The 83,445-nt window shown below is 56.2% G+C and carries 66 protein-coding genes, 2 tRNA genes and 1 other RNA gene; 38 read left to right on the top strand and 31 right to left on the bottom strand.

Annotation, left to right across the window (positions count from 1 at the left end; all coding sequences use genetic code 11):
• Positions 1-134: 134 nt before the first annotated feature.
• Positions 135-752: a DUF308 domain-containing protein gene (locus tag QZ292_RS00345; protein ID WP_294596170.1), complete on the top strand. Its 618-nt coding sequence runs from the start codon at positions 135-137 to the stop codon at positions 750-752.
• Between the two features lie 76 nt (positions 753-828).
• Here QZ292_RS00345 and QZ292_RS00340 read toward each other — a convergent pair whose 3' ends face one another.
• Complete coding sequence (locus QZ292_RS00340) at positions 829-2,592, bottom strand: glycoside hydrolase domain-containing protein (protein ID WP_294596168.1); 1,764 nt, start codon at positions 2,590-2,592, stop codon at positions 829-831.
• A gap of 217 nt (positions 2,593-2,809) precedes the next feature.
• On the opposite strand from QZ292_RS00340, the gene QZ292_RS00335 reads away from it, so the two are divergent.
• Together QZ292_RS00335 and QZ292_RS00330 are read left to right on the top strand one after the other, a co-directional pair.
• Positions 2,810-5,260, top strand: a complete 2,451-nt coding sequence (locus tag QZ292_RS00335; RefSeq protein WP_294596165.1) for a PQQ-binding-like beta-propeller repeat protein — start codon at positions 2,810-2,812, stop codon at positions 5,258-5,260.
• 34 nt (positions 5,261-5,294) lie between these two features.
• A complete protein-coding gene (locus QZ292_RS00330; protein WP_294596183.1) occupies positions 5,295-6,824 on the top strand; it encodes a sulfatase in 1,530 nt (509 codons plus the stop codon).
• A 78-nt stretch (positions 6,825-6,902) separates the two neighbouring features.
• On the opposite strand, the gene QZ292_RS00325 is transcribed toward QZ292_RS00330, so the two are convergent.
• The 6 genes from QZ292_RS00325 to QZ292_RS00300 are packed head-to-tail and all read right to left on the bottom strand — an operon-like array spanning position 6,903 to position 12,269.
• Positions 6,903-7,388 carry a GNAT family N-acetyltransferase gene (locus tag QZ292_RS00325; protein WP_294596160.1) on the bottom strand — a complete coding sequence of 162 codons (486 nt, stop codon included), beginning with the start codon at positions 7,386-7,388 and terminating at the stop codon, positions 6,903-6,905.
• Positions 7,389-7,411: 23 nt separating this feature from the next.
• Positions 7,412-7,999: a cupin domain-containing protein gene (locus tag QZ292_RS00320; protein ID WP_294596158.1), complete on the bottom strand. Its 588-nt coding sequence runs from the start codon at positions 7,997-7,999 to the stop codon at positions 7,412-7,414.
• 12 nt (positions 8,000-8,011) lie between these two features.
• Positions 8,012-8,833 (bottom strand): glycosyltransferase family 2 protein, encoded by an 822-nt coding sequence (locus QZ292_RS00315; protein ID WP_294596155.1) that lies wholly within the window; start codon positions 8,831-8,833, stop codon positions 8,012-8,014.
• A gap of 10 nt (positions 8,834-8,843) precedes the next feature.
• Complete coding sequence (locus QZ292_RS00310; protein ID WP_294596152.1) at positions 8,844-9,665, bottom strand: glycosyltransferase family 2 protein; 822 nt, start codon at positions 9,663-9,665, stop codon at positions 8,844-8,846.
• A gap of 1 nt (position 9,666) precedes the next feature.
• Complete coding sequence (locus tag QZ292_RS00305) at positions 9,667-10,569, bottom strand: glycosyltransferase family 2 protein (protein WP_294596149.1); 903 nt, start codon at positions 10,567-10,569, stop codon at positions 9,667-9,669.
• 5 nt (positions 10,570-10,574) lie between these two features.
• The gene (locus QZ292_RS00300; protein WP_294596146.1) at positions 10,575-12,269 is read right to left on the bottom strand and encodes a C69 family dipeptidase; all 1,695 of its coding nucleotides are present in this window, start codon (positions 12,267-12,269) and stop codon (positions 10,575-10,577) included.
• A gap of 74 nt (positions 12,270-12,343) precedes the next feature.
• Here QZ292_RS00300 and QZ292_RS00295 point away from each other — a divergent pair, with 74 nt between their 5' ends.
• The 4 genes from QZ292_RS00295 (at position 12,344) to QZ292_RS00280 (ending at position 17,025) form a co-directional block, all read left to right on the top strand.
• On the top strand, positions 12,344-13,003 hold the full coding sequence (locus QZ292_RS00295) for a YggS family pyridoxal phosphate-dependent enzyme (protein ID WP_294596143.1): 660 nt from the start codon (positions 12,344-12,346) through the stop codon (positions 13,001-13,003).
• Positions 13,004-13,027: 24 nt separating this feature from the next.
• A complete protein-coding gene (locus QZ292_RS00290) occupies positions 13,028-14,005 on the top strand; it encodes a dihydroorotate dehydrogenase-like protein (protein ID WP_294596140.1) in 978 nt (325 codons plus the stop codon).
• Positions 14,006-14,140: 135 nt separating this feature from the next.
• Positions 14,141-15,979 (top strand): 2-oxoacid:acceptor oxidoreductase subunit alpha, encoded by a 1,839-nt coding sequence (locus tag QZ292_RS00285; protein WP_294596137.1) that lies wholly within the window; start codon positions 14,141-14,143, stop codon positions 15,977-15,979.
• A 26-nt stretch (positions 15,980-16,005) separates the two neighbouring features.
• The gene (locus tag QZ292_RS00280) at positions 16,006-17,025 is read left to right on the top strand and encodes a 2-oxoacid:ferredoxin oxidoreductase subunit beta (protein WP_294596134.1); all 1,020 of its coding nucleotides are present in this window, start codon (positions 16,006-16,008) and stop codon (positions 17,023-17,025) included.
• 80 nt (positions 17,026-17,105) lie between these two features.
• Here the strand turns inward: QZ292_RS00280 and yidC are convergent, their stop codons facing one another.
• From yidC to QZ292_RS00245, 7 genes are all read right to left on the bottom strand, one after another.
• Positions 17,106-19,013 carry a membrane protein insertase YidC gene (yidC, locus tag QZ292_RS00275; RefSeq protein ID WP_294596131.1) on the bottom strand — a complete coding sequence of 636 codons (1,908 nt, stop codon included), beginning with the start codon at positions 19,011-19,013 and terminating at the stop codon, positions 17,106-17,108.
• 10 nt (positions 19,014-19,023) lie between these two features.
• Complete coding sequence (locus QZ292_RS00270) at positions 19,024-20,649, bottom strand: CTP synthase (RefSeq protein WP_294596128.1); 1,626 nt, start codon at positions 20,647-20,649, stop codon at positions 19,024-19,026.
• Positions 20,650-20,663: 14 nt separating this feature from the next.
• A complete protein-coding gene (locus QZ292_RS00265) occupies positions 20,664-22,646 on the bottom strand; it encodes a DUF349 domain-containing protein (protein ID WP_294596125.1) in 1,983 nt (660 codons plus the stop codon).
• Between the two features lie 110 nt (positions 22,647-22,756).
• Entirely contained in the window at positions 22,757-25,645 is a 2,889-nt protein-coding gene (gene uvrA / locus QZ292_RS00260; protein WP_294596122.1) for an excinuclease ABC subunit UvrA, read from the bottom strand.
• Entirely contained in the window at positions 25,635-26,576 is a 942-nt protein-coding gene (locus tag QZ292_RS00255) for a lytic transglycosylase domain-containing protein (protein WP_294596119.1), read from the bottom strand. Before QZ292_RS00255 ends, uvrA begins: the two co-directional genes overlap by 11 nt.
• Before the next feature lie 10 nt (positions 26,577-26,586).
• Positions 26,587-27,366 (bottom strand): sulfite exporter TauE/SafE family protein, encoded by a 780-nt coding sequence (locus QZ292_RS00250; protein WP_294596116.1) that lies wholly within the window; start codon positions 27,364-27,366, stop codon positions 26,587-26,589.
• 3 nt (positions 27,367-27,369) lie between these two features.
• Positions 27,370-28,176 (bottom strand): amidohydrolase, encoded by an 807-nt coding sequence (locus QZ292_RS00245; protein ID WP_294596113.1) that lies wholly within the window; start codon positions 28,174-28,176, stop codon positions 27,370-27,372.
• A gap of 143 nt (positions 28,177-28,319) precedes the next feature.
• Between QZ292_RS00245 and QZ292_RS00240 the strand changes: the two genes are divergently transcribed.
• From QZ292_RS00240 to QZ292_RS00210, 7 genes are all read left to right on the top strand, one after another.
• On the top strand, positions 28,320-29,162 hold the full coding sequence (locus tag QZ292_RS00240; protein WP_294596108.1) for a S1-like domain-containing RNA-binding protein: 843 nt from the start codon (positions 28,320-28,322) through the stop codon (positions 29,160-29,162).
• Positions 29,163-29,262: 100 nt separating this feature from the next.
• Positions 29,263-30,528, top strand: coding sequence for an adenylosuccinate synthase (locus QZ292_RS00235; protein WP_294596106.1), 1,266 nt, complete (start codon positions 29,263-29,265; stop codon positions 30,526-30,528).
• A 94-nt stretch (positions 30,529-30,622) separates the two neighbouring features.
• On the top strand, positions 30,623-31,348 hold the full coding sequence (gene dapB / locus QZ292_RS00230; RefSeq protein ID WP_294596103.1) for a 4-hydroxy-tetrahydrodipicolinate reductase: 726 nt from the start codon (positions 30,623-30,625) through the stop codon (positions 31,346-31,348).
• 15 nt (positions 31,349-31,363) lie between these two features.
• On the top strand, positions 31,364-32,773 hold the full coding sequence (lepB, locus tag QZ292_RS00225; protein WP_294596100.1) for a signal peptidase I: 1,410 nt from the start codon (positions 31,364-31,366) through the stop codon (positions 32,771-32,773).
• Positions 32,774-32,830: 57 nt separating this feature from the next.
• Positions 32,831-33,715, top strand: coding sequence for an electron transfer flavoprotein subunit beta/FixA family protein (locus tag QZ292_RS00220; protein ID WP_294596097.1), 885 nt, complete (start codon positions 32,831-32,833; stop codon positions 33,713-33,715).
• A gap of 38 nt (positions 33,716-33,753) precedes the next feature.
• On the top strand, positions 33,754-34,773 hold the full coding sequence (locus tag QZ292_RS00215) for an electron transfer flavoprotein subunit alpha/FixB family protein (RefSeq protein WP_294596094.1): 1,020 nt from the start codon (positions 33,754-33,756) through the stop codon (positions 34,771-34,773).
• 22 nt (positions 34,774-34,795) lie between these two features.
• Positions 34,796-36,550, top strand: a complete 1,755-nt coding sequence (locus QZ292_RS00210; protein WP_294596090.1) for an acyl-CoA dehydrogenase family protein — start codon at positions 34,796-34,798, stop codon at positions 36,548-36,550.
• Positions 36,551-36,897: 347 nt separating this feature from the next.
• On the opposite strand, the gene QZ292_RS00205 is transcribed toward QZ292_RS00210, so the two are convergent.
• The 5 genes from QZ292_RS00205 to QZ292_RS00185 all read right to left on the bottom strand — a co-directional run bounded on the left by QZ292_RS00205 (position 36,898) and on the right by QZ292_RS00185 (position 42,367).
• A complete protein-coding gene (locus QZ292_RS00205; protein WP_294596086.1) occupies positions 36,898-37,491 on the bottom strand; it encodes a peroxiredoxin in 594 nt (197 codons plus the stop codon).
• Between the two features lie 70 nt (positions 37,492-37,561).
• Positions 37,562-39,436 carry a hypothetical protein gene (locus tag QZ292_RS00200; protein WP_294596083.1) on the bottom strand — a complete coding sequence of 625 codons (1,875 nt, stop codon included), beginning with the start codon at positions 39,434-39,436 and terminating at the stop codon, positions 37,562-37,564.
• Positions 39,429-40,133: a hypothetical protein gene (locus QZ292_RS00195; RefSeq protein WP_294596080.1), complete on the bottom strand. Its 705-nt coding sequence runs from the start codon at positions 40,131-40,133 to the stop codon at positions 39,429-39,431. Before QZ292_RS00195 ends, QZ292_RS00200 begins: the two co-directional genes overlap by 8 nt.
• Positions 40,134-40,165: 32 nt before the next feature.
• Positions 40,166-40,942 (bottom strand): 3-deoxy-8-phosphooctulonate synthase, encoded by a 777-nt coding sequence (gene kdsA, locus QZ292_RS00190; protein ID WP_294596179.1) that lies wholly within the window; start codon positions 40,940-40,942, stop codon positions 40,166-40,168.
• 147 nt (positions 40,943-41,089) lie between these two features.
• Positions 41,090-42,367 carry a replication-associated recombination protein A gene (locus tag QZ292_RS00185; RefSeq protein WP_294596175.1) on the bottom strand — a complete coding sequence of 426 codons (1,278 nt, stop codon included), beginning with the start codon at positions 42,365-42,367 and terminating at the stop codon, positions 41,090-41,092.
• A gap of 66 nt (positions 42,368-42,433) precedes the next feature.
• Here QZ292_RS00185 and QZ292_RS00180 point away from each other — a divergent pair, with 66 nt between their 5' ends.
• From QZ292_RS00180 to QZ292_RS00140, 9 genes are all read left to right on the top strand, one after another.
• Positions 42,434-42,916, top strand: a complete 483-nt coding sequence (locus QZ292_RS00180; RefSeq protein WP_294596076.1) for a metallophosphoesterase family protein — start codon at positions 42,434-42,436, stop codon at positions 42,914-42,916.
• Positions 42,917-43,014: 98 nt separating this feature from the next.
• Entirely contained in the window at positions 43,015-45,735 is a 2,721-nt protein-coding gene (locus QZ292_RS00175) for an N-acetylmuramoyl-L-alanine amidase (protein ID WP_294596073.1), read from the top strand.
• Positions 45,732-46,112 (top strand): VOC family protein, encoded by a 381-nt coding sequence (locus QZ292_RS00170; RefSeq protein WP_294596070.1) that lies wholly within the window; start codon positions 45,732-45,734, stop codon positions 46,110-46,112. The genes QZ292_RS00175 and QZ292_RS00170 overlap by 4 nt, the downstream gene beginning before the upstream one ends.
• A gap of 53 nt (positions 46,113-46,165) precedes the next feature.
• The gene (locus QZ292_RS00165) at positions 46,166-46,906 is read left to right on the top strand and encodes a hypothetical protein (protein WP_294596067.1); all 741 of its coding nucleotides are present in this window, start codon (positions 46,166-46,168) and stop codon (positions 46,904-46,906) included.
• Between the two features lie 12 nt (positions 46,907-46,918).
• Positions 46,919-48,364 (top strand): potassium transporter TrkG, encoded by a 1,446-nt coding sequence (locus QZ292_RS00160; protein WP_294596063.1) that lies wholly within the window; start codon positions 46,919-46,921, stop codon positions 48,362-48,364.
• Between the two features lie 32 nt (positions 48,365-48,396).
• Positions 48,397-50,019 carry an SPOR domain-containing protein gene (locus QZ292_RS00155; protein WP_294596060.1) on the top strand — a complete coding sequence of 541 codons (1,623 nt, stop codon included), beginning with the start codon at positions 48,397-48,399 and terminating at the stop codon, positions 50,017-50,019.
• Positions 50,016-50,480: an NfeD family protein gene (locus tag QZ292_RS00150; protein WP_294596057.1), complete on the top strand. Its 465-nt coding sequence runs from the start codon at positions 50,016-50,018 to the stop codon at positions 50,478-50,480. Before QZ292_RS00155 ends, QZ292_RS00150 begins: the two co-directional genes overlap by 4 nt.
• Before the next feature lie 37 nt (positions 50,481-50,517).
• Positions 50,518-51,495, top strand: a complete 978-nt coding sequence (floA, locus tag QZ292_RS00145) for a flotillin-like protein FloA (RefSeq protein ID WP_294596054.1) — start codon at positions 50,518-50,520, stop codon at positions 51,493-51,495.
• Between the two features lie 79 nt (positions 51,496-51,574).
• Positions 51,575-51,663 (top strand) — tRNA-Ser (locus QZ292_RS00140).
• 97 nt (positions 51,664-51,760) lie between these two features.
• Here the strand turns inward: QZ292_RS00140 and dnaB are convergent.
• Genes dnaB through QZ292_RS00120 form a run of 4 tightly spaced genes read right to left on the bottom strand, consistent with a single transcriptional unit; the run spans position 51,761 to position 56,932 of the window.
• Positions 51,761-53,368: a replicative DNA helicase gene (dnaB, locus tag QZ292_RS00135; RefSeq protein WP_294596051.1), complete on the bottom strand. Its 1,608-nt coding sequence runs from the start codon at positions 53,366-53,368 to the stop codon at positions 51,761-51,763.
• Positions 53,329-55,113, bottom strand: a complete 1,785-nt coding sequence (locus QZ292_RS00130; protein WP_294596173.1) for a YgiQ family radical SAM protein — start codon at positions 55,111-55,113, stop codon at positions 53,329-53,331. The genes dnaB and QZ292_RS00130 overlap by 40 nt, the downstream gene beginning before the upstream one ends.
• 24 nt (positions 55,114-55,137) lie before the next feature.
• Entirely contained in the window at positions 55,138-55,716 is a 579-nt protein-coding gene (locus QZ292_RS00125) for a type 1 glutamine amidotransferase family protein (RefSeq protein ID WP_294596049.1), read from the bottom strand.
• 13 nt (positions 55,717-55,729) lie between these two features.
• On the bottom strand, positions 55,730-56,932 hold the full coding sequence (locus tag QZ292_RS00120; protein WP_294596046.1) for an S-adenosylmethionine:tRNA ribosyltransferase-isomerase: 1,203 nt from the start codon (positions 56,930-56,932) through the stop codon (positions 55,730-55,732).
• A gap of 38 nt (positions 56,933-56,970) precedes the next feature.
• Between QZ292_RS00120 and QZ292_RS00115 the strand changes: the two genes are divergently transcribed.
• From QZ292_RS00115 to QZ292_RS00105, 3 genes are all read left to right on the top strand, one after another.
• Complete coding sequence (locus QZ292_RS00115; RefSeq protein WP_294596043.1) at positions 56,971-58,170, top strand: DUF2027 domain-containing protein; 1,200 nt, start codon at positions 56,971-56,973, stop codon at positions 58,168-58,170.
• A 339-nt stretch (positions 58,171-58,509) separates the two neighbouring features.
• Positions 58,510-58,919: RNase P RNA component class A (rnpB, locus tag QZ292_RS00110), an RNA gene on the top strand.
• Between the two features lie 284 nt (positions 58,920-59,203).
• Complete coding sequence (locus QZ292_RS00105; protein ID WP_294596041.1) at positions 59,204-60,496, top strand: IPT/TIG domain-containing protein; 1,293 nt, start codon at positions 59,204-59,206, stop codon at positions 60,494-60,496.
• A gap of 89 nt (positions 60,497-60,585) precedes the next feature.
• On the opposite strand, the gene nadB is transcribed toward QZ292_RS00105, so the two are convergent.
• Positions 60,586-62,163 carry an L-aspartate oxidase gene (nadB, locus tag QZ292_RS00100; protein ID WP_294596038.1) on the bottom strand — a complete coding sequence of 526 codons (1,578 nt, stop codon included), beginning with the start codon at positions 62,161-62,163 and terminating at the stop codon, positions 60,586-60,588.
• A 175-nt stretch (positions 62,164-62,338) separates the two neighbouring features.
• On the opposite strand from nadB, the gene QZ292_RS00095 reads away from it, so the two are divergent.
• From QZ292_RS00095 to QZ292_RS00055, 9 genes are all read left to right on the top strand, one after another.
• The gene (locus QZ292_RS00095) at positions 62,339-62,782 is read left to right on the top strand and encodes a SoxR reducing system RseC family protein (RefSeq protein WP_294596034.1); all 444 of its coding nucleotides are present in this window, start codon (positions 62,339-62,341) and stop codon (positions 62,780-62,782) included.
• Between the two features lie 2 nt (positions 62,783-62,784).
• Positions 62,785-63,693, top strand: a complete 909-nt coding sequence (locus tag QZ292_RS00090; RefSeq protein ID WP_294596031.1) for a Fe-S cluster domain-containing protein — start codon at positions 62,785-62,787, stop codon at positions 63,691-63,693.
• Positions 63,686-65,032, top strand: a complete 1,347-nt coding sequence (gene rsxC / locus QZ292_RS00085) for an electron transport complex subunit RsxC (protein WP_294596027.1) — start codon at positions 63,686-63,688, stop codon at positions 65,030-65,032. The genes QZ292_RS00090 and rsxC overlap by 8 nt, the downstream gene beginning before the upstream one ends.
• Before the next feature lie 15 nt (positions 65,033-65,047).
• Entirely contained in the window at positions 65,048-66,031 is a 984-nt protein-coding gene (locus tag QZ292_RS00080) for an RnfABCDGE type electron transport complex subunit D (protein ID WP_294596024.1), read from the top strand.
• A gap of 4 nt (positions 66,032-66,035) precedes the next feature.
• Positions 66,036-66,692, top strand: coding sequence for an RnfABCDGE type electron transport complex subunit G (locus QZ292_RS00075; protein ID WP_294596021.1), 657 nt, complete (start codon positions 66,036-66,038; stop codon positions 66,690-66,692).
• 9 nt (positions 66,693-66,701) lie between these two features.
• Positions 66,702-67,295 carry an electron transport complex subunit E gene (locus tag QZ292_RS00070; protein ID WP_294596016.1) on the top strand — a complete coding sequence of 198 codons (594 nt, stop codon included), beginning with the start codon at positions 66,702-66,704 and terminating at the stop codon, positions 67,293-67,295.
• A gap of 36 nt (positions 67,296-67,331) precedes the next feature.
• Entirely contained in the window at positions 67,332-67,904 is a 573-nt protein-coding gene (rsxA, locus tag QZ292_RS00065; protein ID WP_294596013.1) for an electron transport complex subunit RsxA, read from the top strand.
• A 99-nt stretch (positions 67,905-68,003) separates the two neighbouring features.
• A complete protein-coding gene (locus QZ292_RS00060; RefSeq protein ID WP_294596010.1) occupies positions 68,004-69,242 on the top strand; it encodes a hypothetical protein in 1,239 nt (412 codons plus the stop codon).
• A gap of 99 nt (positions 69,243-69,341) precedes the next feature.
• Positions 69,342-69,824: a DUF456 domain-containing protein gene (locus QZ292_RS00055; RefSeq protein ID WP_294596009.1), complete on the top strand. Its 483-nt coding sequence runs from the start codon at positions 69,342-69,344 to the stop codon at positions 69,822-69,824.
• 178 nt (positions 69,825-70,002) lie between these two features.
• Here QZ292_RS00055 and QZ292_RS00050 read toward each other — a convergent pair whose 3' ends face one another.
• The gene (locus QZ292_RS00050) at positions 70,003-70,647 is read right to left on the bottom strand and encodes an OmpH family outer membrane protein (protein ID WP_294596008.1); all 645 of its coding nucleotides are present in this window, start codon (positions 70,645-70,647) and stop codon (positions 70,003-70,005) included.
• A gap of 127 nt (positions 70,648-70,774) precedes the next feature.
• Between QZ292_RS00050 and ruvA the strand changes: the two genes are divergently transcribed.
• The 3 genes from ruvA (at position 70,775) to QZ292_RS00035 (ending at position 75,671) form a co-directional block, all read left to right on the top strand.
• A complete protein-coding gene (gene ruvA, locus QZ292_RS00045; RefSeq protein ID WP_294596006.1) occupies positions 70,775-71,365 on the top strand; it encodes a Holliday junction branch migration protein RuvA in 591 nt (196 codons plus the stop codon).
• A gap of 574 nt (positions 71,366-71,939) precedes the next feature.
• Positions 71,940-73,307, top strand: coding sequence for an MATE family efflux transporter (locus QZ292_RS00040; protein ID WP_294596005.1), 1,368 nt, complete (start codon positions 71,940-71,942; stop codon positions 73,305-73,307).
• A 111-nt stretch (positions 73,308-73,418) separates the two neighbouring features.
• A complete protein-coding gene (locus tag QZ292_RS00035; RefSeq protein ID WP_294596003.1) occupies positions 73,419-75,671 on the top strand; it encodes an inorganic phosphate transporter in 2,253 nt (750 codons plus the stop codon).
• Positions 75,672-76,147: 476 nt separating this feature from the next.
• Here the strand turns inward: QZ292_RS00035 and QZ292_RS00030 are convergent, their stop codons facing one another.
• From QZ292_RS00030 to QZ292_RS00005, 6 genes are all read right to left on the bottom strand, one after another.
• Positions 76,148-77,059 carry a fimbrillin family protein gene (locus tag QZ292_RS00030; RefSeq protein ID WP_294596002.1) on the bottom strand — a complete coding sequence of 304 codons (912 nt, stop codon included), beginning with the start codon at positions 77,057-77,059 and terminating at the stop codon, positions 76,148-76,150.
• Between the two features lie 71 nt (positions 77,060-77,130).
• The gene (locus tag QZ292_RS00025; protein ID WP_294596000.1) at positions 77,131-78,045 is read right to left on the bottom strand and encodes a fimbrillin family protein; all 915 of its coding nucleotides are present in this window, start codon (positions 78,043-78,045) and stop codon (positions 77,131-77,133) included.
• 62 nt (positions 78,046-78,107) lie between these two features.
• On the bottom strand, positions 78,108-79,082 hold the full coding sequence (locus QZ292_RS00020; protein ID WP_294595998.1) for a DUF5119 domain-containing protein: 975 nt from the start codon (positions 79,080-79,082) through the stop codon (positions 78,108-78,110).
• A 31-nt stretch (positions 79,083-79,113) separates the two neighbouring features.
• Positions 79,114-81,162, bottom strand: a complete 2,049-nt coding sequence (locus tag QZ292_RS00015; protein WP_294595996.1) for a DUF3575 domain-containing protein — start codon at positions 81,160-81,162, stop codon at positions 79,114-79,116.
• Positions 81,163-81,641: 479 nt separating this feature from the next.
• A tRNA-Asp gene (locus tag QZ292_RS00010) sits at positions 81,642-81,715 on the bottom strand.
• Between the two features lie 131 nt (positions 81,716-81,846).
• Positions 81,847-83,259 (bottom strand): DHA2 family efflux MFS transporter permease subunit, encoded by a 1,413-nt coding sequence (locus QZ292_RS00005; RefSeq protein ID WP_294595995.1) that lies wholly within the window; start codon positions 83,257-83,259, stop codon positions 81,847-81,849.
• Between the last annotated feature and the right edge of the window lie 186 nt (positions 83,260-83,445).

Here is an 83,445-nt window from a genome sequence, read left to right as displayed (position 1 = left end):
ACTAAAAGTTTTTGGTGCCGCTTTTTCCAAAAAGCGGCAGTCCTCTGCGGGTAGATACCAACAAACGAGCGATTTAATGCATGCTTGGCGTGATTTTTGTTAAGATTTTGGGATAAAACTTAATTTATATCAGGATGGAAAAGAGTATAAGAACCTATAATGCCTTGTTGTGGGGTATTGTAGCTTTGGTCGTCGGACTCGTGATGATCGTTTGGTCTGTCAGGATTCTGCAATGGGGGGTTAAGTTGATCGGCGTGGTAGCCATTGTAATCGGCGTCGTTCAGTTTATCGGATTTATGGTGCGGACTAAAGGGATGGCGGATCGGTGGAAATACCTGCCGATTGCCGCTCCGATTGCCGTGATCTGGGGAACGCTGTTGCTGCTCAGTCCGGAGTTGTGGACGAATCTCTTTTTGATTCTCTTCGGTGTGTTGTTGATCTTCCTGGGGCTCTACCAACTGGTCTCGATGTACAAAATCAAGAAAAGCGGGGTGAAAGTTCCCGGGTTTTACTTTTTCTTCTCGATTTTGCTGATGGTGGCCGGGATTTTCGCCGCCGCACAGCCGACCTATATGGCATCGTGGTTCATGACCTTTATCGGGGCATGGATTCTGGCCTATGGCGTGATGGAGATTTTCAGCTATTTCACCTTGCGGGCACCGTTGGAAAAACAGGACGCTCCGGTGGCCGACGAACAGAAAAAAGAGGGAGCCGAAGAACAAGCGGAAGAGGTGAAGAAGATCGACGAATAACAGACGGCAGATGTTCAAAAACGAGGCGGCTCTTTCGGGTTTTCCGAAAGAGCCGCCTTTGTTTGCCGCGCGGTTGTTACAGGCTATTCAGCAAGGCATGCAGTTCCGCCACCATCTCCGTAGCCGACCGGCCGCTCGCCGCCAGACCCTCCGGAGTGAATCCGGCCACCATTCTGTTCAACTTGTCGAGTTCCCGAGTCGCTCCCCTCGCTCCCAGCTCCGCCCGCAGCCGGACGATTTTTTCGCAGTCCTGAAGCCCTTCGACCAGCCGTTCGAAACGGATGCTGCTTCGCGGCCCCGGATAGATGCTGTATGTGTCGCCCGCCGCCCAGCTCCGGAAACGCGAGTCGCGCAACGGATCCGCCGTCCAGCTGTTGACCGCCCACCGCAGGTAGCCGTCATATCCGCCGGCCACGGCGTGCAGCACCGTCCACGCCGCTTCGGCCGGTGCCGAGAAAGTGAACGTATTCGGGAAAGCCTCCGTACAACACGTATAAACCGTACTGATCTGCCCCCGTTGTTCCCGCGCCTGTTTGACCTCTTTCGGGAACTGCTGGCCGTACGGAATACTCAGATAATAGAGGTCGGATTCGATTTCCGGATGGTAGTTCCCGGCCAGCGTGATTTTAAAATCGGGATCCGTGTTCCGAATCGCCTTGATCGCTTCGCGCATCGCCTCCATCGGCCGTTCGTCCATCGAAATGGCCGTCTTCTCGAACCACCCCTTTTCGCGCAGGTGGCGGGCAAAATCTTTCAGAAAAGCCCCCCAGTATTCCGTATAAGCCGGATCGCCCGGTTTCGCCTCGATAAACTGCACCCGGTTGGTCGCCTGGTCGTAGTAGTCGAACCGCAAGTCCCACGGAATCATCGTGTAGCAGTTGATCATCTCGTCGATGCCCACCTCGTTCATCATGAACTCGACCCATTTGTCGAAAACCGTATAATCGTAACTCCACGTGCTGTCGATCCGTCTGATGCGGGTAATCATGCTGTCGAAATGATCCTCCGTCTGGCCGTTCCACGGTTTGTACATGATGCTGGTCGTGATGGCCCGCTGACCCGCATCGGCCAGCATCCGCATGATCGGCAGCATGGCATCGAAATGTTCCCGGCTCCAGAGCGGCACCTGATAATAGCGTGCTACGGCGTAAGGATTCTGCCATAAATCCAGGTGGAACGCCCATTTTTTCGGCTCGGGCAGCGTCCGGGCCAATACCTCTACCTCGAAAGGCAGACTCAAGGCCTTGAAATTGGCTCCCGAAACGGTCAGCGTCCCCTTATACCTGCCCGCCCGGACGTCGGCCGGCACCCGTATGCTCAGCCAGACGGGCCGCGTCGTGCAGGCCTCGATGTCGAGCATCGGATTGATGTCGAGCACGTCGGCCACCAGCGACGAGTCCCAGTCCGCCTTGTTCGGCCGGTGACCGCATCCTCCCTTTCCGTCCTTATTGAGTTCGTCGGTCATCACATAACGCACGAAATGGGGCGTCACGTCTGCCGAAGGAATCACCGACGAACCGTTCCGCAATTCGCTCACCGTCACCTTGGCCTCTTTTAAATTCTTGCGTGTCCAAAGCACGGCCTGAGCATTCACCCGCTCGCCTTTCCAGGCTTTCAATTGCAATCGATTCGTTTTTTCCACCGTCGGAACATCCTGTTTCGTGTATCGGATATCGGTGCTCCCCCAGGCGAAGCGGACAGGCTGTGCCATCCGTTCCCACACCTCCCGGCCGTCGTGAGCCCGTGTGTCGGTCAGCTCCTCATAAGCGCCCAAAGGCTGCTGGGCGAGGGCGGTCGTTCCGCACAGGAACAAAAGAGAAAAAATTAGTGTATGTTTCATAAAATGAATGGGTTGGTTTTCCGTTTCGAGTCGGGTTTAAGCACCGGTCGGGAGCAAAGATATCGATAAATCGGGGGTGGAAAAAGGTTCCACATCAAAATCGGTCATCCGGTCTCGAATCATCCTCTCATGACGCTCGAAAGGTTGTAGATTAGGTCGCGAATTAGTAACTTGCGACAATTTTGAAAAAACTTCAAAATTCTGCTAACCCAAAACCATGAAAAAACTTTTTATTGCCGCTTTCCTGTGTGCTCCGTTGTTCGCAGCGGGACAGTTGCGGGGAACAGTCTATCACGATGTCGACGGGAACGGGGTACGCAGCGCCGCTGAACGCGGAGTGGCCGGCGTTTCGGTCAGCGACGGCCGGAACGTCGTGAAGACCGCCGCCGACGGCTCGTTCGAGTTGCCCGCCAATCCCCAGGCACGATTCGTAACTGTTACCACGCCGTCCGGATATGCACCGGCTGAGGCGCACTATATTCCGGTAGCGCAAGACAAGGCAAGTTATGATTTCGGTCTGGTGCGGAACGGCCATACCGGAGCTTTCGAATTCATCCAGATCACCGACACCGAGACTCCGACCCCGAAAGAGTGGATCGAAGATTTGAAAGGTTATGCGGCGGCCAATCCGACCGCTTTTATCATCCACACCGGCGACATATGTTATCAGCCGGGCGAGGACTTTCATGCCGCGAACGTACGGACACGGCATATGGGGGTACCGATGTACTACGCCATCGGGAACCACGACCTGCTGAGCGGGGATTACGGCGAACAGTATTTCGAAAATCTCTTCGGGCCGACGCGGTATTCGTTCGAGGTGGGGAATGTCCATTTTCTTTCTTTACCGATGCTGGGGGGCGACCACGCGCCTTCCTACTCGAAGAAACAGGTGCTGGAGTGGATCAGGAACGACCTGGCGCAGACCGATCCGAAGAAAAAGATCATTATCTTCAACCACGATCTGTGGTTTCAGGGCGACGATGTCGTGATTCGCGCCGAAGGCGACAGCATCGACATGAAAAAACATAACCTTGTGGCATTCGTCTACGGCCACTGGCACAGCCAGTATGCCAAGCGGGTGGACGGCGTGATGACCTACTGTGCGTCGACCCCCGACAAGGGCGGGATCGACCACTCGCCGGCTTGTTTCCGGGTCATCAGCGTGGATGCCGACGGGAATCTCTCGGATAAGACCCGTGCGCGGTATACCAATGTTCCGGGGCTGCTGGCTACGGCTCTGCCCGCGCAGCACGATACGATCGCGGCGGCGGGCGGCGTGATTCCGGTGCGGGTGAATACCTATCGGACGGTTTCGCCGGCGAAGTCGGTACGGGTGGCGCTGGTCGAAAATGGAAAGCGGGGGCGGATGGTGTCATTGGTGCCGCAGACCGACTGGAGCTGGAGCGGTACGCTGGCTGTCGGAAACCGGACGGGCGTGCAGCATCTGGTGGCCGAGGCTACCTTTGCCGACGGGACTCAGCTGGTCGATCACAGCAGTTTCGTGCTGACCGATGAGCCGGCAACGGTGCGTGTGGGGGATGATTGGGGCAATCTGGGCGGCAATGTGGCCCATTCGGGCGTGGCGGCGGCCGGAAAGGCGACCCATGCGCCGCGCTATGTGTGGTCGCAGAATGCCGGCGGGAATATCTATATGGTTTCGCCGGTGGTGGGAGATGGCAAGGTCTTCGTGGCCACGATCGACGACGACAACCTGAAAAAATGTGCCGTCGTGGCTTACGATGCGACGACCGGAAGGGAACTCTGGCGCTTCAAAACCGACAATTCGGTGAAGAATACGATGGTCTACAGCGACGGACTGGTGCTGGCGTGCGATGCGGCGATGCAGGTTTACGCCATCGACGCGGCGACCGGACGTTTGGTGTGGGATAAACAGTTGAATCGGTACGTTCTGCCGGAGAATCTGCACGGGTTGGCAGTGGCCGACGGCGTGGTCTATGCGGGGCAGGGGGGAAACTTCACGGCGCTGCGGGTGAAAGACGGCTCGGTGGTTTGGAAGAACGAGGCGTGGAGCGGCGGCGAAGGGACGCAGTCGACCACTACGGTGGGCGAGGGTGTGGTACTGGCCTCGTCGCACTGGAACGGGCTCTTCGCACACGACCTACAGAACGGACACCTGTTGTGGAAGAAACAGGACTCCAAGATTCGGTTCCGCGACGGATCGGCGACGATCTATGACGGACATATCTACCTGGCGAGTCGCGACGAGTTGTTCCTAATCAATCCGAAGTCGGGCGATATCCTGAAAAGCGCCGAACAGCAGGGGATTACCTTCGAGGGGGCTTGTGCGCCGGTGGTAACCGACCGGATGGTCTATGTCGGAACGGCCGATAAGGGCGTTGTGGCATTCGACCGTCGAACCTTCAAGCCGGTGTGGACGTATACGACTCGACCGGCCATCTTCTACTCGGTGCCTTACTATCAGGACTTCGAGAATTCGGTGGAGACGTCGCCGGTGCTGATCGGCGGGACGCTCGTCTTCGGCGCTTCGGACGGCTGGCTCTACGGGGTGGACGCCGAAAACGGACGTTTCCGGTGGAAACGCAACCTCGGGGCACCGATCTTCTCGTCGCCGGCTGTGAGCGGCGATGCACTTTGTGTGGCCGACTTCTCGGGAAATATCTATTGTCTGAAAATCAATGAATAGCTTCATGGTAAATAAATCGTTGCTTTTGGTCCCGATGAGCCTCTCGGCTCTCGGAGCCTCGGCCAAAAACAAACCGGAGACGGGGTGCGACAAGCCGCTGAACATCATCTACATCATGACCGACGACCACTCGTTCCAAACGATCAGTTGTTACGACGGTCGCTACAACACGACTCCGAACCTCGACCGGCTGGCGCGCGAGGGGGTGCGGTTCGGGAACAGCTTCGTGACCAACTCGATTTCCGGGCCCAGCCGGGCGGTGCTCGTGACGGGAAAACACAGCCACAAAAACGGCTTTCTCAAAAATGAAGGGGGACAGCCGTTCGACGGTTCGCAGCAGACCTTCCCGAAACTGTTGCAACAGAACGGCTATCAGACCGCTCTGATCGGGAAGTGGCACCTTTTCAGCGATCCGACTGGGTTCGACCACTGGGAGATTCTGCCGGGACAGGGTTATTATTACAATCCGGACTTCATCACGCCCGAAGGGACGCACCGCGAGCACGGGTATGTCACGAACCTCATCACGGACAAAGGGATCGACTATCTGGAACACCGCGACCGATCGAAACCGTTCTGCCTGATGCTGCATCACAAGGCGGTGCACCGGATCTGGATGTCCGACACCTGCGACCTGAGGGAGTTCGAAGATCGCACGTTCCCGGTGCCGGAGACTTTCTGGGACGATTATGCCGGACGGCAGGCAGCGCCGCTGCAGAAGATGAGCATCGATAAGGATATGGATCTGACGTACGACCTCAAAATGCTCGACAGCACGATCGTGACCCCGCTCAAGGGGGCTTACCTCTGGGGCGAGCGGGGGAGGATGACGCCGGAGCAACGGGCGCAGTGGGACAGCGTCTACCAGCCTCTGATCGATCGTTTTATGGCCGACAGCCTCTCGGGCAGGGAACTGGTGGAGTGGAAATATCAGCGCTATATGCGGGACTATCTGAAGAGTGTCAAATCGTTGGACGACAATATCGGCCGGCTGATGGAGTACTTGGAAAAAGAGGGACTGCTGGAAAATACGCTGATCGTCTACGCTTCGGATCAGGGGTTCTACATGGGCGAACACGGCTGGTTCGACAAACGGTTCATGTACGAAGAGTCGTTGCGTACCCCGCTGTTGATGCGGCTGCCGGACTGCTGGAAGGGGGTCGAACGCGGACGGGTCGTTCGGGAGATGGTGCAAAATATCGACTATGCGCCGACTTTCCTGACGCTGGCCGGAGCGACGGTGCCGGAAGATATTCAGGGCGTTTCGCTCGAACCGCTGTTGCGTGGCGAACGGCCGAAAGGGTGGCGCGATGCGATCTATTACCACTACTATGAATTCCCGGGCGAACATCACGTGCGGCGGCACTACGGCGTACGGACGGATCGTTATAAGCTGGTCCATTTCTATGGCGACGATATAGACTCGTGGGAGTTGTACGACTTGAAAACCGATCCGACGGAGTTGCATAACCGGTACGACGATCCGAAGTTGGCGAAGGTGCGGGCGCGGATGCACGAACGGTTGGAGCAGCTGCGGGAGCAGTACGACGACCGGACGGAGTAGCCTGCCAGAAACTGGATGTGAATCGGGGCGCGTTTCTTACAAGAAATGCGCCCCGTTCATTATCGGATACAGATAGAGTCAGAAAATCAGTTCCCAGAATCCCACATCGAGCCACTTGGCAAACTTCCATCCCACTTCTGTAAAATGGGCTACTTTACGGAAATCCAGCTTCTCATGCAGTGCGACGCTTGCCGTATTGGGCAGCGTAATACTCGCCACCGCCACATGAAAATTCGCCGCACGCAGCCGTCCGAGCAGTTCGGCGTAAAGCTGGCTGCCGATTCCCTTGCCCAGCCAGTCGCGGTGCAGATAGACGGTCGTCTCCACCGTCCGGTTATATGCCTCGCGTGTGCGCCAGGTATCGGCATAACAATACCCCAAGACTCTTCCTCCCTGCTCGTAGACCAGGTAGGGGAAATGAGCCGATATGGTCTCGATCCGTTTTCGCATCTCCGGGAGAGCGATCGGTTCGTTTTCGAAGGTCACGACCGTATCGGTCACGTAATGGTTGTATATTTCGCAGATGGCCGCCGCATCGTCGGCCGGACGTACCGGGCGTATCATATTTCCAAGTGTCTGACTTTCGTTTAGTATGGTGTGTAGAGCAGAGCCAGCACCCGTGCCGGCACATCGCTCTCATTGGCGAGAGAGTGGGGTACCACGGAGTTGTAATAGATGCTGTCTCCGGCCTCCAACCGATGGGTTTCGGTGCCGTAGTAGAGCGTCACCTTGCCGGCGAGTACATATAGAAACTCTTCGCCGGAGTGTTCCGAACGGAGTTCCGCGGTTGAGCCCGCCTCCGTTTTACCCGGCAAAACATCCACAATCAAAGGCTCCATATGCCGATCGGTTTTCTTCTGCGCCAACGCGTAGAAAGCAAGATGGCCGCTCCGTTCCGCCTCGTTTCCGACAAAAGCGGGCCGACTCTCCACGTCCGCCCGGCGCGACACCACTGCCGTGCGATCCTCTTCTCCCTTCCCGCCCCACAAGGTGCCGAGTTTGGCCCCCAAGGCTCTTGAAATCCGGATCAGCATCCCCAGCGACGGAGTGGCCTGATTGTTCTCGATTTTCGCCAGCTTATCCACATCGATTCCGGCCCGCTCCGAAAGCTCTTCGGGCGTGATGCCGTTCTCTTCGCGCAGCTGGCGGATGATCTGACCGATGATGGCTAACATATACGATGAGTTTTATGCTTCTGACAAATGTTTGTCTATACCGTTTTCACAACGGATCCGACCGGGATCGTTTTTGACCTCCCTCAGAATGGCTTCGTTAATCTGCAGACGCGCGTCCGACGATAACGGATGCCACATGTGATAAACAATGCCGCCCATTTTCAGGATCTTTTTCCGCACTCCGTTGTGCATCATCCGGAAGGCCAATTCGGCATCCTCGGCCCCCCATCCGGTTATATCTTCATTGAAACCATTGACGGCGATCAGATCGGATTTCCAGTAAGCGGTATTGCATCCCCGGATTCCCCGTTCGGCTTTTTTCCCGAATCGTTTGGTCAGGTAATGCCGCAACCAGCCGATCCGCAATCCGTTGAGCCAGAATCCGATTTTCCCGTCTCTCAAACGCGGTAATTCCTGAGTCCCGCTTAAAATTTTTCGGGTAATCTCTTCCGGCAGCAAAATCCGGCTGCCGCATACGAAATATCCCCGTTCCACCATTTCCAGATGGTCGGCGATGAAATGCCGGTCGAGAATAATATCACCGTCGGTCTGGATGATGTACTCTCCTTTAGCCTGCGCCAATGCTTTGTTCAGAATTTCGCATTTCCTGAAACCGTCGTCCGGATGCCAAACGTGTCGGATCGGTATCGAGATACGCTTCTGCATCTCTTCGATCAACTGCCGGGTTTCGTCCGTCGAACCGTCATCGGCAATGACCACCTCATCCGGTAATATCGTCTGCCGTGCCACGCTCTCCAAAGTTCGGCGCAGATATTCCGGTTTATTGTAAGTAGAAATCAACAACGTTGTTGTCAAGTCGCGTCCGAGTTGCATAGAATTGGATCTATTGGCTGTCATTCAGATATTTGTCAATCCCGTTCCCGCATCGTGTGATACCCTCGCTTTTCGTTCGGGCATGAATCCTCCGATTGTCAGCGAGGCGGTCGCGGGAGAGGATCGGATGCCACAGGTGATAAACAATCCCGCCGAATTTGAGCATCTTGTTCTTTACACCGCCGTTTCTCATGCGATGAACGACTTCGCCGTCTTCAGCGCCATAACCCACGATATCTTCGTTATAACCGTTCGCGGCAATCAGATCTCGCCGCCAGAAAGCCATGTTGCATCCTCGTATATGAGCCGCTTCCCGGTCATATCGTTTCGACAGATAACGTCCGAGCCAACCGATGCGGAAACTATTGGCGAAACTGCCACGCTGCGAACCGAATAATCCCCGGTGGCAGGAAAAACCTCTCTTCAATATCCGTTCCGTCGTTTTCGGTCCGAGGTAGACCCGGCTTCCGCACACCAGCCATCCGTGTTCTGCGATAGCCGCATGATCGGCAACGAAATGACGTCCGAGAACGATATCACCGTCGGTTTGTATGATGTAATCCCCTTTTGCCGCAGCAATGGCTTTGTTCCGAATCTCGCTAAGCCGGAATCCGGTGTCCGGATGCCAGACATGCTGAATCGGAACCGGAACCACCGACCGCATCTCATCGATCAGTTGTTTGGTCTCCTCTGTCGAGCCGTCGTCAGCGATCACGATCTCATCCGGCAAGACCGTTTGCCGTGCTACGCTCAGCAAGGTCTGACGCAAATAGTCCGGTTTGTTATAGGTCGAAATCAGCAGGGTAACGGTGAAGTTGCGTTTTGTCTTCATGCTATTCCCCTTTCGGTAATCCATAAGGTGTCCAGATGCTTTTCGCACGTGCCGTCTCTTTCCGAATGGCCCGATTCCGCGCCCATGCCTCCTCGTGGGCATATCCCCGTCCGTGCTCCAGATGCAACAAGACTGCCGAATAACGCACCTGCCGTCCCTTGATTCCCGCATTCATCAGCCGTTCGCCCAGCTCCCGATCCTCACCTCCGTATTCCATTCGTTCGTCATAACCTCCGACACGGAGCAAATCGGATTTCCAGCCCGAAGCATTTCCGCCGTTCCAAGTCGCCCCGGCCGGTGTCACTGCATTCAAAAAGGCTGCCCAGCCGGCCGAAGTCGTCAGTTTGTTGTTCCGGAACGATCGCTTCAGTCCGTGCTCTTTGAGCCATTCCCGGTCGAAACAGCGCCCGGTGAGAATATCCTCTTTGCCGATTAACCGGGAGAGCTCCATCGGCAGCCTCACCGCTCCGCCCGACAGAAAATAGCCGGGCCGGCGGAGACGGAGATGGGTCGCCAGAAAATCGCTCCGCGGAATACAGTCTCCGTCCGTCACCACGATGTATTCACTCCGGGTGGCCAGTATGCCCCGATTGACAATGCGGCACTTCCGAAATCCTGCGTCGGGCTGCCAGACGTAGCGCAGCGGAAAGGTCAGATGAGGCGTGATCCGATCCAGCATCTGTCGCGTCCGTTCGTCCGAGCCGTCGTCGGCAATCACCACTTCGAACCGCCCGCAGCTTTCGCTCTGCACCTCGTAGCCCCACAAAACCTTTTCGAGCCACTCCGGCTGGTTGTAAGTCGAAACGACAACGGAGATTTCAGGCTCCGTGCCTGAAATCTCCGGGATATAGTCGTACACCACGACCGCCTGCGGGTCGGATGTCGTATAGTCGGGTATCGTCATGCTCGCTATTTTTTACCGGTCGCCTCCACGACCTTCAGACGATCGCCTGTCGCCTGTTTGACCATCGCTTTCCACTCCTCGCTGTAGCCCGGGAAGTCCGGCATCGCCGGAATCCCCCGACCCTGTCCGTTGTCGGTAAATACCCCTTCGGCATCCTCCTTTTTGACATTCCCATCGATGTATTTCACCAGCAGGTAACGATCCAGCGCCACCCACGTATCGAACAGCCGCTGAGCCGTATTGACCGAATAATCGGTCAGGAAATCGATCGCCAGTTTCGGATCCTGCTTGTAGAGCATCTCTGCTGCACCGTCCACCGCCGGCTGTTCGGCGAAGCAGCGGTTTTCGAAACGATCCATCGTCCGTTTCACATCCGGATGGATGATATTGTAGCGCTGATAAGCGAAGTTGGTGACCCGGTTCACCACCCAGAACATCGACGTTTCCGAGTAGGTGGTCATATTCCCGTTCCCCACCGCATAGGCGTTCGGAATCCGGTCGATTCCGCAATAGAACGGCGTCAGCGGCGAGCTGTCCGTATCGTCCACCCCGAACCAGAGCACGCCCCCGATTGGGTCGGGCAACCATCCGCGGCATTCGCCCACATACCACCAGCCGGTCTGCTGCGTAGCGATGGCCCGTTCGTTGAAGAACTCTTCGTCCCCCACCTTGAAGGTCATCGGCCGCCAACGGTACGGCAGCTTGAACGGTCCCGCTCCCGGATCGCACGTCATATCCAATTCAGTCCCCTCATAGTGGTTCCGCATGAACTCCGCCACATCCTTGACGGTCAGTTTATGGTTCGGTTTCACCCACAGCGGCAACCGGTTTTTCGGGTTCCGTCCCGTCACGTGGTCGAGGTATTTGTCCATCCCGTCGGTCACCTGCCGGAAGACGCTCCACACGCGTCCCTCGCAACCCCGCATCCCGCTGTAGTCGAACGGGTTGTAGACTGCTGCGAAGTCGAAATCCTTGTCTTTCCCGGTGTACAGCCCCGCTTCGCGTGCAAACGAGATCACGTCCGGCGAGTAGATACAGTTTTCCGGGTCGTTCAACGGAAAGGTAGTGATCCGCGCCTGATTGGCATGCGCCGAGATCATCCCGTCCGGAATCCGCCGGGCCACCCACACAGCCCCCTTATTGGCGTTCTTGCCGTCGACGATCTTCGTCCCCTTCCCGATGATTTCGAGCACCCACACCTCGTTCGGGTCGGCCACCGAAATCGACTCGCCCGATGAGGCATAACCATATTCCGCCACGAGTTTCGTCATGAACTCGATCGCCTCGCGCGCCGTCCGACACCTCTGCAACGCGATATACATCAACGATCCGTAGTCGATCATCCCTGTCGTGTCGACCAGCTGGTGCAGTCCGCCCCAGGTGCTCTCGCCGATCAGCAGCTGGTGTTCGTTCATATTCCCCACCACCGAATAGGTGTGGGGCGCCTGCGGAATCTCGCCCAGCAGTTTGCCGCTGTCCCATTCGTAGACCTTCATCATCGTCCCGGCCGGATAGTCCGCCGCCGGACGGTAGTAGAGTTCGCCGTACAGCGTATGCGAGTCGGCCGAGTAGCTGACCATCGTCGAACCCGTCTTCGAAGCCCCTTTCGTCACCAGAATGTTGGTGCATGCCACCGCGCTTTGTCCGCCGCCCAGAAGGCCTGCGGTCAGCAAAGCCGCGAAAAGTTTTGTTTTCTTCATCCGTATGCAGTAAATTTGTTTGGTTCCGGTTCGCCGAACCGGGAATGACAAATATAAGCATAAAATCGAATCCAATGGGAACGATTGCTGAAAATCTGGTTCGTATCCGGGCGACTTTGCCCGAGACGGTCACCCTGGTGGCCGTCTCCAAGTTCCACCCGGCCGAGGCCCTGAGGGAGGCATACGCCGCCGGGCAGCGCATTTTCGGAGAGAGCCGCCCACAGGAGATGGTGGCCAAATACGAGACACTGCCCCGGGATATCGAGTGGCACATGATCGGCCATTTGCAGACCAATAAAGTCAAGTACATCGTGCCGTTCGTGTCGCTGATCCACTCGGTGGATTCGTGGCGGCTGGCCGAGACGATCGACCGCGAGGCGGCTAAGGCGGGAAGGGTCGTCGACGTGCTGTTGGAGCTGCATATCGCCCGCGAGGAGACGAAATTCGGATGGGATGTGCCCGAATTGGAACATTTTTTGCAGGATGGTTCTCTGACCGGACTCCGGAACATCCGGATCCGGGGGCTGATGGGGATGGCTTCGCTGACGGAGGATGAAGAACAGGTGCGGCGGGAATTTGCGGAACTGCACGCCATTTTCGAGGATTTCCGCCAGAAGTATCTGCCACAGATCGACACCTTGTCGATGGGGATGTCGGGCGACTACCCGATAGCTGTGGAGGAGGGGGCGACGATGGTCCGGGTGGGAAGCCGCATTTTCGGAAACAGACAATAATTTATAGAATAAACAGAACGAACTATGAACCGAATCAAGACGAAATATCTGGGTCTGGAGTTGAACAGCCCGGTGATTCTGAGCAGTTCGGGGCTGACCTCGAACCTCCAGCGGATCAAAGACGCCGAGATGGCCGGAGCGGGAGCCGTCGTGCTCAAATCGATTTTCGAAGAGCAGATCATGAGCGAAGTGGCCCATGTGGACAGCTACAGCGACTATCCGGAGGCGGCGGATTACGTGCGCGCCTATGTGGAGGAAAACCGGCTGGGCCTCTATCTCAAACTGATCGAAGATGCCAAACAACAGTGCGACATTCCGATTATCGCGAGCATCAACTGCCGGCAGGCCGGCGAGTGGGTCGATTATGCCCGGGTGATCGAGGCGGCCGGGGCGGATGCGCTGGAACTCAACATCTTCCTGCTGCCGACGGACAAAGAGACCTCGTCGGACGAGATCGAACGCAGCTACCTGAACATCATTACCCGGGTCAAGGAGGCGATCTCCATCCCGCTGTCGGTCAAGCTGGGTGCCGGATTCACCAATCCGCTGGCGATCGTCCGCGAAATCTATTACCGGAACGTGAAGGGGGTCGTGCTCTTCAACCGGTTTTATCCGACCGATATCGACATCGAAAAGATGGCGGTCACAGCAGGCGATATTTTCAGCCATCCGTCCGAACTGTCGAACGTGTTGCGGTGGACGGCTCTGGTCAACGGTTCGCTGCCGCTGATCGACGTAGCGGTCTCCACCGGAGTGCACTCGGGGGGTGATGCCGTGAAGGCTTTGCTGGCTGGGGCGTCGGCCGTCGAAATCGCCAGCACGGTCTACGAAAACGGACTGGAAGTGATCGGCGAAATAAATGCCTTCGTCTGCGACTGGATGAAACGCCACGAGTTCCAGACCCTGCGCGATGTGATCGGGCGGATGAATGCCAAAAACATTGCCGATCCGATGCTATACGAACGCACGCAATTCATGAAGTACTTCTCCAACCACGATTAAAACCATTCTTAATAGTTAATGTATTCTCGTCTTCGCCTCGACCCGAGAGGCGGAGACGTTTTTTTTGTGACGCAAAAAGGATTGTTTCTCCGAAAAAATGATAATATTTGCTGATGCAAATATGAACCCAAATATATGCAGCAAACAAAAGATGTAGTCATCCGATTCTCAGGCGATTCGGGTGACGGAATGCAGCTGACCGGAACGCTCTTCAGCGACACCTCGGCCCTCGGGGGAAACAGCATCGCTACGTTTCCCGACTATCCGGCCGAAATCCGGGCTCCGCAGGGAACGATGGCCGGAGTCTCCGGCTTTCAGGTACATATAGGAAGCGAGAAAGTATTGACCTCGGGCGACTACTGCGACTTGCTCGTCGCGATGAACGCCGTGGCTTTGCGCGCCAATCGAAAATGGCTGAAGAAAGGCGCCACGGTGATCGTGGATGCCGACAGCCTGACCGAAGCGGCGGTAAAACGGGCCGGCTTCCAGACCCTCGATCCGTTCGAAGAGCTGGGAATTACCGATTACAACATCATCCGTGCGCCGATCTCGTCGATGACCAAAGACGCGCTGGCACAGACCGGACTGGATACCAAGGCGGCGAACAAGTGCAAGAACATGTTTGCTCTGGGTATCTGTTTCTGTCTCTACGACATGCCGCTGGAGCATACGGAGAATTATCTCCGTCGCAAATTCGCGAAAAAACCGGCCGTGGCGGAAGCCAATATTCTCGCCTTGAAAGCGGGGTATAATTATGCCGCCAATACCCACATCTTCACCACGACCTACCAGGTGCCGGCGGCGGAGCTGCCCAAAGGCACCTACCGGACGATCGCCGGGAACCAGGCGGCGGCGTGGGGGCTGATCGCAGCGTCCGAGAAATCGGGGCGGCCTCTGTTCTGCGGCTCCTATCCCATTACGCCGGCGACCGCGATTCTCGAAGAGCTGGCCAAACGGAAAGACCTCGGCGTAAAGACCTTGCAGGTCGAGGACGAAATCGCCGGAATATGCACCGCAATCGGCGCTTCGTTCGCCGGGAATATGGCTGTGACGACCACCTCCGGGCCGGGGCTCTCGCTCAAGAGCGAGGCGCTGGGGCTGGCCGTGATGACCGAACTGCCTTTGGTGGTGATCGACGTACAGCGCGGCGGCCCTTCGACGGGGCTGCCCACCAAGACCGAACAGGCCGACCTGTATCAGGCGCTGTGGGGGCGGAACGGGGAGTGCCCGCTGGTTGTCATGGCGGCTTGTACCCCTTCAGGCTGCTTCGACGCCGCATTCATGGCCGCTAAAATCGCGATGGAACACATGACGCCGGTGGTTTTGCTGTCGGACGGCTATATCGCCAACGGCTCGGAAGCGTGGCGGATTCCGTCGATGAGCGACTATCCGGAGATCAAACCGCCGGTAGTAACGGAACGACCGGAAGGCGGCTTCCTGCCTTATGTCCGCGATCCGGAGCGGCTGGCCCGGAGCTGGGCCTTGCCGGGTTCGCCGGGGTGCGAACATCGGTTGGGAGGTCTGGAAAAACAGGACTGCGTGGGTTCTCTGTCGCACGACCCGCAGAACCACCAGCGGATGGTCGAACTGCGGGCGGAAAAGGTGGCCCGCGTAGCTAATTACATTCCCGAACAGGAAGTCTACGGCGACCGGAAGGGAGGCGATCTGCTGGTCGTTGGCTGGGGCGGCACCTACGGACAGCTCCGGACGGCGGTGGATACGCTGCGGGCCGAGGGCAAAAGTGTCTCGCATTGCCATTTCAGCTACATCAATCCGCTTCCGCGCGGGGTGGAAAAAATATTCTCCAAGTTCAAGAAAATCATCGTCTGCGAATTGAACACGGGGCAGTTCGCCAACTACCTCCGGATGAACTTCCCCCACATCGATTTCCTGCAATACAACAAAGTTCAGGGTCTGCCGTTTACGGTAGTCGAACTGACCGATCACTTCAAGACATTACTCACGCACGCTTAGCGCGCTCGAAACAGTAGTAACACATTATGGTACGATATACCCCACAGGATTTCAAAAGCGACCAGGAGGTCAAATGGTGTCCGGGTTGCGGCAACCACTTTATTTTGAACGCGGTGACCAAAGCGTTGCCCGAGGTGGCTGCAGAGCTTAATTATCAACATCAGCGATTTACGTTCGTCTCGGGGATCGGCTGTTCGTCGCGGTTCCCGTATTACGTGCATACCTACGGATTTCACGGGATTCACGGACGGGCGGCGGCAATTGCCACGGGGGTGAAGGTGGCGAATCCGACTCTGTCGGTCTGGGAGGTGACGGGCGACGGCGATGCCTTGGCGATCGGCGGGAACCACTTTATCCACGCCATCCGCAGGAATATCGACATCAACATCATGCTCTTCAACAACCAGATATACGGGTTGACCAAAGGGCAGTACTCACCGACCTCGCCGCTGGGGAAGGTGACGAAAACTTCGCCGTACGGAACGGTGGAGCACCCGTTCTCGCCGGGCGAGATCGTACTGGGGGCGCGGGGAACGTTCTTCGCACGGACGATCGACGTGGATGTCAACCTGACGAAAGACTGCCTGGTGGCTGCGGCGAAGAACGACGGGGCATCGGTGGTGGAAATCCTGCAAAACTGCGTGATTTTCAACGATAAGGCTTACGACGCTTTCCTCAATAAGGAGGTGCGGGAGGACAGTACGATTGTCCTGAAGCACGGCGAGCCGATGATTTTCGGGAAAAATCGGGATAAGGGTCTGATTCTCGACGGCTTGAAGTTGAAAGTCGTGAAGATCGGCGAGAACGGGATTACCCGGGCGGATATTTTGGTGCATAATGCCCACGAGCCGAATCCGGGGATTCACATGATGCTGGTGAACATGAAGGCACCGGAGATGCCGGTAGCCCTCGGAGTGATTCGGGCGGTGAAAGACCATACGTACGATGACCAGGTGCGGGACCAGCTGATCGAGGTTCGGATGCGGGCCAAGATCTTCAATGTCGACCAGCTGCTGCACAGCGGAGAGACTTGGGAGGTCAAATAAATCATTGGATAATTATCCAGAAAAAAGGGAGGGGACGAAATTGATTTTCGTCCCCTCCCTTTTTGCACGAGATTCTTTGTCTACCGTTTCCCACCCCGCTGTTGCTGCTGTTTGCGCAACGCCTCCTGCTGCCGCTGCATCTCTTCGAGGCGCAGCTGCCACTTCGATTTCTTGACCGGCTTTTTCGCATTCTCCATCATCTGGGCATGCAGTTTCTTCTCGTCCACGATATACCGGAACGCATAGGTCTGGCCGATGGTAATCAGGTTGGCCAGGAAATAGTAGTAGCACAAGCCCGCCGAGTAGTTATTGAACCAGACCAGCAGCAGAATCGGCATCAGGTAGAGCATCATGAACTTCATCCCCGGCATCTGCTGATTGCTCATCCCCGCCGACTGGGCATAGTTGATCTTCGAAGTGATGAAGAGCGAAACGGCCATCAGGAGTGCGAACAGACTCACATGGTCGCCATAGAACGGGATGCTGAAACCGCCCGGGAAATTCCAGATGCTGTCGTAAGACGACAAGTCGTCAGCCCACAGGAACGATTTGTCCCGCAATTCGATCGCCGCCGGAAAGAAGCGGAACATGGCGATCAGGATCGGGAACTGGATCAGCAGCGGCAGGCAGCCGCCCATCGGGTTGACCCCCGCCGAGCGATAGAGCTGCATCATCGCCTGTTGTTTCTTCATCGCATCCTCCTTGCGCGGATACTTCTCGTTCAGTTTGTCGATCTCCGGTTTCAGGAGCCGCATCCGTGCCGTCGAAAGATACGACTTATAGGTGAGCGGGAAAATCAGGAGCTTGATCAACACGGTGAGAATCAGGATGACAATCCCGAAGTTGGCGATATAACTCCCCAGGAAATCGAACACGGGGATGACCACATACCGGTTGATCCACCCGATAATCCACCAGCCCAGCGGAACGAGTTTCTGGAACTCCAGATCCCCGTACCGTTTCAGTACCGAGAATTTGTTCGGCCCGAAATAGAACCGCAGGTCATATCCTTCGGTCGTCGCAGCCGAGTAGGGGAGGGTCATCGCCGCCGAAAAGTCCTTGATATTATCGTCCGTCGGCGGGAAGGTGGCGTACTTCAGATCCGCCGACGCAAAGTTGTCATCCGCGACGATAATGGAAGAGAAGAACTGCTGTTTGAACGCCACCCACTGTACTTTGGTCTTGAGCTCTTCACTCTTCGTTCCGGTCGACATGCCGAGTTCCTCGATAGAGCGTTCGCCCGGGTATTTGTAAGCGATCGTCGTGTAGTTGTTCTCGTTCTGGAACCCTTTTTCCTCCTGTGGCGAGACGATGTTCCAGGCCAGTGTCACGTCCGGCTGGTTCGGCGCAAGTTCTCCTTTGAAGTGCGAAAGGTCGATCTTCATATCCACCAGATAGTCGTCCGGCCGAATCGCATAACGGTATTCCAAATAGGAAGCCTTTGCGCTGTCCGCATAGAGCCGGAAGGCGATTACGGTATCCGAAACCGTTTGCGGCGTAAAATAAAAGTCCGCCGTATTGATCTGCATCGGCGCGAAGAGGTTCAGGTTGAAGCGCGATCCCACTTCGGTAAAGAGCATCAGCGGCTCTCCGTTATATCGCTTGTACTCCTTGAGCCGTGCCGCTGCAATCCTCCCTCCCTTATTCGAGAAGGTCAGTGCGAAAAGATCGTTTTCGAGGGTGTAAAACTCCTCTTTTCCGACCAATTGGGCATTGTATATGCCGCCGCCACCCGGCACGGTTCTCACCGCCGGTGCCTGCGGATTCAAAGCCGCCGTATCCGGCATCAGACTCCCCTGATTGAAACTTTCGTCCGTAGTCAGCCCCTGCTGTACCGCCGGTGCATTGGCCCGCGCAATGGAGTCGTTTATCCGCTGCTGTTCCTGCTGCGCCGCCACCCGCTCGGTGTATTGTTTGTTGTTGTACCAGCTGAATCCGAACAAGAGTACGCCGATAATCAGCAAACCGATCAGTGTGTTTTTACTCATCTATGAAACGCTATTTCTGCTTGTTATCCCGATAATCGATGGCTGCAGCCACAAATCCGACGAAAAGCGGATGGGGGTGGATGACCGTACTTTTATATTCCGGATGGTACTGCACGCCGACGAACCACGGATGTCCTTCGACTTCGACCACTTCGACCAGATTGGTATCCGGATTGATCCCCGTCGCAATCATCCCCGCCGCCGCCAAAGCATCTTTGTACTTGTTGTTGAATTCGTAACGGTGCCTGTGCCGTTCGCTGATTTCGGCCTTGCCGTACGCCGCATAGGCATGCGATCCCTCCTGCAACCGGCACGGATAGGCGCCCAGACGCATCGTTCCGCCCTTTTCCGTAATCCCTTTCTGTTCCTCCATCAGGTCGATGACCGGATCCGGCGTCGCCCCTGTCTCGGTGGAATTGGCCTCCGCCAACCCCAGGACATTCCGGGCATATTCGATCACGCTGCACTGCATCCCGAGACAAATCCCCAGGAACGGAACACCGTTTTCCCGCGCATAACGTACCGCCGTGATCTTCCCTTCCAATCCCCGGTGTCCGAAACCCGGCGCCACGAGAATCCCGCTCATCTCGCCCAACACCTCGGCGACATTCTGTTCGGTCAGCTTTTCCGAGTTCACGTACTGCAGGTTCACCTTGACATGATTGGTCGCCCCGGCATGAATAAAAGCCTCGCAAATCGACTTGTAGGCATCCGGCAGCTCGGTGTATTTCCCGACCAGCGCAATCCGCACCGTCCCGTTGTCCGGATGTTTGACCCGATCGACGAAATCGCGCCACTTTTCGAGGTCGATCGGCCGATCGGTATCCAGTCCCAACTTCCGTAATGCCACGATGTCGAGTTTCTGGTCGAGCATCATCAGCGGCACTTCGTAAATGGTCGGCACGTCGAGCGATGCCACCACCGCATCCGCTTCCACATTGCAGAACAGAGCGACTTTCCGTTTCACCTCTTCGGTCAGCGGCATTTCCGACCGCAACACCAAAATATCCGGCTGCAACCCGTTCTCCTGCAACTGTTTGACCGAGTGCTGGGTCGGCTTGGTCTTCAGCTCGCCGCTGGCCCGCATATACGGAATCAGGGTCAAGTGCACCACCAGAGTGTTCCCGAACCCCAGCTCATACCGGAGCTGCCGCACCGATTCGATGTACGGCAGCGATTCGATATCCCCCACCGTACCGCCAATTTCCGTAATCACCACATCGTACTTATGCTTCGCCCCGAGGTACTGAATGCGCCGCTTGATCTCGTCCGTGATGTGCGGAATCACCTGAACGGTCTTCCCGAGGAACTCTCCCCGGCGCTCCTTGTTGATGACGCTCTGATAAATCCGCCCCGTGGTGACGTTATTGGCCTGCGAAGTCGGCCGCCCGAGGAACCGTTCGTAGTGTCCCAGGTCCAGGTCGGTCTCCGCCCCGTCCTCGGTCACGTAGCATTCGCCGTGTTCATACGGATTGAGCGTCCCCGGATCGACGTTGATATACGGGTCGAGTTTCTGGATCGTCACGGAATATCCTCTGGCCTGCAGCAACTTGGCCAGCGATGCCGCGATAATCCCTTTTCCCAGCGAAGAGGCGACCCCGCCGGTGACAAAAATGTATTTGGTCTGTGATTTCATAGAAATGTCGTCCATTATTCTTCCTGTCCTTTCATATCTGATTCTTCCGCAGCCGGAACCTCAGCGGGTGTCTCTTCGTCCGCCGCCGTTCCGGTCTGTTGCACCGGCCGGTCGATCAGTTTGATTTTTTCCAGCATGGTAGCGATCTGCTCCTTGGCTCGCGCGATCTTCGCCTCGACCTCTTTCATCAGCCCCTCGGCGTTCTTCGACTTGGAGAAGAAACCGATGTTGTTCTCCCACAACTGGATATCGGCTTCGATCTGCCGGATCTTCGCATAAATCCGGTCGCGTTCCTGTCCCAGTTTCCGACTTCCTTCCTCCTGAATCTTAGCTACCTTATCCCGGAAATTACGCAGGTGACGCTCCCGTTCCTCTCCCCTCAGCATGTCGAACAGTCCGTCCACGATCTTCCGATACTCGGCCTGAATCGCCTCTTTCTTCTTGATCGGCACGAACCCGATCTCCGCCCACTTTCGTTGATACTCCTTGATGGTGTCGAACGTCATGTCGGCCTTTTCCTGCAACCGGGCGCGCATCTCCTCCAGCAGAGACTGTTTCCGTGTCAGATTCTCCGCATACTGAGCATCCTGATTCCCGAAATGTTCCGCTTTGCGGGCAAAAAACCGGTCGCTGGCCGCCCGGAACCGTTTCCACACCTGTTCCGAATGTTTCCGCGACGTGGCTCCGATCTCTTTCCACTTCTTTTGCAAAGCAATCAGGGCATCGGTCGTCGCTTTCCAGTCTTCGCTCTCCTGCAACGCCTCGGCCTGAACGCAAAGATCCAACTTCGCCTGCAGGTTGTCCGCGATCTCCGACTTCATCCCCTGATAGAAAGCCCGCTTCGCCTCGAAAAAGCGGTCGCACGCAGCCCGAAAACGTTCGTAAATCTTCGTATTGTCCTTTTTCGGGGCAAATCCGATGGTTTTCCACACTTTCTGAATCTCGATCACCCGTTCCGAAGCGGCATTCCACTCCTTGTGCGACGTAAACACCCCGCCCGCCAGCTCCTCGACCTTCTCGCACAATTCGGTCTTGAGGGCCAGATTCTGTTTCTGTTCCTCCTTGATGCCTTCGAAATAGTCCTGGTGCCGTTTATTGATCTGCCGGCTGGCCTCTTTGAAACGTTCCCACAGCGGCTCCTTAAACTCCGCAGCCACCGGCCCGATCTCGCGCCACTGGTCGTGCAGTTTCTGCAACTTGTGGAACGCTTCGGTCACGCTCGGTTCGAGCATCAGCTTTTCGGCCTCTTCCGCCAGCTCCGTCTTCGCCTCGTAGTTCTTTTTGAGGTCTAAATCACGAAGCTCCTTATTGATTTTGATATAGTTATAGAAATTCTCGACGTGGTGATGATAGGTCTCCCACAGATCCTTGAGTTTCTCCTGCGGCACCAGCCCGGCCTCTTTCCACCGCTGTTGTAGCTCCCGGAAGGCGTTGAAAGTCTGTCCCAGCGTCTCGTTCCCGTTCACCAGCTCCTTGAGCTCTTCGATAATCCGCAACTTCGCCGCATAAGCCCGCTCTTTCTCCTCTTCCGCCCGGTTGACGAAGGCGTCCCGTTTTTCCCGATATCGAACCAGCAACTCTTTGAATTTCGCTTCATTTCCATTTTCTGCCGGCTTAAACGCTTCGGCCTCTCCGCCGTTCGCGATGAAATCGGCCCGCTGAGCCTCGATCGCAGTCCGACCAGCCTTATAAAAGGCAATTTTCACCGCTTCGACATCCCCTCGGAGGTTCTGCACGGGGCGTTCCTCCAGCATCTCTGCCAGCAGGGCGATCAGCTCCTCCTGCGTCTTCCCCGCATAGGGATTCGCCGCAGGCATTTCGTTTTCCGTTTCTGCGGCCCCCTCGTCGGTCGCAGTCGGCGCGGTAGTTTCCTGCGTAGTTTCGACTTCCATCTCCTCATTGGCGATTGTAGCGGCCTCTTGCGAAGTAGGCGTGTCGAATGGCTCGTTCCCGTTTTCGACCGGAACCTGAGCAGAAGATAAACCTTGACTTTCCATGTTTTCAGGTGGATTGGATTGACTATAATCTAAAATGCCCGTTTTTCCGAAGAAGTTTGCTTAAATCAAGCCGCTTCGGAAAAGCGGGCATCCCAAACGCTCCTACAAAATTAGGAAGTTTTTTTGCCATTCTCAAATTTTTTCGCCTTGGGTCGCCGGCTCTTGGCCGCTTTCGGAGCCGCCTTTTCCAGCAGCGGTTTCAGGAACCGGCCCGTATAGCTCCGGTCGCATGCCGCCACTTCGATCGGTGTTCCCTGAGCGATCAACTCGCCCCCGCCTTCGCCCCCCTCGGGCCCGATATCGATCAGGTGGTCGGCCACCTTGATCACATCTAAGTTGTGTTCGATGACGATCACCGTGTTTCCCTTGTCTGCCAGCTTGTTCAGCACGCCCAGCAGCACACGGATATCCTCGAAGTGCAGCCCGGTGGTCGGCTCGTCCAGAATATATAAGGTATTCCCCGTATCCCGCCGCGAGAGCTCCGCCGAAAGCTTGATCCGCTGGCTTTCCCCGCCGCTCAAGGTCGTGCACGGCTGCCCCAGTCTGAGGTACCCCAGCCCCACATCCTGAATCGCCTTGAGCTTCTGATGAATGGTCGGCACATGCTCGAAAAACTCGACCGCCTGGTTGACCGTCATGTTCAGCACCTCGTCGATATTCTTTCCCTTGTACTTCACCTGCAACGTCTCGCGGTTATAGCGATGCCCGTTGCACGCCTTGCAGGTCACATAAACATCCGGCAGAAAGTTCATCTCGATAGTCTGCACCCCCGCGCCTCGACACTCCTCGCACCGTCCCCCCTTGACGTTGAACGAGAACCGCCCCGCCTTATACCCCCTGATCTGCGCATCCGGCGTCGCCTCGAACAGCTTCCGAATATCGCCGAAGACATTGGAGTAGGTGGCCGGATTGCTCCGCGGACTCCGCCCGATCGGCGACTGGTCGACGATCACCAGTTTGTCGATATGCTCCAGCCCTTCGATTTTGTCGTAGGGCAGCGGCTGGTCGAACGACCGGTAGAGTTCCCGCGCAATCGCCGGCCGCAGCGTCTGGTTAATCAAGGTCGACTTTCCGCTGCCGCTCACCCCGGTGACCACGATAAATTTCCCGAGCGGAAAACACACGGTCAGATTCTTCAAATTATTGCCCCGCGCGCCGTGAATCGTCAAAAATTTGCCAGACCCCTCCCGCAAGGTCGTCGGAATCTCGATCGCCCGCCGGCCCGTCAGGTAATCGGTCGTGTAGGTCGGCGTTTTCAATACTTCATCCAGTGTCCCCACGGCGGAAATCTCCCCTCCCTTTCTTCCCGCCGCCGGGCCGACATCCACGATCCAGTCCGCCGACTCGATCATCTCCTGATCATGCTCTACCACGATCACGCTGTTCCCCGCATCGCGCAGCTGCCGCAGCGAGTTGATCAGTTTGATGTTATCCCGCTGGTGCAGCCCGATGCTCGGTTCGTCCAGAATATAGAGCACGTTGACCAGCTTCGAGCCGATCTGCGTCGCCAGCCGGATGCGCTGGCTCTCCCCGCCGCTCAGCGTCCGCGACGAGCGCGACAGCGACAGATACCCCAGTCCCACATCCATCAGGAACCGCAGCCGCTCGCGAATCTCCTTCAGAATATCCCGCGCAATGGCCTGCTGCTTCTTGGTCAACCGGGTTTCGATCCCGTCGAACCATGCAGTGAGTTCCTCGATGCTCATCGCCGAGAGCTCCGCAATGTTCTTTCCGTCGATCCTGAAGTAGAGCGAATCTTCGCGCAAACGACTGCCCCCGCAAACCGAGCACGGCCTCCGTTCCACATACTGCTCCTTCCACTTCGCCCCCCGCTCTCCCTCCTCGGCCTCCGCTTCTAAGTAGGCCATCACCCCGTCCCATGTCGTCATACAACTGTTCCGCGCCCCCGACAAAGCCGTTACCCGCAACGGCGTGGCATCCCCGTAGAGCAAGGCATTCATCGCTTCTTCGTCCAGCTCGTCGAGCGGCGTGTCGAACGTAAAGTCGTACCGCGCCGCCAAGGAGCTCATCTTGTTGAAAATCGAGTTGGCTTTCGGCTTCCCGAGCGGCTGAATCCCCCCCCGGTTAATCGACTTGCTTCCGTCCGGAATAATGCGCGAGATGTCGAACACCGTCTCCTCGCCCAGCCCGTTGCAGTGCGGACAAGCCCCCTGCGGCGAATTGAACGAAAAGGTGTGCGGCGCCGGCTCGTTGTATGAAATCCCCGTCGTCGGACACATCAAATTCCGGCTATAGAATCTGGCCTCGCCCGTCTCGTAGTCGGCTACCATCATCGTCCCTTTCCCCTGCCGCATCGCCTCTTCGAGACTCTTCCTGATCCGCGCCTCGGCTCCCGCTTCCGCCACCATCCGGTCGATCACCAGTTCGATGTGGTGAATCTTGTACCGGTCCAGCTGCATCCCCCCGTGCAATTCGACGATTTCGCCATCCACTCTGGCATACAGGTAACCCTTCTTGATCATCGAAGCGAACAGCTCGCGATAGTGCCCCTTCCGCCCCTTGACCACCGGTGCGAGCAGTGCGATCCGCTTCCCGCCGAACCGCTCGATGATTAGTTCGGTAATCTGCTGGTCGCTGTAGTGCACCATCTCCTCGCCCGTCGCCTTGGAGTAGGCCACCGAAGCCCTGGCGAACAGGAGGCGCATGAAGTCGTTGATCTCGGTCACCGTCCCCACTGTCGACCGCGGATTGCGCCCCGTGGTCTTCTGTTCGATCGCGATCACCGGACTGAGCCCCGTAATCTTATCCACGTCCGGCCGTTCGAGCGTCCCGAAAAACTGCCGCGCATAGGCGCTCAATGTCTCGAGATACCTGCGCTGCCCTTCGGCATAGATGGTGTCGAACGCCAGCGACGACTTCCCCGACCCCGACAGACCGGTAATCACCGTGAACTTGTCGCGCGGAATCACTACGTCCACGTTCTTCAGGTTATGCACCCGCGCCCCTTCGACGATAATCTGATCGTGTTTATTTCCCATGTTCTCTGAACCCTTCCGTCGGAATCATGACCTCGTAGGTCGTTCCCGCCTTGTTGGCATATTCGTAGCTCCGGATCCACGGATTGAGTATCCGCAACACCTTGTAGTTGGTTTCATACTTGGCCGCCACCGCCGACCAGTCGATGTTCTGCCCTCCGACCTTCACCCGCCGGTAGTTCTCGAAGGCCGGCAGATAGTCTTTCCGCCGCAGCTGGAAGCCGTACTTCTGCGGATTCTCGACCACCAGCTTGCAGGAGAGGATCCGGTAGACATACCGCATCGTCTCCTCCGGCAGAAAGAGGTCGTAGTAGGACTTCACCCCCTGGATCGCTATCCGTTTGCTGACCCCCGCCAGCCCGGCATTGTACGAAGCGGCCGCCATCGTCCAGCTCCCGTACCGTTTGTAAGCGTCGCGCAGGTATTTGCACGCCGCTTCGGTCGATTGCTCGACGTGGAACCGCAGATCGACATTGTCGCCCGTCTCGACCCCGTAATCCTTGGCCGCCGACTTCATCAGCTGCCACAGCCCCGAAGCGCCGACCGGCGAGACGGTGTTCGGATCCAGATTGCTCTCCGCCATGCAGAGGTATTTGAAGTCCTCCGGAATGCCGTACTTCTTCATGATCGGCTCGATGACCGGAAAGTAGCGGGTCGTCATCCGCAGCGTGCGGAGCGTCCGCGACTGCATGAACATCGTCACGGTAATCTCCCGCTCCAGCGCCTCGCGCACCTCGGCATATTCGAGCGGAACCCGTTCGCCCGCGAAAGTCAGTCCGCGCGGCAAGTCCGGTACGAATATCGGCGAGGCCTCGCCCGGCACTTCGGACACCGCCGCCGGAGCCGGCCGTCCTCCCTTCCCCTGCTGGGCGCAAGCCGTCGTCACACTGCCTGCCGAAAGAGCGGCGGCAAACAGAATCGCGATTTTTCTCATTCCGATCGATCTACAATATGTTATCCAACGCATTTTTGATACTGATTATTTTAAACAAATCCAATACGGTCAGGACGATGAACACGATCAGCATCCACCGCAAAAACTGTGTGTTGATCCGTGTCGCATAGCGCGAGGCTACATACGCCCCGATCACATTCCCGATCGAGTGCACCAGACCGTACCCGTAAGCGATCTGGCCGTGGTACATGAAGACGGCCAGCGAAAACGGGATATAGAGCATCACGATGAAACTCTTCAGCGCATTGGCCGTGATCACGTCATAGCCCATCCCCATGATGGTCAGCCCGAGAATCACGTAGCCCATCCCGATCTGGAACGCACCGCCGTAGAGGCCCACCAGAAAGAACCACAGGCAGTCCAGCTTCCGCACCTCCCTCGCCGGTTTGCCGTTGCCTTTGAATATCCGGTTCGGACTGAATATCAATAATGTCAGAAGCAGAATAAGGATCGTCGCCAGCAGGATGACGAAGATCGACGGATCGACCGACGCGGCAAACTCGGCTCCCGCCAGCGCCCCCAAAGCGGTCGGAATCCCCAGTTTCAGCCCCACGGAGTAGTCCAACAGGTGCTGTTTCCGGAAATTGACCGCCGCAGCCGAAGCCTGAAACAAGACCGGCAGTCGGTTCGTCCCGTTGGCGATCTCGATCGGAAGCCCCAGCGCCGTGTAGACCGAAATCGACACCGCCGCAGCCGCCCCGGCAAAGGTGTTGACCACGCCGACGAAGATGCCCGAACAGATCAGCAGGATGACAATCGACACACTCATCGGCTACTCCTCGCCCCATGTGAAGTCATCGGCATCCAGGTGGGCCGGGAAACGCTGACGGAACCCCTCCAGCTCATCGAGCGACAAGGTGGCATGGATCATCTCCTCCTGCCCCGGCACCGCCTCGGCCAGCGGCTGCCCCAGAAAGTCGAGCACCACCGAATCGCCCGAATAGCTGTTCCCCGGATCCGTCCCGCACCGGTTGCAGCCCACCACATAGGCCTGATTTTCGATCGCTCGCGCCCGCAGCAGCGTGCTCCACGCATACCGTCTCGCCTCCGGCCAGCTGGCCACATAAAGCAACAGGTCGTAATCCTTTCGATTCCGCGAAAAGACCGGGAAGCGCAAATCGTAACAGATCATCGGACAGATCCGGAACCCTTTGTAATGGACGATCAGCCGCCGCTCGCTCCCCTCGGCGTAATGCTCGTGTTCGCCCCCCATCCGGAACAGGTGCCGCTTGTTGTAGGTCAGCCACACGCCGTCCGGAGCGACGAAAAACAGCCGGTTGAAATAGCCCGTCTCCGCCTCCGTCCGCCGGATGTGGTCGCGAATCGCCACGCTCGTAATAATCGCTTTTCCCGTCCGCATCGCCAGTCCGCGCAAAAACGAGACCACCTCGCCGTCCATCTCCTGAGCGATCCGCTCCGGCTCCATGCTGAACCCCGTGGCGAACATCTCCGGCAGGACGATCAAATCCGCATCGCCCGCCTCCCGGTCGACCCATTCGGTCACCCGCCGGCAATTTTCCGATGGCGCCTCCCACTGGGTATCCATCTGAAAAACAGCTAATTTCAATAATTTATCCATATCTGTATCCCCTGATTCCGCGAATCCTGCAAAGTTACGTTTCCGCCGGCTTTCCTGCAACGAAAGTCGGCGGATAATTCGGCACCCCGGTCGAACTATCGCGGAAAATTCTATCTTTGTAGCCACCAAAAGCGGGAACGAAATTGATACGAGTTGCGAATTACAATCGGCTGACCATTGCGCGCGAGACCGACAACGGGCTTTATCTGACGGACGAAGAGGGACACGAGGTGCTGCTCCCCAAACGGTACATGCCGGAGAGCTATGCCATAGGCGATCCGATGGAGGTCTTCGTTTACACCGATTCGGAAGACCGTCCGGTAGCGACGACCGAACAGCCTAAAATCGTCGAGGGCGGCATTGCGGCCTTGCAGGCCGTGGGATTCAACTACCACGGCACGTTCGTCGACTGGGGCCTGCCCAAAGACCTCTTCGTGCCGAAACGCAACCAGCAGGCGCCGATGATGGTCGGTGAGTGGTATGCCGTGGCGCTCTATGTGGACAACGTGACGGGACGACCGGTGGGGACAACGAAGCTCGGGAAACGGGTCAATAACGACGAGATTACCGTGCGGCCGAAGGAGGAGGTCGACATTCTGATCGCCGTGCGGAAACCGAAAGGATACCGGGTGGTCATCAACGACCGCCACTGGGGGATGCTCTACGACAACCAGATCTTCACCGACGTGAAACTCGGCATGCGGATGAAGGGCTACGTGCGGAAGATCGCGGAAGACCATCGTATCGACATCTCGCTGCAGCAGGAGGGCTTCAACCAGGTCAAGATCGCCGCCGATGCCATCCTGAAAATGCTCGACGAAGCGGACGGGATCCTCTCCGTGGGTGACAAATCCGACCCCGAAGAGGTGCGGCTGACGACCGGAATGAGCAAAAAGATATTCAAACGGGCCGTCGGTTATTTGAAGAGCCACGGCGTGGTCGAGATCGGCGACCGGACGGTCGAGCGAATCGAACGCAAAAAATAATCGACCGCCGACCTGTTCGAAAAAGACGAGGATTTTTGTACTTTTGCAGGTCGGGCTTTTCAGCCGACCCGAATAATTTATCATACGAAAACATCTCTGCATGAAAGTCGATGTAGTTCTCGGCCTGCAATGGGGCGACGAAGGAAAAGGAAAAGTCGTCGATGTACTCACGCCCGATTACGGCGTAATCGCCCGTTTCCAGGGGGGGCCGAATGCCGGACACTCCCTGCATTTCGGCGACAAGGTACACGTATTGCGGTCGATACCGTCCGGCATTTTTCGTGAAAACGCCGTCAATATCATCGGAAACGGCGTGGTGCTCGATCCGGTGACCTTCGCTCAGGAGACGGGCGAACTGGAACAGATGGGGGTGGATGTCAAGGCGAAAATACGGATTGCAAAAAAAGCACACCTCATTTTACCGACTCATCGGATGCTCGACGCCGCCAGCGAAGCGGCGAAGGGAAAGGCCAAGATCGGTTCCACGCTCAAAGGAATCGGGCCGACCTATATGGACAAGACCGGCCGGAACGGGCTGCGGGTGGGGGACATCCTCTCGCCGTCGTTCATGGAGCGGTACGAGCGGCTCAAACAGAAACACATCGCCATGCTCGCACAGTTCGAAGGCTTCACGTACGACATTGCGGAATACGAGGCCCAGTGGTTCGCCGGCATCGAGACCTTGCGGCAGTTCACCATCATCGAGGCGGAACACGAGATGAACCGACTGCTGAGCAACGGACAGGCCGTTTTGGCGGAAGGGGCGCAGGGATCGCTGCTCGATGTCGATTACGGGACTTACCCGTTCGTAACCTCTTCCAATACGGTGTGTGCCGGGGCTTGCATCGGTCTGGGAGTGGCGCCGAATAAAATCGGCGAGGTCTTCGGGATTTTCAAGGCGTATTGCACCAGAGTCGGGAGCGGGCCGTTTCCGACGGAGCTGTTCGACCAGACCGGCAAGGATTTGCAGCAGATCGGGCATGAGTTCGGCGCGGTGACAGGCCGTGAGCGGAGATGCGGATGGCTCGATATGGTAGCCTTGAAGTACAGCGCGATGATCAACGGGGTGACACAGCTCATCATGATGAAATCGGACGTGCTGAACACTTTCCCGACCATTAAGGTGGCAGTGGCGTATGAGATCGGCGGACGGCGGGTGACGGAGTTTCCGTACGAAACCAATGAAGAGATCACACCGATATATAAGGAGTTCGAAGGGTGGAACTGCGACATCAACGGAATTCGTCGCTATGAGGAGTTTCCGCGGCAGTTCAAGGAGTATGTCGAGTTCATCGAACGGGAGACGGGCGTGCCGGTGAAGATTATCTCCGTCGGGCCGGATCGCGACGAGACGATTGTCCGGTGATACATCAGTAACCTCCCCTCATTTCAAACCGAAAAAGCGAAAAACAAAACCTGATTTTGTTTTTCGCTTTTTATGTATTACTTTCAACCCTGATATGAAAATCGCACTGATAGGCTACGGCAAAATGGGGCACGAGATCGAACGGATCCTGCTCTCGCGGGGACACGAAATCCCGCTGATAATCGACATGAACAACACGGATCAGCTCACGGCAGAGCATCTGGCGGCATGCGACGTGGTGATCGAATTCACGACGCCGGGGACGGCATACGGAAATATCATGACCTGCCTTGAGAGCGGGATACCGGTGGTGTGCGGAACCACAGCCTGGCTGGATCGCTTGCCGGAGGTGACCGCGTTGTGCGAACAGAAACAGGGCGCGTTTTTCTACGCCTCGAACTACAGCATCGGCGTCAATCTCTTTTTCGCCATCAACAGGAAGCTGGCCGAGATGATGAACCGTTTTCCGGAGTACGACGTCACTTTGAACGAGGTGCATCATGTGCAGAAAAAAGATGCGCCGAGCGGGACGGCAGTGACTCTGGCCGAGGATATACTGGCCGGAATCGACCGGAAAACCACATGGCACCTGGGAACGACCACTACGCCGGACGAGTTGGAAGTCACGGCACAGCGGCGGGCGATGGTGCCGGGGATTCACACCGTGGTTTGGGAATCGGACGCCGATATCATCACCATCGACCACAATGCCAAGAACCGCAGCGGATTTGCGATGGGAGCGGTTCTGGCGGCAGAGTTTCTGGCCGATAAACGCGGAACGGGACAGGTCTACGGGATGAAAGACCTGCTGGGATTCTAACCGAAACGACACGACATGAAAAAAGCTATCGAAAAGTTGCGGGCCATCTGGGGAAACAAGTGGGTGAAATTTTCGGTCGTCAGCCTGATTTACGTGCTGTGGTTCATGGTCTGGACACGGAACCTGTGGTGGCTGCTCGGTGTGGCGGTCATTTACGACCTCTATATCACCCGGTTTATCGACCGCATTTGGCTCAACCGCTATCGGGCTTACAAAGAGGGACATAAAGGATTCCGGCGCGTGATGGAGTGGGTCGAAGCTTTGCTTTTCGCCGTGATCGTCGTCGTACCATTGAAGACCTATTTCTTCGGGATGTACGTCATTCCGTCGTCGTCGATGGAGCAGACCTTGCTGGTCGGAGACTATATTTTCGTGGACAAGACCTGCTACGGGCCGAAAATGCCCAATACCCCGATCTCGTTTCCGTTCGTGCAGAACACCCTGCCGCTGACAAAGACCACTCCGTCGTATGTCGATTGGATTCAGTGGCCGTACAAGCGTCTGGCAGGACGAGGTGTTGTGAAACGCGACGACGTGGTGGTCTTCAACTTTCCGGAAGGAGATACGGTGGCTTTGGGGACGATTACGATGGAGGACGAGTATGGACGATCGATGGAGAGCGATGTATCGACCACGAGTTATTACGATTTGGTGCGGATGTTGGGGCGCGAACAGGTTTACAACGAGCTGGAGGTACGTTATCGGCCGGTGGACAAGCGGGAGAATTACATCAAGCGGTGTGTGGCATTGGCGGGAGACACGGTGCAGGTGATCGACGGCGACGTCTACATCAACGGCAAGGCGCAGCGGTCGATACCGGGCGTGCAACATCTTTATATGGTGCATGTTACGGCTCCGATCGGGACGAAGATTTTCGAACGGCTCGGAATCGACCGCGAGGAGATCGGCTACCAGGCGGAGGCGGGGAGATATACTTTGCCGCTGACTGCCGAAGGGGTCGAAGTATTGAAAGGTCTGCCGGAAGTGACGGACGTCATCCGTTTCGTCAACCGAATACCGAACGAGGCGATCTTTCCACACGAAACGGATCGATATCCGTGGACGGAAGACTTGTTCGGGCCACTGTGGGTGCCGCAGGCGGGGGTAACGGTTCCGCTGACGATCGATAATCTGCCGCTTTACGAACGGATTATCCGGAACTACGAGGGGAATGAATTGGTGGTCGACGAGGCGGATAGTCTGATTTACATAAACGGCTCTCCAGTAAAAGATTATACCTTTCAGATGGATTATTACTTCATGATGGGCGACAACCGACACAACTCCGCAGACTCACGATTCTGGGGCTTCGTTCCGGCCGACCATGTGGAAGGTAAAGCCTCGTTCGTCTGGCTCTCGATCACGCCCGGAAAGAACATCTTCACCGGGTTGCGTTGGGGCAGGATGTTTAACCGAATTCGATAATATTTCTCCCAAAGCGGAAGTAAAACACGAAATAAACAAATCCAAATCTTTCATTTTATGAATGATACCCTAAAAATAGTCGTACTCGCCAAACAGGTTCCCGACACGCGGAACGTAGGCAAGGATGCCATGAAAGCCGACGGTACGGTGAACCGGGCGGCACTGGCAGCCATCTTCAACCCTGAAGATTTGAACGCATTGGAACTGGCCTTGCGCATCAAGGATCAGCACCCGAAATCGACCGTTACGGTTTTGACCATGGGGCCGTTCCGCGCTGCGGAGGTGATACGGGAGGCCATGTTCCGCGGAGCGGACGGCGGCGTGTTGCTCACCGACCGGAAATTTGCCGGAGCGGATACGTTGGCGACCAGTTACACGCTCTCGTGCGCCATCCGGAAGATGAATCCGGATTTGATCATCGCCGGACGGCAGGCTATCGACGGCGACACGGCGCAGGTGGGACCGCAGGTAGCCGAGAAACTGGGACTGCCGCAGGTGACCTATGCCGAAGCGGTGGACAAAATCGACCTGCAAGCAGGCGAGATCACCATCCGCCGGCGCTTGGAGTGCGGCGTGGAGACCGTGACCATGAAGCTGCCGGGGGTAGTGACCGTCAATGCCAGCGCGCCGGAGTGTCGACCCCGGAACGCCAAGATGGTGATGAAATACAAACATGCCCGGACGGTGAGCGAAGTGCAGGAACAACAGGAAGATTACTACATGGCTTTGCACAAGGAGCGGTGCTATCTCTGCATTCCGGAATGGGGTGCGAATGATGTGAACGCCGAACCGGAATCGCTCGGGCTGAGCGGCTCGCCGACCAAAGTCAAGACGATCGAAAACATTGTCTTCCAGGCCAAAGAGGCGAAACACCTGACCGGAAGCGATACCGATATCGAAGGGTTAATCAAAGAGCTGATCGCTTCGCACACAATCGGTTAATCCAGCTTACCTAAATCAAATCACCAACTGAAATTCTCATGAACAATATATTCGTTTACTGCGAGATTGAAGACGGCAAAGTCGCCGACGTTTCGCTGGAACTCTTGACCAAGGCACGGGCTTTGGCAAAGACATTGGGATGCCGGGTCGAAGCATTGGCCATCGGACACAACCTGACCGGTATTGAAAAACAGCTGGCACAATACGGAGCGGAGATCGTACACGTCGCCGACGGTGCGGAACTGGCACCGTTCCGAACGCTGCCCCATGCGGCGATTATCTGCGGGGTGTTTAAGGAAGAGCAACCTCAGATCGCTTTGTTCGGCGCGACCTGCACGGGACGGGATTTGGCACCGCGCGTATCGTCGGCGCTGCACAGCGGTCTGACGGCAGACTGTACCTCGCTGGAGATCGGCGACCACAGCGAAGCCAGGACGGGAAAAGAATATAAGAACTTGCTTTACCAGATTCGGCCGGCTTTCGGCGGGAACATCATCGCCACGATTATCAACCCGGATCACCGTCCGCAGATGGCGACCGTACGCGAAGGGGTAATGAAAATGGAGCCGGTGGCCGATCCGAAACCGGCGGAAGTCAAGACGATCGACTACAAGAAGTTCCTGAGCGACGGGGATTTCGCAGTCAAGATCATTGCCCGCGAGATGGAAGAGCGGAAGATCGACATCAAGGGTGCTCCGATTATCGTGGCCGGAGGCTACGGGATGGGGTCGAAGGAGGGATTCGATCTGCTGTATCAGCTGGCAGAGGTATTGGGGGCTGAAGTCGGGGCATCGCGCGCTGCGGTGGACGCCGGGTTCACGGAACACGAACGCCAGATCGGGCAGACGGGGGTGACGGTGCGGCCGAAACTCTACATCGCCTGCGGAATTTCGGGCCAGATTCAACACACGGCCGGGATGGACGGCAGTTCAATGGTCATCTCGATCAACACCGATCCGGAGGCGCCGATCAACAAAATCGCCGACTACGCGATTATCGGGGACGTCACTACGGTGATTCCGAAAATGATCAAATACTATAAACAGAACAGCAAGTAATCCTTTTTGACTCATACAGGACATGGCTAACTTTTTCTTAGATAACAAAGACATACAGTTTCATCTGGATCACCCCCTGATGAAAAAGATCGTGGAGCTCAAAGAACAGGGCTTCCGGGATAAAGAGACCTATGATTATGCGCCGGTAGACTTCGAGGACGCGATCGACAGCTATCGGAAAGTGCTGGAAATTGTGGGGGATGTGGCTGCGAACACGATTGCCGTGAATGCCGACTCGGTGGACAAGGAGGGGCCGCGGGTGGAAAACGATCGGGTGATCTATGCGCGCGGGACGCAGGAAAACCACGATATGCTGACCCAGGCGGGAGTTTACGGAATTTCGCTGCCCAGACGGTTCGGGGGACTGAATTTCCCGCTCGTACCGTACGTGATGACCTGCGAGCTGGTGAGCCGGGCCGATGCCGGATTCGGCAATATCTGGGGGTTGCAGGACTGCGCCGAAACCTTGCATGAGTTTGCGAGCGAAGAGATCAACGCGGAATTTTTGCCGCAGATCAACAAGGGGGCGACGGCGGCGATGGACCTCACCGAGCCGGATGCCGGTTCGGATTTGCAAGCCGTGATGCTCAAGGCGACGCCCAATCCGGACAAGCCGGGCGAGTGGCTCTTGAACGGCGTGAAACGTTTCATTACCAATGGTGACGGAGATATCTCGCTGGTGCTGGCGCGGAGCGAAGAGGGGACGACCGATGCACGGGGGTTGTCGCTGTTCGTGTATGACAAGAAGCATATGGCGGTCAAGGTGCGACGGATCGAACACAAGCTGGGGATTATCGGCTCACCGACCTGCGAGCTGGTCTTCACCAATGCGCCGGCCAAGCTGGTGGGGGATCGGAAGATGGGGCTCATCAAATATGTGATGGCCTTGATGAACTCGGCCCGGCTCGGTATCGGGGCTCAGTCGGTGGGGATTATGGAGGCGGCGTACCGCGAGGCATTGAAGTATGCCAACGAGCGGGAACAGTTCGGTAAACCGATTATTCAGTTCCCGGCGGTTTACGAGCTGCTGACCAACATGAAAGCGCGTTTGCAGGCCTCCCGGGCATTGCTGTACGAGACGGCACGGTTCGTAGATGTCTATAAGAACTATTTCCACATCGAAAAAGAACGAAAACTGACGCCGGAGGAACGGACGGAGATGAAGCAATATCAGAAGCTGGCGGATGCTTATACGCCGCTCCTAAAGCTCTTCTCGTCGGAATACAGCAACAGCGTGGCTTACGACGCCTTGCAGATTCACGGCGGTTCGGGATTCATGAAAGACTACGCCATCGAACGGATCTATCGTGACGCCAGGATTACGACGATTTATGAAGGGACATCGCAATTGCAGGTGGTGGCGGCGATTCGTGGGGTGACGACAGGCGTGCTGCTCGCGCAGATGCAAGGGTATGAGGCGATCAAACCGGTGTCGGAACTCGACGGACAATATCGGACGCTGGTGACGATGCGCGAACAGTATGAGGCGGCTGTGAAAGCTGTTCACGAGGCTTCGACGAAAGAGGGGAACGATGCCGATCTGCTCGATTTCCATGCGCGCCGTTTAGTCGAAATGGGAGGCTATATCATTATGGGACACCTCCTGCTGCAACAGGCCAGCCATCCGGAAGTAGGGGAGGGGTATCGCATCTCCGCCATCGCTTTCATTAAGGAGGGACAGGCCAAGTGCAATGCCCATCTGAGCTACATCCGGGAGTTCGAACCGGACAGCCTGGGATATTTCAAAATGGTGTTGGACGAAACGATCGAAGCTTAATTAACCGTACTGTTTTTTGCATGCCCGTTCTTTAGCTACGTGCGGGTACCGTACTTTCTGTGAACAGAAAGTACCAAAGAAACTTTCGAAAGTGCTTCGCACTTTAAAGCCATCCGGGTGACAAGGTCTCATCATCTTGTTCTTCGGGCCAAGAAAAAAGGGCGCGCTAAGGTTTTTGATAGCCTCAAGCGCGCCCTTTTCCGTGGCCCGAAAAATCAAAAGTTCAGATACTGTACCGAAATAGAGTTAGGATGCGCAAGCATCCTCGGAAGTCTTTCTGGTTCTCTTTCTTCAGAAAGAGAACAGTACCATCCAGCACAAAGAATGGTTACAGAAAAACGGTACAGTTACTTAATTCCCTTGTCTCCCTTGTGCCAGTCGATCGGGCACGCCTCGCCGTACTCCTCGAAATGTTGCAGCGCGTCGATCATCCGCAACGTCTCGTCGATGCTCCGGCTCAACGGCAGGTCGTTGACCACCTGATGCCGCACGATTCCGGCCTTGTCGATCAGAAAACTGCCCCGATAGGCCATCGCCGGCCCTTCGAACGACACTTCTCCTTCCGCATTGTAGAGATAATCGCCCGCCAGCACATCGTAAAGCTGCATGATCGTCTTGGCCGAATCGGCCACCAGCGGATACTTCACCCCTTCGATTCCCCCCTGTTTCACCGGAATCGAGAGCCATTTCTGATGGACGAACTGCGAATCGCCCGAACATCCCACCACTGCGACGTTACGTTCGTCGAACTCTGCCATCCGCTCCTGAAAAGCGAGGATCTCGGTGGGACACACCGCCGAGAAGTCCGCCGGGTAAAAAAAGAAGAGGACGTACTTTTTATCCGCGTACGTTTCCAACGAAAAATCCGGAATGATTTCACTTCCGTTGACCACCGCCGTAGCCCGGAATAACGGAGCTTTTCTACCAACTAATACTGACATGATTTCAAGAATTTAAGTATGTAGCCGATAAGAAAGCATATTTCGTGCCACGAATAGCCCCCGCACCGGATCACCGATAAGGAATCACCTGCGGCCGCTCGGGAGCGAAGTCGATCTCCTTGAAGTCCGGCTCGCTGGAGATCGAGAAAGTACGATACCCCACGTCCGGAGGCCTGTTGAAGGCATATCCGAACCGGATCTCCACGTTGTTGAGAATCAGCCGCTCGTTCCGAATCCGCACCCCGGCACCGATCGCCCCCGTAAACCGATTGCGGAACAGGTTGTTGTCGTATCCGAGCCACCCGGCATCGCCGCACAGGAAAAAGGCAAAACGGAAATGGTACAGAAAAAGCGGAGTGAAGACCACCGTCTCGGAACCAAAGATCAAACGGTTGTAGCCGGTCATTCGCCAGTTCGCCCCCAGCCCGCGGATGCCCCGTCCCCAACGGTTTTCATACCGCAGCGCCTCCCGCTCCCCCTCCAGCCGATGAAATCCCATGGTGGCCGACATCGTACCGAACTGACGGATATAACTCGTCCGCACCCGCAACAAAGGGGTGAAATATTTGATATGGCCCGTCACCACCGACTGCTGCAGGCGATAATTCCGCGTAAAATAGGAACCCATCGCCAGACTTGCCTCCAGGTAGCTGTTCCGAATCAGATTTCCCCAATACCCCCGGATACCCCAATAGTCTCTCGCTCCGAGCAACTCCTCCCACTGCCGACCGCCGACCAGCTCGAACCGGAAACCGTAAGGGATGTCCTCCGTCCGTCCGAATCCGTAGATCATATTCCCCTGAAAATAGTTCCGCCGCGAGAAACCGAAACCGAACAACAGCTGCGTGGAGTGGTGATAGTAGGGGTTCAAAGTCTCCGCGACCTCCGGCCGGCTCAAATAGCGCTCCCGATCCAGCGAAGCCGTCACATAGACGTTCGTCCCGTTGCGCCAATCCAGACACCACGACCGTCCTCCCCAACCGCCCAACCGGAACCGGCCGATACGGTACGACGTATCCGCCCGGGTCATCTCTTCGCGCTGGTCGGTCCGATCGGCCGTAAAGCCATAGGCCCATCCCGTAGGGAGAATGAACGGGTGGGTCACGGTGAACCGGGCCACACGATGCTCGGCCCCGCCTCCCAATCCGATGGTCGCATCGGTAAAATGTCCCAACAGGTTCCGGGCGGTGTATTCGGCTCCGAAACCGAAATGGGTCAGACTTTTGTCTCCGATCACCTCCAGCTCCAGCTCGTCACCCGTCCCGAGAAAGTTCCGGTCGAAGACCGAAAGACTCCTCTCCAGACGTCCCCAATCGACATCCACGCCGATCGACCAGTTATCGCGCGCAAAGATGTGTACCGATACCCCTGTCGAGTCGCTCCGGTCAGGCAGGACGACAAAATAGGCGGTCGCCAGGTTGGGTAGGCTACGCAAGAGCTCTTCGTTGATTCCCAGCACATAAGGATTGAGGGTGTCACCGACCTGAAAAAGCAGATTCTGCTGCAACTGCGCAGGATGGGTTTGAATATGGATTTTGTCGATCGTCCGTTGCAGCCAGCTTACCTTTTGTGTCGTATCGCGCGGCGAAAAGACATTGGCCAACGTCCAGTGGATCGCAGTGATCCGTTTGCCGGAGAAGTACTCAAAATAGTTCCGGTTCTGTTTAAAATCGAGCGAAGGAGTCCCCTCGTCGCTGCTGTTCCGGCTCCGGATCAGCGACCGGAACAGAAAGCGCGTGAAGGCGTTCTTGTATTTCCGCAACCGCAAGGTATCATAGAAGGCATCCGACCGGGCGCTCCGTTCCCGATAGTTGATCGGCACGATGGCCGTATCGGCATGCAACTGGGTCGAATAATGCGGCGGGAGCTGTCCGCTGGAGGTGAGAACGGCTACTCCGAAAAGGATGATCGAGAGGAGGAAAACGATATGTCTCCCATTACACATCGTCCGAACGGAACTGATACCCCAGCCGTTTCCCGGTCTGGAGTTTCGAGTTCTCAATTTTGGTATTCATCTGATCCACCGTCACCAGTTTGACCGTATCGTACGGCGGCACAAGGAGGTCGAAGTCCAGCGTATAGGCCATCGTATTTTCGATAATCTCGGTCAAGGCATCCTGAGTAATGGCCCCCTGCCCGAAATTGTCGTGGCGGTAGGTCACCTGTCGTTTCCCCTCGACCATATACTGGAATTCGCGGTTGATAAAGATCCGTGCCACGAGATACCCCTCGTCCGCCGACCGGTTGTACCGGAACGAGTCCGAGAGGAAGTTGTAGATGTTGATCACCCCGCAATAGGAGTTCTGTTTGTCCTGCTTCACATAGGAATTCTGCCAGATGATATTTTCCCGTTCGAACTGGAAGACGTTGGTGTGCATGCTGAAGATCAGGATATCGCCGGCCAGCTGGAGCTGCGCTTCGAATTTCCCCCGGTCGCGGTATTCCAGCTTGACACGCCGATCGGTGACCCCTTCGAGCTGTTCATTGACCTCGACGGCGTATTCCTGTAAAATCTCTTTGAGTTGTCCGAAAACCTGCTGCGTATTGTCAAAAATCCGCTGCAAGAGCACCGATTTGGTTTTCAGCGTCTCCACAATCTGTTCGCGTTTCCCGGCAGCGTTCGCCGTCTTGTTCTCTTCCATACGGTGAATGAAATCCTAATTGAGTGGGACGATTAAAACGAGAGGACGGTCGTTCGCAATGCCACCAGCCGTTCGAGCATTCCCTCCATCCGATCCAAAGCCAGCATATTGGCTCCGTCCGACAAAGCCCGGGCCGGATCGGGATGCGTCTCGACGAACAGGCCGTCCGCCCCCACCGCAATCGCCGCCCGGGCGATGGTCTCGATCATCTCCGGCTGTCCGCCCGTCACTCCGCTGCTCTGATTGGGCTGCTGCAGCGAGTGGGTGATGTCCACCACCACCGGAAATCCCGTCCGCTGCATGATCGGTATCCCCCGATAATCCACGACGAGGTCGTAATATCCGAACGACGTGCCCCGGTCGGTCAGCATCACCTTCTTATTTCCCGTCTCCGTGATCTTCTCGGCCGCGAAAACCATCGATTCAGGGGCCAAAAACTGCCCCTTCTTGATATTGACCCACCGTCCGGTCTCGGCCGCCGCCGTCAGCAGGTCGGTCTGCCGGCACAGAAAGGCCGGAATCTGGAGCACATCGACATATTCGGCCGCCATCGCCGCCTCTTCCGGATTATGGATGTCGGTCACCACCGGCACCCGAAACTCCCGCCGCACCTTGGCCAACAACTCCAACGCCCGAATATCGCCGATTCCGGTAAACGAGTCCGACCGGCTGCGATTGGCTTTCCGATACGACGCCTTGAAGATATACGGAATCCCCAGCCGCGAGGTAATCTCCACCATCCGGCCGGCGATCTCCATCACCACCGCCTCATTCTCCACCACACACGGCCCGCCCATCAGGAAAAACATCCCCCGCTCGGAAGATGCTGTCGTAAACCCCGGAATCTCTACCCGAATATCCGCCTCGTCGGCCTTGTTCCGACAACAATGCATGGTCATAAAAGTCGCTTTTTTCTGTAAATTTAACCGTTTTTCCGCGAAATCCAAGCCCCGCGGCTAATATTTCCCACCCCACAACTCTTCCATACGGGCTTTCAATTTCTCTTCCGCCGGGTTTTCGGCCGGTTCCCAAAACCGCGTCCCCGCAAGCCCCTCCGGCATGAATTCCAGATCCACAAAATGGCCCGGATAATCATGCGCATACTTGTACCCCGTCCCATATCCCGCCTTCTCCATCAGCGGGGTAGGGGCGTTCCGCAAATGCAGCGGCACCGGCCGGTATCCCTCCCGCTCGACCTGCGCCAAAGCCTTGTTGATCGCCACGTAGGCCGAGTTGCTCTTCGGTGAAGTGGCCAGATAGATCGTCGCCTGCGCCAGCGTAATCCTCGCTTCCGGCATCCCGATGTTATGCACCGTGTTGAAACAAGCCTCGGCCAGCAGCAGCGCGTTCGGATTGGCCAGCCCGATATCCTCCGAGGCCAGTATGCACAATCGCCGCGCGATGAACCGCGGCTCCTCGCCTCCCGCCAACATCCGTGCCAAATAGTAGATCGCCGCATTCGGATCGCTCCCCCGCACGCTCTTGATAAAGGCCGAAATCACATCGTAATGCTCCTCGCCCCCCTTGTCATACCGGGCGACGTTCTGCTGCAAAGCCCCACGCACCGTCTCGTCATTGATGACCACAGGCGCGCCCTCTTCCGCCATCCGGCAGAGCATATCGACGATATTCAGCAGCTTCCGCGCATCGCCGCCGCTGAACGCGAGCAACGCCCCCGTCTCCTCGACACGGACATCCGCCTCTTTCAGGCAGATATCCTCCTTAATCACCCGATCAAGTAACGTCAGCAAATCCTCTTCCGCCAGCGGTTTGAGAATATAGACCTGACACCGCGAGAGCAGCGGCCGGATCACCTCGAACGACGGATTCTCGGTCGTCGCCCCGATCAGGGTCACCACCCCCTGTTCGACAGCTCCGAGTAGCGAATCCTGCTGCGCCTTGTTGAACCGATGGATTTCGTCGATAAACAGCACCGGCGGCGCCGAGTCGAAAAATCGGTTCGACTTCGCCTTCTCCAACACCTCGCGCACCTCCTTCACCCCTGCATTGATTGCGCTGAGCGTGAAAAACTTACGCTCCAATGACCGGGCCATAATCTGGGCCAGCGTCGTCTTGCCCACCCCCGGCGGCCCCCACAGAATGAGAGACGAGAGGTTGCGCGACGCCACCAGTTTGCGCAATACCCCCTCCGGCCCGACCAGATGGGCCTGGCCGATATACTGATCCAACGTCGTGGGACGCATCCGCTCCGCTAATGGTATGCTGCTCGTCATGATATACAAAGATACTCCGGTTTCTCAAATTATTATAACTTTGGTGCGCAATAGCGCGATTCCGTCATGATCAAGATAGGACTGATTTCCGACACCCACGGCACATTCGACGACAAAATCCGCCATTTTCTCGATCCGGTGAGCGAGATCTGGCACGCCGGCGACATCGGGTCGCTGGAGCTGGCCGACGAAATCGCCGCCTTTCGCCCTCTGAAAGCGGTCTACGGCAACATCGACGACTACCGCGTACGGACAGTCTATCCGAAATTCCAGCACATCGTGTGCGAAAATCTGAGCATCGTCATGACTCACATCGGCGGCTATCCGGGGCGCTACGAGCCCGAAGCGCGGATGTGGATCGAACAGGTTCACCCCGACCTTTTCATCAGCGGCCATTCGCACATCCTCAAAGTAATGAACGATAAAAAGTATCATCTATTGCATATGAACCCGGGCGCGGCGGGATACGGATACCAGGGGGTACGCACCGCCCTGCGGTTCACGGTCGACGGCGACCGGGTGACCGAGCTGGAGGCCGGGGAGTTCTGACGATGCGACGATTTGTTCTCTTATCGACCGGATTATTATTTCTCTCGATTTCAGCAGTTTATTCCACTTCATCGGAACCGGCGCTTTCAGGGGCTGAATTGAAAATCGAACAGCAGAATATCCTGAAAAAACTCGGGAAACGCCCTGCACTGTTCGATCCGTGGCGAAGCGAATCGATACGGAGCGTCGTATTGGAGCGGGTCAAACTGAGTCCCGATAAAAAGCGGCTGGAGCTCTATTGCAATGTGGGGCTGGCCCAGATCGCCATCCGACAGGAGCTGCTCGAAAAATGGGCCGACGAGGTGCGAAAAACGCTGGGAACGGCATATCAGACGTGCGACGTACGCTTTTTCGCTTACAAAATCCCGGCCGAACGGTTCATTCCCAATGCTTTCCGTCCAAAAGAGGGGCGCGATCCGAAACGCACGAGCACGCCGATCCACATCCGTCCGCTGACCCGCCGTGCCGATCGCTCGGGGTATAGTCTCGGATTGGGCGGACGGCATATCGCCCTGTGGGGAGGCCACGGAAAATATTACGAAGAGGGGGATTCGGCCTGGGTCTGGCAGCGTGCTCCGCTGTTCACCACCATCGAAGACCTCAATACACAGGAGTTCGCCGCACGCTACCTCGCCCCCATGCTGGAGCAGGCCGGGGCGGTCGTCGTCATGGCCCGCGAACGCGACCCGCAACCCGAAGAAATCATCCTCGACAATGACAACCCGGCGCAGGGAGGGCGAGGAATCGACACCGTCGGAAAGTGGGAAAAAACAAATTTCGGGTTTGCCATATCGGACACTTTAGACAATCAGAATCCGTTTCGTCAAGGCACCGTATTAAAGGCCGATATCTCGACCCAGTTCAAGCCTTCATTGACCTATCGCATCACTTTAGATCGACCGGGAAATTACGGCGTCTATGTCAGCTGGAAAGCTTTGCCTACGAACCTGACGAACGCCCGTTACACGGTTTTCCATGCGGGCGGCTGCGCCGCATTCGAAGTTAATCAACGCATCGGCGGGTCGACGTGGATCTGGCTGGGACGGTTCGACCTCGACAGCACCTCGAAAATCGTCCTGAGCGCTCCGGAAAAGGCGACCGCAGGTACGCTGACCGCCGACGCCGTGAAGATCGGCGGCGGCCGGGGCAACATCCGGCGCGGAGAAACGACCAGCGACGTGGCACGCTATGCCGAAGCGGCCCGCTATTGGATGCAATACAGCGGCGTGCCGGACTCGATCTACGCACAGGAGACCTTATCCCCTGAAAATGAAGAGGGAGCACAGCTCGACTACATCGATAACTTCAAGGGGAACGGGGACTGGTGCAACTACATCCGGTACGAGAAAAAAATCCCGCTGGACGCGGCCGTCGGCCTGCATACGGACGCCGGCATCTGCGACTCCATCGTCGGCACCCTCTCCATCCACTATACGGACCGAACGAGAGCCCAATACCGAAACGGGAAGAGCAAACTGGCCGCCCGCGACCTGGCCGACCTGGTGCAGACCCAGATCGTGAACGACCTCCGGGCAGGGCATGAACCGCACTGGACACGGCGTGCGGTCTACGACAAAAGCTACGCCGAAATCTCGCGGCCGGACATGCCGGCTACGCTGATCGAGATGTTCTCGCACCAAAATGCCGCCGATATGGCGCTGGCGATGGATCCGACCTTCCGGTTCGACATGGCGCGGGCGATTTACAAAGGCCTGCTACGTTTTCTGGCCGACCGCTACGGACAGAAATATATCGTACAACCCCTACCGCCATCGTCGGTCTATGCCGAACCGCTCCCCGGAGACTCCGTTCGGATCGGATGGCGGCCGACCGCCGACCCGCTCGAACCGACAGCCGTTCCGAACCGGTATCGCATCTGTCGGCGCAGCGGGACAGACGGGGTATTCGACGAAGGAGTCGAGACACGCTCCACCCGGATAGAGCTGCCGATTCCGCGGGACGGGCGGGTGTACAGCTTCCGGATTACAGCGATCAACGAAGGAGGCGAGAGCTTCCCGAGCGAAATTCTTTCCGTCGGCCTGAGCCCGGCAGAGCAGGGGAGGGCATTGGTGGTGAACGGTTTCACCCGGCTCAGCCCGCCGGCCCTGCGTCACGACAAATCAGGCAAACTATTGGGATTCGACATGGAGGCCGACCCGGGCGTTCCGTACTACAACGACCTGTCGATCATCGGGCCGCAGACCAACTTCGACCCCTTCTCGCCGTTCGAAGACAACCGTCAGCCAGGCTGGGGCGGCTCTTCCGAGACTTGGTTTCCCGGCGGTGCAGGCGGCAACTCGTTCGACTATCCGGCCGTGCACGGCGAGGCGCTGCTGGCGGCCGGCTATTCGTTCGTCAGCTGCTCCCGCGCGGCTTTTTCCCGCCGGACAATCCGCCCGACCGACTACCGGCTCGTCGATCTGATTCTGGGCGCCCAACGAAGCTATCCAAAACGGTGCAAAATTTTTGACCGGCAGTTATACAGCAAGTTACAACAGATAACTAAAGATTCGATTCCACTGTTGATTTCGGGCAGTTACCTCGGCTCCGATCCCGCTGTTTCGGACGAGATGCGGCAAGGCTTGGGATACGTTTTCACCGAGACCGTCCCCAATCCGATACCCAAACGGACGGATCGGTATTTCACCCCCACTTTCGATCGTTTGCAGCCGACGGAGAGCAGCCGGCAGCTGGTTTCGGAAGGGTGGCCGACAGCGGGAGTGCGGAACGGAAAGATCATCCTGCTCGGATTTCCGGCCGAATATCTGGAAAAGAGCACTTTACAAAGTTTATTTCAACACATTTCCACCTTGCCATGAAACTGGGACACGCCGCCTTGTGGTGCGCCGATCTGGAAGCCGTGCGCACCTTTTACGAAACCTATTTCAACGGCCGCAGCGGCCCGAAATATGTCAATCCGACCAAAGGTTTCGAATCCTATTTCATCCGTTTCGAGGGCGATGCGGCCCTCGAAATCATGCGGAGCACGCAGGTCGTCGAACGCGGCGCGACACCTGGCCTCGGCTGGTGCCACATCTCCTTCACCGTCGGCTCCGAAGAGGCGGTACATACCTTAACTGAACATTTAAGAGCAGATGGCTATCGTATTTTGTCCGAGCCCCGTAGAACCGGAGACGGATTTTATGAGAGCTCGGTGGCAGACCCCGAAGGAAATCCGGTCGAAATCTGTGCTTGAACCGAACGAAAAAAAAGCTATTTTTACGGTCGCTTAGCTGAACGATAAAACATATGGGGGTCAAACATAAAATCCGGCTGGGTTTCACGGCCATCGGCATCCTGCTTTTCCTGTCGGGCATCATCTCGTCGCTCGAACTGGTGCGCTTCAACCGCACGACGCACAACCTGCTGGAGCGAAGCCAGAACTGCATCGAACGGTCGAAAGAGATGCTCGATGCCGTACAGGAGCAAAATACGGCACTCCTGCTCCGGATTACCCACAACAACCCGGGCGCCATCTACGACTCGATGCTGGTCAAAAGCGGCCGGGACTTCGAACAGGCTTTGCAGAGCGTGGGAACCGACTTTCGCGACCCGTCGCAATTGGAGGCCATCCGCACGGCGGCACGCTACTACAACAGCATCGTCTCCCAGGCCGACGACACGACCGATATCACCTGGTTTACGGACGTCTACAAGACATCCTACTACAACCTGACCTACGCCATCAAGGAATTCATGGTGCAAATCCAGGAGCGCACCATCGACTATACGGCACAGCTGGAACGCAACGCCTATCGCTCCTCGATGGTCGGGATCATCGCCCTGGGAGGAGGCATTCTGCTGCTGCTGGTCTTCTACTTCATGCTGAACAGCTACTTTCTCGATCCGGTGCTCCGGATCACGCGCGCCTTGAAAGGATACGTCGATTCGCGCCTCCCGTTCGAAGTGAATGTCGCCACACAGGACGAAATCAACACCCTCCGGGAGAACATCGCCGCTCTGGTTTCGGCCCATAAAAAAACGAAATAGAACGGGGAAACGATGAAATTCGGAGTCGTCATACGCTATGTCGGACTGGTGCTGCTGTTCAACGCCGCATTCATGCTGATTTCGGCCCTGATCTCGCTGTTCAACGGCTTCGATACGGGATTCTACCCCTTGTTGGTCAGCTTTCTCATCACCTCGATCATCGGTTCATTCCCCCTGATCTTCGTGCCGAACGACCACAACCTCTCGAACAAAGAGAGCTACGTGATCGTGGCGATGTCCTGGGTGATCTCCTGCCTGTTGGGCATGCTGCCCTACCTGATCTGGGGCGGAGAATTCTCCCTGACCGACGCCTGGTTCGAGAGCACATCGGGATTCACCACCACCGGCGCGACTATTTTGAGCGATATCGAGGCTCTGCCGAAAGGGCTGTTGTTCTGGCGCGCCTCGACCAACTGGGTCGGAGGTGTGGGCGTCGTGCTGTTCGCCCTCGTGATCCTGCCTTCGATGGGGCGAATGAAGATGAGCCTGACGAGTGCCGAAATGTCAATGATGGCCAAAGACAACTTTCGGTACACTACGAAAAAAATCCTGAAAATCATCGTCTTCGTCTACGTCGGCCTGACCCTGTGCGAAACGGTCGCCCTGACGGCGGTCGGTATGGAGCCGTTCGACGCCGTGACCAACTCTTTCTCCACCATCGCCACCGGCGGGTTCTGTATCAGGAACCAGAGCATCATGTACTACGACAGCGTGGTGATCGAGACGATCGTCCTGATTTTCATGCTCGTTGCGGGGATACACATGGGCTTGGTCTACGCCACCATCTGCGGCAAACACAACAACATGTTCCGGTCGGAAGTCACGCGATTTTATATCCTCTCGATCGTTATCTGCACCGCCATCGTGGCAGCCGGGCTGCTGATGAACCACAACTACTCGACCTTCGGCGAAGCGATACGCTACGGAACCTTTCAGGTCGTCTCGCACATCACGACCACCGGATTCGCCTCGACCAACGACGCCTTGTGGCCTCCGCTGGCCATCATCACCATCATCTACTGCATGATCCAGTGCTCGATGGCCGGATCGACCTCCGGGGGGATCAAAGCCGACCGCGTGCTCCTGATTTTCAAAGCGATCCGGGCCCGAATGCTGAAGCTGCAACATCCGAACGCCGTGATCCGCATCAAACAAAACGGCATCACGCAGGACGACGGAACGGTCAATGCCGCCATCCTGCTGGTCGTCATTTACATGCTGAGTGCATTGGGCGGAACCGTGCTGCTCACGGCGATGAACATCGACCTGCTGACCAGCTTCACCGCAGCCATCTCCAGCTTGAGCAACGTCGGGCCCGGATTCGGAAAAATCAGCAACCTGGACAACTTCGGCGCCTTGCCCGCAGCCGCCAAATGGTTGCTGACGGGGTTGATGCTCTTCGGGCGTCTGGAATTTTTCGGATTTCTCCACGTTTTCATGCTCCGCAGTTGGAAATGACCGGAATAATCTCTATTTTGCGTTTGCAACCGATGATAAAAAAGATTTCATACCGTATCGTATGGTTCGGCTGGTGCTGGCTGGCGGGAACGGGAGTCGTGTGCGCACAGGGAGTGCGGATGGCGGGGCTGACCGAAAATGCGGAATATGCCCGGTTGCTCCGGGAACAACAGGCACTGAAAGCGCGCGAAGATTCCACCCGGTCGCTGATCGAACGGAACCGGCAACTGTTCGGAGAGGGAAACGATCGGGAGCGGATCGGAGGGGAGATCGTCCGGCTGGAGGGCGAACTCTTCGACATACGGAGCAGGATCGGAAAAATTACGGCACGAGTGGCGGAGATGGAACAGGCCTATCTGTTTGAACATATGGACGCAGAGGAGGAGGCCTCGCCGGGCGGCGAAGGAGAAGGGGAGAGTGGCGTTGCGGGAGAGCGAACCTTGTTCGACAATCCGTTTTTCGTCGAACATCTGAGCCGGAACGATCGGACTTTGTTCGGATTGAGCCCTCGGATCGAGCCGGAAGTCATGAAAATCAATCGGTTGATCTCCGGGCTGTACGACCAGCTTTCCACCGTAAAACGGCAATACGAAGCGGCGGACGACGAAATCGCCATCGACAGTCTGTGGAGACGCGCCGGAGAGCTCAAGGAGCAGATCGAACAGGTCGATGCCCTGATGGAACGGCTCTGGTTGGTGATTTACGACCGGAAGCGGGACAACTATCCGGTGCTGGTCGATCAGATCGGCACCCTCGACCGGCTGCAGCTCGAACAGCTCGACCGGGAGAGCCGTCAGGTGCGACGTGCCGAGGGGTGGGCGGGCGAACAGCTCGCACCGCTGGTGGCGACCTATCCGCTGCAAAAGCGGCTGATGCTCGATTACGAAATTGCCATGGCAGAGGCCTTGGGACTGGCTGCGGCGCAGGATTCATTAGTGACGGAACGGGGGAAATACTCGGCCGAGAAGCTGGCCGAAGAGATGACCTATCGGGACATCCGGTTCGAACCGCGGAGTCTGGTTATCTATGCACCGGTCGTGAAAACGGATAATCCGGCGGAACGGAACTACACGACCGTGGAGGACATTCCGGCGCTCCATGTGCCGAAGTCAGGAGTTTATTACACGGTACAACTGGCCAGTTACACGACACAGCCGAAAACTATCGATGTGTTCAAAGGCATGACGCCGATTATGTCGCAAAAGACGGCGAACGGGCAGTGGCGTTATCTGGCAGGCGGTTTCGACACCTATGCGGCGGCAAGCGCAGCAGCGGCACAATTAGTGCGGGGGGGATTCCGGGCCACTGTCGTGGCTTATGCCGACGGGAAGATCACGACGGCCGTGAAAGCAAAGGCACTCGAAGCGACTAATAAGACAGATGCTGCGCGCGAGGGGGGGTCGGGATCGACAGGCTCTGCCGTGCAGCAAAAAGGGGGATTCAACGTGCAAATCATTCCGGCGGAACAGAGACTTTCGACCGCCATTCGCGAGATTGTCAAGGCCAGGGCGGCCGGAGCGACCATCGTGCGGAATACGGCGGGGAATGAAGTGGTGTACTCCATCGGCGCCTTCGCCACCCGGAAAGAGGCGGAGGCACTGATCGGCGCGCTGGGCGATCAACCGAATATCCAAATGAAAATCGTGGCATTATGATACTCTGGATTACACTGCTGATCCTGCTCGGCCTGCTGCTTTTCATCGCCGAACTGGTTCTCCTGCCGGGCATCACCTTGGCAGCCGTGGGGGCATTCATTTGCCTGGTGGCGGCAGCGACATGGGCGTTCGTAGGAGGAGGATTGGTGACCGGATTCATTGTTCTCGGAATCATTCTCTTCTGTTTGAGCATTCTGACCTTGCTGTTTTTGCGGCCGAAGACATGGAACCGGGTCGCTTTGAAAACCAATATCGACTCGCAGGTGCAGCCGGTGGAGATCGAAAAACAGGTGGAAGTGGGTGTACAGGGCTACACCTTGACCCGGCTGGCCCCGATGGGGAAAGTGCAGATCGGCGACACGATCTTCGAAGCGAAATCGTTGGACAGCTACATCGATCCGCGGCGCGAAGTGGTCGTGATCGGATACGACAACGCCAACATCATCGTCCGGCCGCTCTGACCGAACCGGGCACAGACCGAAATACATTTACAAACATATGGAAATCTCGACAACCGCCATCATCATCGCCGCAGTGGCCATTATTCTGCTGTGGCTGATTCTCTACTTCATTCCCGTCGGCCTTTGGTTCTCCGCCCTGGTTTCCGGCGTACGGATCAGCCTGTTGCAGCTGGTTCTGATGCGTTGGCGCAAAGTGCCGCCGGCTACGATCGTATCGGCTATGATCGAAGGAACGAAAGCCGGACTGCACCTCAATCCGAACGAACTGGAGGCGCATTATCTGGCGGGCGGACATGTCGCCAATGTCGTCCATGCACTGGTCTCGGCACAAAAAGCCAATATCACGCTCGATTTCAAGATGGCCACGGCTATCGACCTGGCAGGACGGGACGTGTTCGAAGCGGTGCAGATGTCTGTCAACCCGAAAGTTATCAATACTCCACCGGTGACAGCGGTGGCCAAGGACGGGATTCAGCTGATCGCCAAGGCGCGGGTGACCGTGCGGGCCAATATCAAACAGCTGGTCGGCGGGGCCGGCGAAGAGACCGTGCTGGCAAGGGTGGGCGAGGGGATCGTCTCGTCGATCGGGTCGTCCGACTCGCATAAGAGCGTGATGGAGAATCCGGACTTCATTTCCCGGGTCGTATTGGAAAAAGGACTCGATGCGGGAACCGCTTTTGAAATCCTCTCCATCGACATCGCCGACATCGACGTGGGACGCAACATAGGCGCCGTCCTTCAGATGGATCAGGCCAATGCGGACAAAAACATCGCACAGGCTCGGGCGGAAGAGAAACGGGCCATGGCGGTGGCGCTGGAGCAGGAGATGAAAGCGAAGGCACAGGAGGCCCGTGCTAAGGTAATCGAAGCGGAGGCCGGCATTCCGATGGCGATCGCCGAAGCTTTCCGGAGCGGGAATCTGGGTATTATGGACTACTATAAGATCCGTAATATTCAGGCAGATACCTCGATGCGCGAAAGCATCGGCAAACCGGGCGACGTGAGCAAACACTAATATTTAGCACAGAACCTCGATTTTGATTTGGAAATAAGGAGCGAAAGTTCTACATTTGTACCGCTTTCAGCACCTTTCGGGAGAGATGGGTGAGTGGCTGAAACCAGCAGTTTGCTAAACTGCCGTACGGAGTAATCTGTACCGGGGGTTCGAATCCCCCTCTCTCCGCAGAATCCTATATTGCAGGGAACAAAAAAAGTCTGGTAAGACCGAAGTCTTACCAGACTTTTTTTGTGTTAAATCGCTGGAAAGTTTCCTGCTTTCATCAGAATGGCGGTTCGCTGTCGAATCCTCCGCCGGCCGAAGCGAACGGATCGATCGGCCCCGAACCCCCGGCAGGCCCTTCCAAGGTCGCCACACGTCCGCCCGCATCGAAATCGGAGTCGAAACCGCTCGACGCAATCGTGCTGTATCCGTCCAACCCTCCGCCCGCGATGCCTCCAAAACCCGTATCGTCCCAATCCACGAACTTCGCCTGCTCCTTCCGAAAACGCAGTTTGATCGTATCCACCGCCCCGTTCCGGTGCTTGGCCACGATAATTTCCGCCAACCCCTGAGTAGGCTGTCCGTCCTCGTCCATCGTCATCCCGTAATACTCCGGCCGGTGGATAAACGCCACGATATCGGCATCCTGTTCGATCGCCCCCGACTCGCGCAAGTCCGAAAGCTGAGGACGCTTCGTCCCGCCCCGCGCCTCGACGTTACGGCTCAGCTGCGACAACGCCAGAATCGGCACGTCCAACTCCTTGGCAATCGCCTTGAGCGTCCGCGAAATCGTCGCCACCTCCTGCTCCCGGTTCCCCCGGTTATCCGTCGTCCCGACCGTCATCAGCTGCAGGTAGTCGATAATCACCAGCTCGATGTTATGCTGCGCCTTGAGCCGCCGCACCTTCGAACGGAACTCGTAAATCGAAAGAGCAGGGGTGTCGTCGATAAACATCTGCGCCGCCGCCAACGGTTTGATCGACGTTTCGAGATGCTTCCACTCGTCCGGCGAGAGGCGGCCGTTCTTGATATTCTCCGACGTGAGCCCCGACTCGCCGATAATCAGACGCGTCATCAACTGTACCGAGCTCATTTCCAGCGAAAAGACCGCCACCGCCTTCTGGTAATCCACCGAAATGTTGCGCGCCATCGTCAGCACGAAAGCCGTCTTCCCCATCGCCGGCCGCGCCGCGATAATCACCAAGTCCGACGGCTGCCACCCCAGCGTCAAACGGTCCAAATCGGTGAATCCGCTCGGAATCCCGCTCAGGCCGTCCGGCTTCTGGGCCGCCTCCTCAATCTTCTGAATCGCCTTGCTCACAATATCGCGCGCACTCTGCACGTCGCGCCGGATATTCCCCTCCGCAATCACGAAAATAGCCTGCTCCGCCTGATTGATCAACTCCTCGACGTCGATCGAGTCGTCGAACGACTGTTTCTGAATCTCCGTGGAAGCCGAAATCAGCTGCCGCTGGACATACTTCTGCGCCACGATCTTGGCGTGAAACTCCAGGTGCGCCGCCGACCCGACCTTCTGGGTCAGCTCCGCCAGATAGGCCGGCCCGCCCACCATCGCCAGCTGCCCCTTTTTCTGAAGCTGCTGCCCGACAGTGTAGAGGTCGATCGGCTCGATCCGCGCCGAGAGGTCGAGAATCGCCTGATAGATAATCTGATGCGCCTCGCGATAGAACGACTCGGGCACCAGTATCTCCTGAATCCCGAGAATCGCATGCTTTTCGAGCATCAACGCCCCGAGCACCGCCTCCTCCAGCTCCACCGCCTGCGGAGGCGTCACCCCCATCTGCTGGCTCACCGCCGTGATCGACTCCGTCGCCCGGCGCCGGTTTGCTATTTTTTTGGCTTCCGGATCTTGTTTGTATTCTGCCATGGTCTTTCGTTTCGTTTCTTAACGCCCCCTTCGTGCCGAACCGCCGCCGGCCGTTTGTACCAGAAAAAATGGGCCTTCTGCCGCTCCTTCTCCTCCCGCGTGCGGGCCACGTAGAGTCGTTCTCCCGTATACGGATTCATCCCCGTGTAGAACATCACCGAGCTCAAGGTCATCGGCGTCGGCGTCAGATCCTGCACCTGTTCCAACCGGAAGTTCAGCCGTTTAGTAATCTCCGCCAGCTCCCGCATATCGTCCTCCGTACACCCCGGATGGCTCGAAATGAAGTAAGGTATCAACTGGTACGGCAGCCCCTCGCGTTCGCAAATCCCGCGGAACCGTTCGTTCAGCTGCTCGAAAAGCGCGAACGACGGTTTGCGCATCAACCCCAACACTTTGTCCGACGTGTGCTCCGGCGCCACCTTCAATCGCCCGCTCGTGTGGTACTTCACCACCTCGTCCAGGTACGGCGACCCGTCGAACAGGTCGTACCGAATCCCACTCCCGATATAGGCGTGCTTCACCCCTTTTATATTGCGAATCTTCCGGTAGAGCTCCAACAACGGCCGGTAGTCGTTATCCAAGTTCGGACAGACTTTCGGAAAGATGCACGAGGGCCTCGTACACCGCCCGCACAACTCCCGGTTCCGTCCCCCCATCCGGTACATATTGGCCGACGGACCGCCGATATCGGAAAGATTTCCCCGAAAATCGGCCATCTGCGTAATGCGTTCCACCTCGCGCAGAATCGATCCCTCGCTCCGCGACGAGATGAATTTTCCCTGATGCGCCGATATGGTACAAAAGCTACACCCCCCGAAACACCCCCGATGCAGATTGACCGAGTGTTTGATCATCTCATACGCAGCAATCGCCCCCTTCCCCTGATATCGCGGGTGGGGCAGCCGCGTGTATGGCAGGTCGAAACTGTGATCCATCTCGGCTTCCGTCAGATAAGGATAAGGCGGGTTGACCACCACATACCGGTCACCGACCCGTTCCGCCAAAACAGATGCCTCGACCCGATTGGACTCCGTCTCGATCCGGACGAAATTCTCGCCGAACTTCTCCGGCGACTCTACACACGCTTCATACGAATGCAGCAGGAACGCCCCCTCCGGAGCCCGATCCGAGAGATAAGCCACCTGCGGTAACCGCACCAACCGTTTGAGGTTGAATCCATTGTGCAACCGCCGGGCCACCTCGACCATCACCCGGTCGCCCATGCCGTAGGTCAGCAAATCCGCCCCGCTCTCGACGAGGAAAGACGGCCGCAAGCGATCCTCCCAATAGTCGTAATGGGTCAGCCGCCTGAGCGACGCCTCGATTCCCCCGATCACCACCGGCACATCAGGATAGAGCTGCTTAAGAATCCGCGTATAAACGAGGGTAGGGTAGTCCGGCCGTTGTCCGGCCCGTCCGCCAGGCGTGTAAGCGTCGTCCGACCGCCTGCGCCGCGTGGCCGTGTAGTGGTTCACCATCGAGTCCATCGCCCCGGCCGTCACGCCGAAAAACAGACGCGGTTTTCCCAGCTTCCGGAAATCCCGCAGGTCGTCGCGCCAGTTCGGCTGCGGCACAATCGCCACCCGATAGCCCTCGGCCTCCAGCAGTCGCCCGATCACCGCCGCCCCGAACGCCGGATGGTCGACATACGCATCCCCGGTGAAAAGAATGACATCCAATTCTTCCCACCCGCGCGCAGCCACCTCCTTGGCCGAAGTCGGCAGAAATTCGTTCGGTGAAACCATCATCGATCTGTATGCAACCACCGGTCAGGCGGTATAGAGCCCGTTTTTCTGGAAAGCGTAATCGGACTCGATCCGCTCCGGTGCATTGGCCTCCAGCAATAGCAGCAACTCACGAGAAAACTCCAGATATCCCGTCCCGTTCGCCGTTACCATACCCCCGTCGGCCACCGCCTGCCGTTCCACATAACCCATCTCGTTGGTGTACCGCTCGCCGCCCCACAGCTTCAACTGTTCCAGCGTATTGCCCGTATGCCGCACGTCATTCAGAAAGCCGTGCGCCGCCAGAAACGAAGCCCCATTGCAAATCCCCGCCACCACTTTGCCCCGTTCCCGCGCACTCTGCACCAACTCCACAACCCCCTTTGCCTCCTCCGACTGCCATCCGGTTCCGCCGATCAGCACCAGCGCGGCGTACTCCTCCGGCACGGTTTGAAAATCATAATCCGGCAAAGTCCGGAAACCGCCGATCGAGACCACCACCTCCCGCGTCGGCCCCACCACGCGCGGCACATACCGTCCTCCCGTCCGCAACCCGGCGGCCAGAAACGCGCTCTCCCAGTCGGCGTATTCATTCAACAAAACTAATAAGACTTCCTGTTCCATGTCTTCGATCTTCTTATTTTTCCGGCAACAGCAGCGACGAGTCCCCGTAACTCAGAAAACGGAACCCGTGCTCCAATGCGTATGCATAGATCTCGCGCCATCGCTCTCCGACCAAAGCCGAAATCAGGAGCAGCAGCGTACTCTGCGGCTGGTGGAAGTTGGTGATCAGCCCCCGCACCGTCCGCCACCGGTAGCCCGGCACGATCATAATCTCCGTCGCACCATGCAAATGCGTCAAACCCCGTTTCCGCATCCACCCGGCCAATGCCGCCAAAGGTGCAGAAGCATTCGCCAAGGTAGCCCCATTCTCGTAAGCCTCCCACTGGCCGACCACCCGTTCCGGTTCCGCATCCCCCCGAAGCAACACCCGCTCACCCAGCACCGCCAGCGACTCCAGCGTCCGCACCGACGTCGTCCCCACCGCCACGATCCCCGCCGTTTTTATCGCTTCGGCCAGCCGTTCGAGCGTCGCCAAATCGACCTGAAACACCTCGGTGTGCATATGATGCTCCCGGGCATCCGCCGCCTTGACCGGCAGAAAAGTCCCCGCACCGACATGCAGAGTCACCCGCTCCGTCCGAAATCCCCGCTCCGGCAGCGACGCGATGATCTCCGGCGTGAAGTGCAGCCCGGCGGTCGGCGCCGCCACCGACCCCTCCCACCGCGAATAGACCGTCTGGTAGCGCACCGTGTCGATCTCCTCGCTCTCGCGGCACAGGTAGGGCGGTATCGGTGTCCGCCCCAGCAGCTCCAGCAGCTCGCCGAACGTATGTTCCGATGTCCACGAAAACCGCACCGCTCCCCCCCCATCCGGCATGCGTTCCGCCGATAACATCCCCCCGTCGTATTCGATCGCCAAAGGCCCCTCTTTCCATTTTTTGGAGTTTCCCACGATACAATGCCACACACAAGCCCCCCGCACCGCAAATGCCCGTTCGTAATCCGCCGGCTCGGCCGGTTCGAGACAGAAGACCTCGATCCGAGCCCCCGTCACCTTGTGGAACAACAGCCGCGCCCGAATCACCCGCGTATCGTTGAACACGACCGTCACGCCGTCCGGCAGAAAATCGGCGACACGACGAAAAACACTCTCACCGATCGTCCCTCCGCGGTAGAGCAGGAGTTTGGAATCGGCCCGATCCGCCAGCGGAAAGCGGGCGATCCGCTCGTCCGACAGCGGATAGTCGAATTCCGAAATCGCTATTGCCTTCTCCATCAAAAACCGTTAATTTTGCACAAATTTAGCGATAAACTATGATTAAAGCAGGCAGTCGGGTAAAATTCGTATCGGATACGGGCGTCGGCATCGTGCGCTCGATCCAGGGGAACATGGCTTATGTCGAAGTGGAAGAGGGATTCGAAATTCCGGCCTTGATCAGCGATATCGTGGAGGTGGAGATCGAAGCCGAAAATGCGGCGATTGTCAAGATCGGCCCCTCCGATCCGAAACCCGCCGCTTCCCGTCAGACCGCCACGAGCGACGGTTCTCAGAAAAAACAGCGGGCGACGGTGCGGGGACTCAACAATTACGGACGGGTTTCACTGGCGGACGATTACGAAGACGACGAACCGATCGACCTCTCGAAACTCCGCCGCACTTCGGCCCAGACGGCCGAAGTGCGGGTAGACCGGACTCCGGCAGCACCGGAAAAGGCACCGTGGGAGGTGACGGATTATCTTGTGAAGCTGCTCTTCGTTCCGGCGGCCGATACGGACAAACCGGCCGAAACAGCAGATCTGGAGGCGTGGCTGGTGAACGACAGCAGCTACACGCTCTTCTACAACATCGCGAGGCGGGAACAGCGGGGCAATTTCGTGCGGACAATCGACAGCGGAACACTGGCGGCGGACTCCAAACAGAAAATCAAACTCTACCGGCGGGCAGAGCTGGCGGAGATTTCCACCCTGCATATCAGCCTGCTGCCCTACAAACCGACGGCGTTCGTACCGCGGGCGGTGGAGGCGTTCGACCTGGAACTCCACCCGCTGAAATTCGTACGGGCAGCCTCTTTCGTAGAAAACGACTATTTCGAAACTCCGGCCTTGGAATTCACCCTGGCTTCGTCGGACGAAACGACGGACGGCGCATCGCCGGTCATTCCGTCGAAAGCTCCGCAAAAAGAGTCCAAACCGAAAGCCGCCCCTGTCCCTCACAAGGCCTCTTCGAAAGAGGAGGAGGTGGTGGATTTGCACGCCGAGGAGATTCTCGACTCGACGGAAGGGATGGCATCGGGCGAGATACTCAAGGCACAGCTGGCACGTTTTACGGTGGCCCTCGACGGCGCTGTCCGGGCCGGCAGACAGAAACGAATCGTCTTCATCCACGGGGTGGGGAAGGGGAAGCTGCGGTATGAGATCGAAAAGGAGCTCAAACGCGGCTACCCGAAATTGCGGTATCAGGACGCCTCGTTTGCGGAGTACGGCTATGGGGCGATTATGGTTTTCCTGAAATAAATTGTACTACATTTATATTCCAATCATTGCGCCGGACGGAACCATACCTTTCTTGAAAGAAAGGTACCCAAAGAACTTTTAGTTAGCTACGCTATACCTCAGGCTCCGCAGTCTTCATTCTCTGCGATTGCTTTTGGGTCGGGGCAACGGCGCGCTTAATGAGAGCTAAACCCTATGCGCGCCGTTGCTCCCGGCCCAAAGAAGAGTCCGAGAGCTGGGCCGCCGGCAGCTTTAGGATGCGCAAGCATCCTCTAAAGTTTCTTTGGTTCTTTCTGTTCACAGAAAGAACAGTACCCTCCTGGGGTAAAGACCGGACATTAAATTAGTACAAATCATATAAAGCAAGGGGACTCTGCCGCTGCTGCCGACGCTTTCGAGTGAATCGGCAGGGGAGGAAAGTCCGGGCAACAGAGGGCACCGCACTGGTGAAACTGCCAGACGGGCGCGAGCTCGTGCAATTCGTAACAGAAAACAACCGCCTCGACCGGTCAAACGGCCGGGGTAAGGGTGAAAAGGCGGGGTAAGAGCCCACCGGTGCCGGCGGCGACGCCGGTAGCCGTACGAACTGCGGGTTGCAAGACCATGTACACCGATGTCGAGACGCATCTTCCGGGGTGTGTTTCCGAAGGACGGCCCGTCCGAGTCGGGGGGTAGGTTGCTGACGATCCGGCGGGCGACCGCCGGGCTGGATAAATGGCAGAGGCCGTGGCGACACGGTACAGAACCCGGCTTACACCCCTTGCTTTTTTATTTTTTACTACCTTTGTGACAAACAAACGATAATTCTGCCGATGAGATAAACCCCTCCTTAGGACATACATAAAAGCGTTAGCTTTACTTCTTGTTTTCCAAAATCGCCAATTTTGAAACACACCCAAAAAGTAAAGCGGTAACGCTCACGTGGCGACACGTGGGCTTTACTTATTTGGGTGTAAGGTGTTTGGCGATACCTGGAAAACAAATAAGATACAAGGCCCACGCTTTTTGTTTGTATACGTTTCCTTTTTACTCACCAAAAACAAACAAAAAAGCCATGAGAAAAATTCTCGTACTGTTGAGTCTCGGCCTTGTCGCCCTGACCGGATGTAAGAAAGATTCTTCGTCGTTGGAAGAATCTTTGATTGCGAACCTTGTCATGCCGGAGGGGCCGTTCGCGCCGGGCGCATCGGTAACTATCCAAGGGTCGGGCTTCACCTCTGCGGACGAAATCTGGTTCCGCGCTCAGACCAAAGCCGACGGCGACATTCAAGCCACGGTAACCCATCAGGCCGCCAACGAATTGACCTTCACCGTGCCACAGGTTCCGGCAGGCGAACATGCCGTAGTGTTGAAGCGCGGCACGCAGGAGATGCCGCTCGGCAAGCTCACCGTTTCCGAAGCAGCCACCAAGCTCTACGGCTTCGGTGGGACTAACGACAGCGGCTCCTACATTCTTTGGGAGGTCGACAAAGCCACAGGCGAACTGAACGAAATCGTAAAATTGCCGGATGCAGACAACGAAATTTGGGATTCTCCGGTCGTAAATCCGGCAGATAGGAACATCTATATCTGCAAATGGACCGAACTGGGAGATTACATGGAAAATACCATGCAACTCGACCTCTATCGTATCAACCCGACCACCAAAACGCTGGAACTCGTCGGGGAACTTCGTGATGCAAAAGAGCAAGAAAAAGAGTATTTCAGTTACTCTTTATACGTGATCGAGAACAAGCTGCACGCCATGATCGAAAAATACAGCAACGATGAAGACAACGAAGAGTCATTCTACTCGTTGGTTTCGATCGACACGGAAACGGCAGAACAAACCTTGGTGGCCGACTTCGGATCGCTGAACGAAGCATTGAGCCTGCCCGCCTCTACATCGGTATCCATAGAAATCGGAACGGATGAGGAGGTCGGTTTGTGTTACGATCCGGCTTCAAAAAGCTCGATGTGGATTACCAATTTGGTTAAACTGGATATTGCTAATCAAAAGATCATCGCCGGAGAAAGGTTCAATGAGTATGTGAATTTATTCTCAAAAGATGGACAGGTCTGTGGGGCGTTTTATAACGAAACGACAAACAGCGTAAATTTCCGGCCGATCGACACCGAGAAACTGACCGTTGGAAACTCGCTCGGAAACATCACTCTCCCGGCGGCCGACGATTTTGATGACTTCTGGTGTTATGACGCTTCCACCGGAAAAGCATTCGGGCAGTTCTGGAAAGATTCCGGTACTGAAAATGAACATTTCGTTTTCGGTGCCTTTGACTTCAACGCTCGGCAATGCATCGAGATCAAAGAATACGCACCGGGAATCTGGTTCGACCTCTTCCAGTAGCCGCACGCGGCATTTACTCTAAAAAACAGCGGGTCGTCTTTTCCGAGATAGGGAAAAGACGACCCGCCCTTTTTGGATAAAGGCCTCGCTCAGAACCGCGACAGCATCGGGTAGTCCAGCGAGAAGTGCAACCCCACGCTCTCCTTGAGCTGCTGCGCCTGCTTGATAATCAAATACCCGACGGCAATCATATTCCGCAACTCGCACAGGTTTTTCGACAGCGTCGACCGCCGATACAAGTGCTCCGTCTCCTCGTAAATGATCTGCAAACGGTGCATCGCCCGCTCCAGCCGAATATTCGACCGCACGATCCCCACGTAATTCGACATGATCTGTTGCACCTCCTTGAGGCTCTGCGTAATGAGTACCATCTCCTCCGGATGCGACGTCCCTTTGTAGTCCCAGTCCGGCAACCCCTCCTGCAACGTCAAGCCGCCGATCACCGACAGCGAATGCCGCGCCGCCTGTTCCGCATAAACCACCGCCTCGATCAACGAATTGGAAGCCAGCCGATTGGCTCCGTGCAACCCCGTCGAAGCTGTTTCCCCGATCGCATAGAGCCGTTTAATGGAAGTCTCGCCGTTCATATCCACCTTCACCCCTCCGCAACAATAGTGCGCCGCCGGTACCACCGGAATGAAATCCCGCGTAATGTCGATCCCGATCGACAGACACTTCTTATTGATATTCGGGAAGTGGTCTCGGGTAAGTTCCGGATCCTTGTGCGTCACATCGAGGTAGACGAAATCCTCGCCCCGGGTCTTCAGTTCGTGGTCGATGCTCCGCGCCACCACATCCCGCGGCGCCAGCGAACCCATCTCGTGATACTTCTGCATGAACTCCTCGCCGTCCTGCGTCCGCAGAATCGCCCCGAAGCCGCGGATCGCCTCCGAAATCAGGAACGACGGCCGCTCGCCCGGATTGTACAACGAAGTAGGGTGGAACTGGATGAACTCCATGTTCTCGATAATCCCCTTGGCCCGGTGCACCAGCGCGATGCCGTCGCCCGTCGCCCCCGCCGGATTGGTCGTCGTGTGGTAGACGTTCCCCGTCCCGCCCGTCGCCAGCACCGTCACCCGCGCCCGCACCGTAAAGACCTCCTTGGTGTCCAGCTCCAGGACATACGCGCCGTAGCACTCCGTTCCCGGAATCGACCGCTTCACCAGCTTGCCCAAATGGTGCTGGGTCAGCAGATCGACGGCAAAATGCCGCTCCAGAATCTCGATATTCGGATGCTCCCGCACCCGATCCACCAGCCGGTTTTCGATTTCGGCCCCCGTATAGTCCTTGTGATGCAGAATCCGGTGTTGTCGATGCCCCCCCTCGCGCGCCAGCTCGTACCGTTTCGGATCGTCCGCCCTACGGTCGAAGTCCACCCCCCAGTCGATCAACTGTTCGATCTGCCGCGGCGCATTCCGCACCACCAACTCCACCACCTCCCGGTTATTTTTGTACGAACCGCAGACCATCGTGTCTTCGATGTGCTGTTCGAAATCGTCCGGCGCATAGGTCACGCTGGCAATCCCTCCCTGTGCATGATACGTATTGGTATCGTCCAGCCGGCTTTTGGTCACGAGCAGCACCCGTCCGTGATCGGCCACCTTCAGCGCATAGCTCAGCCCGGCCACACCGGAACCGATCACCAAAAAATCGCACTCTCTGTTCATACTATATATAAAGGTAAGTTTTTCGATTTAGGAACGGGTAAAGTTACGCATTATCGGCGGAAATATCTGCCTATATTTGCATCGTCTTTTCCTAAGAATTTTCATCGGGCATAACGAATTTTAATTCCCGATTCCCCGAAAAACTTATTAATTTTGTGACTGCAATTCGACCGTCATGAATCGAAACCGGGAACCCATCCGCCAAAGCGCCACTGTCATTCGCGTCGATCAGACGGGGATCGAGGTCGAAGTGTGCCGGCCCGAAGCATGTGCGGCATGCAGGGCCCGGAACGTATGCAGCGAGTTGGGAGTTTCGGAGGAGGGAGGACGGCGGATGACCCTCGTGAACGACGGACAGGGATATGCGGTCGGAGAACAGGTAACCTTGGTGATGCGCCGGGCAGCGGGATTCAAAGCCGTCATAATCGCCTACTTCATACCGGTCTGTCTGATCGTGGCCGCGCTGCTGATTTTCCAGCAGACGGGCGTGCGAGAGACGGTGGCAGGAGTGGTTACGCTGGGCATTGTCGGAATTTATTACCTGGTTGTCAGACTCTTTCGGCAGAAGCTGAGGGGAGAGATGACCATTCAAATCGAAAAGAAATCGAACGATAATTAGACATGGATGGAACGTTGATTTACACCTGGACCGTCGTGATACTGGTGGTTCTGGGGCTGGTAGCGGCCGTGGTGCTCTACTTCGTGGCGCAGAAATTCAAAGTGTACGAAGACCCGCGGATCGACCAGGTCGAAGCGATGCTGCCGGGTGCCAATTGCGGCGGATGCGGATTTCCCGGTTGCCGCGGGATGGCCGAAGCGCTGGTCAAAAACGACGACATTTCGTCGCTCTACTGTCCGGTGGGCGGGGCGGCAACGATGAAAACCGTCGCCGAATTTCTCGGCAAAGCGGTAGCGGAAAAGGAACCGATGGTGGCTGTCGTGCGGTGCGGAGGAACGTTCTGCAACCGGGCCCGGATCAATATATTCGACGGGGCGAAGTCGTGTGCGGTCGAAGCCTCGCTGTATGGCGGGGAGACGGGCTGCACCTTCGGATGCCTCGGGAACGGCGACTGTACGCGGGTTTGTAACTTCGACGCCATCCACATGAATCCGGAAACGGGACTGCCGGAGGTGGACGAAGAGAAGTGTACGGCTTGCGGGGCGTGCGTGAAAGCGTGTCCGAAAGGCATCATCGAACTGCGCAAGAAGGGGCCGAAAGGGAGACGGGTCTATGTGAACTGCGTGAATAAAGACAAGGGGGCGATTACGCGGAAGGCTTGTACCGTGGGGTGCATCGGATGCGGCAAGTGCGTGAAGACCTGCCCGTTCGAAGCGATTACTTTAGAAAATAACGTCGCTTATATCGATCCGGCGAAGTGCCGGATGTGCCGGAAATGCGTGGCCGTTTGTCCGACGGGAGCGATCGTGGAAGTCGGCTTCCCGGCGCGCAAACCGGAAACGGACACAGCGGCGGCTGCAACAACTCAGGAAACCAAAACGGCTGCGGAAGGAGGCGAACAACATGCTTAAGACTTTCAGACTGGGTGGCGTTCACCCGCACGACTATAAAATCAGCCGCGACGCGGCGATCCGGGTATTCGACGTGCCGGCGTCGGTGACCATTCCGCTGGGGCAGCATATCGGCGCGCCGGCAACAGTGACGGTACAAAAGGGGGATAAGGTACGCGTAGGGGATGTGATCGGGATGGCGACCGGATTCGTTTCGGCCAATATCCACTCTTCTGTATCGGGGACGGTGACGAGTGTGGATGCAGTTCCGGACGGGGCGAATTTGCGGAAGCCGGCCGTTACGATTGCGGTCGAAGGGGATGAGTGGAATCCGGAGATCGACCGGACGGATACCTTAATTAAAGAGTGCACGCTGGAACCCAAGGAGATTATCGCACGGATTGCAGCGGCGGGGATTGTGGGGCTTGGAGGGGCTACGTTCCCGACGCAGGTCAAACTGTCGGTGCCACAGGAGAAGGTGGCCGAAGCGCTTATTATCAATGGCGTAGAGTGCGAACCGTACCTGACGGCGGACTACCGGCTGATGATGGAACGGGGAGAGGAACTTTTGGTGGGGTGCCGGATCTTGATGCGGGCCTTGGGAGTAGGGAAGTGCTACATCGGCATCGAGAACAACAAGCCGGAGGCGATTGTCAACCTCAGAAATCTTATTTCCGCGAACGAATACGAGGGGATCGAGGTGGTGCCGCTGAAGATGCGCTATCCGCAGGGGGGAGAAAAGCAGTTGATCGCGGCGATTATGAAACGGGAGGTACCGAGCGGGGCGCTGCCGATCGATGTCGGGGCGGTAGTGCAGAATGTCGGGACGACTTATGCCGTGTACCAGGCGGTACAGAAACGGCGACCGATTGTGGATCGGGTGGTTACCGTTACGGGGAAATCGCTGGCCAATCCGTCGAACTTGCTGGTGCGGATCGGGACACCGATCAACACCTTGATCGAGGCGTGCGGCGGGATGCCGGAAGATACGGGGAAGGTGATCAACGGGGGGCCGATGATGGGACGCGCCATGGCCAATATCGAAGCACCGGTGACCAAAGGGACTTCGGGCGTGCTGCTGATGGACGAAAAGTCCTCGGTGCGGGGACGGGAGATGCCGTGCATCCAGTGCGCCAAGTGTGTGGATGCCTGCCCGATGGGCTTGGAACCCTATCTCATCTCGAAACTCTCTCGTCTGAGACTGTACGACCGGCTCGAACGGGAACGGACGGCGGATTGCATCGAATGCGGCTGCTGTGCGTTCACCTGTCCGTCCAACCTGCCGCTGCTGGACTACATCCGTCTGGGAAAAGCGGAAACCATGAAACTCATTCGTGCCCGACAGGCGCAGGCCAAATAAAGAATTTTCATCCTCATGAGTAATAGAATCGTAGCTCCTTCGCCCCATCTTCACGGGGACTTTTCCACCCCGCGGATCATGCGGGACGTGGTAATCGCATTGGTGCCGGCATTCGCATTTTCGGTATTCGTTTACGGCTGGTCGGCCGTGTTCGTCACCGGTATCGCCATCTGTTCCTGCATGCTGTTCGAGTGGCTCATCGACCGCTTCATGCTGGGCCGTTCGTCCACGTTGGGCGACTGGTCTGCGGTGGTGACCGGCACCTTGCTGGCTTTCAACCTGCCGGCCACGATCTCGCCATGGCTCATTATGCTCGGCGCGTTGGTGGCGATCGGCATCGGCAAAATGTCGTTCGGCGGACTCGGACGGAACCTCTTCAATCCGGCTTTGGTGGGACGGGTGTTCTTATTGATTTCGTTTCCGGTGCAGATGACCCTGTTCCCGGATACGCCGGGGGTAGATGCCATTACGGGTGCTACACCGCTGGCTTTTGTCAAAGAAGCTTTGAAGACGGGAACACCGGTAACGGAAATTATGCCGAACATCGACCTCGGCGGGATGCTCCTCGGGTTTAAGGACGGATCGATGGGGGAAATCGGAGCCGTGGCTCTGCTAATCGGGGGCATCTATCTTCTGATCCGGCGGGTGATTACCTGGCGCATTCCAGTATTCGTTTTGGGGACGATGCTGGTTTTTGCCTCGATTCTGTGGCTGGTCGATCCGACCAAATATATCAATCCGCTGTTCCACGTATTTGCCGGGGGGGCGATGCTGGGGGCTATTTTCATGGCCACCGACTACGTGACCTCGCCGATGACGAAAGGCGGACAGGTAATTTTTGCCATAGGTATCGGCCTGATTACCATCCTGATCCGTGTATGGGGGGCTTATCCGGAAGGTATTTCGTTCGCCATCCTGATCATGAACGCCACCGTGCCGCTCATCAACATGTACATGAAACCCAGTCGTTTCGGTGGTAGCAACGCTAAAAAGAAGTAGAGCTATGCAAAGTTCACTCAAGAATATGGTGATTGTGCTGGGAACCATTACGTTGGTGGCCAGCGCTGCGGTCGGAGGCATCTACCTGCTGACCAAAGAGCCGATCGAAACAGCTCAGGAACAAAAAATCAACGACGCCATTGCAGAAGTGCTGCCCGAATTCGACAACGTGCCGGCGACGGAAGCGATCGAACTCGAAATCGACGGGAGCATCGTAAACATCTATCCGGCATCCAAGGATGGGAATGCGGTGGGATATGCCGTCGAAACCTTCTCGAAAAAGGGATTCGGAGGCTTGATGACCTTGATGGTCGGCTTCCTGCCGGACGGGACGATTAAGGATATCTCGGTCATCTCGCACGCCGAGACGCCTGGACTGGGAGATAAGATCCAGAAGTCCAAATCGGATTTCGCCGTCCAGTTCGAAGGGAAAAATCCCGCATCGTTCCGGCTTGCCGTGCGGAAAGACGGGGGAGATGTGGACGCGATTACGGCTTCGACCATCTCGTCGCGAGCCTTTACCGATGCGGTGGAACGGGCATATCTCGTCTTGCAGGCACATTTGCAGGGCGAGTCTGCGGAAGAGGCGGTAGAAGCCGTTTCGGGAGCCACGGCAACCCATCATACAGAGAGCGAAAATCAACACGAAGAGGGGAGGTAAGAGAAAGTCATGACTAAACTGCAACTGATTACCAAAGGGTTAATTAAAGAAAACCCGACATTCGTCCTGCTGCTGGGGATGTGCCCCACCTTGGGGACGACCACCTCGGCGATTAACGGGATGAGCATGGGACTCGCCACGATGTTCGTCCTGATCATGTCGAACATCGTCGTATCCTTAGTCAAAAACGTGATTCCGGCGAAGGTGCGGATTCCGAGCTTTATCGTGATTATCGCATCGTTCGTGACCGTCGTACAACTCGTGATGCAGGCCTATGTGCCGGATTTGTACAATACCCTGGGGGTATTTATCCCGCTGATCGTGGTGAACTGTATCATTCTGGGACGGGCCGAAGCTTTCGCCTCGAAACACGGGCCTTTCGCCTCGATGCTCGACGGCTTGGGGATCGGACTGGGCTTTACCTGCTCGCTGACCTTGCTCGGGATCGTGCGGGAAATGCTCGGGGCAGGCTCGGTGTTCGGAGCCAAGTTCCTGCCGGCGGGGATGGACGGTATTCTGATCTTCGTTCTCGCACCGGGGGCATTTATCGCGTTGGGCTACCTGCTCGTGCTCTTCAACAAATTCACCGCCCGGCTGCGGTAATCGGCTCTTAGTTCTCTTTGATTCGGAAAAACGACTATGGAATATTTCGTAATCATCATCAGCGCGATTTTCGTCAATAACATCGTGCTGGCGCAATTCTTAGGGATCTGCCCGTTCCTGGGCGTCTCGAACAAAGTATCCACCTCGATGGGGATGGGGATGGCAGTGACCTTCGTGATGACCATCGCATCGCTGGTGGCTTATGTCCTGCAATACGGCGTGCTGGTTCCGCTGGGGATCGAATACATGCAGACCATCGTCTTTATTCTCGTGATTGCGGCGTTGGTGCAGATGGTCGAAATCGTGCTCAAAAAGGTGAGTCCGGCATTGTATCAGGCTTTGGGGATTTTCCTGCCTTTGATTACCACGAACTGTGCCGTGCTCGGGGTAGCTATTCTGTTGGTGCAGAAAGAGTTCAACCTGGCACAGAGCGTAGTATTTTCGGCCGCGACCGCTTTGGGATTTACACTGGCTTTGGTACTCTTTGCCGGACTGCGCGAGAAGCTGGAAATTACCGACGTGCCGAAAGCATTCAAAGGGGTGCCGATCGCTTTGATCGTGGCGGGGATTTTGGCCATGGCCTTTATGGGATTCTCCGGATTAGTATAAGAAAACGCACGACAACGACGCTCCGAATCCCTGTCCCTCTGCGCCCGAGTTATTTGCGCATAGGGGATAGGGATTTGTTTTTTCACAACGCATACACACATGTTAAGTGAGTACTGCTATACCCACCTCGAAGCCGATCTGGCACAGTGGCAGGCGGAAAAAGATCCCAGTCTGTTGAGTCGGTTATTCTGCGTCTTCGCGGCGCCGCACGCAGCCCAAACCGATGTACTCAAACATCGTGTAGCCACTGTTTTGGCGGAATACTTAGACGACATTTCATACGAACGAATGATTCGGACAAGTATTCAAATGCGCCAAAGTACCTCGATGGAATGGAGTATCGATTGGACTCCATATCGAATTGAAGATTTTCTGACGGAATCGATGTCCGACGAGGAACGCCGGGCAGTGGTTATCTTTGCCTCGTTCCACTGTTGCGGCTACGTTCGGCAGCGAGCCGTCCGAGCCTTGCCCGACTATCCGAACACCCTTCCTTTCATCGCCTTGCGAATGGCCGACTGGGTCATACCCCAGATTCGTCGGGAAGCGAAGCAAGCATTCGCCCGTAGGCTCCCGCAAACGACCGACCAAGAGCTGCTCGACACCTTGCCGGTGATCGAGCAGGTAAAATATTGCGGCAATCCGCAGGCCTACATTGCGATGTTGGCCCCCCGGCTGGCGGGGAACACGGCTTTGTTCGAGCGGATTCTCGGTAATCCGGATATCCGAATACGACGGTTCGGCATCCCGAACATCCGGGAATTTCTGCCGGAGACATCCGGAACGGTACTCATCGGCCACTTGACCCGGGAGCCGGATCCGTTTCTACGACAACTCATTCTAAAGTCAGTCGTTGATTCCGGCCAAGACCTCCGACCTTACTATGACCTCCTGCTGCGGGACAAATACCCGCGCAATCGGGGAATAGCCTTGTCCTCGCTGCACGACACCGACCCGGAGGCGAGCCTAACCACAGCTCGCGCTATGCTGCTCGATAGGAACTCCTACGTCCGGAACATAGCGAAATGGATCATCCGACAACACGACTCGACATTCGACCTTTACGATTTTTATCGCACGCGGATAGAAGAACATCCGAAAGTCTGTATCATAGAAATCGCTGAAATCGGGAAGCGACGTGAAGATGTAGCCCGAATCGAGTCGTTTTTAGACCCTACGCATCCTGCGATCTGTCGGGCGGCCATGAAAGCTCTCATGCAGTTAGACGCACCGCATTACATACAAAAAATCCAAGAAATGTTAGCTTCCCCGCGTTTTAGTATCGCCAGAATGGCTTTCAAACTGCTTCATCATTACCCCCGGACTGTTCGTGTATAACGCGATAGCTTCGAGAGGGGGCACGCACAGGAAATTTCGCTGTTCAGGGACAAGTTACGCTCCCGTATCGCATATTCGCCACAAACAATTCATTCGATTATGGACATTTTTCTGATTATTCTCGCATTCGTTATCCTACTGCTCGGTATCATCGGTTCGGTCGTACCGGCCCTGCCCGGCGTACCGCTGGCCTACCTGAGCCTCTGGATCGGGCGGTGGAGCGGTTATACCCCCTTCAGCGACACCTTTATGCTCATCATGACCGGTGTCTGCCTGATCGTTTTTCTGTCGGACTACTTTTTGCCCCCGTTGATCCTCAAGCGCGCCGGCGGCAGCAGTGCGGCAACCTGGGGATCGATTATCGGCATGATTCTCGGCCTGTTTTTTCTGCCCATCGGGATGTTGTTCGGCATGATTCTCGGTGCTTTTCTCGGTGAACTGTGGTACGCGAAAAAATCGGGCACAGAGGCTTTGAAAGCTGCCGTAGGCACTTTCATCGGCTTTCTGCTGGGAACGGGCCTGAAACTGTTACTCTGTTTCTACATCCTATACCGAATGATAGTCGCCCTCGCCGCCGCATAGAAAAATACAATTTTCGCCATCCCGACCGGGGAACTACCAAACTCCTTTAATTCGGTTACAGTATTCCCCCCTCAAAACCATAAAACTCAATAGCTTTTTCATCAGAAAAACAAAAAGGCCTCCCGGAAAAACAGGAAGCCTCTCTACAAAAACAATTTAACACTTACAATGCCACCGACTATTTCGCCTGCTTCATCGTATCCAACTGGAGACGATACTCATCGTTCAATCCCTTCAGCAAATCGTCCGTAATGTTCAATGCCGGATCGGCCAGCACCACCGGATTCCCTCCCTGCGTACTGATAATCATGCTGTATTTCTTCTCCGCATTATATTTGCGCATGTATTGCATGATCGCCTCACTGATCCGGTTCATCGCTACCGCCTCTTCCTCTGCCAGCTCCTGCATCTTCCGTTCCCGATACTCCATCACCGCCTGCTGCTTTTTCTGCAACCCCGCTTCGATATCCTGTGCCTGGAACCGTGTGATCAACCCCTTCTGTGCCCGTTCCTGATAATCGCGTACCTCACGTTCCAAACTGCGTCCCTTGGCCGTCAGTTCATTCTGTGCCTTTTCGCTCTTTTTGGAAACAGCGTCCAGCAGATCTTTCGCCAATCCATAACCACTCATAATGGAATCGATCTGTACATAAACGATCTTCCCGTTATATTCGATCTTTTCCGCCGTGTCGGCAGCCGTTTTCGTCGAATCGGCCGCATTCGTCGCCGAAGCCCCCTTAGAAGATTTATCGCAGCCGACGAAACACAGTCCCAGCGTCAAAACCGCTGCCAACGATACGATGTGGAGTGTAATTTTATTCATTTCCCGTTAAAATATTGAGTTTCCGATTTTCAGATGCAAATATGGTAAAAATATTCCATCCTCCCGCGCCATTTCCCGAAATCTCCGGGAAAAAGTTATCTTTGCTCCGGCTTCACTCACTCCAACCATGTACGAATACATCAAAGGCCGAATCGCCGAACTGACCCCCACCTACGTCGTGATCGAGGCGGCCGGAATCGGCTACCTGCTCCAAATCTCGCTGCAGACCTACACCGCCATCAGCTCGGTCACCGAAACGACCCTCTACATCCACCACATCCTGCGCGAAGATGCCCAAATTTTCTTCGGCTTCAGCCAGCAGAAAGAACGCGAACTGTTCCGCCTGCTGCTCTCCGTATCGGGGATCGGCGCCAACACGGCCCGGATCATGCTCTCGTCGTACGGGGTGGAGGACATGGTGCAGATCATCGCCACAGGCAATGTCGGGGCTCTGAAGAGCGTCAAAGGGATCGGCGCCAAGACGGCCGAACGGGCCATTGTCGACCTGAAAAACAAGGTGCTCAACGTGGCGGCCGTTTCAGACGCTGCGCCGGGCATCTTCGCCGAGGTGACCGAGAATATCGACGAAGCGATATCGGCCCTGACCATTCTCGGTTATCCGAAATCGGCCTGCGAAAAGATCGTCAAGGCGATTTGCCGCGAGAATCCGTCGCTCACTGCCGAAGCGATTATCCGACAGGCACTTACTCAATTGTAAGCACTCCGGAGGGCACATCCCGCCTTTCCCGGGCCGGAAAAAGTTGGTTATTCCGAACCGACTCCGTACCTTTGCACGGAAACATTCGAAAACCGAGCGTTTTGTAATCCTCATCGGAGGGTATTGCAGCAATAGTTGTAATGCTGGATAAGATGACTGGGTAAAACCAATCATCTTATCCAGCATTTTTTTAATCGTTCCTTTCTCTGTAACCGTTTTTTAGTGACCAGAGGGTACTATTCTCTTTGTGAACAAAGAGAACCAGAAAAACTTTAGAGGATGCTTCGCATCCTAAAGCTGCCGGCGGCCCAACCCTCGGACTTTTCTTTGGGCCGGGGATTCTTCCGGGGCGCGCGGGCACTCTTAGGGTAGAGGCGGCCATCTCGGAGTGCCCGCGGCACCGCCCCGGAGAACCCCGACCCAAAAGTAATTTCGAAGACTGAGGACTGCGGAGCGTAAGGCGTAGCGTAGCTAACTAAAAGTTCTTTGTGCCGTTTTCTTGCAAGAAAGCGGCAGTCCCGTCCGACACAAAGAACGGGTTGCAAGAAATAGAACAATTTATAAAAGTGTTAAGATGAAAGATGCTCTTGATTTGAAGCAAGAAAATGTCGGGAAACTGTTTCGCCAATATTTTTTCCCGACCCTGCTGGGTATGCTCGGCATGTCGGCCGTAACCGCCGTTGACGGCATTTTCGTCGGCCACAGTGTCGGCAGCGACGGTATCGCCGCCATCAACATCATCGTTCCGGTTCTCATGCTGATGACGGGAATCGGCCTGATGACCGGCGCAGGCTGCTCGGTGGTAGCCTCCATCCATCTCTCCCGCGGACGTTTCAACGCAGCCCGCCTGAATGTCACACAGGCATTGCTCTTCGTAACCGTCATAACCGCCCTCCTTATCACGGCGATGGTCGTCTTTCCCGACCGGACGGGACGCCTGCTGGGAGCATCACCCCATCTGCTGCCTCTGGTCAAGGAATATATGCTGTGGAATGTGCTCTCGTGGATCTTCATGATATGGACAGCCGTATCGCTTTTCGCGATCCGGCTGGACGGAGCGCCGAAACTGGCCATGGCATGCAGCCTGATTACAGCAGGACTGAACGTGATACTCGACTGGCTCTTCATGTTTCCGCTCGGATGGGGGCTGATGGGAGCGGCCTTCGCCACCTCGCTGAGCACCGCCGTTGGCGGCCTGATCGCCGTCATCTATTTGGCCCTCTATGCCCGCCGGCTGCGTCTGCTGCGTCCGAAGCTCAACCTGACGAGCCTCCGGCTGACCCTCCGCAACCTCGGATATCAGTGTCGGATCGGTTCTTCGGCCCTGCTGGGCGAGGCGACGATGGCCGTCCTGATGTTCATGGGCAACCGGATTTTCATGCACTACCTCGGCGACGACGGCGTGGGCGCTTTCGGAATCGTATGCTACTATGCTCCCTTCATCTTCATGGTCGGCAACGCCATCGCTCAGTCGGCCCAACCGATCATCAGTTACAATTTCGGATTGGGCGCCCGAAAACGCACGCGGGAGACCGAAACGATCGCCCTGCTGACGGCTGTCGTCTGCGGCCTGGTCACGACCGCCGTCTTCAGCCTCTATCCCGATCTTCCGGTCGGCCTGTTCGTCGATCTGCAGAACCGCGCCGCCGAAATAGCGGTCGCCGGCTTTCCCTTTTTCGCCACCGGATTTACGGCCTTCATCTTCAACCTCACGGCCATCGGGTACTTCCAAAGCGTCGAACGGATTCGGGCGGCCACCCTTTTCGCTCTGTCGCGCGGTTTTCTACTGCTCATTCCGAGCTTTCTGCTGCTTCCCTGCTGGATCGGCATCCGGGGCATCTGGCTCGCTATGCCGGTCGCCGAAAACCTGACGGCGCTCCTGATCGTCGCCTTCTATTACATCGTGCGACATCAGGAGAAAAAACAGAAAAGCGCCCGGTAAGACCGTGCACACCTATTGTGAAATCCAGATTAATTCGGTACTTTCGTCGAGGATTTGGATTGTGGTTTGTCGACAGACGCCCCTCTCTATTCCGTTTTAACCGAACTTTTCATGGACAATATCTACCTGTTTGTCTTGGTGATCCTGATGGCGTTCGCCATCTCGGCCCTGATCGTCGGAGTTTCGAACGACGCCGTCAATTTTCTCAACTCGGCCCTCGGCTCGAAAGCCGCTCCGCGATACGTCATTCTTCTCGTCGCTTCGACAGGGATTCTCCTCGGCTCCATTTTCTCCAGCGGTATGATGGAAGTGGCCCGCCGGGGAGTTTTTTATCCCGAAAACTTCTACTTCCACGAGATGATGATGGTCTTCCTGACCGTCATGTTCACCAATGTCATCCTGCTGGACCTGTTCAATACGTTCGGTCTGCCGACCTCTACGACCGTTTCGCTGGTATTCGGCCTCTTGGGCTCGGCCGTGGCGGTGGCGATGGTGAAGATCTGGAACACGGCGGGAGAGAGTCTGGCCGATCTGCCGCACTACATCAACTCGGGAAAGGCGATGGGGATTATTTTCGGGATACTAGTATCGGTCATCATCGCATTCATCACCGGGACGGTGGTCATGTACATCACACGGGTGATCTTTTCGTTCCACTATCAGCGGGCTTTCCGATACGTCGGGCCGCTGTGGTGCGGGATCGCTCTGACCGCCATCTCCTACTTCGCCATCTTCAAGGGGCTGAAAGACACCCCGATCATGCCGCGGGAACTGATGGCGTGGATGGACGCCCATACGGGACTGATGATGGTCTACTGTTTTATCGGATGGACGATTCTGATGGGGGTGATTCACTATCTGTTCCGACTCAACATCCTGAAACTGACGGTACTGGCCGGTACTTTATCGTTGGCGCTGGCTTTTGCCGGAAACGACCTGGTCAATTTCATCGGGGTCTCGGTAGCCGGCTACGACTCCTATAACATCGCTGCCGAAGCTGCAAAACACGGAGCCGATCTCGCGACCTTTAAAATGGGGGCTCTGGCTTCGGATAATATGGGGGCGGTGGCCAATCCGTACATTCTTTTCATCGGCGGATTGATTATGGTTACCACCATCTGGCTCTCGAAGAAAGCCCGGTCGGTTTCCGACACCGAAATCAATCTGGCCCGTCAGGACGACGGGGTAGAGCGATTCGGTTCCACATCGCTCTCGCGGGCTTTGGTGCGCGGGGCGGTCAATTTCAACAAGAATTTCGCCAAATACGTACCGGAACGGGCGCAACGGTTTATCGCCAAACGATTCGAACCGATGGCAGTGATCGAAGCGGCGGAGAAAGCGCCGTTCGACCTGATTCGGGCCACGGTCAATCTGGCGGTCGCTTCCATCCTGATCGCATCGGCCACGTCATTGCGGCTGCCGCTTTCGACCACCTACGTCACCTTTATGGTGGCGATGGGTTCTTCGCTGGCCGACCGGGCGTGGGGACGCGAGAGCGCGGTATATCGTATTACGGGCGTGCTGACAGTCATTTCCGGATGGTTTCTGACGGCGGCCGTAGCTTTTACGGTGGCATTCATCGTCGGGCTGGTGCTGATGTACGGCGGGAATATCGCCATCTACGGACTGGCGGCGGTTTGCGTTTTCATCCTCTTCCAAAGCAAAGTGCTCTTCTCGCGGCGGCAGAAGAAAGCGGCGGCGCGAGAAGCTCTGTATCACGGTAACAACGGAGAGCTGAACATCGTGGACGAATCGACACAGGAGATTTGCAACGCCATGCAGACGATGACCAAACTCTATCAGGAGACGATCGAAGGGTTAGCCAGCGAAGACCGGCGGAAGCTGAAAGATACGATGCGGGCGGCGGAACAGATGTATCAGGAGGCTCATGAGCGGAAGTACCGGCTGTTGCCGATTTTGCGAAAGTTAGAGGCCAACAACATTGACACGGCACACTATTATGTACAAGTAGCGGACTATGTGAACGAGGTGGCAAAGGCATTGGTACATATCACGCGGCCAAGTTTCGACCACATCGACAACAACCACGAGGGATTAAGTCCCGCTCAATTGGCCGATTTACAGGAGATCAACGAGCGGGTTTCGGCCATTTACGACGAGATTATCCAAATGTTGCAGACCAAAGATTTCAGCCACCTGGACGATGCTCTGCAACACCGGGACGAACTGTTCGAGATACTGGCCAAGGCGATCAAGAACCAGATTTACCGCGTACGGGACAATGCGTCGAGCTCGCGGAGCAGCATGCTGTACCTCGATATCATCAACGAGACCAAAACGATGGTGCTCCAGTCGCGAAACCTGCTGAAATCCCAGAAACATTTCCTGGCGGCGGACGAATAGTCCGGTTGCCGTGAGTTGCGACACGCACCAAAATTCCCCGTTTGGGAACATTCAACCCGTTGTCTCTTTGCCCGGACAACGGGTTATTTTTCCGCCCCACATTCCCCGGAATTGAACCAATTCTTACAGAAATCGTTGGAGCACAAGAGTAAAAAGGATGGATGATCAAGAAGTCCGTTGTGTCGGCTGTCAGCCGGTCGTTCTGCTGCAAATAAGATGATCCCAAAGATCCGGCCTATTGAGCTTATCCTCGATTCGGCCTTATTCGGACGGGAGATCATCATGAATTCGATTGAGAAATCAAACGATTTCATGCGAGATTACATCCGGCACGTCAATCGATTCCACAATGTGTTTCGATTGTCTGAAAGGGCAGAGTAGTACCGATCATTCCACCGTGAGACCCGCAAACAACAGCAGCGGTCGGTATTCTCCCAAATACCGACCGCTGCTGTTGTTTTAATTATCTGTAAAGTTTACTTGATAATCAGATCATTATCAGCTTCCACATCTTCCCAATCCACCACCACTGGATCAAATTTAACCTGAGCTGCACCATTCGGATTCAGCGTAATGTTATAAAGATACGGTTTCCCCGGTTTGAGAGTCAATTTACAGGAACCGGTAAAAGGCAGCTCCTGACCCGGAATATCCGTCACTATCACATTTACCGTCATCTCCTCGCCCGTCGCCAGAACATACGATTTCGCCCCCGTCTTATCCGTCAATTTCTCTGTCGGATCCGCCCCGGTAATCTTCCCCGTCTCCAAATCCAACGTCCCGGTCTTATAAAAACCGGTAACCGTCATCTTGGCGGGGGTCAAATCCATCGTGACACCATCCTTAGGTTTCAACTTGAAACCGATCTGCGAACCGGCATGTCTGAATTCCAGGTTCACCCGCGTCGTCCCCGGTACCGCATCCACCGTCTTTTTCCCCCACAGGATATCCGTCCCGTGGCTCACCGGAATCCGTTTGGCATCAGCCACATTTTGCACCTGCGGGGCATATGCAAAAATATCGTACTTCGTCCCCGAGGTCAAAACGACGCCCGTGCCTCCCGTCAAGGTAATCTGACCGCTCGAAGTGCAAACGAACGGCAGGTTTTTCCACTCAGCGTAGTTCACATTCGCTGACCCCGGTGTCGCCGGAGTCTTCAGAATATAAACCCCCAGATTCGTATTCGCCGGCAATTGTCCTCCAGCCCGCGTTTCGAGCGGTTTCGCCGCAGCTACAGAAGAGGAAGAAGCTCCCGCGTCGTCATTATCGCTGAAGGTCACTTGCCCGCTCAAAACCAACTGGGACGGCGCCCCCTCGATCCCTTTGTCCTGTTTGGTACAACCGGTCGCAGTCAGCAGAAGAGCCGCAAGTACGTAAAACGTTTTCATAATCTCACTCTCGATATTTGAAGATAAGATGCCCGAGGGGCAAATTTCAATTCGTTCTTTCTATTTTGTATTTATTGCCCCAGCTCCAAATCTCCCTCTTCTTCGTCTTCCCACGGAAGCAACGTGCTGTCGTCCATATCCAAATCGGTATCCCGGTCGACCACTTTAATGGAAACCTTATAGTGCATCCCGCTCTGGAACTTCTTGGTATATACCCCCGAGAAGGTAGTCCCATCGGCCAAAGTCACTTCGGCATTCAACTGCATATTTTCTCCCGGCACGAAATAGATTACATCCGTCTTCAGGTCTGTGTTATTGATCCCGGTCAAAACGATCGTCGGATCGACCGCCCCGAGCACCAATTCTCCGGTGGCTAAATCTACAGTCCCGTCCTTAACAAATCCGGTCACTTTAAAAGTGGCTCCCGTCAGATCCACACTCTTTCCATCGCCCGTATCCCCACCGTTCACCAGTTCGAACTGAATTTGCGATACTTTATGCTGGAAAGTCAACGCGGTGCTGTGTGTCTTTGCATTGGGTTTTTCCTTTTCGCTTTTCGCCCAGATCATATCTTTCCCATGCTCCACCTTGACTCCGTCAGCCGCCACCACCGCCGGGTCATGCGGCCCGTAAGCGATCATATCGTACTCCCACCCCGTAGTCAAGATAATCGGATCTCCGGTATTGTCCAATCCTCCCGAAGCATTCGCCACATGTTTCAGATTCGATACTCCCGCCGTCTCCACGCTTTCCCCCGAAGTCCGATTCACAACATATATCCCGGTTTCCACTCCATTCGCCAAGGGTAGGGTAGTAGTCACCTGCTGTTGTGCCTTGGTTCCTCCCATCTGCTGGGTTTTCCCGGTCAGAAACAACTGAGACTTTTCGCCTTCCGGCATCCTCAGCTCTTTTTTGGTACAACCGCTCACTCCTACAGCCACGGCACAGATCGCCGCAAAGGCCGAGAACCAAGTGATTTTTTTCATAATCATCTATATTTCCCCCGATTAATTTAATTCGTGCAAAATCCCCCGCACAATACTAACCTCTAATTCCCCTCACCATTCGGCCGGTTGTCCACAATCATATCGTCGGTCGTCACCTGGAAGTCCGTAATTTGAGCCGTAAAACCTCCTTCCGAAGTGGCCGAAACTTCCACATCGATATCGATCGTAATCTCTGCCGCCGCCGGATTGTCGATACTTTCCGGCCCGATCTCAGCTTCGATCGCCTGAGATCCGCCATTATCGAAGTTCAGATCCAGCCGCACACTATTCGCCCCCTGTTCCCCTCCCTCTGCAGGCTGGATTCCGAAAATCAGGGTATTTGCCGAATAGAGCACAGATCCATCCACCTGTTTCACCTCAGGGGTCAGCGGTACCATCGCCTTATATCCCCCGGTACATTCTCCCGAGCACAACCGAATCGAAGAAGCGACTCCCGTCAAGGCCATTTGCAATCCGGTCACCTTATCCGCATCGCCGTTCACGAGAATCTTCACCATCACGTGTTGCATCCGCGGCGCCGGAGTCATTGTCGTCCGTATGGTATCTTCTTTTTCAACGGTCAATTCACCGAACTGCGCACTATACAGCCATCCCCCCGCCTCCTTGATCCACTGTTCTTCCGATGCGGCCTTATTGTACAACGGCAGCGCATAGGCATACGCGTTTTCAAAATTTTCGACATCAGCAAATGCAACCCCCTCTATTCCTTCATTAAAAGCCAATACCTTATATTTTCCCGACGCCACCGTCCCCTGATATGAGCCGTCTTCTCCGCTCTCGCCGCGCACCAAGGTACCGCCCTCACCATACAAATAGACCGACATCTTTTCCGGTTTCGTCGTCCCTTCGACCTGATTTTTCCAGTCGAAGTTCACGATCACCCGCCCTTCGTCCGGCTTGGTGTACAAACTCCGTCTGACACACGAAGTCGTCCCCAAACCGCTCCACACAGCCGCCACAGCCATGACAATCACCCCCATCTTTTTCGATCTTCCGAAATGTAGTATCTTGTTCATGATAAATCTGCGTTTCCCTATTCAAAAATTACTACCGACCCAAGCCGAAACGGTATACCAGTGAAACTTTCGCTCCCGTCAGGCCAAAATAGTTGGCCGACTTCGATGATTCATATATATAGGTCGAAGCTTCTTTGTGATAACGGTCGTAATCGGCCCGTACATATCCCCCACGCAAGCCGAGTTCCATCCCGAAGTGAGGCGTGAACGGCAGATATCCCCCTACCGAAATCCCCGCGCCGTAATAATCACCGGTCTTACCGCCCGTGAGGCGATCTTTGGACATATAGTCGAACTGCCCCAGGTGTCCGTACACCCCGACATACAGTCCGCGATATTGTCCCGCCTTCCGGGTCGTCCAATAACGCACTTCCGGACTGATTTCATTCACGGCATAGTGTTTCTTATAGAGGTTCATGTTCCAATCGGTATAAACCCCTTCGACCATCGCCGACCAGCGTTTTGCGAAGTAGAATTCGACTTCGGCATTCGCAGCAATCCCCGCCCAGTAAGCCAGGTTGGTCTTCACCGCTACCAGAGGCCGTACCAAGGTCATCGGTTCATGTGCCACCTTAACCTTAGCCGGTTTTTCCGCTTTAACGGGTTTCACCGGTTTCACCTTCGCCGGCTTCACCTCTTCTTTCATTTTCACGGTCTCCATCTCTTCAGCCGGCACAACTTCGATAGCCACGGCCTTTTCCGGCTTCACCGGTTTCACTTTGACTGGCTTAACCTTTTCCTGTTCTTTAATTTCCTCTTTTTCAACAACTTCAATCGGAGTAACCGGAGTAATAGGAGCGACAGCCAGTACCTCTTTTTCCTTGACTTCGACCTTTTCGGCGACAGCCACAGCCGCTTTCTGTTTCTGTGCCTTGGCCGGTTTCATTTTAATCTTCTTGGCGTCCGCCATCCCCGCAACAAAAGCCGAGTTACCGGAGATCTCCAGCTCCATCACCGCTTTCTGCTTGGCATTCGAAGCCCGCAAAAGGGTAGTGCTGATCTCTTCCATAACCACTTTATTGGCTTTCGTCTCCGAGGATCTGGAACCCAATTCCAATCCGGCGATATTCGTCGCCCCTCCTCTCCCCGCAGGAGCCGCAACTGCAGCGGCCACTCCCTGTTCCTGCAAGAGTTGCTGTACCAAAGCGTCGATTTCCGGATCACGCCCCTGCTGAGCATAGCTGTTGTCCGCAATCACCGCCGGCCGCACAGGCTGCACCGGTTGCACATTCGAAACTTTCGGAGTCTCTGCCACAACCACCGGAGCAGGCGTCACCACCGCCATCGCCTCTTGTTTCCGTTTCACTTCCTGTTGTGCCAAAGAATCAATAAAGCGTTGCAATTCCGCATCCAGCGCTTTCTTTTCCTCTTTCGTCGGTTCCCACAACGGTTCTGCCCGAACAACCGGCGCCTCAGCTACCACCGCTGCCTGCCGAACAGGTTCCTTCTTATAATCGTCTTTCGGGGTCGATTTATTATTATCGACCGGTAAAATTACTTCCGGTTCCCGCTCTGCAACCACCGGTTTTACCGGGGCAGGCTGTTCCGCCGGCCGTGCGACCGCCACCTCCTGACGCGGTTGTTCCTTAGCCGAGAAAGTGTGTGCCGGCACCACTTCCACCGCTACCGGTTGCTGTTCCCGGCGATTATCCGCCTGAGGCGCTGCCGGCTGCTGCTGACGCGAAGTCGTCCCGAAGACATCGTTTCGTCCGAACGGAGACATATATCGACTTTCGTCGCTTCCCATCATCCCCCCGCCGTTAGTAGTACCTTTCTTCGCCAGACTCGACCCGTTCATATAAACGGTAACGGTCACCTTTTTCAGCATCCCGAAGACCTGATCCGGTGCCATGACATTGTTTTTAGCCACGACATTTCCCGTCACGACCACCGCCTGCCGCAACTGTGAATTTCGGATCACCGGATCGACATACGCCTTGACCGCAGCCACCCGCTGTTCCGCCACATCGACGTTCCCCAGCGGATTCGCCGCCGTGGAGTAAGAGGTGATCACCACCGAGTCGATGCGCGCCGACGCCGAATTGGCTACATCACGCACCAGTTTATCGAATTTGGCCATTGCCGCCGCATTCTGGCCGTAATTTGCGCTCAGTTCGGAATTTCCCAGACCGAATGCGAAATCGACGGATTGTTTTTGCGGTGCTCCCAGCCCTTGTCCCTGCGCAAAAGCCACCCACACGCTGCCCCCCAACAAGCCCAACAAAGCCGCCGCCACTCCTCGCAACGACCGCTTTCTACCGTTCGAAAAACCTGATTTTCTGCGTTTTGCAAAATCCATATCCGTTCAATTTATGCCCGAATCCCCATCCAGAAGAGGATATTTCACGCGGCTAAATTAATAAATTTTAGTCAGTAATCCACACTTATTGTCAGATTTCACATTTTTTCGTTTCCAAATCCTGCTTTCGGAACGCGAGCCCCTTTCTTCCGTCCCCCTCCCGAGAAACCGGCCCTTCATCAATATCCATGCAAAATCAGACAATGCCCATATAAAAAAACGCCTCTTCCATCCACAGAAGAGGCGTGTTAAAAAACTCGCGGTGCGGACGAGACTCGAACTCGCGACCCCCTGCGTGACAGGCAGGTATTCTAACCAGCTGAACTACCGCACCGAATCCACAATCCCAAATCGGCATTGCGAGGACAAATATAAGACCTTCTTTTCCTTTTACCAAACGTTCGGACGATTTTTTCAAAAATTCCATCCCACCGTTCTCCGCCACCCGGATGTTCTTTCGGCCACTTACGCTTCTTTCTTCTTGATTCTGACGGAATTGCCGGCCGTGGGACGTAAAAAGGCATAACCGAACAGGTGGAGGAGTCCCAAAACAGCCACGGCCATAAAAGCCAGCCGAAAATCCAACACGGTGTAATGTCCCGGCATACCGCCGTCGAACTGGTTGGCAAAACGCAGCAGAACCGCTCCGACGGCAATCCCCATTCCGGTGGACATCTGTTGCACCGTACTATATAAGGTATTGGCCGAGGTCATTTTCCGTTCGGCGATGTCGGCAAAGGCCAGAGTGGTCAGCGAACTGAACTGCATCGATCGCACCAGACCGGCGCAAAACAGCGTGACAACGATCATCCAGACGGGGGTCTCGGGCGAAAACAGGGCGGTCAGAAAGGTAAAAAGAGCCACCAACGCGCCGTTCACCAACAAAATGCGGCGGAACGAGAAACGACGGATCAGCCATACGGTCGCCGTCTTCATCGAGAGGTTGCCGGCCATGGTGGACAAAAACAGCAACCCCGAACGAAACGGGCTCAACCCGAATCCCTCCTGAAACATCAGCGGCACCAGATAGGGGAAGGCTCCGATCACGATCCGCGACACGGAACCGACCCAAATCGTGATGCTGTAGGTCCGCACCCGCATCACCGAATAGTCGATCAGCGGTGTCTCCACCCGGGCCGCATGCCTCACATTCCAGTAAAGCAGCAACAGGCTCGCCACGACGACCGAGCTGGAAAAGGTATACGAAATACCCGATTTACTGAACATTTCGACGCCGTACATAAAACCGGCCAAAGCGAGGCCGCTCAATGCGAATCCTCCCCAGTCGAAAGGCAATTTCCGTTTCGCCGGCCGTGCCATATCGTCCGGAATATAGTGCCAGGCCAATAAAATACAGGCGATCCCGATCGGCACGTTCAGATAAAAAATCCATCTCCACGACCAAAACGAGGTCAGATATCCGCCCACGACCGGCCCCATGATCGGAGCCACAAGCGCCGGAATGGTGATATAGTTCATGGCTGTGGGCAGATCCTCTTTGGGCGTGGTCTTGAGCACCGCCAGCCGGCCGACGGGCGACATCATGGCGCCGGCCATCCCCTGCATGATGCGATAGGCCACGAACTGCCACAAACTGTGCGAGGTGCCGCAAAGGGTAGAGGAGAGGATAAAAAAGGCGACCGACGAACAAAAGACGCGGCGGGTGCCGAACCGCTCGGCGATCCAGCCACTCACGGGGATAAACACCGCCAGCGCCATCAGATAGGAGGTCACCCCGGTACTCAGCCGCACGACGTCCACGCCGAACGTGTCGGCCATGGCCGGAATGGCCGTATTGACCGCCGTGGTGTCGAGGAATTGCATGAAAAACGCAACGGCTACGACCAGCGAGACTCGAATCGTCGTCTGTTTATCCATCGATAATTTGTCCGAAAAGCGCCCCGAAATTACACAATATTATCATACGGTTTCCTCTCTCGGCTATATGCTGCTGCCGCCCCGGGCGTCTGCGACCGCGGCTACGGCGAGGGCGCGTTGTGGGGTGTCTGCAGCAGCGGGCACAGCTGGTCTTCCGCTACAAGCGGCATCAACGGTTTGTACTTG

Source organism: uncultured Rikenella sp., from assembly GCF_910577125.1.
Lineage (GTDB): Bacteria > Bacteroidota > Bacteroidia > Bacteroidales > Rikenellaceae > Rikenella.
Note: the sequence above shows the minus strand (reverse complement) of the source record. Positions and strands in the feature narration are given on the sequence as shown.

Excerpts from the sequence above, each read along its gene's own strand:
- lepB (WP_294596100.1), top strand. The coding sequence starts at position 31,364 with ATGAAAAAAGCTATCGAAAAGTTGCGGGCCATCTGGGGAAACAAGTGG.
- QZ292_RS00345 (WP_294596170.1), top strand. The coding sequence starts at position 135 with ATGGAAAAGAGTATAAGAACCTATAATGCCTTGTTGTGGGGTATTGTA.
- QZ292_RS00245 (WP_294596113.1), bottom strand. The coding sequence starts at position 28,176 with ATGGATAAATTATTGAAATTAGCTGTTTTTCAGATGGATACCCAGTGG.
- uvrA (WP_294596122.1), bottom strand. The coding sequence starts at position 25,645 with ATGGGAAATAAACACGATCAGATTATCGTCGAAGGGGCGCGGGTGCAT.
- QZ292_RS00320 (WP_294596158.1), bottom strand. The coding sequence starts at position 7,999 with ATGTTAGCCATCATCGGTCAGATCATCCGCCAGCTGCGCGAAGAGAAC.
- QZ292_RS00150 (WP_294596057.1), top strand. The coding sequence starts at position 50,016 with ATGATACTCTGGATTACACTGCTGATCCTGCTCGGCCTGCTGCTTTTC.
- QZ292_RS00250 (WP_294596116.1), bottom strand. The coding sequence starts at position 27,366 with ATGAGTGTGTCGATTGTCATCCTGCTGATCTGTTCGGGCATCTTCGTC.
- QZ292_RS00055 (WP_294596009.1), top strand. The coding sequence starts at position 69,342 with ATGGACATTTTTCTGATTATTCTCGCATTCGTTATCCTACTGCTCGGT.
- QZ292_RS00160 (WP_294596063.1), top strand. The coding sequence starts at position 46,919 with ATGAAATTCGGAGTCGTCATACGCTATGTCGGACTGGTGCTGCTGTTC.
- floA (WP_294596054.1), top strand. The coding sequence starts at position 50,518 with ATGGAAATCTCGACAACCGCCATCATCATCGCCGCAGTGGCCATTATT.
- ruvA (WP_294596006.1), top strand. The coding sequence starts at position 70,775 with ATGTACGAATACATCAAAGGCCGAATCGCCGAACTGACCCCCACCTAC.
- QZ292_RS00035 (WP_294596003.1), top strand. The coding sequence starts at position 73,419 with ATGGACAATATCTACCTGTTTGTCTTGGTGATCCTGATGGCGTTCGCC.
- QZ292_RS00300 (WP_294596146.1), bottom strand. The coding sequence starts at position 12,269 with ATGAAGAAAACAAAACTTTTCGCGGCTTTGCTGACCGCAGGCCTTCTG.
- kdsA (WP_294596179.1), bottom strand. The coding sequence starts at position 40,942 with ATGTTTTTCCTGATGGGCGGGCCGTGTGTGGTGGAGAATGAGGCGGTG.
- QZ292_RS00115 (WP_294596043.1), top strand. The coding sequence starts at position 56,971 with ATGATTAAAGCAGGCAGTCGGGTAAAATTCGTATCGGATACGGGCGTC.
- QZ292_RS00120 (WP_294596046.1), bottom strand. The coding sequence starts at position 56,932 with ATGGAGAAGGCAATAGCGATTTCGGAATTCGACTATCCGCTGTCGGAC.
- QZ292_RS00310 (WP_294596152.1), bottom strand. The coding sequence starts at position 9,665 with ATGAAGACAAAACGCAACTTCACCGTTACCCTGCTGATTTCGACCTAT.
- QZ292_RS00025 (WP_294596000.1), bottom strand. The coding sequence starts at position 78,045 with ATGAAAAAAATCACTTGGTTCTCGGCCTTTGCGGCGATCTGTGCCGTG.
- QZ292_RS00185 (WP_294596175.1), bottom strand. The coding sequence starts at position 42,367 with ATGACGAGCAGCATACCATTAGCGGAGCGGATGCGTCCCACGACGTTG.
- QZ292_RS00015 (WP_294595996.1), bottom strand. The coding sequence starts at position 81,162 with ATGGCCAAATTCGATAAACTGGTGCGTGATGTAGCCAATTCGGCGTCG.
- QZ292_RS00090 (WP_294596031.1), top strand. The coding sequence starts at position 62,785 with ATGGATGGAACGTTGATTTACACCTGGACCGTCGTGATACTGGTGGTT.
- QZ292_RS00050 (WP_294596008.1), bottom strand. The coding sequence starts at position 70,647 with ATGAATAAAATTACACTCCACATCGTATCGTTGGCAGCGGTTTTGACG.
- QZ292_RS00340 (WP_294596168.1), bottom strand. The coding sequence starts at position 2,592 with ATGAAACATACACTAATTTTTTCTCTTTTGTTCCTGTGCGGAACGACC.
- QZ292_RS00195 (WP_294596080.1), bottom strand. The coding sequence starts at position 40,133 with ATGGAAGAGAACAAGACGGCGAACGCTGCCGGGAAACGCGAACAGATT.
- QZ292_RS00040 (WP_294596005.1), top strand. The coding sequence starts at position 71,940 with ATGAAAGATGCTCTTGATTTGAAGCAAGAAAATGTCGGGAAACTGTTT.
- QZ292_RS00235 (WP_294596106.1), top strand. The coding sequence starts at position 29,263 with ATGAAAGTCGATGTAGTTCTCGGCCTGCAATGGGGCGACGAAGGAAAA.
- QZ292_RS00080 (WP_294596024.1), top strand. The coding sequence starts at position 65,048 with ATGAGTAATAGAATCGTAGCTCCTTCGCCCCATCTTCACGGGGACTTT.
- rsxA (WP_294596013.1), top strand. The coding sequence starts at position 67,332 with ATGGAATATTTCGTAATCATCATCAGCGCGATTTTCGTCAATAACATC.
- QZ292_RS00030 (WP_294596002.1), bottom strand. The coding sequence starts at position 77,059 with ATGAAAACGTTTTACGTACTTGCGGCTCTTCTGCTGACTGCGACCGGT.
- nadB (WP_294596038.1), bottom strand. The coding sequence starts at position 62,163 with ATGAACAGAGAGTGCGATTTTTTGGTGATCGGTTCCGGTGTGGCCGGG.
- QZ292_RS00155 (WP_294596060.1), top strand. The coding sequence starts at position 48,397 with ATGATAAAAAAGATTTCATACCGTATCGTATGGTTCGGCTGGTGCTGG.
- QZ292_RS00200 (WP_294596083.1), bottom strand. The coding sequence starts at position 39,436 with ATGTGTAATGGGAGACATATCGTTTTCCTCCTCTCGATCATCCTTTTC.
- QZ292_RS00105 (WP_294596041.1), top strand. The coding sequence starts at position 59,204 with ATGAGAAAAATTCTCGTACTGTTGAGTCTCGGCCTTGTCGCCCTGACC.
- QZ292_RS00290 (WP_294596140.1), top strand. The coding sequence starts at position 13,028 with ATGAACCGAATCAAGACGAAATATCTGGGTCTGGAGTTGAACAGCCCG.
- QZ292_RS00005 (WP_294595995.1), bottom strand. The coding sequence starts at position 83,259 with ATGGATAAACAGACGACGATTCGAGTCTCGCTGGTCGTAGCCGTTGCG.
- QZ292_RS00075 (WP_294596021.1), top strand. The coding sequence starts at position 66,036 with ATGCAAAGTTCACTCAAGAATATGGTGATTGTGCTGGGAACCATTACG.
- QZ292_RS00280 (WP_294596134.1), top strand. The coding sequence starts at position 16,006 with ATGGTACGATATACCCCACAGGATTTCAAAAGCGACCAGGAGGTCAAA.
- QZ292_RS00255 (WP_294596119.1), bottom strand. The coding sequence starts at position 26,576 with ATGAGAAAAATCGCGATTCTGTTTGCCGCCGCTCTTTCGGCAGGCAGT.
- rsxC (WP_294596027.1), top strand. The coding sequence starts at position 63,686 with ATGCTTAAGACTTTCAGACTGGGTGGCGTTCACCCGCACGACTATAAA.
- QZ292_RS00210 (WP_294596090.1), top strand. The coding sequence starts at position 34,796 with ATGGCTAACTTTTTCTTAGATAACAAAGACATACAGTTTCATCTGGAT.
- QZ292_RS00325 (WP_294596160.1), bottom strand. The coding sequence starts at position 7,388 with ATGATACGCCCGGTACGTCCGGCCGACGATGCGGCGGCCATCTGCGAA.
- QZ292_RS00125 (WP_294596049.1), bottom strand. The coding sequence starts at position 55,716 with ATGGAACAGGAAGTCTTATTAGTTTTGTTGAATGAATACGCCGACTGG.
- dapB (WP_294596103.1), top strand. The coding sequence starts at position 30,623 with ATGAAAATCGCACTGATAGGCTACGGCAAAATGGGGCACGAGATCGAA.
- QZ292_RS00285 (WP_294596137.1), top strand. The coding sequence starts at position 14,141 with ATGCAGCAAACAAAAGATGTAGTCATCCGATTCTCAGGCGATTCGGGT.
- QZ292_RS00170 (WP_294596070.1), top strand. The coding sequence starts at position 45,732 with ATGAAACTGGGACACGCCGCCTTGTGGTGCGCCGATCTGGAAGCCGTG.
- QZ292_RS00130 (WP_294596173.1), bottom strand. The coding sequence starts at position 55,113 with ATGGTTTCACCGAACGAATTTCTGCCGACTTCGGCCAAGGAGGTGGCT.
- QZ292_RS00180 (WP_294596076.1), top strand. The coding sequence starts at position 42,434 with ATGATCAAGATAGGACTGATTTCCGACACCCACGGCACATTCGACGAC.
- dnaB (WP_294596051.1), bottom strand. The coding sequence starts at position 53,368 with ATGGCAGAATACAAACAAGATCCGGAAGCCAAAAAAATAGCAAACCGG.
- QZ292_RS00330 (WP_294596183.1), top strand. The coding sequence starts at position 5,295 with ATGAGCCTCTCGGCTCTCGGAGCCTCGGCCAAAAACAAACCGGAGACG.
- QZ292_RS00060 (WP_294596010.1), top strand. The coding sequence starts at position 68,004 with ATGTTAAGTGAGTACTGCTATACCCACCTCGAAGCCGATCTGGCACAG.
- QZ292_RS00020 (WP_294595998.1), bottom strand. The coding sequence starts at position 79,082 with ATGAACAAGATACTACATTTCGGAAGATCGAAAAAGATGGGGGTGATT.
- QZ292_RS00165 (WP_294596067.1), top strand. The coding sequence starts at position 46,166 with ATGGGGGTCAAACATAAAATCCGGCTGGGTTTCACGGCCATCGGCATC.
- QZ292_RS00305 (WP_294596149.1), bottom strand. The coding sequence starts at position 10,569 with ATGACGATACCCGACTATACGACATCCGACCCGCAGGCGGTCGTGGTG.
- QZ292_RS00070 (WP_294596016.1), top strand. The coding sequence starts at position 66,702 with ATGACTAAACTGCAACTGATTACCAAAGGGTTAATTAAAGAAAACCCG.
- QZ292_RS00265 (WP_294596125.1), bottom strand. The coding sequence starts at position 22,646 with ATGGAAAGTCAAGGTTTATCTTCTGCTCAGGTTCCGGTCGAAAACGGG.
- QZ292_RS00205 (WP_294596086.1), bottom strand. The coding sequence starts at position 37,491 with ATGTCAGTATTAGTTGGTAGAAAAGCTCCGTTATTCCGGGCTACGGCG.
- QZ292_RS00295 (WP_294596143.1), top strand. The coding sequence starts at position 12,344 with ATGGGAACGATTGCTGAAAATCTGGTTCGTATCCGGGCGACTTTGCCC.
- QZ292_RS00315 (WP_294596155.1), bottom strand. The coding sequence starts at position 8,833 with ATGCAACTCGGACGCGACTTGACAACAACGTTGTTGATTTCTACTTAC.
- QZ292_RS00215 (WP_294596094.1), top strand. The coding sequence starts at position 33,754 with ATGAACAATATATTCGTTTACTGCGAGATTGAAGACGGCAAAGTCGCC.
- QZ292_RS00220 (WP_294596097.1), top strand. The coding sequence starts at position 32,831 with ATGAATGATACCCTAAAAATAGTCGTACTCGCCAAACAGGTTCCCGAC.
- QZ292_RS00270 (WP_294596128.1), bottom strand. The coding sequence starts at position 20,649 with ATGAAATCACAGACCAAATACATTTTTGTCACCGGCGGGGTCGCCTCT.
- QZ292_RS00095 (WP_294596034.1), top strand. The coding sequence starts at position 62,339 with ATGAATCGAAACCGGGAACCCATCCGCCAAAGCGCCACTGTCATTCGC.
- QZ292_RS00335 (WP_294596165.1), top strand. The coding sequence starts at position 2,810 with ATGAAAAAACTTTTTATTGCCGCTTTCCTGTGTGCTCCGTTGTTCGCA.
- yidC (WP_294596131.1), bottom strand. The coding sequence starts at position 19,013 with ATGAGTAAAAACACACTGATCGGTTTGCTGATTATCGGCGTACTCTTG.